The organism is Roseivirga seohaensis (genome assembly GCF_001592945.1).
Lineage (GTDB): Bacteria > Bacteroidota > Bacteroidia > Cytophagales > Cyclobacteriaceae > Roseivirga > Roseivirga seohaensis.
The window spans coordinates 57,672-173,014 of the sequence record NZ_LRPB01000006.1 but is presented as its reverse complement, the minus strand read 5'-3'; the positions used below and the strand labels follow the sequence as shown (position 1 = coordinate 173,014).

Genomic DNA, 115,343 nt, shown 5'->3' with positions numbered 1-115,343 from the left:
TGAAGGTAGAAACTTTGAGGTAGCCAAAAGAGAAAACTCTGTAATCTTGTTAGAAGAAGATTATAAAGAGAAGTATCAAGGCTTTGACCCTACTTCGCCTGAAGTAAATATTGCTTTTTCTATTATGCAGGAAGCATTTCAAGAAAATAGCATTTTGCTTGCGCAAAACGTTGAAGATCAGTTTTCTAAAAGGGCAGGAAGGAAGAGTAGAGGAGTGAAGCAGTCGAGTTTATGGGTATTATGGAATACCTCTATGCCTAGTGTTTTGATAGAACTTGGCTATCTTACCAACCCAAAAGAGGAAAGAGAGCTAGGATCTGCTGAAGTACAGGATTATTTAGCTTCGGCAATTTTTAGAGCAATTCGAGATTATATTAATTATTTGGAATCAACAAGGTAGATAGTGGCAAAGGGAAGAGAATTTAAAGTCGGTTTATTTGCGGTGCTAATGTTGGGCTCACTTTATATAGGTTTCAACTATTTAAGGGGACTCGATGTTTTTTCCCCATTAAACACCTATTACGTCAAGTATAGTAATATCAGTGGCTTAAATAAGGGCGACAGGGTAATTCTTAACGGATTAAATGTAGGTACGGTGCTCGAGCGTAAATTCAGCTCAGATGCCTATAACGAAATATTGGTAACACTCGCTATCGACAACACCATTAAAATGAAAGAGGGTACTGTGGCTCGATTAGCCAAACCAGATATTCTTGGGGCTTTGGAAGTACAGCTGATTTTAAACCCAGAGGGTGAACGGATACTAGAAAGTGGTGACTTTTTGAGCGGTGAAATGGACAGAGGTATTACCGAAATGATTACCGAAGAAGGCCTTTCTGCGGCTAACAGTTTAAACTCTGTAGTGAAAAAAATAAATGATGTACTGGAACCATTCGCGTCTAGAGCCGATACCATTGCCTTAGCCATAGATAACTTTAAACACTTTTCCGATTCCTTAACTTATATGGCTGGTACGCTCAATTCTGGTATGGAGCAAATCAATCTTAGAATTGAATACGTTACCGATTCTATTGTAGCGGCTATGGGTGGTGTTCGACCACTATTGGATGAATACACAGCTTTGGGTGAAAAACTTAATGCTATAGATGTAGAATCACGTTTAATGCGAATGGATTCGGTGCTAATGGGTACTCAAGAATTTATAGGTAGATTGAATTCTAATGAAGGAACTCTAGGTAAACTGATGACCAATGATTCGCTGTATAATGCGTTGAATAGCTCTATGACCGATTTAGATAGTCTGTTCATAGACCTGAGAGAGAACCCAAAACGCTATGTTCATTTTTCAATTTTTGGAAGAAAGAACAGGCCTCCAGCAGACAAAAAGAAAAAATAAATTCCTGAGCGAATAGATCTTTTTGATAACATTAAATCTTGGGTTTACTTTAGATCAAAGGTAATTATCATACTCCCGTTCTTATCGGGCTAACACTTGCATATGGATATTGAATTCAATAAAAACGATGACACTATGCGCCAATTGGTGTATAGACTCGATGAAAAACTCAAGAAAGTAAAATTGGGTGGAGGCGAAAAGAAAATTGAATCACAACATAAGAAAGGTAAACTCACCGCTCGCGAAAGAATCGAGTATCTTATTGATGATGGTAGCGACTTTTTAGAAGTAGCGGCTTTGGCTGGTGATGGCATGTATGCCGATGTAGGCGGTTGCCCTTCTGGCGGTGTGGTCACAGGTATAGGCCAAGTGAGCGGTCGTGATTGTATGATTGTAGCCAACGATGCCACCGTGAAAGCTGGGGCTTGGTTTCCTATTACGGCAAAAAAGAACCTTCGTGCTCAAGAAATTGCGATGGAAAACCGTCTGCCAATTATTTATTTGGTAGATAGTGCAGGTGTATTTCTTCCAATGCAAGATGAAATTTTCCCCGATAAAGAACACTTCGGAAGACAGTTCAGGAACAATGCGAAAATGTCTTCCATGGGTATTATTCAAGTAGCCGCAATTATGGGTAGCTGTGTGGCTGGTGGTGCTTATTTGCCAATTATGAGCGATGAGGCGGCTATTGTTGATAAAACTGGTTCTATTTTCTTAGCAGGTTCTTACCTAGTAAAGGCTGCTATTGGTGAAGATATTGACAATGAAACTTTAGGTGGTGCTACAACTCAATCTGAAATATCTGGCGTAACCGACAACAAGTTCCCGAATGATCAGGCTTGTTTAGATTATATCAGAAGCGTTTTTGATAAAATTGGAGAGTTTGAAAAAGCAGGTTTCGATAGAAAGGAACCTAAGGCTCCAAAGGAAAACCCAGAAGAAATTTACGGTATTATGCCGGATAGTAGGGTAAAACCTTACGAGATCAAAGAAATCATTAAACGTATAGTAGATGACTCTGAGTTTGATGAATATAAAGAGGCTTATGGCAAATCCATCGTTTGTGGCTATGCCCGAATCGAAGGTTGGGCTGTAGGAATTGTAGCCAACCAACGTTTGGTGGTAAAATCGAAAAAGGGCGAAATGCAGATGGGAGGAGTAATTTACTCCGACTCAGCCGATAAGTCAGCGCGATTTATCATGAACTGCAACCAGCGTAAAATTCCATTGGTGTTTTTGCAAGATGTTAGCGGTTTTATGGTAGGTAGCCGAGCTGAGCACGGAGGAATTATTAAAGACGGTGCTAAAATGGTAAATGCCATGGCCAATTCTGTAGTGCCAAAATTCACCATAGTAATAGGTAACTCATATGGCGCGGGCAATTATGCTATGTGCGGAAAGGCTTATGACCCACGATTGATTTACGCTTGGCCAACCGCTCAAATGGCGGTAATGAGTGGTGCAGCAGCAGCCAAAACCTTACTTCAAATCAAAGTAGCTTCGCTAAAAGCACAGGGCAAAGTAATTGAACCAGAAGAAGAGAAGAAGTTGTTAGAAGAAATCACAGACAGCTACAATGAGCAATTGAGTCCTTATTATGCGGCTTCTCGCATTTGGGTAGATGGAATTATTGATCCTTTAGACACCAGAAAGGTGATTGCCAAGGGAATTCAAGCGGCCAATCATGCACCAATTCGTGAACAATTCAATGTAGGGATTATTCAAACCTGATAATGAACGAAACAGAAAACCTGACCAATAAAGAATTAAAGGCGTTGATTTCGCTGCTGGAAGATGATGACGCTGAAGTGGTTGATCATGTGGAAAGCAAAATCAAGTCGCTGGGCACTCATATTATCCCTTATTTAGAATTTGAATGGGAGGGAAGTTTTAATCCAAGAGTGCAGAAAAGAATTGAGGAGCTGGTGCATTCTCTTCAATTTCAACTGCTCAGAGAAAAACTGGAAGCTTGGAAGGAAAAAGACGGTGACGATCTTTTGGAAGGAATGTGGTTGGTGAATACCTATCAATATCCTGATTTAGAATATGATGACCTGAAAAAGGATCTGGAGCAAATTTATTACGAGGCCTGGCTGGAGTTTAGAACCGATGTGCATCCAGTGGATCAGGTGAAAATCTTGAATTCAGTTATTTTCAATAAACTCAAATTTGGAGCGAATACTAAGAATTTCCATTCTACAGGAAACTCTATGATGAATGTGGTGCTTCAAACCAAAAAAGGAAATCCAGTTTCTCTTTGCATAATATATGCCTTGGTTGCTCAAAAGTTGAAGCTCCCCATCTATGGTGTGAATTTGCCCAACCTATTTGTGCTTACGTATAAGAAAGGGGAAACTCAGTTTTATATCAATGCTTTCAATCGCGGCTTGATTTTCTCTAAAAAGGAAGTTGACGATTATGTATCGAACTTAAAACTAACGCCTAAAGATCAATATTACGAACCATGCACTAATGTAGATATTGTGGTTCGTGTATTGCGAAATCTTTCCATTGCCCATGAAAAACTAGGCAACACCGAAAAGGTAGAGGAAATTAAATCTCTGATCGAAATTTTAGCAGACAAGGCCATTGATATGGAGTAGAGTGTTGAGATACGCTGTATTCTCTAGGAATGAATAGTTTCTGCTTTAGCCCGCGTTAAGTCACCCCGTAGGCCCCGAGACTTCGGGGTTTTTCAGTTGAGCAGATAATGGTGTGGTTCTTAATAAAGCAGACAGAGTCCTAGTGTCCATAGTTGGTCACAGGTTCTGCCTAAGGGCAGATAAATCGGAGAACCTGCAAAAGCCTTTAGGGTTTTACTTTTTGAGGGTCTTGGCGGCTATCCTAAAAGGACAGAATATGCAGTGATTCGTCTTTGACCTCATAGAAAATTAAGTAGTCACGAACAATCTTAATTCGAACATTAGGGATGTCGGTTTTACGTCCAATATCTGGGTTGGAGATAATTAAGTTTATAGCTTCTTTGATCAGCGTATTGAGCTTTAAACTGTAGGTTTTGCTTTTATTACGGTTGACCCAATATTCCAGCACTGATTTACGTTCTGCTTGCGCTTTTGGGGACCAAACTACTTTTTTAACCATTGGTCAATTTCATCATCGGCTTTTTCAGACGATATGCCATTTCCTCCCTCAATCATTTGTTGTGATTCAGCAACCACTTGTTTTTGAGCATCAGACGTTAGATAAATGGAATCATCAAAATCAACAGCCAAAAGTCTGTAAACTTCCTCAAGTACATTAGGGTCTTTAATAGATTTGATCTTTTCTATCAGTCTATTGACATGCTGTTCTTCGGATTGAATCATAAAATCAAGTTATAAATAATTTCAGAAGATTCCTGATTAAAAAGTAGCCATGCTTATTTCAATGTCGCACCTAAGCCAGCGTTAAGTCATCCCGTAGGGATTTTTTTCGGTAACACAGATATGAGGGCTTTTCAAAGGGACAGAATCCTTGTGTCCATAAATCGTCATAGGTCCGGAGAATCTGCGACAGTAGGCTGGCTCTGTCAAAGATAGTTAAATGAGCCTATAACAGAAGATTAGTTTATTCTTTTATATAATGCTGCCACCTCGTTAATGACAATTTCGGGATTGTCTACCCATACCTTATGGCCTGCACCATTCGCTAAAACATACTTGTGATTAGGTAGAGAGCCGAAAGACTTGAGGCATTCTTTCCACTTGTCTACCTCATCCTGTTTTACCATGGCGGGTATTTTTTCCGAAGCAATTAAGGTGACAGGTATTTTTGTGTATAAAGTTTCATTTCCCACATAGATGGAAATCTCTGCAAGATTTTTAAGCACATAATAGAGTCCTGTTTTATGAGTTTTTATTAACTCCCAATCCTCTTTTGAGATATTCTTCGTAAAATCTTGTGACCATTGCTTTGTGAAAAAGCAAGGTAGTGCTACATCAATATAGACGGATCCTTTTATTTTGTCCTTATTTTGATTAGCAAATAATGTAGAGTAGAAGCCACCAAATGAGTGGCTCACGATGAATAGATCCTTGTCGAAACCTAATTCCTTTAGCGCATATTCTAAGTCCTTTATTTCTTGCTTAAAAGAAATTGAAGTGGTGTCGATTTCACTTTCCCCAAGTCCAGCCCTATCATAAGTGATTAGAGTTGCTCCAGTTAATTGATGGATTGGTTTTAGAATATCATCCCAAACACTTCCATCATCACCATTTCCTGACTCGAAAAGAATAGGTGTACCTTTTCCTTTTATTATTTTAAAATGCAAATCATGATTGCCGACATTAATTAATGTGTCAGTAGTTTGGGATTGTGCATTACTCCAAGTCAACAGAACTAAGAGCAGAGATAAATTGAATACTTTGACCATCGCGTTCTTTTATCAAGGGGACGGTGGGTTTATTCTTTTGTTACCATCAGTATATTCATGAATGCTAAAATAGAATTCACTTAACGGTTAGAAGAACATTATTCATATTTACTCTCAGCTCTTTGGCTGTAATTTCAGAATATCAAAACTTATCTAAAATCGGAGGAAGGTTTTTAAGAATGTCTTCTGTCATGGCATCTAGGCTGAAACCGTGTTTCCAACCCCAATCTGCTCTCGCTTGAGAATCATCAATGGTATTGGGCCAGCTATCGGCTATGGCCTGACGGAAATCTGGCGCATAATCAATTTCGAATTCAGGTATTTGCTTTTGAATAGAAGCTGCCATTTCTTTTGGTGTAAAACTAATGGCCGAAAGGTTATAGCTAGAACGTACTTTTACTTGTTCGGCTGGTGCCTGCATTAGGTCAATAGTTGCTTTAATGGCATCTGGCATATACATCATAGGCAAGGCCGTGTCTTCTCTTAAGAAACAGGTAAATTTCTCACCTTTCAATGCTTTGTGGTAAATGTCTACCGCGTAATCTGTAGTGCCGCCACCCGGTAATGATTTGTAACCAATAAGGCCGGGATACCTGATGCTTCGAACGTCCACCCCGTATTTATCGAAGTAGTATTCGCACCATCTTTCGCCAGCAAGTTTGCTGATGCCATATACGGTGTTGGGGTCTTTTTCGCAGAACTGAGGTGTATTGTCCAAAGGCGTGTTCGGTCCGAAAACGGCAATAGAACTTGGCCAGTAAATTTTGTCTAGCTTTTTCTCCTTGGCCAATTCCAACACATTCAATAAGCTGGTCATGTTCAAGTTCCAAGCCCACTGAGGATTAGATTCGCCTTTGGCAGAAAGGATGGCCGCCAAATGATAAATCTGTGTGATTGAATGTTTTTCAACAACCTCCTTCAGCTGAGCCGCATTCATTACATCTAGTTTCTCGAAAGTGAAACCAGCAATGTTGGCGTGTGGAGAAGAAATATCAGAAGCAATGATGTTTTCGTTTCCAAAAACCTCACCGAGCGCAATTGTCAGTTCCGATCCTAATTGTCCACTCGCTCCGATGATAAGTACTCTAGTCATTTGCTTCTTAATTTTAGTTGTAATCGTTGAATCAGAAATCTATTCTTCTTTTTCTGCTTTAAGAATAGAAAGTTTCTGAACGGTAGGAAGACCCAGTGGAGGATAAACCCTCAAAAGGCGCTACCATTTTGCGCTGCAATATTAGCGAATGGAATAGAATAAGTAAAACCTTTGCCGATACGAATAGCCGTTCGGAACCCATATTTTTTATATTTGCATTGCGATGGAAATCAAGGACTTTGAATCTTATTTAAAAGACAAGAAAATTGACTCGGATGCTTTTAAAAAAGCGCAGCCCGAACAGTGGTCTAAATTCAAAGTTTTATATGACCAAATGCACCCTAATAGCTTTACAGCTCAAAAATTATTTCTCATTAACCCAATTAGGAGAGCATTTCCACTAAAAGAAGAGCTGCCAGAGAAGGCAGTGCCAACAGCGGCAGCCCGCCCTAAAGTGATGATGAGACCCAAACCGAAAACAAATTAATTATGTTCGATACACTCCAACCCAAACTTCAGGCTGAACTAGCAGAAATCAAAGAAGCCGGACTTTATAAAAAAGAAAGAATCATTACCACTCCCCAAGCAGCCGATATCAAAACGGCTGATGGAAGAGAAGTAATCAACTTTTGTGCAAATAACTATTTAGGTCTGTCTTCTCACCCAAGGGTGCTTGAGGCGGCCAAAAAAGCCATCGATACCCACGGTTTTGGTATGTCTTCGGTACGTTTTATTTGTGGAACACAAGATATTCACAAAGAGCTAGAGCAAAAGATTTCAGATTTTTTGGGCATGGAAGATACCATTCTTTATGCAGCAGCTTTCGATGCCAACGGTGGTGTTTTTGAACCATTGTTGGGTGCCGAAGACGCGATTATTTCAGATGCACTAAACCACGCTTCAATTATTGACGGTGTGCGTTTGTGTAAAGCCATGCGTTTCCGTTACGATCATAATGATATGGACAGCTTAGAGCAGCAATTGAAAGATGCAGATGCTAAGGGAGCACAGAATAAAATCATTGTTACCGATGGCGTGTTCTCAATGGACGGCACCATTGCACAATTAGACAAAATCTGTGATTTGGCTGATAAGTATAAAGCTTTGGTAATGACAGACGAATGTCATTCAACAGGTTTTATGGGCAAAACAGGTAGAGGCGTTCATGAATTCAGAAACTGCATGGACCGTGTAGATATTATCACTGGTACATTGGGTAAAGCCCTAGGTGGTGCGTCTGGAGGTTTTACTTCTGGTAAGAAAGAAGTGATCGAAATTCTTCGTCAGCGCTCAAGACCTTATTTATTCTCCAACACTTTGGCGCCTTCTATTGTAGGAGCTTCTATTGCGGTATTCGATATGCTTTCTGAAGCCACCACTCTTCGCGATAAATTGGAGGAAAACACCAAGTACTTTAGAAGTAAAATGACCGAAGCTGGTTTTGATATTAAGCCGGGCGAGCACGCTATTGTACCTGTAATGCTTTACGATGCCAAATTGGCTCAAAAAATGGCCGATGCACTTTTAGAAAAGGGCATTTACGTGATTGGCTTCTTCTACCCTGTAGTGGCGAAAGGCCAAGCCAGAATTAGAGTTCAGGTTTCTGCTGGGCACGAAATGCACCATTTAGACAAAGCCATTCAAGCCTTTACTGAAGTAGGTAAAGATTTAGGAGTGATTTAACGTTTCATAATAACTGATTAGTAAAGAGGCCATTGGATTCAATCTGATGGCCTCTTTTTATGCTATTTTTTTGCGGGACAAGTATTGAACCCTACGAGCGTATAGAGTGGGCAAAAGCTCACCAAGCTGGTCAGAAGGAATACTGCCGCCAACACCAATAAAACAATGCCCAAAGTACCCGTTACTATGTTGCCAAAATAAAGAATTGCAATCGCCACTGCGATTAAAATTCTTACTGCTTTGTCTGCATTTCCCATATTCTTTTTCATAATCTCAATAGTTAGGTGGTTTGGAATAAAAGCACAATACCGTGATGATTACCAGACACAATCCTCAAACGATCAGCGGTTTAAATGCTTTAGTTTTCATGTTATGAAGTTAGCGAATGCCCCATTGCCGAATACTGATATAAGTCATGCCGAAAGGAGATTTAATCACTGGTTTAGGCCTTGCGATAAAATGGTAGTGAACTTGATTTGGCTGTGAGGCTATTAGAGCAAGCTGTTGTGTTTTTTCTCTTATTCCATCTGAAAACTTTAGAATACACAAAATCAAATTTGATCTGTTATTCTTTTGAAACGACTACTCTTTTAGTTATTCTTGTTGGTGAATGTTTGACTTATTAATCAAGTTCAAACTTCCTTCAACCTCAAAAAAACGATGAAGCAGTTTATCCTATTTTTTATCACTCTATTGGTCGCATTTTCATGCTCAAAAAATGTTTCTGAAAAGGAAAGTGAAGCCGTTGTGGTCACCGATGACTTTAAGTCCTATCAACTCGATAGAGACCTTCCTACCGAACGTTTCGCTGATTTAATTGAATCTGTTGAGCTGGTACGGATGGAAGAAACCGATAATTCTTTATTGTCTTACATCTATGACGTCCATCAGTCGAAAGATCAGTTGGTGTTCACCAGTGGAAGAGAGTCTGATGTATTTGTTTTTGACTTGGAAGGAAATTTTGTTCGCAAGATCAATAGGAAAGGTGAAGGACCAGAAGAGTATTTGAACATTACTGATTTGTGGTTGGAAGGAGATACGCTGGCCATCTATTCAAGAAACCAATCTTCCGTAAAGCGCTATTCATTGGAAGGCGATTTTATTAGATCGGAAAAGTTGCCAGCATCTCCAGGTCATCTCTATACTTATAACCATGGTTACGCGATGGAGATGAATTACCGTCCTATTAACGATACTTCCTATTATAGATATGCCACATTGGACAAGGATTTGAAGCTGGTAGATATGTACCAGCCTGTCGACAAGCATATTCCTGCGGGACTTACTTTGGGGACCAATTCAATAACTCCTTACAAAGATGGAGTTACACTACATAGAATAATGAGTGATACGGTGTATTATTTGAATGATAAAGGGTTTGCTCCGCTAGTTCATTTGGAGTTTGGGAAGGATTGGTATTGGAATGAAGGAAAGGATGTAACACCTGATTTTGTTCAAGTGATACAAGAAACAGAAAAAGTATGGACAGCCACTGCTCATATTGGTGATCGTCTAATTTGGGTATTTACTTATAGTGGTTTTTCAGAAGGTATTGTGGTTCCAAGCTTTCTAATTGACCGTGCCACGGGAGCTGTTCACAACGTGGATATGAGAAAAGCAGATAAATCTAATAATGTGGCTATTCCTATCGGTTGGGATAGTGAGCAAATGATATTTACTATTCAATCTCCAAACGTGGCCTCTTTTCTCTCAGAACTTAAGGAAGACCAAATCAAATTCCGCCAAGGCACCACTTTAGAAAAAATCGAATCCTCTGAAAATCAGGTGCTAATGTGGGTGAAGTTTAAGGAGTAGTTAGTACATAGTACTTTGTAATTAGATTTTAGAAAAAGATAAAATATAGAACTGCCTTTTGGAGGGTTGTCTTCATCCTGAAAGTCCCTTCAAAAGGTTGTTTAATTAATATAGAGATGAAATGGATTATAAATATTTGTTTTTTACTGTTGCTATTGGCTGCTGTGAGTTGTGTTGAAAGAGAGAGTAACGATAATATTATTAACCAAGACGAGTTCAAAGTTCTGCCTATTGATATTGAAGCCGAGAAATTCAAGCTTCCCGAAGTTATTGATGAAATAGAATTAATGCGCTTTGAGGAAGGTCAGGAGGGCTTAATTACTGAAGTTCGTTTACTTAATAAGGAAGCAGATAAACTCATCTTTACGAGTCCGGGCGAGTGGGATATATTTATTTATAACCAATTGGGTGAGCTCATCAATAAATTCAATCATAAAGGTGAAGGACCAGAAGAATATCACGATATCCAAAACTTATGGGTAGAGAACGAGCAAGTATTTGTTTTTTCAAAAAAGAGCTATAGGGTTCTCGCGTATAACCTTCAGGGAGAGTTTATTTCTTCTACTAAATTAGAAGAACCATATCGCGACATCTTCCCACTAAACAAGGGGTATGTGGCCGAACATCGGGATGAAGATCAAAATATTATACTGGTCTTTTTAGATGCTAATTTCCAAAAGCAATCAACAACTTTTTCTCGGAAGGATGAGCAAGACTTTTTGAGCCTGACCTTGAATACCTTTAATGAATACAAAGGAAACGTAGCCTATAAATCCGTATTAAGCGACACCATTTATTTGATCTCTCAGGATAAGGAATTAAAGCCAATCATCAAACTGGATTTTGGAAATGACTGGCTATGGTCTGACCCTGAAGTGCAGGCTAAGCCAGATCAGGCTATGAGCTTTGTGAGTGAAAAGAAGAAGGTGTGGGCGGTTGAATCTCATTTGGGAGAGAGGTATATATACCTTTCCTATGGGCTGGGTTTTGGTGAGGGAGTGGTTACGATGTTCAACAGAGAGACGGGCGGGCAATTTAGAATTGAGCTAAAGAAAAAGGATGGAGAATATATTGGTTTTTACCCGATTCAGTGGAAAGGTGATCGACTCTTGGTTTCAATGCCTTCTTACGATGCAGTAGATTTAATTACTGGGTTAAAGTCTGAACAAATCAAATTCCGCCAAGGCACCACTTTAGAAAAAATCGAATCCTCTGAAAACCCGGTGCTGATGTGGGTGAAGTTTAAGGAGGAGTATTGAGAAGAGGGTACTTAGTACATACTATTGAGTAGCTAGATTTTTGATAAATGCAAAACATGAACTGCCTTTTGGAGGGTTGTCTTCACCCTTAAAGCCCCTCCAAAAGTTTGTTTACTAAACATACAATTGACAATGAGAATAAATTTTTCTGTTTTACTACTTCTGATAGTTCTATGGAGCTGTTCTGAAGAGAAGTTAGAGGGTTTAGATAAATCTGGTTTGAACATAGATGAGTTTCGGTCTTATAAAATAGACATGGATATGTCTCAAACTAAACTGGCCGACTTAATAGATACTATTGAAGTAATAAGGCTTGAGGAAACTTCAGAATCACTGCTTGGTTATGCAAGTCGTTTACAAGAGTACAGCAGAGGGTTCGTCATGGCCAGTGAAAAGGTTGGAGTACTTTTTTTCAATAAGGAAGGTGACTTTATGCATGGTTTCAATCATAAAGGATCAGGACCAGGTGAGTATGCTGATATTTATGATTTTTGGATTGAGGGAGATACAATTGCGATTTTTTCTAAAGCAAGTCAACATATTAAACAATTTGATTTAGAAGGGAATTTCATCAGCTCAATTAGAATTCCCTATTACACTCATCATGTTTACCCAATAAAAAATGGTTTCGTGTATGACTTGAATTATGGGGTGATTGAAGATTCACTCAAGTATAGGTCAGTAGTAGTCAATTCAGAACATAAGTTGGAAAAAGCACTTTTGCCCTTTAATGCTTTTCCCAAAATGCATTACTTCTCTAATTCTCCTTCATTAAAGCCCTATGGTAATGGAGCTACTTATTTAGGAGTAATGAGCGATTCGTTGTATTTGGTAAATAATAATCAAGTAAAGCCACTGGCTCATTTTGATTTTGGGGAGAAATGGTATTGGACTGAAGAGGCTAAAATGAACCCTAAAATGTATATGTCGAGCAAGGGCGAAAAGGTGGATAACATTAACTCGTACATTGGAGAGGGGCAGATTTGGCTAGCTGCCACCTATATAATGACAGATACTCAGCCCTTTCTCATTAATAGACTTACTGGAGCAGTAGTGTCAATTGACCTTCGGAACCAAGACGATGGGCGGTATACAATTTCTCCCATAAAATGGGAAGGCAATTCTTTTTTTGGCTCAATTCAATCTAACGACTTAATTACTTTGATAAGTGAGTTGGATCAGTCTCGAATAAAGTTCAGAAGGGGCACCACTTTAGAAAAAATCGAATCCTCTGAAAACCCGGTGCTGATGTGGGTGAAGTTTAAGGAGGAGTAGTTAGTACATAGTATTTAGTAGTTAGATTTTAGAAAAAGATAAAATATAGAACTGCCTTTTGGAGGGTTGTCTTCACCCTTAAAGCCCCTCCAAAAGTTTGTTTACTAAACATACAACTGATAATGAGAATAAATATTTGCCTTTTACTACTTCTATTAACAGCGTGGAGCTGCGCTGAAAAGGGTAAGGTTAATGACAAGGAGGCTATCAGTTTGGACGACTTTAAATCATATCATCTTGATTTGAACCTGCCCAAAGAGAGTTTTATCGATATGATTGAGTCTGTAGAACTAATGCAATTTGAAGAAACCGATGAGTCACTTTTATCTACGATCCGAAAAATCAATAGGCTCGATGATGGTTTTGTCTTTCATACAGATAAAAAGTTGGGCACGAATGAGCATACGACAATCTACTTTTTTGATGAAAACGGAAAATTCAAGAATAAAATAAACCGACAAGGGCAGGGGCCAGAAGAGTACATTTCAATCGGAAGTTTATGGGTGGAGAATGGTTTGGTTACGGTGTATTCAATGCCCAAATCTATAATTTACCGCTATACTCCTGAAGGCGAGTTTGTCGACTCACGTAAATTGCCTGATAAACTTCGAGTTGGAGATATTCGGCCTTATAAAGATGGCTACGTTGCTGAAATGAATTATAACCCCATCAATGACACCTCTTATTACAAGTTCGCAAAGCTGAATAAAGATTTAAAACTGGAAAAAGCATTTTTGAAATACGACAAAGCACCTGATGAAATGCCTTGGTTTATTGCTTACTCAACAGTTATTCCCTACCAAGGTGGAATGCAGCTTTTTAGGGTTTTTAGCGATACCATTTACGCCTACACAAATGATAAACTCGCCCCTTTGGTGCATTTAGATTTTAAGGGAAATTGGTTTTGGGGAGATAAACCTGCTCCTACAAACGAGCTTTTAGAGAAAGTAGAAGCCGAGAATAAAGCTTGGGTACTAGGCATGTCGATTGGTCAAAAACACATTTATGCAGATGCCTTGATTGGCTATTCGCATTGGGAGTATTTTTTAATTGACAGAATAAATGGGAAGGTCAAGCGAATGGAAATGCCGAAGGGCAAATCAGTGAATGAAGAGTTTTTATACTTGGGTTGGGAAAAAGATCGGCTGATGTTTTCTGTTACTACAAGCGATGTTCCTAACATTCTATCTGCGCTGGATGAAAATCAAATCAATTACCGTGAGGGCACTACTTTAGAAAAGGTTGAATCCTCTGAAAACCCATTGGTGATGTGGGTGAAGTTTAAGGAGTAGTTAGTACATAGTATTTAGTAGTTAGATTTTAGAAAAAGATCAAATATAGAACTGCCTTTTGGAGGGTTTCCATCACCCTGAAAGTCCCCCCAAAAGTTGGTTTACTAAACATACAACTTACAATGAGAATAAATATTTGCCTTTTACTACTTCTATTAACAGCGTGGAGCTGCGCTGAAAAGGGAGCCTCTAATGATAAGAAGTCCACTAATTTGGATGGGTTCAAAACTTTCAAAATCGATACAGAGGCCAAACCTGTTTCAATTTTCGAATTAATTGAAGAAGTTGAAATCATGCGTTTAGAAGAGACCGAAGAGTCGTTATTGAGCAGTGTATTTAAAGTGTCTAGCACAGAGGATAGAATTGTTTTTCCGAGTGGAAATGACGGCAGTATTTATTCTTATTCCAAAGAAGGAGAGTTCATTAGTAAGTTTAGCCATGTAGGGAATGGCCCGGGAGAGTATGAGTTTATCTGGAGTTTCTGGGTAGATGGAGATCATATTTTCGTATCTGATATTAACAGGCGTAGCTTAATCTCTTATGACTTAGAGGGCAATCATTTGAGAAGTTGGAAACTCCCATTCTATGCTAAGAGCTTTTTTACATATGATAAGGGGTTTGTTGCCGATTTGGATTATACAGCCTATCAAGATTCATTACAATTCAATGTCCTTTTTCTCGATGAAAATATGGAAGTGAAGCAAATGGCTAATCCATACTCTTCACCACTGATTCTATATGTAGGTAGCAGTGTCAATAGTTTTCAACCTTATGGAAAAGACCTTATTTATCATGGATTTAAAAGCGATTCAGTTTTTCTTATTAAAAATAATCAAACTCGGCCCTTGCTTAAGTTTGACTTTGGTGAGGAATGGCTTTGGACAGAAGAAACCATAAAAAACAATCCAAGAACAACTGGTCTTATTCGTGAAACAGACTTAGTTTGGTGGGTGGACTCCTACATAAATGAAAAGTGGATTTACTTGAGCTATAAAACATCGTTCAAAGATGTATTCAGGGTATTGATAGATCGTAATTCTGGAATTCAAAGAGCATTCAAAGTGAACAAAAATGCTGCAACCAAGTATGCAATGACGCCTATTAAATGGGAAGAAGATAGGTTTATGGTTAGTGTGCAATCTCCAGATGTCCGAGCGTATATAAATGACCTGGGTGAAGCAAAAGTCAAATTCCGAGAGGGTACCACTTTAGAAGAAATCGAATCCTCAGAAAACCCAGTACTGATGTGGGTGAAGTTTAAATAATGTTTTACTATCTGACTTTGAAGACAGGGAAACAAGGATTCAGTACATGAATTATGCTGTTGAAGGAATATAACTATAACATTGAACTTTGATTACTTATTTTAAAGTATGAAAATATTTTATATAAGACTTACCGCCTGTTATGCTTTGTTTTTTTTCGGTTTAATGTCCTGCTCTTATAAAAGCGAAAAGGAGAGTAATTCCGCAAATAACATCGATGATTTTAAATCTTACTCCATAGATCCAGAAAAAGCACCCACTTCTTTTTTTGATTTAGTTGAGGAAGTGGAGGTAATGAGGTTGGAAGAAACCCCCGAATCTTTATTAACTAATGTGACCTTTATTGGCCATTCTCAAGGGCAATATGTCTTGGCTGGAATGTCTAAACCGGATATTCATGTTTTTACAAAAACAGGAGAGTTGGTCAGAAGGATCAACCATAAAGGAGAGGGGCCTGAGGAATATCCAGGGTTTAGTAATTTTTGGGTGAAGAATGGACGTATTGGGTTATATTCTGTAGGTCGTTTTATTATACAGTATGATTTAGAAGGGGTGTTTTTAGCCAAAGAGAATCTTCCAATTTCCCCCTTTCATGCTTACGCTTATGAGGGAGGTTATGCATTGGACTTAAGTCAAACTTTTACTGAAGGGCCTGTCCATCATAGTATTATGTTGCTTGACTCAGCCATGAGGCTTAGGTCAATGATGAATCCATCAAAACGGCATGAAGTAGGCCTTATTGGAGCCAATAGTTTTGCAGACTATAAAAATACAATAGTCTACCATGACCCATTCAGTGATACTGTTTTTGTTTTGGAGGATAAGGATGCCAGACCTCTGTTCAGCCTTGATTTTGGAAGTAAGTGGGGCTGGAAGGATGATGCTGATCGTTTAGATCGGGTTAAAAATAGGGAAGTAATGAGGAACAAAGAATTGGTATGGACAATTAAGCCTTACGTGGGTTCAGAAACTATATTAGCCTCTTATAGAAACCACACAGGTTATGTATGGATTGATAGGAAAACTGGTCTGTATGAAACCATTGACTTTTCCATGGAGAATCAAGAAACGCTTGGGCTCTTGCCTATTCAATGGGATGGAGATAGAATTCTTAGCAGCTTACCATCTACAAGTGTAGCTTTTCTTATTGAAGAATTAGGGGAGGATAAGGTGAAATTTCGCCAAGGCACTACTTTAGAAAAGATTGAGTCCTCTGAGAATCCAGTGCTGGTATGGGTGAAGTTTAAATCGCTAGTTAAATGAACAAAAAAATTGGGTGTGTGACCCTGTTGTTGTTGCTTTCTGGATTGATGTCCTGTTCTTCAGACATAAAACAGAAGGAAGCTAACCAAGCTGAGGATGCTGATAATTTCAAGACTTTTAAAATTGATATTGAAGCACCAGCCGTTGATTTAGTCGATTTCATAGATGAAGTGGAGGTTATGCGGCTGGAGGAAACGGACAACGCCTTGCTTGCTATGGTGGCGGGAATAGAAATCACGAATGACCGAATACTAATACCTCACGGAAATGGAGATTTGATTTTCTTTTCAAAAACAGGCGAGTACCAAAGCACTTTCAACCGACAAGGGCAAGGGCCAGAAGAATATGAACGACTTGGTAGCGTATGGGCAGCCGCAAATGGGATTGGGATTTTTGACGGTACTTCTATTTTTCAGTACGACTTTGACGGCAAATTTTTAGGTAGTTCCAAGCTGTCAAAAAATGTGAACGCTGTATACCCAACTCCTGATGGTTATGCACTCGATGTTAGTGGAAAAGTGACAAATGATTCACTACAATACAATGTGATTCTAGTGGATAAAGCTTTAAAGCCTCAAGTAATGTTGAACCCATTTGAACACTTCCCACCTTTTGGTTTTCGTATGGCTGCAAATGCGTTTAGTCCCTATAAGAATGGACTACTTTATCATGCGGCTCTAAGTGATACAGTATTCCTTTTGGAAGGTCAAAAGATGGCTCCGCTTTTTAATATTGATTTTGGGGAGAATTGGGTTTGGAACGATAAGTCATTAATCGGAAATAGACCGAAAGCCATGAGGGCGATAGGAGAAAGACAAACTGATGTTTTTGCCTTTGCCCCTTTTGTAGATGAGAACTTTGTACTATTCAACTCACGTAACATCAATGATTACATCATGATTCATCGAACTACAAGTGATTACCAGAGATTGAAAGTTAGCAAGAAAGATGGGCGCAATTTTCAATTCATGCCTATTAGATGGGATGATGGCCGATTCCTAGTGAGTCTTTCTTCCGCAGAACTAAACGAGTTTATGGAAGGCTTGCAGGGAAGGCAAATCAAATTTCGTGAAGGAACTACATTAGAAGAAATAGAATCTTCAGAAAACCCAGTATTATTGTGGATAAAGTTTAAAGAACTGAAATAAGAATTTAGAATATATGAAACGAGTTTTCCCAGTACTATTAGTCGCAGCATTGTTTACGGCCTGTGGCGGTCAAAAAGAGAATACTACGGAAGAGAAAAATCAAACCAATGACGAGTTTAAGGTCATTCCTTTGTCTATAGAATCAGAGAAACGGAAACTCTCTGAAATGATTGAGTCCATTGAAATAATGGGCTTAGAAGAAACCGATGAAGGACTTTTAAGCGGTGTCTATAATTTTTCTCAAGCAAACAACAGAATCGTTTTCCCTAGCGGGTCAGAAGGCGATGTTTTTATTTATTCTAATGAAGGAAAGTTCATTTCTACTTTTAATCGAGAGGGTGATGGACCAGAAGAGTATGGACGTATACAGCATCTTTGGATAAAAAAGGACACGCTGTTTATCCATGATGGCCAGCGAGGAAACATAAATAAGTATGATTTTGACGGGAAATATGTAGGGCAGATAAAACCAAATGTTAAGCCCACTCACTACTACCCTTATCAGAATGGTTATGTCGGTGATATGAACAGAAGGCCAATTAACGACTCACTCAAGTTTAATGTTGTTTTTTATGATGATCAACTGAAGATGACCGGAATGAAAAACCCTTATAAAAACGTGATCCCTTTTCCGATTGTCACTACCGTAAACAGTCTGGCAGCTTATAATGATGATTTGATATATAAAGAGATGTTCAGCGACACGGTTTTTCTTATTCAGGACACTATGGTGAAACCATTGCTAAAACTTGACTTTGGCTCAGAATATTTATGGAATGATGAAACAATGAGGGCTGATGGGCAAAAGGCGATGGGCAGCATCCAAGAAAGTGGGAAAGTATGGATTTTCAACCCCAAGGTGGGCAATTCTAAAATTTATTTGAATTTCAATACGAGCTTTTCAGAGGCCATTTGGTTGTTGATCGATAGAAATTCAGGAAATTATTATCAAATAGATACTAAAAAGAATGTGGAGGAGAATTATGCTTTTGTTCCTATTAAATGGGATGAAGACGTATTGCTTGCTAGTTTCAATTCTTACGATTTGGCCGAATTAATCAAGGAAATTGGCACTGAAAACGCCACTTTCAAGAAAGGGAGTACGCTAGAAAGTATAGAATCTTCAGAAAACCCAGTATTATTGTGGGTGAAGTTCAAAGACTTTAACTAGTGATTACAAAGAATTTAAGAATGAAATTGAGAGTAAAAGCAGTATTAACATTCGTTTTAGTTGGCCTGTTGGTCTTTTCATGTTCAGATAATAAATCCCAAAGTACCACAACGGTTGATGTAGATGCAGACCAGTTCCGTGCTTACTCTATCAATGTTGAAAGCAAACGAACTGCGTTTACAGATTTAATTGATAATGTGGAAATATTGGCTTTAGAAGAAACCGAGGAAGCCAAGTTGAGTGATGTAATGTCATTTGAAAGGGGGGAGGATGGTGAACTCTATTTTGCTACCGCCCGAAAAGGAGAAATTTTCTCGTATACCAAAGACGGTAAGTTTTTGGGCACGTTTAGCCATAAAGGCAGCAGTTTAAATGAGTATATGTTTATTCAAAGCTCTTGGGTAAATTCAGATTCTATCTCTATTTATTTTAACAGGCGCTTGGTAAGCTATAATATACAAGGCGAAGAACTTGATCGTATCAACCTACCTTTCAACCCAACGCATATTTTCCCATACCATGACGGCTATGTAGCTAATATGAACTACTACCCTTATCAAGACAGCCTTTTTTACAATGTGCTTTTTATGGATAAGGAGTTTAATGTAGAAGCGATGGCAAACCCTAATACTGGACTTTTAAGGGTGCCATTACTCTTGTCGATAAATAGCTTTAAACCGTATAAAGAGGATTTAACATATCATTCTGTATTGAACGATACTATTTTCTATTTGAAAGACAAGAAGAGCAAGCCAATTGCTCAAATTGATTTTGGTAAAAATTGGTTTTGGAACGGAGAAGGGATTGCAATGCAAGACCCAAGCGTGATGAGCCGAATTAGGGAAGATGGCCAAGTTTGGGCAATGAATCCTTTTGTAAATGATAAACTCATCTACCTTACTTATTATACTTCTTTGGCCGATTATTCTCAGTTGGTACTGAATAGAAGCACAAGAAATTATGAGATTTTCGATTTGAAAGGGGAGGGTAATCAACAACTCTCATTGTCTCCGTTAGCTTGGGAAGACGATAGAATGTTATTTAGTATTCTGCCCGAAGATTTACCACAATTGCTGAGTAGTTTCAATAGCGAGAACTATAAGCTTCTTGAGGGATCAACCCTTGAAGGAATACAATCTTCTCAGAATCCGGTGTTGCTTTGGGTGAAGTTTAAAGAGTTCTAGAAAGCGTTTTTTAATCAAGAGGCCACTTCAAGACTTTCTTTCTTGTCGGTTTCTGTGGCTTCTTCCTCTTCTTCGCTTAAATAACGGTTTAATCTTTTCCTGATTTCTGGGGCCGAAAGGTTACTGTCTATTTTGCCATTTCTTGCAATTGACATTTGCCCGGTTTCTTCTGAAATGATTAGGATAAGTGTGTCGGTGGCCTCAGACATTCCTAATGCAGCCCTATGTCGTAAGCCATATTGAGCGGGTAGGTTTTCCCTCTCGCTTACAGGCAAAAGGCAACGCGCAGCTTTTATTTTCCCTTCGTACAGAATTACCGCGCCATCGTGCAATGGACTGTATTTATTGAAAATGGAAATCAGTAGTCTTTTGGAAATAAAGGCATCCAAAAGGTCACCGGAATCTGCATAAAACTTGAGCTCAGTATTTCTGGAAAACACCATCAGAGCCCCAGTGTTTGAACCTGATAAACTCTTTGAGGCTTCAATTACAGCGGTAAGGTTCATGTTCACTTTAGGTTTCTTTTTCCGCCAAATCAGTAGTGATTCAAGCACTCCGTTTTTTCGGAAGGAAGTTTTGCCTAGAATAAGTAAGAATTTTCTGATTTCTTGAGAGAAGATGATGATAGCGGCTAAAACTCCAACCCCCATAAACTGACCAAGAATACCTGCCAGTAACTCCATTTGAGCAGCCCTTACCACCAAATAAATAAGGTACAGTGAAAGAAAGCCAACCAAAACCCTTACTGCTACGCTTCCTTTTAAGAGCTTATAAACCTGATATAGCAATACACTTACGAGTAGGATATCGATAATATCGACCCATCGTACTTCTAGAAATCCTATTTTAAAAGCGTAAATCAAGGATGTATTGATTTATATAGTTTAACTGTTTCTACTGCGGCTTTCACATCGTGTACCCTAAGAATAGAAGCCCCATTTATAAGCGCAGCCATGTTTAAGGCAGTAGTGCCATTGAGTGCTTCTTCAGCCGAAATACCTAGAGTTTTATAAATCATAGATTTTCTGGATAAGCCAGCGAGCAAAGGTAACCGCAATCCTTTAAAATAATCCAAATTTTGGAGAATCTCATAACTCTGTTTTGCGGTTTTTGCAAAACCAAAGCCAGGGTCAAGAATAATATCCTTTACGCCCAAAATTCGCAGTTTTTCTACTCTTTCGCTGAAGAATAAAATAACCTCTTTTAATAAATTTTTATAGTCGGTTTGCTGAGCCATGTTTTGGGGTGTTCCTCTCATGTGCATCATAATGTAAGGCACATTCAATTTAGTAACAGTCTCAAACATGTTGGTGTCTAATGTTCCGCCAGAAATATCGTTGATAATGCAGGCGCCTTGGTCGATTGCAACCTTGGCTACTGAACTTCTAAATGTATCGATAGAAATATAGGCTTCAGGAAATTCTTTAACGATAAGTGCTAGAGCTTTGCTGATTCGGTCAGTTTCAATTTCGGTACTTATATCTTCGGCATTTGGGCGAGAAGAATAACCACCAATATCTAAAATGAGGGCGCCTTCTGCCAGCATATTTTCAGCTGTTGATAGAATTTCTTTCTCAGTGTTTTGTCTGCCAAGCGAATAAAAGCTATCAGGGGTAATGTTTAAAATACCCATTACTGCAGGCGTATCGAGCGAAACTAGATTTCCACGTAAGTTCAATGTCTTTTTAACCTGAAATATTTTATCTTTCGCTTTCAAAAATTCCCTTTAGCAATTAAAATCACTCAACTTGAAGGAGCAAACGGTAGGCGAATATAAGCAAGTTATAGAGGCCTGTAAAGACATATTTCTGAAGAAGACCAAAGATTACGGAACGGCATGGAGAATACTCAGGCTGCCTTCTATCACGGATCAGATTTTTATCAAGGCCAAGCGCATTCAATCTATTCAGAATAAAGGAAATCAGAAGGTGGGCGATGATATTGCTGGAGAGTTTATAGGCATTATCAATTACTGTATTATTGCGTTGATCCAGATGGAGTTGAGCGAAGATGACCCCTTCGAAATGGAAGTGGAAACCCTTGAACCTTTGTACGACCAAAAAGTGGAAAGCACTTTTAATCTGTTAATGAATAAAAATCACGATTATGGTGAAGCTTGGCGCGACATGCGGGTGAGTTCTATGACGGATATTATTCTGATGAAATTGCTCCGCGTGAAGCAGATTGAAGACAACCAAGGGCAAACCATCATTTCTGAAGGAATTGATGCCAATTATCAAGACATGATCAATTACGCAGTGTTTTGCTTGATCTTAATGAAATTTTCAAAATCATGAAGCTATTAACCTCGATTTCAAGGTATTTGGTAGGAGGACTTTTTATTTTCTCTGGCCTAATTAAGATTAACGACCCTGTAGGGACGCAGATAAAACTAGAGGAATATTTTACCGTTTTCTCAGTAGATATTGCTCCATTTTTTGATGCACTAAAACCAGCTGCATTATTCCTTTCAGTGCTGCTTTCTACTTTAGAAATAGTACTCGGGCTAGCAGTATTGTTGAGGTATAAGCCGCAAATCGTAACCAAGTTGCTTTTGGCCATGATTGTGTTTTTCACCTTCCTTACTTTCTATTCAGCCTATTTCAATAAAGTAACCGACTGCGGTTGTTTTGGCGATGCCATTAAACTTACGCCTTGGGAATCGTTTACTAAAGACATCATTCTCTTGGTTTTAATACTGGTGCTATTCATTAATCGGAAGAAAGAAGAACTTACAGCTGGCATTAAAACTAAGTCAATTGCTTTGGCAGGAACGCTTGTGTTTTGCTTGGTGATTTCATTCTTGGCCATTGCTCATTTACCTTTTATCGATTTCAGAGCTTATAAGGAAAGAACCCATATTCCTACCGAAATGCTGCCACCCGGAAATGACCCAAATGAGGTGCCTAAAATCACTAATTTTGCCATGTGGAGCGATACGGCAGACGAAACGCAAAATATTCTGACAGGAAGAAAGCTGTTGGTGGTAATTCACGAAGCGAACAAAACCGATGCGGATTCATACCTTGATTTAAACGCATTGATTAGTGCCTTAGGGAATCAAGTGGAGGCAATTGCAGTAACTGCTTCCTCTGGCCAGCAATTTGAAGAGCTAAGGCATAGTGTTCAATTGGCCATTCCTTATGTGTATTCCGATGCTACTTTGCTCAAAACTATGGTGCGCTCAAACCCTGGTTTAGTACTGATAGAAAACGGAACAATCTTAAAGAAATGGCATTACAACGATATTCCATCGGCCAGTGATTTAATGTCCAATTTCAGGTAATGAATCAAATCGGCAGGATTTATTTAGTGGGCTTACCAGCCTCGGGTAAAACTACAATTGGAAAACAATTGGCCGAACATTTAGGTGTCCAGTTCATCGATTTGGACGCTGAAGTTGTTAAGGTGGTGGGGCAGTCCATTCCCGAATACTTCGATTTTCAAGGAGAGGGGAACTTCAGAATTAAAGAAAAGGAGACACTGAGAAATCTAGGTTCTGCCAATGAGCAGTTTGTGATGGCTACTGGTGGTGGGGCACCTTGTTTCCATTTCAATATGGATCATATGAATGAAATGGGAACCACGATATTTTTAGATGTTAGTCCCGGAGATTTAGCCTTGCGAATACTAGATCAGGGCGTTGAAAAAAGACCACTTTTTAAAAGTTACGATCAGCAAGATTTGATTCAGGAAGTGCGTGATTTGGCCGAAAGAAGACTCTCTTTTTATAATGAGGCCAAAATAAAAATACGAGACAACCGAATCACACTGGATAAAGTTATCTCGTATTTAAACCCTTAGCTAAAACTAGGTTTTAGAAATTCAATCCAAAAGTCAGTTTTGCATTTGTAAAATTGTGCTTAATGATTGTCAATGGAGAATCTTCGAGCACTGCCATTCTATAACTTCTAAATGATTGATCATATTTGGTGTTTACTAAGGCTAAATCGAAGAAGTATTTCCCCATATTAATTCCTAAACCACCTGAAACAATCTTTCTCGATCTATCTAATTCTACTCCGTCAAAATTACTTTTGTATGGGTCGCCATAGTTTGCATAACCTAGCCTAAACCTAAACATCTCGTAGCGGTATTCTCCACCTAGTTTAATGTTGGTTACAGAATTGTAAATATTTTCAATGGTGGCATTGTCAGGCCCAGTAAAGAAATCATTCGATGAAATATTGGCATTGGCATAATTTAAATGCTCGATATCCGCTGTGATAAATCCGTTTTTATTAAAGAAAAAGGCCAAGCCAGCATTCAATTTTGAAGGTGTCCTTAAATTGAAAGTAGAAACAAATATGTCTGTTGCGGTTTCTAATCTGTTCAGAACAGTGTCTTCCAAAATGATGCGATTGCCTTGGTTATTTCTAAAATTTGAAACATCGTAATTATTCCAGTCCGAAACGTAAATATTGTCTCCCTCTTCATTAAAGTTGTTGTAGGTAGGAGATGTGTAAGATAAGCCCACTCTCAAAGCATCCATAGGACGAATAATTGCGCCAATATTGAAGTTTACACCCGTTCCATTCAACTCTAGTCTTTCATCTATGGTAAAAGATTTAAGTGGTTCGTTGGTAAAGCTTTCCGTATAAATTCTACTATTCGTGTAGCTAGAAGAGGTAATTCCCATTCCAGCCCCTAAATATATTTTGTCGTCAAAATTGGTTCCGTATGCAATATTCACCTGATCGGTATAACCTTTAGTTCTAAGAGTTTCCGTTTGTGTGGGAAAACCTAAAACCGGAGAATGGTAGAGTGTTTCATCATTGGGGTCAGGGTTGATAATATAATGGTCGTATCCAGTTTGAGCTATTCCATTAAGCTCTTCTGGAAAAAAGCCATCCGCCTGCTGGAGCATATTGTCAATAATGGAGTTGTTGCCATTGAATCCGCTGGACAGAACATTTCTATTAAAGTCATTAATCCTATTGTATGTAACGGCCAATGATCCCCCTCTAAATGTTCCAGGAACAAGATCTCCCTTATTGAAATTGATCACTACGCCTAAATTAGCGATGGTGAATTTGGTGGCTTCATCTTTATTAATAGTACCAAAGGAATTTCCTTCAGTTTGTAAAGTTGAAAAACCAGGGGTAAAGGTGAATTGAGATCTATTGAAAACACCAAGCCCAGCGGGGTTGTAAATAGCAGAGCTAATGTCTCCACCAAGTGCCGAACCAGAACCTGCTAATGCTGAAAATCTCGCAGTTCCAAAGTTTTGTAATTGACTATACCTTAAGGCATCATTATAATAACCAAAGGATCCTTGTTGAATTTGTGCCTGAGAGGTTTGAAATAGGCAAACCACGCCCAGGCTTATCATAATAAGCTTTATTCCAAGTTTCATGTTTTGTGAGTTTTTGTGAGTTTTATTAATTACCTCTTCCGCTTCTTGATGAACTGTTACTACTACTTCTTGATGAGCTAGAACTGCTGGTATTACCAGAGCGGCTGCTAGAGCTAGAACTTCTTGAAGAAGAACTACTCACTGTTCCCGATGATCTGCTCGAAGAAGAACTGCTACTTCTACTAGAAGAAACTCCACTACTTCTTGATGAGCTCGAGGAAGATCTACTGGCGGACACGCCAGAACTTCTGCTACTGCTTGAAGATCGACTGTAAGTTGGTGTTGCCGATCTTGTAGAACTTGATCTGCTAAATAAGTTGCTACTAGAAGAACTACTTCTTCCTGAAGTTACTCGAGAGGTAGTGCTTCTGCTACTTCTGGCTGTGCTGCTTCTTACTACGTTTGAACGTGTTAATCGGCTGTCGTTAGAAAACTGATAAGCATTGGTATTTACCCTTGAACTTCTAGTATTGCCAGCTGTAGTAGCTGTAGAGCTATTTCTTCCCCCTATTACTTGATAGCTATCTGTAGAGCCTCCAGATCTAGATCCTCTGGTACCTAAATCACTAGCATATCTAGCAGAACGCGTATTCGGAGTTGAACCATTTACAGCATCAGTTCTTACACTACTTACAGAAGTTGAAGTTATTCTACCGCCTCTAGTCACATCTCTACCATTTCGGTTTACTAGATTTCCCTCATTGTTGTAGTAATAATTACTAGTGTAATAATAGTTATATGGCCTTCTGTTCCATCTACTCCATCCCCAAGGGCGACCGTAATAGTTGTATGAGGTGTAGAATGGTGAATAAAATCCGCCATAGTCCCAGAATGGATCATAATAAGGGCTCCAGAATGGATCAAAAGAACCGAATCTATTCAAACTTACATAAGTCATGCTGGAAAAAAAGTAAGGAGAATAACCTGCAGAAACAAATGCGATATCTAAACCTACTCTTGGAGTACCAAATCCATTTCTTCTATTACCATATCTTCCAGATAGGTAGTTGTTCATTCTGAAATCACGGTTTAAATAGTATTGTTCATACCAAGCCAATTGGAATTGAAAATCATTTGCCATAAGACTATTAAAACTGTTTCTATCCCAATCTGTATTCCAGTCTAATGGTAATTCATAATAGGCCAAGTTTTCATTTTCGTAATCGTATATGAAATCATCATAGTTTAGCTCGCTGGCTTTGGTTACCAAAGGGCCTTCTTCAAAATAGACTACTTCTCTATCCTGGCTATTGTTGTATTTTGTTACCAGCATAGGGTCTACCGATTCGCTTGAATAGTCACCCAGCGAAAATGCTTTTTCGTTAGAAGACTCAATTTCTTTTGTCGATTCAATAATCGTTGGTTTGCTTGTTCTGTCTGCTGATGTAAAGTATACATCATCATACTCTTGGGAAGATTGAAATTGGTTTGGTGAGCATGCAAACACCGTAAGCATACTGAGTGGTGCCATTAATATCCGGATGTAGTCTCGTCTTTTCATGATGTTTCCTCCTTGGCTTTTTTATGTTAACGTGTATTTATCAAAATTGGTCGATAAAATAATCGAATGATATATCTTTGTATCAACTATTTTAACAACCATTAACAAACAAGATTCATACCAAACAACTGATATGAGCAAAGGATTACCAAAAAGAAGTGAAGATTACTCGTTGTGGTACAATGAGCTGGTGAAAAAAGCAGATTTAGCTGAAAATTCACCTGTTCGTGGTTGCATGGTAATCAAACCCTATGGCTTTTCCATCTGGGAGAAAATGCAGGCAGAGATTGATCGAATGTTTAAAGAAACTGGGCATGTGAATGCATATTTCCCTCTTTTCATTCCAAAATCATACCTAAGTAAAGAAGCTGACCATGTAGAGGGGTTTGCTAAGGAATGTGCCGTAGTCACTCATTATCGTTTAATGAACGACCCTGACGGAAAGGGAGTTGTAGTGGATCCTGATGCTAAATTGGAGGAAGAACTTATTGTTAGGCCAACTTCGGAAACAGTAATTTGGAACACTTATAAGAACTGGGTGCAATCTTACAGAGATTTACCTCTACTCATAAACCAATGGGCTAATGTGGTTCGATGGGAAATGCGAACTCGCCTTTTCTTAAGAACAGCCGAATTTCTTTGGCAAGAAGGGCATACCGCTCATGCTACTAAGCAAGAAGCAATTGACGAATCTGTGCAAATGATGAATGTCTATGCTGAGTTCGCTGAAAATTTCATGGCCATGCCAGTGGTTAAAGGAATAAAATCAGAAAGCGAAAGGTTTGCAGGTGCTGTAGAAACCTATTGTATCGAAGCTTTGATGCAAGACGGAAAAGCGCTTCAAGCGGGAACTTCTCACTTCTTAGGGCAGAATTTCGCAAAGGCTTTCGATGTGAAATTTACGAATAAAGAAGGAGTGCAAGATTTTGTTTGGGGAACTTCATGGGGTGTAAGTACAAGGTTGATCGGAGCGTTGATTATGGCGCATTCAGATGATCAAGGCTTAGTGCTTCCTCCAAAATTGGCGCCAATACAGGTGGTAATTGTACCTATATATAAAGGAGAAGAACAACTTCAAACCATTTCTGATAAAGTAGCTGAGCTTACCAAAGGTTTGAAAGCTAAAGGTATTTCTGTGAAATTTGATAACCGTGACACTTACAAGCCAGGTTTCAAATTTGCCGAATGGGAATTAAAAGGTGTGCCAGTTAGGCTGGCCATTGGACCAAAGGATTTAGAAAATAACTCTGTTGAAATTGCCCGAAGAGACACTGGTGAAAAAGAACTTTTCAGCTTAGAAAATAACTTGGCCGATAAAGTTGAAGCTTTATTAGAAGAAATTCAGAATTCTATTTATCAAAAAGCATTCAATTTCAGAGCCGAAAACACTACTGAGGTGGATACTTATGATGATTTCAAAAAAGTTATTGATGGGAAGGGAGGCTTTGTTTCTGCTCATTGGGATGGTACAGCCGAAACCGAAGACAAGATTAAAACAGAGACTAAAGCAACCATACGTTGTATTCCTTTAGATAGAAAAGAAGAAGCTAGTGTTTGTATCTACTCTGGAAAACCATCTGCTGGCCGAGTACTTTTTGCAAAAGCGTACTGATATTACTAATAAATAGTATATTCGGACAAGTTTAAAAAGCTGAGCAAATGGGAGAGTGGATTGCTATTATTCTATTGGTGATCATCGGGTTGATTCTAATTTATATAGAATTGCTCTTTGTGCCAGGTACTACCGTAGTAGGTGTGGTTGGCTTTGCCCTTACTTGCGCGGGGATTTACCTTACCTATGAGAAACACGGTGCTTTGGCAGGTAATTATATGCTTGTGGGCTCTTTTCTTATTTCGGTGGTGGCCATTTACTTTAGCTTTAAATCGAAATCCTGGGATCGGTTTTCACTCAAAGACACTAACAAGGGTAAATTCAATGAGGGTTACTCTTTGGGCTTGGAAGTTGGGATGGAAGGAATTGCAATTTCTGATTTAAAGCCTGTTGGCAAAGGGGAGTTTGGAGATAAAAGTTACGAAGTAGTTTCCATGGGTTCTCACATTGAATCAGGTAGTAGAATTGAAATCATTAAAGTTCTAGGGAATAGAATTACAGTTGAACGAATAAATAATTAGATATGAATGAATACATAACGCTGGTGGCCATAGGAGCCGGTATAATTCTGTTTTTTGCTTTTTTCTATTTCGTGCCAGTCAATCTATGGATTACGGCTAGGTTTTCGAATGTTAAGGTAGGCTTGCTTGAACTTGTGTTCATGCGTATTAGAAAAGTACCGCCAAGAATTGTAGTAGACGCTATGATTACGGCTACAAAAGCGGGTTTGGAGCTTACTACTACTGAACTTGAAACTCATTATTTAGCAGGTGGCCATGTTCCTTCTGTAATTAAAGCACTTATTTCTGCCGACAAAGCAAACATCACTTTAGGCTTTAAACAAGCTACAGCAATTGATCTTGCGGGTAGAGATGTATTTGAAGCAGTACAGATTTCGGTAAACCCAAAAGTAATCACTACGCCTAAAGTAGCGGCTGTGGCTGCTGATGGTATTCAGTTGGTGGCTGTGGCAAGAGTAACCGTTCGTGCTAACATTCAGCAATTAGTTGGGGGAGCAGGTGAAGATACTATCCTTGCCAGAGTAGGTGAAGGTATTGTAACTTCAATTGGTTCTGCTGCTTCTCATAAAGAAGTGTTAGCCAACCCAGATAAAATTTCGAAACTGGTACTAAGCCGTGGTTTGGATGCTGGAACTGCATTCGAAATTCTTTCTATTGACATTGCGGATGTAGATGTAGGGGTGAACATTGGCGCGATACTTCAAACTGACCAAGCACAGGCCGACTTGAAAGTAGCAGAAGCTAAGGCAGAAGAAAGACGTGCGATGGCCGTTGCTCAAGAACAAGAAATGAAAGCCAAGTCGCAAGAGGCAAGGGCTAAGGTAATTGAAGCGGAAGCAGAAGTGCCTAAAGCATTGGCCGAAGCTTTCAGAAGCGGTCGTTTAGGAGTGATGGATTATTATAAAATGGAGAACATTCAAGCCGATACGGACATGAGAGAATCTATTGCTAATCCAGAGCAAAAATCGACTTCAAGAAGAAAGTCTGACGACAAGGATAAAAAATAATAATCTTCCTCGGGAGAACTTCAAAAGGCTGTCTGCAAAGGCGGCCTTTTTTTGTTTTACATGCTGATGAGAATAAGTGCTGCAATGGCAAGTACTATTCCTATAATATTCAGCTTGCTTGGGTATTCTCTAAAAATAAAGGCTGCGAAAATTGTAGAAGTAATGATGATTCCGATGTTCAGTACCGGATAAAGAACTGCGCCATTATTGTCGAAAGCAGAAAGTGCTTTGATTTGAAAGTAAATTGAAAAGTAATTCGGTATGCCTAAGTAGAGACCTCCCAGAATGTCTTTCTTACGCACTTTAATTTTACGTACCAAAATTACAGTGCTCCCAATAATAAAAGCCGTACCGAAAGTAATGATAGGGTAAATACCTTCTATATGTGCTTCAATCAAGTTTTCGCTAGCGTAATTTAGCCAAGTGTCTAGGGCTCCGCCCAGTAAAAAAACAGCAAAAGGTAAGGCCACATAACCAAGAGTTATCGGCTCTTTTATCTCTAATGAAACCTTTTTCTTCGATACCAAAAAGATAGCCACAAAGGCAGTAATGATACCTGTGTAGTTCCAAAGGCCAAGTTCAGAAGTCCCTATCTTCAGAATAAATAGACTAAACAAAACTGGAATAGCCAATGACATTTTGGTAGCTACTGTAGCCACGGCAACGCCTCTTAATTGAGTAGTTAAGGCCATCAGGTAAAATGTGCCAATAAATAATAAACCCAATGCTGAAGCACTATAGAACCAAGGTTGGTCGAAAGCGATATTGGATTTTATATGCCCAAAACCCACATAAATACTCCCTGTAATTACACAAACCAAGTAATTGGTAACAATGGCAGGGAAAGTGCTGATTTTAAATCGTGTAAACGACCTAAAGGAAAGAAAAACGGCAACATTGCCAAGTATTGCGAGTAAAAGGTAAAGCATAGCGCGCGAAGATACAGAATAGATTAATTGTTACTTTAGTGATTAAATAACTGCCGTGAAAAAACCTGAAGTCTATACATTCGATTCGAAACCCGATTTGAGGGGGAACCTGACTTATTTAGAGGAATTGAAAAGCATTCCTTTTGAAATAAAACGTGTGTATTGGCTCTACGATTTGCCAGAACAGCAAGTAAGGGGTGACCATGCTCATAAAACTGGTGAGCAGGTTATTGTTGCTATCAAGGGTAAAGTTGAGGTTTTGTTAGAATCCAAAAAAGGTGATTTATTCAATTGTACTTTAGATAAGGCAGATAAAGCGCTTTATATTCCGCCCATGTGGTGGGGGCGAATGATTTTTAGAAAAGATACCATTATGATTGGTCTCGCCTCCGATGAGTTTGATGAGAATGATTACATAAGAAAACGCTCTGAGTTCAAATGAGAAACCTGAAAGTGACTGAAGCTTTACCAGAAAACACCAAAAGGGCTTTTTCTGAACTGCTTTATACACAACCTAATTTTCTTATTGGCAATAACCAATTGCCGCAAATCCATTTCTATTTATTTGATCATACGACCAAGGTTGGAGTAGGTCATATTGGTTTTTCTTTGGAAGAAGGAACCGCATTTAGTCCTTATCGAGCTCCTTTTGGAGGTTTTACTTTAGCTCATGATTTGACCAGCACAGAAATCACCTTCTTTATTTTTGAAGTTCTGAGAAAACTCAAAGAACAAGGTGTGAATTCCATCCAAATGAAATTGGCACCCTATTGTTATTTCAATAATCCCCAGTTTTTGAAGGAAAACTTAGTTCATGCGGGTTTTGACTTAGTCGAACAATTGGAATATCAGGCGATACATATTACTAATCAAGCCTTTGAAGCGGGCTTAGCTTCTATGGAAGTTCGCAAATTGAAGAAATGCAAAGAGGCAGGTTTTGTGTTCAGTAGGCTTCCAAAGCATAAATTGGCCGATGTATTTGATTTCGTGAAAAACCAGCGTCAGAAAAAGGGTTACGAATTCTCCATGGATTGGCCTCAGATGAAATTAGCACAAAAATTAAATGCCGAAGCTTATATTCCCTTTGTAGTGAAAGATGGTGAGCGAATTATAGCAGCTACCATTGGCATTTTAGCTTCTGATAAAGTCCTCTATAATTTCTCTCCAGCACATCATCCTGAATATGACCAGTTAAGTCCAGTGGTTTTGCTTACGGAAGGACTTTACGATTTTTGCAGAGCAAAGGAATTAAACTACCTTGATTTAGGTACGTCTTACCTTAGCGGTAAGGTAAACGAAGGGCTCAAACAGTTTAAGTCGCATTTAGGTGGCCAAAGCTTTTTGAGCTACAGTTTTCGGAAAGCCGTATCTTAGCATTAAATCTTTTGCTGTTGGCGTCTCAATTCTTTAAAAGTTCTCGATGGTCTTTTCTCGCAGTGGTGTTTCGCGCCATTGGAGGACTCACTATCAATAAACTCTTTGCGGTTTTCTTCGGTACTAACGGCATCACGCTACTCTCTCACTTTCAAAACCTTACTTCATTATTTACCCTGCTTCCTTCTGAAGGAATCAATAGGGCAGTAATGAAGCATTGGTCGGACCCTAAAGCCAGTGAACAGAGTAAACATAAACTTTGGCAAACAGGCTTTTGGGTAACTAACCTGATTTTTATAGTCATTTTCTGTTTGCTCTTTTTTTGGCGAAGAGATTACTTTTTTAGTCGATTTGTAGAGTTTTATAGCATTGTTCAGTTTCTGGTAATTTTCCTTCCGGCCATCTTTCTAATGTTGATGACTGGCTTACTTAATTCGGTCATTCTTTCATTTCGAGATGTAAAGGGCTATGCCTTAGTTAGTATTTCGGGAATTATTCTTCTGGTGGTCGTGGTACTCTGGGCGGTAAGCTTAGGTAATTTAGACCAGGCACTTCTTAGTTTTGTAGTGGGCTATGGGCTTATGTTTTTCTGTTCGTTGGTTTACTTTGCTCTAAATAGAAATAAGGTTAAGCTACGGATTGCCCCCCCCGATGGAGCTTCATTAAAGAAAATAAGTCAGTTCGTTATAATGGCCATTAGCTCTATTGTGCTTGGCAAACTGTTAGACTTTATGGTTCGTGATTATGTAATTGAACTGTATGGCTTGGATCGAACCGGACTTTGGCAGTCCGTAGCAAAAATGTCGAGTAGTTATTTGTTGGTGTTTAGCGGCACGGTAGGAGTGGTGTATTATCCTAAAATGGCATCGCTTATTCATGATGAAGTTGCCTTAAGGAGCTATGTACTGAAAGTAATGGGTTTCGTAGGCTTCATAACCGTAATTTGTTTGGGGATTTATTACTTCAATCGTGAATTTATATTAAACCTCTTCTTTGCAAAAGGCTTTGAAAGAGCAGCCTACTTGGTGCGTTTTCAGGCTATTGGCGACTTCTTTTGTATTCTTTCTTACCTGTTGGCTTATTTACTTTCTGCCAGAGTGCTAACCGTAAAATATATTGTAGCGCAGTTATTTTCAGCTCTCATTTATGTCACATTGGTATATTTATTAATGGATCGGTTTAATTTAGAAGCCCTTACATTGGCTTACTTATGGCGCTACATTGGCTTCTTCCTTATCCTCATTCTGTTTAATAGGAAATTCTTATTCAAATGAATCCACTCGTTTCGGTAATATGTATTTCCTATAATCATGCTCCTTATATAAGTGAGGCTTTAAATTCGGTTTTCGGCCAAATTTATACTGAAATAGAAATCATTATTTTGGACGATGGAAGCTCAGATACTAGCGTTGGAGAAATTGAAAAGATGATTCAAGGTAAACCAGAAGTGGTTTTTATCCCTAATATTGAAAATGAGGGCTACACTCCAATTTTTAATAAGGGCTTAGCTTTAGCAAAAGGGAAGTACATCGTTGATTTTGCTTTAGACGATGTAATGCGTCCTGATTTTTTAAGCAAAAGTGTCGAACGACTTGAAGCATTAGCTGAAGAATACGGGGTCTGTTTTAGCAATGCGGACTACATAAATTCTAAGTCAGAGATAATTGGTAATCATAATGATACGCTTCGAGCTAAGAAGTTGATTTCTGAAATTCCTCAAGGCGATATTTTCGAAATGGTGCTTAAGCGCTACTTCATTTGCACTCCTACTATGGTCATTCGCAAAAGTGTTTTCGATAGAATGGGGGGCTATGATGAAAGCTTGGCTTATGAAGATTTTGATTTTTGGGTGCGTTCTTCTCGTTACTATAAATACACTTTTATAGATGAGGTTCTGATGCAGAAACGCAAATTGACAAGCAGTATGTCGGCATTGAGGTATAAGCATCAGCACAATGATCAGATGCAGTCGGTATTTACCGTTTGTAGAAAGGTTTTTAGCTTATGTAAAAGCAAATCAGAGTTAGATTCGCTCTACCTTAGACTGTCCTATGAACATCGTCAATGCATTCGTTATCAGGTTTATGCTTTAGCTGATCAATACATTAGTTTGGTAAAGAAAATAGGTCGAAACACCTTTAAATTACAGCTAATTGGTTTTTCAATTCGGTTGGGTTTTAACCGAAATCGCTTCTAAAGAGCCATCCAATATCGGCTGTGTTTTCAAAAAAAACTTGTGATTTTAAAAATCATAAGGGACGAATCGTAGCCGTTTATCCCATATTCTGTTATCTTACCTTTTCAAGAACACCCCCTGTCTTTATGGAGCCTAAAATCAAGAAAATCAAAAAACTGTTGGTCGCCAATCGTGGCGAAATTGCCATCCGTGTTTTACGAGCTGCTTCTGAATTGAAAATCAGAACGGTTGCTATGTATACTTATGAAGATCGCTACTCATTACATAGATACAAAGCAGACGAAGCGTATCAGATAGGTGAAAATGAAGAGGCCTTAAAGCCTTATCTCGATATTCAAGAGATTATTACTTTGGCTAAAAACGAAGGTGTAGACGCTATTCATCCGGGATACGGCTTTCTTTCTGAAAACGTCCATTTTGTACGGGCATGTAAAGAGGCAGGAATTATCTTTATTGGGCCTGAACCAGAGGTGATGGAAAAACTTGGCGATAAGGTGCAAGCGAAAATTGTAGCCAGTAAAGCCCAAGTGCCTTTAATTGAAGACAGTCAGGAATCGCTAAATTCGTTTGATGTTGCTTTAAAAGAAGCTAAAAGAATTGGTTTTCCTATAATGGTGAAAGCCGCAGCAGGCGGTGGAGGCCGGGGAATGCGTGTAGTTCGTCAAGAAGCTGATCTTGAAAAAGCATTCAATGAAGCCAAAAGTGAAGCCTCAAAAGCTTTTGGAGACGACACCATGTTTCTTGAAAAATTCATTGATAATCCTAAGCACATCGAAGTGCAGATTATGGGTGATAATTATGGTCATTTGGTGCATTTGTATGAGCGAGATTGCTCGGTACAAAGAAGGTATCAAAAGGTAGTGGAGGTAGCACCATCAATAAATTTAAGCCAAACCACTCGCGATAAATTGTATGAGTACGCCCTTCGAATTACAAAAGAGGTAAACTATAACAATGTTGGTACGGTTGAGTTTTTGGTCGATGCTGAAGAGAATGTTTACTTTATTGAAGTCAACCCGCGAGTTCAAGTAGAGCATACCATAACAGAAGAAATTACTGGAATCGATATTGTTCGTTCACAAATCGAAATTGCCCAAGGTTACCCGCTTTCCGACCCTAGAATTTTCATTAAGGATCAGGCAGATATACAATGCAATGGTTTTGCAATACAGTGTAGAATAACTACTGAAGATCCTGAAAATGGCTTCAAACCAGATTATGGAACCATTATAGCTTATAGAAGTGCTGGTGGATTTGGTATCAGGCTCGATGCAGGAAACTGCTATGCAGGCGTAACCATATCACCATTCTTCGACTCTATGTTGGTGAAAATTTCAGCAAAGGGAAGAACATTGAAAGGGGCTTCTCAAAGATTGCAGAGAGCTCTTTCAGAATTTAGAATAAGGGGAGTGAAAACCAATAAGGGTTTTCTCGAAAACGTACTGAAACATCCTACTTTTTATAATGGAGAAGCCACAGTAAAATTCATTGAATCTCACCCTGAGCTTTTTGAAATGCCACGGTTTATGAACCGCGCAACGCGTCTACTAAATTACTTGGGTGAAGTAGCAGTAAATGGAAATCCAAATGTAAAGCGAATCGATCCGTACGTTCATTTTAGAGAGCCGAAAATACCTGCCAGCGATAGACTTGCTTCTCATCCTAGAGGCACAAAACAGATATTGACGGAAGGCGGACCAGATGGCTTGGTGAAATGGGTAAAAGATCAGAAACAGATTTTGTTTACTGACACCACTTTTCGTGATGCTCATCAATCGCTTTTGGCCACCCGAATGCGGACTTTGGATATCCTTAAAGTAACCGATGGTTTCACGAAAAATCACCCAGAAATTTTCTCTCTAGAAATGTGGGGCGGTGCCACTTTCGATGTGTCCATGCGCTTCTTAAATGAAAATCCATGGGACAGACTAAAACTTATTCGCGAAGCTGCGCCCAATACCTTAACTCAAATGTTGTTGAGAGGCTCTAACGGAGTTGGTTACACGGCTTATCCAGATAACTTGATCGAGCGATTTGTGGAAAAAACAGCAGAGCATGGTATGGACGTTTTCAGAATTTTTGATTCGCTGAACTGGATTGAAAACATGAAAGTGAGCATCAAAACGGTTCGGGAAAGAACCAATTCCGTAGCAGAGGCTTGTATTTGTTATACAGGCGATGTGCTCGATGCAAACTCAAAATACAATCTTCAGTATTACATCGACATGGCCAAGGCTTTGGAAGATGAAGGTGCTCACATACTTTGTATAAAGGATATGGCAGGTTTATTAAAACCTAGAGCCGCTACCAAATTGATCACAGCCTTAAAGGAGTCGGTGGAAATGCCAATTCATTTGCATACCCACGATACTTCCTCAATGCAAGCCACAACTTATTTCCACGCCATTGAGGCCGGGGTCGATATTGTTGATGTGGCCATTGCATCAATGTCGGGTCTTACTTCACAACCTAATTTCAACTCAATAGTAGCTTGTTTAGAAGGTCATGAAAGAGATCCAAAAATCAACTTATCAAAACTGAATGAGTATTCTAATTATTGGGAAGACGTTCGTGAATACTATTATCCGTTTGAAAGTGGCTTAAAAGCAGGCACGGCAGAAGTATATGACCATGAAATTCCAGGTGGGCAATATTCTAATTTACGCCCGCAAGCAACAGCCTTAGGTTTAGAGCATAAGTTTGAAGAAGTAAAAAGGAATTACGCAATCGTCAATAAGTTATTTGGAGATATAGTTAAAGTAACTCCATCATCGAAAGTGGTGGGCGATATGGCCATTTATATGACTTCGAATAACCTAACAGTCGAAGATATAATGACTCGTGGAGAGTCTCTTTCATTTCCAGAATCGGTGGTGAGTTTGTTTAGAGGAGATTTAGGGCAAACCCCTGGAGGTTTTCCTCAAGAGCTTTCAAAAATTATTCTCAAAGGAAAAACGGCATATACCGATCGGCCAAATGCTCATTTAGAGCCAGTGGATTTCGATAAAGAGTTTAAGCAGTTTCAAATCGACTTTGATGAATATTGTGATGAATTAGACTTTCTGTCTTATAAACTTTATCCAAAAGTGTTCAGAGATTTCTATGAGCACTGGCAGACTTACGGAGAAGTACGACACCTTCCAACAAAAGCCTTTTTCTATGGTTTAAAAGAGAACGAAGAAGTGTTTGTTCAAATTGGTAAAGGCAAGCACATCATTGTCAAAATGCTGCATAAATCAGAACCAGACGAAGATGCCATAAGAAAAGTATATTTCGATCTGAATGGTCAAACCAGAGTCATTGAAGTAAAAGATCAGAATGTAAAAGTAACCAAAGCAGTTCATCGTAAGGCAGAGGCCGAAAATGAGATTGGATCACCTTTGCAAGGCCGATTGGCAGAAATCAAAGTAAAAGAAGGTCAGGAAGTTAAAGCCAATACAGGCTTATTCGTGATTGAAGCAATGAAAATGGAAACAACGGTTTCTGCTCCAAAAGCAGGTAAAGTAAAGAGGGTTCATTTACAAGCTGGAGAAATGATTGACCAAGAAGATTTGGTGATAGAAATGGAGTAATTATATTAGAGTAGAATAGGCCTTATTTAAGCATAGGGCCTCTCCATGCCCAAAACAGAACTGTGTTTTAGTACCTGATTTACAGAAGAGGAAAGTGCGCTTTACCTCCAGAAAAGTGTGATTGGTCTGTAATTGCTGTTAAATCACCGATTCATTCAAGAATTTTGACGAAAACTTACTTGATTGCGTAAGTTTAAAACCTGCACAACGTTGGATAAAAAAAAGAAGATAAAAGTTTTATTGATTTCTGAGGGTACATATCCATTCTATGGTGGAGGTATTTCTACTTGGAGTCATATGCTTTGTGATAGAGTAACGAATGTAGATTTTACTTTATATTCAATTAATGCGGGTTTTGAAAAGGAGCCAATTTTTGAATTAAGTGAGAATGTAAAAAAAGTGATACAAGTTCCTCTATGGGCTCCAGACGAACCTCAAGACTATGTTAGCTTTAGTAGGGAATATTATAAAGTGGTGAGTAAAAAAGAAAATACTTCACCAGAAGTTATTCAAAAGCACTTTGTTCCCATTTTTAAAAAATTCCTAGACCTTCTTTATAGTGATTCTGAAAACATGGAAGCGCTTGATTTTGTGTTCCGAAGTATGTGGGAATACTTTAAGGATTACGATTATAAGGAGACAATGAAAAGCGAAGAAGTATGGCGCGTTTTTCAGGAAGAAGCCATTCAAGAAACAGAGGCTGGGGGAGTAGAAGCTACACTTTTTGATTTAACTGTTGGTTTACGTTGGTTGTATAGGTTTTTGATTCCTTTTTCCATAGCCATTGAAAAAGTGGATGTATCACACATTACGCTTTCTGGTTTCCCTTTAATACCAGCTCTGGTTTTAAAATATAGATACGGTACTCCACTCATGATTACAGAACATGGGGTGTACGTAAGAGAGCGCTTACTTTACATTAATCGTTCAGACTATTCATATTTCATAAAGGTATTTCTGATAAAACTAACAGAATGTATTACCCGACTTTCTTATTACAAGGCCGATAAAATTCTCTCCGTAAATAAATTCAATATTACTTGGGAGCTAATGTATGGAGCAGATAGAGATAAAGTTGAAATCACTTACAATGGGGTAGATCATGAAAGGTTTGTGCCTAGAGAAAAGCCTGAACATTTAAAGGGCATTCCTACCGTGGTTGCGGTAGCTAGAATCTTTGAATTAAAAGATGTACTTACCATGATCCGGTCATGCGCGGTAGTAATGAAGAAGATACCAAATGTTCAGTATTTGGTTTATGGAGATAAAAATGCGGTGCCTGAATATACAGCAGAGTGTGAGGCTTTGATCGAGGAACTGAATTTGGGAAATAACTTCTTTTTAAAGGGTTTTCATAGCCAACCTCATCTGATTTTTAGTGAAGGCGATATCTCAATTCTTACTTCTATTTCAGAAGGCTTTCCGTTTACAGTTTTAGAATCGATGAGTTGTGGCATACCGGTTGTAGCTACCGATGTTGGAGGAGTAAGTGAGGCGATTGAGGAAGGTACTGGATTTGTATGCAAACCCAGAGACCCAGAGGCAATAGGAAGTAAGGTAGTTGAATTGCTTACCAATAATGAACTGAGAATGGAAATGGGTAAAAAGGCCCGTCAGCGTGTGATCGATAATTTCACTCTCGATATTTTTATTAAATCTTATGAAAATATTTATGAGTCTGTGTATGCGCAAAGTTTAAATAAATAATCGAAGGTGATTTGATGATGGATTTTGAGAGTAAAATAGAGCGGCTAGGTTTAGATGTTTACGATAAGGTAGGTAAGCCTGTCAATGTAAACGTTGTGCGTGCTATGCTCGAATCCATGAGTATTAGAGCCGTGGATGCTAAAACAGATTATGGCGTAGACGACTTGCAAGAGTTGGCTAGAATGGTCTTTAGCCAAATTACGAGTGCCGATTTTATAGCTACTCACCCAAGTAAATTAAAAGTGAATGATCAGTTTAAAAGTGAAGTAACTTCTGCCTCCGATTATCTCCGAATCAAAACAAAGTATTTCTTTTATTACTATCCGTTAGGGCTTTTTCATGGGCTTCCAGTTTTTATTCAAATTCTAACCATTATTCTTTTTGGGTATTCACTTTGGACGTATGTTGGCTTTAATCAGCTTCAATCAACAGCCGTAGTGCTTGGGGTTATTTTTGGCCTTGTAGGAACAGGTGGTTTTGTCCAGGTCATTGGTCGGCAAATATCACATTACTGGTATAACAATGATTTTGTGATGGCCAGAAAAAGCACCATTAAAGTAATTAAAGATGGATTATTGTTCATGTCGGTGCTGAGTGTGCTGCTATTGGTGGTTAATTTCTTTGCAAATATTTATCCATATCGTTTTCTCTACATCGTTTATATCTATTCCTTTTCAATCGGGATTTTGTTACTTATTTCTGCTGTTTTTCACCCTTTGAAACAACGCTGGATGATTACAGTTGCCTTTGTTGTGGCTACCGGATTGGCGCTGAGCTTGAAGCTATTTACTAATATAGATACTTACTTTACCCATTGGATAGGCATTTGGGTAGCCATTATTTTAATGGTAATTTACTTAAACTATTTCTTCAATAAGAAGATGAAAGCCACCCGAAATGTGAGTAGAGCTACTTCAAAAGCAGCTGTAATGATTTACCGCAATTACCGCTACTTTTTTTATGGTTTACTTTTTTTCGTGTTCATTTTCATTGATCGAATTCTAGCGTGGTCTACCTCAGCAGACGGCTTGTTGCCATATGCTGTATATTATGAAAAGAATTATGAGGTTGGCATGGATATCGCAATTCTAATATTCTTCCTGTTGGTTGGGGTTCTAGAATTTAGTATCGCCTCCTTTAGTACGTTAAGCGATTTGTTGCAAAAACAGATTCCTTACAATCAGCCGCAGGTGTTTAATCGTAAATCATTGAAAACATATTGGGAACATGTTCAAATACTTCTGATTACCGGTGTGGTAATGATTGCCTTGTTATACACCGTTATTTGGGTCTGGTTTGGTTATGAAAGAGCCTTTAATGAAACCCTCAGCCCAATAAGTATAAAAGTGAGTATTTTGGGAGGTTTAGGTTATATTCTACTGGCTTGGGGTATGCTTAACTCTTTGTATTTGTTTACGCTAAATAAGCCTACTAAGCCATTAAAAGCCATTATGGTTGCCTCCGTAGTCAACTTGGTTGTAGGGCTTTTCCTGAGCAGGTTGGTTTCATATGAATATAGTGTTGTAGGAATGTTGGTAGGTTCAACCACCTTCATGCTCTTGACCTTGAAGTCGGTAACGGAGTTTTTCAAAAACCTTGACTACTACTATTATGCGGCTTATTAAAACTCTATCGCTTCTTATGGCCTTGTTTTCGTTTTCGGGGCTTTTCGCCCAAAAAGTACAGCCCAGTTCTGTGCTTATTTGTTATGGTAAAATCAATCCTGATCAAATTCAAGGGTATAAATATGTAATTCTAGAATCAGAACACTATACCGCATTTGATATTAAGTTAATCAAGGAAAATAACGAAAATGTATTGGGCTATATAAGTGTAGGTGAAGTAAGCAAAAGCCGTTTTTACTATAACCAACTGAAAGAAAGCACTCTTGGTAAGAACAAGATTTGGGAGAGTTATTATCTGAACTTACGGGATGAAAATACCCAGAAAGTACTGCTAAGCTTTGTTGATAAAATGGCTAAAAAGGGCTTTGACGGACTATTTCTAGATACGGTAGATACTTTTGCAGAATGGGGGCCATATCCCAATATGGGAGATGGTCTGGTAAATCTCTTAAAAATGATGAAGGATAAATACCCTGATTTTCATTTAATGCAGAACGCTGGACTTTCCTTAATTCCAAAGTCGGCCAAGTATATTAGTACAGTCGCTATAGAATCGGTAGCAACGAACTATTCCTTCGACAAATCGGAGTATGGTATGCACAAGTGGCATGAATTCTACAGAAGAGTTGAGGAGTTACAGGAAATAAGAAAGAAATATCAATTGCCGGTAATACTTATCGAGTATGCCGATAGTAGAAAACTATATCAGAAGGTTAAACAACAAATAGCTCCATTAAAGTGGGATTATTTTATTGGTCAGATTGGCTTACAAACCATTCCAAATTTTAAATAGGAATTAAGGAAATGAATATTCCATATACCGACTCCATATTTATTGGCCTCATTAGGCTCTTTCTCTGGATTCTGTTCCTATATGTAATGAAACGCCTTTTTTTCAAAGGAAAAGGTTCTAAGAATCAAATCAACTCTATGGCAGGAATGTGGTCTTTTTTTGCCAGTGTTATTGTTGTTGGGATTTTTCTATTGGTTCAAATCAATAGTTATGACCTAATGACCTGCCTCTTCATCATGGTTATCTTTTTTGGAGTTCGATTAGTAGGTATTCAAAATGTGCTTTCCGATTCGGCTCGATTTAGGCGTCAAAGGAAAATGATTTTGTTGGATGTAATTGAAAAAGTAGAAGATAAAGAACCATTAATTGATATTGTTGAAGAGAAACCTACAAAAAGACTATCAGTCAATTTTGGGTTTGTGATAATGGCACTAACAGGTTTTGTGGCTATGGCGGTAAGGTTTTACTTATTCAAGTATGATAATTACCAACTCTCGGAATCATGGTTTAGTGAACTGGCAATACTTAAGGGAATTTCGCAACAAAAATGGTTAAGTAATGATGCAGGGGTTGTCGGCCAACACGCTCTGATGACTTTTTACGAAAAAATGACAGGGATAAGTCCAGAAATCACCCTTGAATCATTCGGTATTCTTCAAGCTTTTATTCTGAGCTTTATCATATTCTGGTTTATGAATATAATGACGGGCTCTAAGGTTACCGTTCCACTGATGGCTACCCTGAGTTTTGCCTTTTTCTTTAATCTTGTGCCCATTAATCTTTCGCAAATTACCCACGGTAAAGAAACCTTAATGGCGCTTACGTTGGTGCTTCCGGCTATGGTATATATTTATAAGCCATGGTTACTTTATGCAAGGTCTTCACGAACCTACACTTCCAAAATATTTGTCATTTTCACGGCCATCGCCTTAATAGATGTTTACTCGCTAATAGTTTTAATTCCACCGTTTATTTTGGTTGCTTCTTTCTTTACCAGTAAAAATTATAGACGCTTTTATTTTCGTGCATTAAAAGCATATTCGTTAGCAACGGGGCTGGTGTTAGGTGTTTATGCCCTGCATTTTTATTATGAAGGCGTAGATTTCTTTCAATTCATTGTTTCAAACTTGCTGTCGGTTACATCCTCAACTTATACCAGTAATATGATCCTTCCATATACTGAGTTAATTACTATTGTTCAGATTGTTTCACTGGTATCTGTTATAGTAATGTTTTTTATGATGAAGAGTAAAAAAGATAAATGGGCAAGTTTGATTGCTTTTGTAATCTATGTGAATGTATTAATTGGTATTAGTTTTTTAGACTTCCGATATTTTGATATCGACCTTTTTAATGAAGTTTTGCCCGTATTTATCTCCATTATTTTAGGTGTAGCCATTTATTTGGGCATGTACCTATTCGTAACCAAAGTGAAAAAAGTATATATGCCTGAAGCAATTGCTGTGGTGCTCATTTTTATACTATTTGCTACGGGAGCATTTTATGGTCAGAAAAACCTTTTTGGTAAAGAAGAACCTACCTCGCGCTTATCAAAAAATGTAATTGCGGCTTATCAAGAAATCTCAGCTAGCTTTCTGCCTTATTCCTATGCAGTGGTAAATAGCGGAACATTCCAACCGCTCAGCACTAACTCTCATAATTTTATTAACTACAGGGATTTTCTTGGTGAATACGCTGTTCGAGACTCCGTTTACTTTGCTAATAAAGAAGATAAAGAGTTTTTAAGAGCAAACACTCAGTATATTATTCCAAATAGCCTGTTGGTATTTGTTTTTAATACAACCAGCGAAGAAGGGTTTAATCGACTTGCATTGTATCTAAACTTGACTGATAATGTGATTGGTCGAATTGAGAAACTTAAAAGTGAAGGCAGAACAGTAAAAGAGTTTTTTAAAAGTGATGGCCTTACCGTTTTCGAAATTGTAAATAATCCAGGAGAAGCGAGAATTAAAGAATTGTTATAGTTTGAATTGCTACAGAATCACATATCAACCAATTATTCTCTGGGCTCTATTTTTAATAGTAGCCTTGGCGAGTTGTGGTAATTCAGATGAAGCCAAAAGTGGAACAAATCAAAAATCAGTTGCTTTTGAAGCGCTAGAGGAGCCTTTGGTGGTGTATATTCATTTTGCTGGAAGTGAACTGAGTGATTCATACTCAGGCCATATTGGTAAAATCATGGATTATACTAAAATTCCATATAAAGAGCTACCGCTAAAAAAGTTTAATGATTCTCCTATTTTTAAATCTACACCTAGAGTAATTATAATAGATGGTACAGCTGCGGTAGAGTTAAAAGAACAAGCAATAGACTACTTAGTAGGCTTTGTAGGGGAAGGTGGTACGCTTATTTTCTCAAGTGTTAACGAAGATCAGCGTATGGGTTATCTGTCAGGAATTAAAGAGGATGCCACCTTTGCGTATGATTTAGGAGCTAAAGGTTTTAGGTTTATAAAAAATGTATTACCTGGTTTAGATAGTGCTAGCCTATATGTTAACAAGGAGCATACTGCTTTAGCTAAAGAAAATTTTAAGCCGAATATTAATGTGTTGGCTACAGCTGTCAATGACGAGGAATTCCCTGTTATTTTTGAAAATTTTATTGGCAACGGTAGGGTAATAAACTTTAATACAACTATCAAATTAGAAAGGTCTGATAGAGGGCTTTTGTTTGCGGCTATTTTGAGTGGGTTAGAAGGAACACCTTATCCAGTGGTAAACGTGAGTACTATTTTTATTGATGATTTCCCCACACCTACCTATAACATTAAGTCTGAGCCCATCAAGTCGGAATTTGATATTACCCAAGCAGAATTTGTGACTGATGTTTGGTGGCCTGATATGCTTAAGCTGTCAAAGAGGTTTGGAATCAAATATTCAGCTTACCCAATTTTCAACTATAATGTAATAAAGAACTCACCTTTTCTTTTCGATCAGTGGGATATTCAAAAAACGGAAAGAAAGGGGAAGCGGTTGAGTACTTCGGTGTGGATGAGCAGAGAGGTTCTTCGAAATGGCTTTGAATTAGCAATTCACGGGTATAACCATGAGTCTTTATTGAAAGAGGTTTGGGAAAATCCAGAAAGCATAGAATCGGCATTTAAGGCGGCTAGAAAAAAATGGACTGTAGATCGGCTTGGAGAATATCCTACAAGCTATGTAGCACCATCAAATTATATTGATAGCATTGGCTTGGTGCATTTAAAAAGAGCCATGCCTGAGATTGAGTTTATGAGTACTACTTATGAAGGCGACATTGTGGAAGGTGGAGGAAGAGATTTTGACCCAGATCCGTATGAGCCAAATCTTTTTGATTTTCCTAGAATCACAAGCGGTTATACTTTCAATAATAGAAAGGAGTATTTTCATCAGTCACTTTATTTATACACCGGAATTTGGACACATTTTATACACCCTGATGATATTTTTCAGTTGCCTACCGAAACCAATAACTCAGCCGGTGAATTTGAATACAGAAATGGAGAAGGATTGAACTGGTACAGAACTTCTGATAATAAGGAAGGGATGTATACTAGATGGGTGTCATACCTTGATAAAGTGAGAACAATACATCCCACCACCAGATTCTTAACAGTAACAGAAGGTGGAAGAATAACGAGAAACTGGAGAAATTCTACCTATGAATACAGTGAAAGCGGAGACTTTTATTCGGTGAGAAAAAGCAGTTCGAATAAATGGAATGATAAAGAGTTTTATTGGTTTGTTTTTGCAACAGAAGAAAACGCAGAGGCTATGGAAAAGGGTTTTTCTAAAGTAGTGGAAACATATACAAAAACAGCTTTTTTCGGTGGTACGCTATTTACTCTTAAAACATCAAAACCTCAACTTTTATTTAACAATGTAAAATGGAAAGAGGCACCTTTATTTGATTTGTCTGAAGCTAGGGCTATGGCTAATGAAGACTACAGTAGCTACTTATCAGAAAGGGCTACAATAGTTAATGGTTATATGGCTGAAAGTGGTGAAACTGAAAAAACTACAGAGGAGGTTCTGGCTCAATTAACAACCACAGAAGATTCGGTAGCATGGTTTGTCGAAAATAGTCAGTTAGAGCAAGCAACAGTAATCCTTGAAGATAAACTTCTTAAGCAAGCCTCGGTTGATTCGCTAACTTTTACTGATTTTGTGCTCTATTCGGGCTATCAAGAAAAGCCAATGGATGTTTGGAGTTTTATGGAAGAGGTATATCAAGAGCAGTCGAAATCCCTAGCCTTAGATTATTTGAACCTCTATTTGAAGAAAGAGTCATTCCCGAATGAAGAGTTAACAGAAAGATGGCTTTATCGGAAAATTTTCTTCAACGCGAAAGATGAATCTGCCATCAAAGATTACTTCACTTTCTTTTACACTACCGAATATGTGTCGCAAATCAAGCAGTTGCTCACTCACTTAAACGAAAACAACCCTACACCTGAAAATTATGCGCGATATATTCAGTTCCTTATAGATTTTGAACTCGAAAATCTTAGTGAAGAATTAATAGGCAAAAGCCCAGAAGAGTTTCCGTTGCTTTGGCCTAAGGCAACTACCATTACTTACACATTTTCAGATGAGGGAAGAATTCAGGAAGCATTATTATGGTCTGATTTCACAGATGAAATTCCAATAAACACGGTGCTTCAATGGTGGATTGAACTCGAAGCTTACAATAAAATGGAAAGCGTTTATAATGAATATATTGTTGATCATCCAGAAGATCAAGAGGCTAAAGCATTTGTGAGTTCTGCTTGGTATGATATAGGGGAATACGAAAGATCAGCTCTTATAGCCAGCCAATTACCTGAAGGAAGCGAGAAAAAAAATGAAATTGAAAAGCGCTTTAATCCAGACGTGATTTACTTCGATGCCGATGTTCAGAAATTTTTGATCGATAGGACTCCTGAGCTTTTTAGCCCAGAAACCCTCCATACCCTAACGAAAGAGCTTCGTTATAATGAGAATAATTCTGTTGAAGTAAATACAGCTTATGTAGAAGATAACTTCGATCAGTCAGTTTGGGAAAGCAGCGCTACTTTCAACCTAAGAACAGAAAGGGGGAGGCAGCATAGCTTTTCTGTAACTCATGCAAGCGTGTCTGATTTGGTGTTAACAGATGTTGATCCACAAAATTTAGCACACGAGCTTTACGGATTAAGTTACCGCTACCTAACAGCCAATAACCCATCAAAACCATTGTTTAGTGCCGGGGCTGGCTTGCAGAGAGATAATTTCAATAAAATGTTTGTTGAGTTGGAGGCTAGTATTTCGCAGTCAAAAGAAAATGTATTTAAGTCGTTGAGTTTAGACTTTGCACCTGTACAAACAGGTGTGGGTATCTCAAAAGAAATTTATAAGTCTGAAATCATTGGTTACTATGAACGTGGTTCTACCAAGTTTTGGCAATCGAGCTTTGCTTTGGTGGGCAGCTATTATACCAACGGAGGCATGGAAGGCGCGTTAACCTCTCGTCTGTTTGCCAATTTAAAAAGAGCGAATAAATCCCGATTCTCACCTTTTGCAGAACTATTCGTATCAGCTGCCAATACGAGCCAAGAAAACGGAAACCCTTATTGGATTATCAAGAGTAGGCTTTACGGTGGTGGGGGTATTGCTTGGACATTCGGAGAAAACGAGCGAAAGTTAAAGAGTAGGATAGAAGCAGGTTATTTCTTTGATAGCTATACCGATGGATTTTTGAGAGTAACGGGTAATGTATCATTTCCAATAAAGGAATTCACCTACGTAACCACCCAATTTGAGCTATTTAATCAGTCGCTCTATTATTCTAATGGAGTTCAGCTTGGAATCAAGCATTTCTTAGATCGAAAAAGAAAATACACTTACAAACCTAGGTCTTATTAACCAAACTAGGGCACAGTGACCCTTTAAGGGCTAGTGTTCACTTTTATTTGTTTTACAAATATAGATATTATAGATTTGATCTATATTTGTAGATTAAATAAAATCAAAATGAAGGGCGACAACATTGGTGAACTAGAAGAGCTTGTGCTTTTACTCGTTGGCGTATTGTACGAAAATGCTTACGGAGTCTCTGTTTTGAAAGAAATGAAAGAGCAGACCGGACGTGAAGTTAACATCAGCGCTATTCATGCGGTTTTGAACCGGCTCGAAGAAAAAGGTTTACTCACTTCTGGCATGGGTGGGGCCTCACAAGTTCGGGGCGGAAGAAGAAAGCGTTATTATTCCCTTACATCAACAGGTAGAGCCGTTTTGGATGAGGTCAAATCCATGCGCGACAAACTCTATAATCAACTACCAGCACTCAATTTTTCAGCATGAAAGATTTTGAGCAACCGAAACCACCACGCTGGGCCGACCGCTTTTTAGAGTGGTATTGCAACCCTAAGCTATTGGAGCAAATTCAAGGCGATGTGCATGAACTCTTTTTCTGGCGATTAGAAGAAAGAGGGGTGAAGAGTGCCAAGCGTGCTTTTATTTGGGACATTATTCGCCTATTCCGATGGAAGAATATTAAAAGGAAGTCAAGTGAAACAACTCAATTTAACAACATTGCTATGTTCAAAAACTATTTTAAAATCGGTTGGCGAAATATCCTTCGTCAAAAAATGCCCTCGTTTATCAACATCACAGGGCTCTCTTGCGCCATAGGCTGCTGTTTGGTGGCTTTTATGTTTATCGAACCACGGGTGATTCGAGATCAATTTCATGAAAACGGTAAGAACATCTACTTGGTCGCGCATGAGGCTTTTATTGAAGGTAACTTGGGTAAATACGGGGTTTTTGATTCGAGCCTAGCCAAGGAATTGCCTGATAAATTCCCTCAAATAAAACGCAGGACGAGGATGAAAGGCACACAAAATATTTTCCGAATTAAGGATAATATTTTCAGGAGCTATGTGAATTATGTTGATCCCGATTTTCTGAATTCATTCTCTTTTCCTATGGTTTATGGAAGTAAAGATGTACTGAAAGACCCTTCTAAGATTGTGATTGATAGATCTGCCGCTATAAGGTTTTTTGGAGATGAATATCCGATCGATAAGTTGTTGAAAGTCATTTATGACGAAGAAGAAATTAATTTTTCGGTGGGGGGAGTGATCGAAGATGCGCCCAATAACTCTAGCATCAGGCCAGGCTTTCTTATAAGTTACGAGGTGCTGGAAAATAGGGGGCAGACAGCCCAGGCCAATGCCGTAACATTTATAGAATTAGAGAAAGAAACTAATGCATTGGAGCTCGAAAGGTCATTTCAATCAATGGTTTCAGTCCAGAACGGGCTTAAACCTGATGCTCAATACGAGTCGATTTTCCTCGTGCCTTTAGAGTCTATGGCCAAGAGTAACTTAAACGGAGTGCCAGGAGGACCACCACCAATGGCTCCAATTATATTACTCATCTCCATTGCGGGTTTTATGTTGTTATTGGCCATTTCTAACTATGTGAATATTGCTATTCTAATGGCAACAAGGCGCGTAAAGGAAATAGGAATCCGTAAAACGATAGGCAGTAAACGATCTCAAATTATCGTACAGTTTTTGACCGAAAACCTTATTCTTTGTGCGCTTTCAATCTTTCTAGGGTTTGTTTTGGCCAGAGGGTTTTTTATGCCTTGGTTTAATGAAATGTCTGGAGGAACTATCTCTCTCAATTTATTTTCTAACCGAAATTTATGGCTCTTTTTAGGATTACTCTTATTGGTGGTTACTTTCCTTTCTGGATTTTACCCTGCAGTATATATCTCAAAATACAAGCCTTCTGTCATTTTTAGTGGAAAGGAAAAACTAGGGAAAAGATGGGGTTTTTCGGGTGCACTAATTACGTTTCAATTAGTACTGTCAATCATCACAATTGTAGGTGGAATCATGTTCGTTCGAACCAATAATATGCAAAAAAGGATAGAGTGGGGCTTTGATAAGGAAGACAAAATTTTAGTGAATATTCCAAGTTCAGAAGTCTATCCAGAATTATTGAATAAAATGATGTCTTTACCTGGGGTTGAAGAAGCCGTTGCAACAAATGCAGCGTTAGGTGAGGCTTATGGCAATACTGAATTTTACTTGGGTGATAAAAAGAACCGAGCTTCGTTTCTATCTTGTAGTGCTAAGTATCCGCAGTTTATGGGCTTAGAGCTACATGAAGGAAGGTTTTTCGACCCTGAACTGATTAGTGATTCACAGTCTTCGGTAATGGTTAATTATAAATTTGCCGAACATTACGGTATTCGAATTGATGATCTAATTCAAATTGATAGTGTTTTTCATAAGGTGGTGGGTGTATTGAATGATTTCACCTATCAAGGCTTGAGTGACAAAATAGAGCCCATAATTATAAAGGCCAAACCCGATTCTGAATTGAATTATCTTACATTAAAAGTTTCGGCAGGTACTGAAATGGAAATGGAAGATAAAATTAAAAAAGCATGGGTGGATGTAGTACAGAATAAGCCATATATAGGCTTTTTACAATCTAGGATTTTTGATTCTGGTTCTGAAGATAGCAGAGGGTTGAAAAACACTATGTTATTTACATCTACCCTCGCTACAATTCTTGCGGCCATGGGGATTTTTGGTTTAGCATCTTTAAGCATCGCATCAAAAATGAAAGACATAGGTATTAAAAAAGCTTTAGGGGCTAATTTGATCCAACTCACTAAATCTGTCTATCTAAAATTCGGTATCATGTTATCCATAGCAGTGGTAATTGGAAGTACGTTAGCAGTATTTATCATTGGGATATTTCTAGATGAGGTTTATGCCTATCACGATCCTGTAAACTTTATTCCATTGTTTTTTGCAGCTGCTATTTTGACAATTGTAGTTTTCCTAACGGTCACTACTCAAATAGGTAAGGTAAAGAAAATGAACCCTGCTGAAACTTTAAGAATGGACTGATAAAACAAAAACGGGCTTTGATCTAATATTAATCAAAGCCTGTTTTAATTTTCTGTAATAAGAGATTAGTTGCCTTCACTACCAACCTCAATTAAGGTTTTCATGTCTTTGGTGCCCATTCTTTTCATGGTTATTTCACCATCTTTAAACTCCATCACCACAATAACAGAAACCTTCTGTTGCATTCTTGGCCATTTAAGGTTGTCGTTAATACTGCTGATAAGGTTCATTTTTTTGGTTTTAATATTGGTTTCATTTCTAATGCTCATCAAGCAGCTAGTACCTCTATTGTCCACCAAAACCTGAAACCCAAGAATTCCTTCAGCATTCTTTTTTGTCTTTTCATCCCAAGAGGCTGTAACCACTTCAATGATTTTTTCATTATCAAGTTTCGCAAGTATCTCATCGGTTTCATAAACAAATTGATCCAAATAGCAATTATCAACTACATCTGGAAAAACATGCTGCGCAAAGGCTTGATGAGAAAAGCAGAAGCACAGCAGAAGAAAAAATAGTCTGATCGTTTTCATGCCTACTAAGTTAGCAAAATGAGGTAAATCTTTCTGGCTGAATTTTTTTAAAGAATTATTTCCTCAACGATACTCAAATTTGGTAATGCGAAAATTGATCGTTGTTCTGACATCAATTTCAACTCATTCGAACAAGCACCAGCTTTTTTTAAAATTAAAAATACGATAATGAATTTTATAGAATACAATATGCATATTAAATATTACATTTGTGGTATTTAATATGATGTATGAAGAAGATTAAGATTCATATCTGTAATAATAAAAGAGCATGGTTTACTCCTAAAGGTAGGTTGTGGCATGTAGAGGACAAAGGCGTTCAACTCTCTTATAGAACTATTGAAGAGATGCTTAGAACTCATCCAGAGTTTGCATCAATTCCAGAGATACAAGCATCTGTTGATAGGCATATTGAAAAAGCGAAGAGAAAAAAAGATTATCTAGTAAGAAAGGAATCAAAAAGGATTGAATTTGAGGCAACTCCAAAAATTAAAACAGAAAAAATGGTAACCTGTTATTATTGTTTTGGTACCGGAGAGACTGGCTTGGGAATGCCCTGTACTAACTGTAAAGGGAAAGGAGGGTATTTAGTAACCGATAAAGGTTTTTGAGAGATTATTCAAGACTAATAAATCGGTTTTATTTTTCTAATCTTTTCATTTACACGCAATAAATTCATGATTCTTAGTTATCTATTTGGAGCGGTAATTTTTATATTGAACCATCAGCGTTCCAATCTCTTACTGTCTTAATTAAATTGAAATGTCATTATCCAAAACCTCTCTTTTGGCTGCCTTGTTGTGCCTGTTTTTTGTCGCCTCTTGTAGTGATAAGAAAACCCCAATAGATCAGCTTAATAAGCAAGCCGATCAAGCCTTTTCGGCTTATGTTTCATCTTATACTTCTGGAAAAGTATCTACACGATCAACCATTATGGTGCGTTTGGTAGAACCCGTAACGGATGCCCAGTTAAGTACAGATCCTACTTCGCTTTTTCAGTTTACACCAAGTATTTCTGGTAAGGGCCGTTGGGTAGGAAATAATGTTGTAGAATTTCAACCTTCATCTCCTCTTAAATCAGGCACTTTGTACAACGGAACGCTAAAGTTGAGCAGCCTGAAGGAAGTAGAGAAAGAACTCAATAATTTCAATTTTGGATTTGAAACGGTCAGTCAAAATTTCGATTTAGAAATAGAACAAATTGCCTCAGATACCGAAGATGCAATGCGTAAGCAAGTTATTGAAGGGCAGTTCAATACTGCTGATTTTGCCGACTCTGCTGCTGTGGTGAAAGCAGTGTCGTTCAAACAGCCAGGCGGTAACCTTTCAGTACAATGGGAAATTGATAAAGCAAACGGCACTACACACAGGTTTAAAGTACAAGGAGTTGAAAGAAAGGAACAAGCTTCAGAGGTTGAAGTGACAGTAGATGGAGGCAGTTTGGGGGTGGATCGCGATTCGCGAACGGTGGTGCCCGTGGCTGTTCTTGGCGATTTTGAGGTGTTAGATGTTAAAGTGGTAAAAACAGGCGACCCTTATGTTTTGGTCAGTTTTTCCGATCCATTAAAAGAAGATCAAGATCTAACGGGGTTAATTACAGTAGAAGGTCAGAATGATCTTCGCTATACAATCGAAGGCAATAATGTAAAGGTATTTGTGGCAACTGATATTTCTGGTGTCAAGGCGGTTAAGGCGTATCCTGGAGTTCGTAATCTCCTAGACTTTAAAATGAAGGAGCTTTATCAGAATGTTGTCAATTTTGAGCAATTGAAGCCCTTGCTAAAACTTAATGCAAAAGGCACAATTTTACCCAGTACCGATGGCCTCATTCTTCCTTTCGAAGCCGTGAACTTGAATGCAGTAGACGTAACCGTAATCAAAATATATGAGCGCAATGTGTTGCAATTTCTACAGGTAAACGAATTCGATGGGAATGAGCAATTGCGCAGGGTTGGGAAACCAGTTTTGCAAAAACGTATTCCGCTTAACGAATCGGGAGTGTTTGATTTAGGGAAGTGGAATCGTTTTACGCTTGACTTGAATGAGCTTATTCAAACCGAACCAGGAGCCATTTACCAATTACGAATCAACTTCAGAAGGCCCTATTCTACTTTTGGATGTGCCGCACCAGCAGATGAAACACCAGTACTAACAGGGCAAATTCCAGAAGACAATTGGGACGCTTATTCTGGCGACAATGACGGTGCGTACGATAGTTATTACGATTACAACTATGGTAGAAACTACAACTGGCAGGACCGTGATAATCCATGTACGTATTCCTATTATGTGGGCACTAACCGAATGGTAAGTAAGAATATTTTGGCGTCAGACTTAGGGATGATTGCTAAAATTGGGAACAATAGAAAACTGACGGCCTTTGTTACTGATTTGAAAACCACTAAGCCAATTTCGGGTGTTTCTGTAGATGTTTATGACTTTCAGGAAGAGAAGATTGCTACTGTAACTACCGATGGTCAAGGTAAAATTGAAACGGACTTATTGAGGAAACCATTTTTATTGGTAGCCAACCGAGGGGTGGAGCGTGGTTATTTAAAACTTTCAGATGGACTTTCGCTCTCCATGAGTAATTTCAATACAGGTGGCGCTCGAGTAGAAAGAGGGTTAAAAGGCTTTATGTATGGCGAAAGAGGTGTTTGGCGTCCGGGCGATGATATTTATTTAAACTTTATTTTAGAAGATAAAGAAAACAATCTGCCAGATGACCACCCAGTAGTTTTTGAATTGATCGACCCATCTGGAAATACAAAACAGCGTATTGTGAGAACGCAGTCTGTAGATGGCTTTTACGATTTCAAAACCCAAACTGCCGACACAGACCCAACGGGCAATTGGACAGCAAAGGTAAGTTTAGGTGGTGCGGAGTTCACCAAACGTGTAAAGGTGGAAACAGTTAAGCCTAACCGACTTAAGATTGATTTGGATTTTGGAGTAGACAGGCTCACTGCCGCAACTACTTTCGTTTCGGGCGACTTGAATGTGAAATGGCTCACAGGTGCTGCTGCAAGAAACCTAAAAGCCGAATTCGACCTTTATTTGAACCCTGTCACAACTACTTTCAAAAACTTCCCTAATTATTCATTTGATGATGAAGCAAAGAATTTCAACCAACAACCTACTCAGGTATTTTCTGGAGAGGTTGACGCTTCTGGTCACTCAAAAGTGAACTTGAAAATTGGTTCAGAATTAAATTCTCCGGGGGCTGTAATGGCCACTTTTAAAGGAAAGGTATACGAGCCGGGAGGTGATTTCAGTATCGATCAATTCAGTATTCCTTTCTATCCCTACACTTCATTTGTTGGAGTGAAAAAGCCAGAGGGTGACAGAAGAGGACAATTGGTTACGGGCAAATCACATCAAATGAGCGTAGTAACGGTGGATTCCGAAGGAAATACGATTGACAGAAAAGGATTGACTTTTGAAGTTTACAAATTAGGCTGGCGCTGGTGGTGGGACGGTGGCCAAAACGATATCGCCAATTACGTAGGCGCCAATTACAACAAACCAGTATTGACCAAAACGGTGAATACTACAGGAGGCAAAGCAACGGTAGATGTTAATATTGGCGACCGTGAGTGGGGACGCTATTACATTCGTGTAACAGATCCAGTTTCTAAACATTCCACTGGAACAATCGCCTACTTCGATTGGCCGGGCTGGGCAGACGATAATAACCGTCCGGGAGGCGCTTCACTTTTAGCCTTTTCTACCGACAAAGAAGATTACAATATTGGCGAAAAAGTGAAAATCAATATTCCGTCAAACTCAGAAGGAAGGGCATTGGTGAGTGTGGAGAATGGCAGCAAGGTAGTGGCTTCCTATTGGGTGGAAACCGGTAAAGGAGAAACAGCATTTGAATTTGAGACAACGGAAGAAATGGTACCAAACGCTTACGTAAACACCACGCTTTTACAACCACATGCACAAACCAGAAATGATTTACCGATCAGGCTTTATGGCGTAGTGCCAATAAATGTAAGCAACCCAAAAACCAAACTGAATCCTGAAATTTCATTACCGAATGTACTGGAGCCAGAATCGGATGTAACGGTGAAGGTGAGCGAAAAAGAAGGTCGTGCAATGACTTATACTATTGCGGTGGTAGACGAAGGATTACTTGATATCACCCGTTTTGGTACGCCAGACCCATGGTCGAATTTTTATGCGCGTCAGGCTTTGGGCGTAAAAACTTGGGATTTATTCGATGATGTAACGAATGCCTATAATGGAGAGCTGACCCGATTATTAGCCCTCGGTGGTGATGGTACGAACGCTAAACCAGAGAGTGCAAAAGCCAATCGTTTCAAGCCAGTGGTAAAACATTTAGGGCCATTTAGGTTAGAAGCAGGGAAGACCGCTTCGCATACTTTTAAAATGCCGAATTATGTAGGCTCTGTGCGCACCATGGTGGTAGCAGGAAAAGACGGTGCGTATGGAAAAGCAGAAAAAGCAACGCCAGTACGCAGACCATTGATGGTTTTGGGTACGCTGCCAAGAGTAATTGGCCCAGGCGAAAAAGTGAAGTTACCAGTGAGCGTTTTTGCCATGGAGCCATCGGTGAAAGAGGTGAAAGTTTCTGTAAAGGGAAATGCTTTGCTCAAAACTGTTGGTGTTGCACAACAATCGTTGACTTTTAATCAAATTGGAGATCAGATTATTGATTTTGAACTAGAGGTAAGTGAAACATTAGGCATTGGTACTGTTGAAATTGTGGCAACATCAGGAAATGAAACTGCAACTTATAAAGTGGAAATTGATGTACGAAGCCCTAATCCACCTGCGACAGATGTAATTGCCAAGGCGCTTCAAGCTGGGGAAAGCTGGAATCAGTCTTTCGAGCAAATGGGAATGGCAGGCACGAATAAGGTACAACTCGAACTTTCCGTCATTCCTCCGATTAATCTTGGAAAGCGCTTGAATTACTTAATTGGCTATCCGCATGGTTGTATCGAACAAACTACTTCCGCAGTTTTTCCTCAGCTCTTTTTAGGAGACATTATGGAATTGACGGCTGATAGAAAAGCTGAAATAGAAAGAAACATCAAAGCGGCCATTGATGGTATGTCAAAGTTTCAAACGAGTGAAGGAGGCTTTTCTTATTGGCCGGGTCAAAGCGATGACAACGACTGGGGAACGAACTATGCTGGTCATTTCTTGATGGAAGCCAAGGATAAGGGTTATAACATTCCTTCCAACTTACTGAGAAACTGGACAAAATTCCAAAGTAGAAAGGCTAAGAATTGGATGCGTCATGGTCGATACAACGATGATTTAATGCAGGCTTATCGATTGTATACTTTGGCTTTAGCACAAAGCCCTGAGTTGGGCGCTATGAACCGTTTAAGGGAAGATAATAGTCTTTCGCTGGAAGCGAAATGGAGATTAGCGGCAGCTTATGCGGTGGCAGGAAAGGTAAATGTGGCCAAAGAGTTAATTGCTTCAGAGCCGAAGGTGTCCACACCTAAATCGAACTACTATTATTACGGTTCTCAAACCCGCGACAATGCCATGATTTTAGAGACTTTGGGCTTGCTTAAAATGCAAAACGAGGGCATGACACTGTTAAGGACTGTAGCCGATGATTTAAGTGACGATCGTTGGATGAGCACACAAACAACCGCTTACTCGCTGCTTTCGGTCATCAAGTTTTCGGGAGTAGATAAAACTTCGAAAGGCTTAGAAGCTGCTTATGTTTTGAACTCAGGTGCGAGCCAAAGAATAGAGACAGCCAAGCCAGTGAAGTTGATTGATGTGCCTGTGGATGGGGCAAAAGCTGGTGCGGTTAAAATAGAGAATAAGGGCGAAGGAGTGCTCTTTGCTAGGGTGATTAAAACGGGGCAGCCCTTAGCTGGAAATGAAACTGCTGCTTCAAATGGTCTGACGGTAAAAGTGACTTATGTAGACCGGAACGGGCAAAGTATGGAGCCAAGCAGCTTAAGTCAAGGCACTGATTTCTTTGCTGAAGTTTCAATATTCAATACCGGAACAAGAGGGATTTATGAGAACCTTGCTTTGAGTCAGGTTTTTCCTTCAGGATGGGAAATTTTGAATGAACGACTGAATGAAATTCCGGGTGCGGCCACTTCGCAGAACTATACTTATCAAGATATTCGGGACGATAGAGTTTACACTTATTTTGACTTAAGACCTAACGAGAGAAAGCTGTTTAAGGTAGCTCTGAACGCCACTTATGCAGGGCGTTTTTACTTGCCGGCTGTTGGAGTCCAAGCCATGTACGACAACACCATCAATGCGCGCGTGCCTGGTCAATGGGTAGAAGTAAAGCGAGTGAATTAAGAGTATATCACATTAGACCCGACAGGTTTTTAAAATCTGTCGGGTCTTACCTCACCGAATGAAAAAACAGATCAAGAAATATCGTTATCCAATTGTGGTACTTTTGGTGCTATTGTCGGCTGCGTATTATGTCTGCTTGCCTAAAACACTTTTTAACGATCCATACGCAACTGTACTCAATGCCGAAAATGGAGAAATGCTTTCTGCCCGAATTGCCAGAGACGGCCAATGGCGGTTTCCAGAAGTAGATTCCATTTCTGATAAATATGAGGCAGCTTTACTAACTTTCGAAGATCAATATTTCTATCGCCATCCCGGGGTAAATCCTTTGGCCATGGGCCGGGCCATAGTTCAGAATTTAAAAGCTGGATCGGTAGTGAGTGGAGGGAGCACCCTATCCATGCAGGTGATACGGATGTACCGAAAAGGTAAGTCGCGCAACGTATATGAAAAGTTGGTGGAAATGATTCTGGCCACCCGACTTGAACTTCGATATTCCAAAAAAAACATTCTGAAACTGTATGCTTCGCACGCCCCTTTTGGAGGAAATACTGTGGGGATTGAAGCGGCCTCATGGCGCTACTTTGGCAGAAGAGCCAACGATTTAAGCTGGGCCGAAGCCGCATTGTTGGCAGTGCTTCCCAATCAGCCTTCATTGCTATACCCCGGAAGAAATACGGCTCCTTTAAAAGCCAAACGCGATCGCCTTTTAGATAAAATGTATGATGAAGGTTTTTTTGATGAAACTAGCCTTGAATTAGCCAAAGAAGAACCAATTCCTTCTAAACCTAATGATATTCCAATTGAAGCTTTGCACTTGCTGGACAAAGGCATCAAGGATGGAAAGGAAGGTCAAAGGTTGCAAACTACGCTAGATGCGCATTTGCAGAGGCGTGTAGACCGAGTGGTGAAAAACCATAATGCATTATTGAGGCTCGATGGAATTGAAAATGCTTCGACCATTGTGTTGGATGTTCGCAGTAATACAGTGAAGGCCTATATAGGAAATGTGTATGAGGAAGGTACATCGTCAACTGGCCAACAAGTAGATGTGATTCAAGCACCAAGGAGCACAGGCAGTTTGCTCAAACCCATACTCTATGCTTCTCTATTGGATGAAGGATTGATGCTGCCAAAATCGCTTTTGCCCGATGTGCCTGTGTATTTCAAAAACTTTGTGCCAAAGAATTTTACCCGCGAATACGATGGAGCCGTTCATGCCGATATGGCTTTATCGAGGTCGCTCAATATTCCTGCAGTTCATATGCTTCAAGATTATGGCTATCCGCGTTTCCATGAAAAACTGAAAGATTTAGGAATGACAACGCTTACCCAGCCCGCTAGTCATTATGGCCTGTCAATGATTCTGGGCGGTTCGGAAGGTACACTTTGGGACTTGACGAATATTTATGCAGGAATGGCGCGAACACTCACACAGTTTAATGGGCGGACTCCCGAAAAGCGCTATGAAAAAAGTGATTTTGACTTTGCGAATTATGATGGTGCAAATTCAAAAGTTCAACCTTCATTGTTGAGTGAAAAAGATGTTTCTAAAAAACAGCCAACTGAAAACATTGAACTGAAGAACAATAAACAGTTAAGCGCTTCTTCTATTTGGTTCACCTTCAAGGCCATGTTGGAAGTGTATCGTCCGGGCGATGATGCGCAATGGAAACTGTATTCTAGTGCCAAGAAAATAGCCTGGAAAACTGGGACGAGCTTTGGCTACCGAGATGGTTGGGCAATAGGTGTGACCCCCGAATATGTAGTAGGCGTTTGGGTAGGGAATGCCGATGGCGAAGGACGACCTGGACTCACGGGTATTCAAGCCGCTGCGCCAATTCTCTTCGATATTTTTGATGTGCTGCCTGAAACTACTTGGTTTAACCCGCCTATGGCTGAAATGGCATATGCACCAGTAGATCGTCAAAGTGGTTATTTGGCTTCATCCTATTCCATTCAAGTGGATACCGTTTTAATTCCAAAGGCTGGGCTGAATACCATGGCAAGCCCTTTTCATCAAAGGGTACACCTTGATAAAACTAAGAATTACCGTGTGAATTCAGATTGTGAACCAGTGGTAGATATAATCAGCACCAATTGGTTTGTCCTTCCTCCTAAACAAGCACTGTATTATAAAAAGCGTAATCCAACCTATCAAGAACTTCCTCCTTTACGAAGCGATTGCTTTGGTGAAAGCTTGGATATGGAAGTGATGGACATGGTATATCCAGAACCCGATGCGCAGGTGTATATTCCCATAAATCTAGAAGGCGAAAGGGAACAAGTGGTGTTTGAGGTGGCTCATCGTAAACCCAATAGCCAGTTGCATTGGCATTTAAATGATGTCTATTTAGGTACCACTCAAGGGAATCATGTTCTCGCCTTAACACCACCAGCGGGTGAACACATCATCACTGTGGTTGATGAAGAAGGGCATCGGTTGTCACGAAATTTTACAGTGTTGGAAAAGGTAGGGAAGTAAAAAAGGCTCCACTTATTAAAGTGAAGCCCCGGTGTTTATACTTCTTCTTTCAGCCTGTCTTTAAACATGCTCCGTAGTTTCTGAACTTTTGGATCAATTACAGCCCTGCAATATGGTTGACTTCCATTCTCGTTGTAATAATTTTGATGGTAATTTTCGGCTGGGTAATAGGCTCCAAGCGGACTGATTTCTGTTACAATAGGATCGTCAAAGTAACCCTTCATTTCCTCCTTTACAGCTTCTGCGGTTTGTCTTTCATCTTCGTCTTGATAAAAAATTACAGACCTGTATTGTGTTCCTTGGTCATATCCCTGTCTGTTTAAAGTAGTAGGGTCGTGGGTAGAAAAGAAAATACGAAGTAAATCGGCATAAGGTAGAATCTCTGGGTTGTAGGTAATTTTAATCACTTCCGCATGTCCCGTTCTTCCTGTTCCAATTTCTCTGTACGTTGGGTTTTTAACAGTTCCGCCTGAATAGCCCGACTCTACTTGTTTAACTCCTTTTACGCGTTGAAAAACAGCTTCGGTACACCAAAAACAACCACCGCCTAAAATGGCTGTGGCCTCCGTTTTGTCTTCTTCAATCAATTTCATCGAAGCCGAATTAATGCAATAGCGTAATCCACTTGGCGCAGGCCCATCAGGAAAAACATGACCTTGATGAGCATCGCAAGTATTGCACATTACTTCCACACGCACCATTCCATAAGACGTGTCTTTTTCGTATTTAATGGCATTTTCTTTTACGGGTTGTGTAAAACTTGGCCAGCCAGAACCAGATTCAAATTTTAATCTGGAGTCGAATAGGGGAGTGTCGCAGCAAACGCAACCATATAGTCCTGGTTCGTGGCGTTCGCAGAATTCACCAGTTCCTGCCCTTTCGGTGCCTTTTAATCTGGCAATTTGAAATTGTGATGGAGTTAAAATGGCTTTCCATTCTTCCTCAGTTTTTTCCACCCTTCTGTCGGGTGTTGGGCTGCCGTTGTTGGCAAATTTGATTACGTCAATCCAAGTAAGCATATATTCCTTTCTGATTTCGAGGGTAGAACACAAATGTCTACTTCGAGGTTTCAATATACTTCATAAGTTCTGCTTTTAGCACTTTGCTTTGGCTCGGTCGCGGGGCATTATTGTTCACCAGCTTACCTTTGGTGTCATAAATCATGTACCGAGGAATTGAAGGAATATTAAGCTCTTCCATTTTAGTAGTGTAGCCCGCATTGTCTATTCTGAAATGTAAACCCTCATTTAACTCAAGCCTTTCCATGGTCTTTTGCCAAGGCCTGTCTGTTCTATCACTTGAAAGGTAGATGTAAACAATATTGTCATTTGCTAAACCCTTCTGCAATTGCTTAGAACTCGGCATTTCGTTAATGCAAGGCCCACACCAACTAGCCCAGTAATCTATATAGAGTACTTTGCCCTTGTGTGATGTAATCAATGCTTCAAGGGAAGTTACTTTTCCTGCCTTGTCTACAAGTTCAAGATCGTCATCTATTTTGAATTTGATATTGAACTTCTTCACTAAAAAATCAACCATTGCCGAGTCCTGATAATCATTTTTGAACTTGTTCAGGTATTCCCAACGCTTTTCAATGGGGAAGTAACCTGCATCTTGGAATAGCTTTTCTATATAAGCGAATTGTAGTTTTTTCTTTTCAATAGCTGTGAGTTGAGAGGATACTTGAACAGAATCATAGGCCTGAGGGTAATTTGTAATTCGACCGCCTGCTGTTTCTGTTTTGTATTCGTATTGACTCACTTTTGAGCTGAATTCTATTGAAGTTGAATAATGAAAAAAGGAAGCATAGGCTGAGTTGTATAATAATGAATCACCTCTTTTAGTGCGGATGTCAGGAAATCGGTTTTCAAGATCTTGAGAGAAAGCTTTTAGAGACATGAATTTTGGGTTTTCCACTCCTTTCTTATTCAATGGTGATGCTTGAAGCTCCAAGAGTTGGAAGTAGATGTTTTGAAGTCTATATAGAAATTGATCATTACTGATCTTTTGCTCTGCCTTCAGCGCTTCTAATATTGTATATTCTCTTTCTATCTCTAGAGGGATGTTTTTTAATGTCATTTGATCTATCTTTTTCATGAAAGAGCTGTAGTCATCTCTATTCATATCCTTTGCTCTATAATGAAGTAGGATAGGCATCTTAGCAATATCCAATGCTGTGTATTCATCAAGAGCAATGCTATCTCTTTCAACCAAACTGAAATTAGTCACGGTATAATCTTCTTGGCGATTTATGACCTTAGCAATTGGCTTGATGTCCGAATAATTAAAGACAATGGAATCGCCATTCTGAAACAAGTATTTGAGCTCGTCAACTCCTTTGTACATCAACCTGATTTCAACTAAGTCACGTTTGCTTTCGACAATCACTGTGTCCGACTCTGCTCCAATGTTCAGGTGCAGTCGCTGTTCAATCATATGGTCATCTAAGAATTGAATTTCGTCACCATTTTGAGAGCCGATTTGATTTCGATAAGAGCCATTTTGAACAGGTTTATTGAAGATAAGGACTATTTGATTCGTTGGTTCTTTCCCGGCTTCCTTGGAGGTGTTAGTAGGTGAGCAGCCAAAAAATATGAATAGCGCAGAGAGGAATATGAGTTGTTTCATAATACAATATATGTAATATATTGTATTATGAAGAGTAGATTCTTGAATGAAAATTGATTATATCATTCTGTTTAATTGTCGGTAGAGATAGTGAATAGTCTGGGAATAGCAGGTGTGAAATTAAGTATAAGGCTCCGACTTGGGGTCACTGGTGCTTCGAGTGCTTCAAGAATGATTGTTTTATTCAGCCCCATCCAATGTTTAAAATCAGTTGACTCTGTTGTGTGTGTAGAGAGGTGCTTTAAGAATGGATCTAGCACAAACTGGTGGTTGGCGATTCCAGCACCAGCTTTTACTGCATCCAATGCATTACAGGCTTGCTCATATTGGTTTTCAACGGGCACCATCATTACTGGCTTACCTAAATACATGGCCTCGCAAATAGACTCAAAGCCTGCCGTAGAAACGTAGCCCAAACAATCTTTCATAAAGCTCAAAAACTTTTGGTCATTAATATGATGGAAGGTGATGTTTTTCCATGGTGACCATTCATCTTTTTGCTCTAAGTTATCCCAAAAGCAATGCAGTCGAATTTTCTTGTTCTGTTTGTGCCATTCCATTAAGTCATAAGCATAGCCGGGGTTTACTACATAGGCCAAAATGAAATCTCCTTTGCTCGGAGTTAGGTTGAATATTTCTTCCCTCAGTAGAGGAGGAGCAATGGTTAATGTTTTAGAATCAGGTTTAATGTCGCGAAATGATAAGGCGATTTTCTTATGGGTATTTAGTGATGTCAGTTTGTTTGTAAGCAGAAAACACCGTTTTTGAAGTGGAGAGCCTTCGGCAAATGGAAAAGAACGGTCTTCGGCCAAATACTGATGGGCAATACAGATTCTTTTTACTTTCGGCTTATAAATTCCAAAATACATACCCGCGAGTATATCATAGAAGTTAATAATAACATCGGGCTTTTCCCTTTTTACAATCTGGTTGATTTTTCTGAGTTGGCTTAAAAACTGCGGAATATTTAAGCCATTAACTAGCCCTGTTTTCCATAAGTTGATGGACTTCTTTCCCTTATCGTAAAAAAAGTTTGGGCTAACGACCGTATGGACTTTTGTATCGGATTTTTGCTGGAAATAAGCAGGTACCTCACGTCTTTTGTTGGTGCCAATAATCATGGAAGTTACTTCATGGCCGGCTTCTGTCAGTATTTGCGATAAAGCTAGCGCTTGAGTCATATGACCGCGTCCTTCACCTTGTATTATAAAGAGTGCTCTCATTTATCCGATTTCAGTTTTTGGACTAATTTCTACTGGTCCGAATAGGCCAGTTATTTCTATAGGTTTGCTTTTTAAAGCCTTTGATTCTTTCTGCTTCTTTTCTGCTTTTTGGGTTTCAGAATAATAGACAAGACTCCATTCTCCATTAAAATCTTCGACTAAGGCAGTGAGTGATTCTACCCAATCTCCAGAGTTGAGATAAGTAATGCCGTCAATTTCTTTTATGGCTGGTTGGTGAATATGTCCGCATATAATGCCATCGCATTCACGGTATTTGGCCATGGCAGAAAGTTGCTCTTCATAATCGTCAATATATTTTATGGCTTGTTTTACTTTGCCTTTTACTGCCTGAGAAAGAGAAAAGTAAGGAAGCCCTTTTTTAACTCTTCGATAGTTGTATTGTCGGTTTAGCCATAAAAGAAAAGTGTAGCCTACATCGCCAAGTTTGGCTATCCATTTAAACTGGCGTGTAATAGAATCAAAAATATCTCCGTGAACAATCAAGAACTTCTTTCCACAGGATTCATATACCATTTCTCTTTTAATGGTCAAATTACCCATTGTGAAGGGGAGAATTTGATCTAGGAAATCGTCATGATTGCCACGAAGGTAGGTAACCTTAGTGTCCTCTTGTTCAATCATCTTGAGAATGCAGGTAAAAAAGCGAGTGTGCTTTCTTTTCCATTGGCCGGATTTTTTGAGTTGCCAGCCGTCAATAATGTCTCCGTTGAGTATCAAGTTTTCACATTGATACTGTTTTAGAAATCTGACAAGTTCTTTAGACTTTGAGCCTTTGGTGCCTAGGTGAACATCAGAAATAACAATGGTTTTGCAGTTATTCTTCACGGGTTAAAGGGGTATGACTCAATTAACAAATTGAGTTTGACTCCATTGTCACCGTGGTTTTACGGAATTAATATTTAAAGGAGGGATGAGATGTTTTTTGGTAATACAGGCTTAACCTGACCGTAGGCTAATTTTGGTTTACCTTTTTTTGGATATACTCTACTGTTTGTCCAACCGTTTGCAACTTCTCAGCATCGCTGTCCGGAATTCTGATCTCAAAAGTCTGTTCAAATTCCATTACGAGTTCAGCATAGTCCAACGAGTCTATACCTAAATCTTTAATAAAGTTTGCGTCAATTGTAGCTTCAGTAGGCGCTATACCTATTTTATCGACTAGAATTTTTGTGATTTTTTCTTGAATCTCACTCATTGGTTGGTCTCTAAAGGAATATTTTCGGAAGATAGTCGATTTAGCCAAAAATTTAAAATCTAAGGGTAAATTCAGTGCCCTCATTCATAACAGATTTTACTGTAATACCCCCTCCGTGTTTTCTCATGATTTGTTTCGATAAACTTAGGCCAATTCCCGATCCTTGTTTTTTAGTAGTAAAGAAAGGAATAAAGATTTTACTCAATGCCTCTTCGTCAATACCGCAACCATTATCTCTAATTACAATGGTAGGTCGGTTATATTCATTAACAAAAGCACGAACCATAATATGCTTTTCATTGGTGGTTTCTTCTAAGGCATGTACCGCATTCTGAAGAATATTGATCAACACCTGATCTATTAATTCTTTATCTATACTAAAGGCTAAGTTAACAGGCTCAATGCTAAAACTGATTTTGATGTTTTTTGCAGCCAATTCATGATTAAACAATACTTGAATATGCTCTAAAACTTTGGCTACGCTTTCAGTAGCCACTTTTGGCTGAGGTATTTTGGTTAGGTTTCTGAAGTCAGAAACAAACCGTATCAAGCCTTGGCTTCTTCTTTCTATGGTTTGAACCGCCAAATAGATGTCTTCTAATTCGTCTTTTTCTATAGGAACATCATCTTCGATATTGTCCACCAAATTGTCTTTTACCGTTGCGGCTAAAGAAGAAAGTGGAGTTACAGAGTTCATAATTTCGTGTGTCAAAACCCTTATTAGGTTTTGCCAAGCGTCCATTTCTTTTTCCTCCAATTCAGACTGAATGTTTTGAACCGAAACAAGTTTGAATTCTTCGCCTCTAAGTACGAGTTCAATCACATAAATTGAGAGCTGAATGTGAGTTCCGTCTTGTGTAAATTCTATGAGGTCGCTTCCACCCGTTTTTAACTTAACCAAAGATTCAACCAACTTGGGGCTTACCTTACTCAGTTCAAAAATATTTTGGATGGCTTCAACTCCAATCAGTTTTTTAGCAGAGCTATTAATAATTTGAATGTCTCCTTTTTTATTGAAAGTGATAAGACCAATCCCTACATGTTGAACTATGGTTCTGAAGTAGTGGTAGTTAGCCTCTTTGTCTGCCCTAATTTCTCTAAACTTCTTAATTACATTGTTAAATTCTTGATACAACTGATCAACCGAAGCCGAGTGGCCTTCAGTGGGGTATGTAGCAGTAAAATCATCGTATTTTATCGAGTTAAGAAAGCCAGAAATTTCGCGATTTGTTTTTTCAATAGCGCGAATAAGTAAATAGACCTGAACAACAATTGCTAGGCTAACAAAGAATATATTGACCTGATTTTGCGACCCATAGATTAAATTGGCCAGTAACAAAGCACTGGCCGTAAGTAGTATTACTCGGGCAATGATGTTAAATCTTAGATTCTTAAAGCCCATGTTTTTCTAATCTGCGATAAAGCGAAGCTCTTGTAAGCCCTAGCTCTTTGGCGGCTTTCGAAATATTGCCTGAATGTTTGTTTACTGCTTTTAGAATAACATTCTTCTCCACTTCATCAAGATTGAAGTTTTCCGCAGTTTCATTTCCTGAGTCTTGTTTTTGAACCAAGAAAAAGAAGTCATCTGGCATTAGTGTATTGCCCTCGCTCATAATAATGGCCCTTTCAATGGCGTGCTGCAGCTCGCGAATGTTACCTGGCCATGAATATTTTTGAAGCTTTTTCATGGTAGAGGAAGCTACTTTCTTTCTGTCCTTGCGGTATTTATCGCAATACACTTTAACAAAATGTTCCGTAAGAAGAATAATGTCATCCTGTCTTTCACGAAGCGGTGGTAGATGCACCTCTACGGTGTTGATTCTATAAAGTAAATCCTGACGGAAAGTATTTTCATGAACCATATCATAAAGTGGCATATTGGTAGCGCAAATCAAACGGATGTCGATCGGCATTGACTTATTCGAACCAATCTTTGTTACCTCTCTGCGCTGAATTGCGGTAAGAAGTTTTGATTGAAGTGGTAGGCTTAAGTTTCCGATTTCATCTAAAAATAAAGACCCACCATTGGCTACCTCAAAACGGCCTACTCTGTCTTCTTTGGCGTCTGTAAATGCTCCTTTTTTATGCCCAAAGAGTTCACTTTCAAAAAGGGTTTCGGTAATGGCGCCCATGTCGACTCCCACAAATACATTGTCTTTCCGTAGTGATCGTTGATGTAGGGCTCGCGCTACAAGTTCTTTACCTGTTCCGTTTTCTCCCAAAATCAAAACATTGGCATCTGTACCAGCTACTTTGTCTATAATGGAAAAGACATTTTTCATGGCCGGGCTATTTCCAATAATGTCTTTGAAAGGCTTACTTATTTCGTCTTCAAGTTGTTTTTTAGCACTCTTTAGCTTGTCTACTTCAGCATAAGAGCGTTTTAATTTAACCGCTGTAGATAATGTGGCAATGAGTTTTTCATTCTGCCAAGGCTTTAGTACAAAGTCGGTAGCTCCTTCTTTAAGTGCCTTTACGGCCATTTCTACATCACCAAATGCGGTAATTAATACAACGACTGCTGAGGGATCTGCATCTAATATTTGTTCTAACCAATAATAGCCCTCTTTTCCACTAGTGATGTCTTTACTGAAATTCATGTCTAGCAGAATGACATCATAAGTGCCGTTGTTCATCAAGAAAGGAATCTTCTTAGGATTCTTTTCAATAATAACTTCTTTGGCGTGTTTTTTAAGGAGGAGTTTGGCGGCAATGAGTACATCCTCATCGTCATCTATGATTAATATTTTACCGAGTTCGTTATTCACTAGTGTCTAATTTAATGTATTTGATTTCCTTACTGCCTATAATAGTGCCAACTAATAATGCGGTGGCTGAGGCGACTTTTTAGGCTGTTCTATGTCCGTTATCGTGCTAAAAGTGTACTGAATTCGGACAGTATAAAGCTAGTAAGATTTTGCTGTTAAACTAAAGTAATTGATAAAACCCTTTTTAAGGAAGTTTGTAGCTTGATTTTCTGGTGATTAGCAGGCTGCCTAATCTAAATTTATGTAGTGACATAAATTATTGGGGTGTTAGCTTTGTGAAATTGATTTATGTGTCATATATTGCACTCGTTGTTTTGAATTAATTTAAACGTTAATTCAGATATTTTGAGTTTTTGACCTTTGGGCTCGATTCTGACCAAATCGAGCCTTTTTTTATGCCCAATCCTCTGGGTTCGATAATTTCAAAACTGTTCGATTCCGACCAAGCCTTGTTCTAATATTGTACACCTTCCAGAATACTTGAATCTGTTAAATGTTGTTAATCTATTGTGAGTCAGTAGGTTGAGTTTGTGGCATCTTTGTTGGTAAAAACTGGCCGGATAAGAAAACATCACTCAAAATGGCAATGGACAGAAAGATTAAAAAGAAGGTATGGACCGCAAAAAGAATTTTTACAATACTGGGTATTACTGGGGTTGTCGCCCTAATTGCCTATGTATTCATTTTTGCGGATAAATCCTCCAAACTCAATGTTGAGTTAGACAAAATTAATGTAGCTGAAGTAACAGAAGGTGCATTTCAAGAATTTATTCCTGTTGAGGGCACGGTCAACCCGAAAACAACCATATACCTTGATGCAATAGTAGGAGGTAATGTAGCAGAAAAATTTTTAGATGGAGGTGTTGAAGTAGAGGAAGGCGACACTATTCTGCGGTTGGAAAATAATAGTCTCCAAATGCAATATGTTCAAGAGCAAACACAAACTAACCGCCTAAGAAACGATATAGAAAACACGAACCTTAGTCTTCAACAAAGACTGTTTCAGTCGAAATCGGCTATCATCAATTTAGACTTTGATATTGACCAAGCAAAAGATGCTTACACAAGGAATAAGCAACTTTGGGAGGATAAGGTTATTTCAGAACAAGAGTATTTGAATTCCAAAAGGATGTACGATAGGCTTATGGCCCGAAGAGTAAATGAGATTGAATCAGCGAAATTTGACTCTATTACAGCTGTAAATACTATTGCTCAGAATCGAGAGAGACTGGCTAATTCAAATGTAAGTTTGAAGATGGTTGAGAACAATCTTAATAATTTATGGGTGACGGCAAGAATCACGGGTTTGCTTTCAACAGTAAACCCAGAGATTGGTCAGACTGTCAGCCCTGGGCAGAATATAGCTCAAATCGATGATTTGGATGGCTTTAAGATTGTAGCTCGCGTAGATCAGCATTATTTAGATAGAGTATACTTGGGGCTTAAAGGTAATTTCGATTTTGGTGGCTCAAATTACGGTTTAGTAATTCGTAAAATTTTCCCCGAAATTAACAGTGGCCAGTTTAACGTAGAAATGATGTTCGAAGGCGAAGTACCTGAAAATATTAGAAGAGGGCAGACAGTGCCTATTAAGCTTCAATTGAGCGAGGAACGCAAAGCAGTTATGATACCTCGTGGAGCATTCTTCCAAACTACCGGTGGCAATTGGATTTTTGTAGTAGATCCGTCAGGAGAGTTTGCTGTCAGAAGAAAAATCAAAATTGGTAATCAGAATTTAAGACAGTACGAGGTGCTTGAGGGATTAGATGTTGGAGAGCGCGTAATTACCTCGTCTTACGATGGTTATGAAGATAAAGACAAGCTGATAATCAAAAAATAGTATAAATTAATTCACAACAACCTTTAACTTTTATTAAAATGGAAAACAGTAAAAATCTTATTACCACTAAAGGTCTAAAAAAATTCTATTACACCGATGAAGTAGAAACTACGGCATTGGGTAATGTAAACCTTGAAATCAAAGAAGGCGAATTCGTAGCCGTAATGGGCCCTTCTGGATGTGGTAAGTCTACACTTTTGAACATCATTGGTTTATTAGATAACCCTTCTGAAGGAGAGTTTTACTTCTATGATGAAGAAGTTTCTAAATACTCAGAGAGACAGAGAGCAGAATTGAGAAAAAGAAACATTGGTTTCGTTTTCCAAAGCTTTAACCTTATCGATGAGCTAACTGTATTTGAAAACGTAGAGCTTCCTTTGATCTACTTAAAATACCCTGCCGCAGATCGTAAAAAGCGCGTTGAAGAAGTGCTTGAACAAATGCAAATCATGCACAGAAAAGATCACTTTCCTCAGCAATTATCAGGTGGTCAGCAACAAAGGGTAGCGGTAGCTAGGGCGGTTGTAGCTAAACCAAACCTAATTCTTGCGGATGAGCCTACTGGTAACTTGGATTCTACTAACGGTCAGGAAGTAATGACGCTTTTAACAAACCTTAATGAAAACGGAACTACCGTGATAATGGTAACTCACTCTGCAACTGACGCAGAATATGCCCATAGAGTAATTAATCTCTTTGATGGTCAGATTGTTTCTGAGAACATCAATTCGAAAGAAAACTCTCTAGTTTAAAATATAACTCAAAGTGTCTGAAAGGGCTCCGGATTTTTCCGGAGCCTAATTAAAAACACGCTTTAAGGCAGCGTGCATGGTCAATAATGCCTTGTGGATAGAAAACTCGAACAATGAAAAAATTACTTTACACCCTATTTCTGACAGTGTTTCTGATCACTTCGATAAAGGCACAACGTGTACTTACTTTAGATGAATGTATTCAGATTGCGCTAGATAATAACTTAGAGATTAAAAGAGCTCGAAATGAAGCAATAAGTGCTAAGGCAGGTTATACTCAGAGTAAATTTAATTTTTTGCCCGACTTAAGTGCAGGAGCAAGTCATAGGTGGAGCGAGGGTTTATCTTTTGACCAAACTTCCGGAACAAGGGTAAACACCACAACGCTAGGTGGAGGTGCATCCATTGGTGGAGGTGTCACCATTTTTGGGGGATTTAGTAATACGTTGGGTTTGAGCAGAAGTAAACTGTTGTTAGAAGCTAGTGAACAGACTATAGAAAGTAATATTCAAACTATAGAAGGTAATGTTGTAAATGCTTTTCTTCAGGTTGTTTCTACTCAAGAAAACCTAAAAATTGCTAAACAGACTTATGATTTACTGAATGAGCAGCTTGATAGAGAGGAGAAAAGACAGAAGGCAGGAGTAGGAGATATGGAACGAGTTTATAATTTCCGTTCTCAAGTAGCACAACAGAATTTGAGGGTGGTAGAGTTGAATAATCAACTTCAATCTGGGGAACTAGTTTTAATTCAATTGCTTCTATTGGACCCATCTGAGGAATTCACCTTTCAAGGAATTTCTGCGGAAGATGCTGAGCTGGAAGCCGAGATTGCTAATTTTTCTGAGGTGTCTGAAAAGTCGTTAGAAAATTCACCTGCCATTAAGGCTTCGGAGCTTAACCTTGAGGCGACTAAGAAATCTTATAAGATTGCCCAATATGCATGGATGCCAAGACTTACAGCATCGGCAAGTTATGGTTCTAACTGGTCTTCTAACTTGAGAAATCAAGATGGAAGCGTTGTGGATATATCTACTCAGTTAGAGAACAATGTGAATAAAGGAGCAAGCTTAAACTTAAATATTCCTCTATTCACAAATTTCCAAAATAGAACCAGAGTTCAACAAACTAAAATTCAGGTATTGAACTCTGAAATTGGTGTTCAACAAGCAAAAAATAATTTGATTAACCAGGTGCAAAGAGCATATCTAGATTTGATAAATGCTAAAACTTCATATGCCGCAGCTAAAGAGAGCTTAGTGAATTTACAGTTGGCCTTTGAGTTTGCTAAAAGCCGTTACGAGAATGGAACTATAGATTTTGTAACCTATTTAACTAGCTTGAATGGAAAGAATAACGGAGAATTACAGCTTGTACAAGCCAAGTACACAATTCTATTCCGCCAGTTAATTCTAGATATTTATACTGGTGAGATGAATAATCAGAACTAGTTTAACTCAAAAATATCGAGGGTTTCCTTTTTGAAAAGAAATACTCGCTTGTTTTCCATTAAAACAAAAGTGTAAGAGGGGTCAGGTAAACTGACCTCTTTTTTTTGTTTGGTATAAATATCAAAATAAATCACCTTTCCGTTTTGAATACTTATTAAAGAGGAGTCTTTAAAGCTGAAAAAGCTGATATTGAAGAGGGGAAGCGTTTCTAAATAATTTCCAATATTATCGAAAACTAGAATTCCATTTTTGCTGTCGCTGATAAAGACTAGATTTTGATATTCTCTTATATAAGTGAAATCATGTGTGTTGTTTTTTAGTATGAGGTTTAAGTTAGTTTCAGAGATTGCCTCATTGCTATTAATGTCTATTTTTTTTAAACTCAGTTGTTGAGCATCTAATGCCCAAATATTATTATCAGTAGCAATTGTAGAAAGACTTAGGTTGCTGGTTACTTGCTGATTACCAAAAGTGTATCGTTCAGATTCACCGAGGAATCTGTTGAAAAAAGAGTATTCTTGAAAATCCTTATAGAAGGCAAAAACCCTTAGCCCTTGCCAAGCATCTATGATGCGAGGAGTTGACTTCTTTGTAGGAGAATAGTGTGCTTGAAGCTCTCCGTTTGAGTCATACTTGTCTATTGCTCCGTTGAGAGATGACACATAAATATTTCCCTGTCGATCGATAGAGATTTGGTGCGCAGGGTTATTTAGCTTTATAGATTCTAATCTTTTCCAGCCTTGAGTAAATGCCAGTGGCTGCCAAATGATCAATATGAATAGCGTGAGTCTAAGCTTCAAAAGTATTGAGATAGAAGTTTTGGCCATCAAACTCTCCATATGTATAGTTGTTGATCCATTCCCCCAAGTTAACATATCTACTGTTTTCTCCCACTTTTAAATCGAGTGGTAAATGTCTATGTCCGAATAGATACAAATCTCTGTGCTTTTGGCTTTCTTTCTTTTTGGCGTATGTCCAAAGCCATTCATCTTCTCCTAAGAACTCTTGCTCTTTTTCATGCCCTTGTGCTCTACTTTTTCGAGACCAATAATTGGCCAGCCCAATCCCGAAATTGGGGTGAAGCCTGTGAAAGCACCATTGAAAGAAGGGGTTAGTAAATATCTTCTTCAGTGATTTATAACCTTTGTCATGAGGGCCGAGTCCATCACCATGCCCAATAAGCATTGAATAGTTGTTGATGATGACATCAATTGGAGCCTTAATGACTTTGGCGTTGAGTTCTTGTTCTAAATAACCAAACATCCATAAATCATGGTTGCCAGTAAAGATAATAAGTTCAATTCCTCTATCACTCAGTTCAGCCAATTTGCCCATAAACCGTGTAAAACCCTTTGGCACCACTGTATTGTATTCGAACCAAAAGTCGAAAAGGTCGCCAACTAAAAATATGGTCTGAGCGTCTTTCGAAACCATATCCAGCCATCTGACAATTTTCCGCTCTCTTTCTAAGCTCTTTTCAAATGAAGGAACCCCTAAGTGGAAATCTGATGCGAAGTAAGCTTTTTTACCTGAGGCTAATTTGATGTTCATGGCTACGTTAGTGCAATGTCAAAATTGCAAAGTATTCACAAATAAAAAAATCAGGCACTATTGGCCTGATTTCAATTTTACTTTTTACGAAGGGTTACTTGTTTTCTTCTGTACTAGAAGTGTCATCTATATTGTCTGAATCAGCATCTACTACATCGCTAGCTTTTTCTGTATCTGGAGCTAGCTTTTCTTTATCCTGACCATTAGGCGAGGTATAGGCAGCGTAAGTTGTTTGCTTTTCAAATGGCCTCTTACCAATTAGTCCTTCCAAATCAGATTGGAATATGATTTCCTTTTCGAGCAATTTCTGAGCTATAATTTCAAGTTTGTCTTTCTTCTCTGTCAATAATTTAATTGCACGCTGATAAGCCTCGTCAATGATCTTCTTAACCTCTTCATCGATTGTCTTCGCGGTAGCGTCAGAATAAGGTTTGTTAAAATTGTATTCTGATTGTTTAGAATCGTAGTAAGAAATATGTCCGATTTTCTCGTTCATTCCATAAACAGTAACAATACTGTATGCTACTTTAGTTACTCGCTCTAAATCGCTTAACGCTCCAGTAGATATTTTTCCGAAAATGATTTCTTCTGCTGCTCTACCGCCTAAAGTCATACACATTTCGTCCATAAGCTGTTCTGTCTGATACAAGAACTGTTCTTTCGGTAGGTATTGGGCATAACCTAATGCGGCAACACCTCTTGGTACAATACTTACTTTAACCAACGGATCGGCATGTTCTAAGAACCAACCAGCCACTGCATGACCCGCTTCGTGGTAAGCCACAATTTTCTTTTCTTCTGGAGAGATGAGCTTATTTTTCTTTTCTAAACCTCCAATCACACGGTCAATAGCGTGTTGGAAATCGTCCATATCAACCGCTTTTTTGTCTCTTCGCGCGGCAATTAAAGCGGCTTCGTTACAAACATTAGCTATTTCGGCTCCCGCAAAACCTGGAGTTTGCGCTGCTAATTTTTTAGCATCAATGTCTTTATCCATTTTTATTGGAGCCAAGTGCACTTTAAAGATGGCTTCTCTACCTACCAAATCTGGCTTATCAATACTGATTTGTCTGTCGAAACGTCCTGGTCTTAAAAGTGCTTGATCGAGCACATCAGGTCGGTTTGTAGCGGCTAGAATAATTACTCCTGAATCGGTAGCAAAACCATCCATTTCAACCAATAGCGAGTTTAATGTATTTTCTCTCTCATCATTAGACCCAGGCATTTGCCCTTTGCCTCTTGAGCGACCAATAGCGTCTATCTCATCAATAAACACAATACAAGGTGCTTTTTCTTTCGCTTGTTTGAAAAGGTCTCTTACTCTAGCAGCTCCAACTCCTACGAACATTTCAACAAAGTCAGAACCTGAAAGTGAGAAGAAAGGTACACCAGCTTCACCAGCTACGGCCTTCGCTAACAAAGTTTTGCCAGTTCCTGGAGGGCCTACAAGTAATGCTCCTTTAGGGATTTTACCACCCAGTTTGGTGAATTTTGAAGGGTTTCGAAGGAATTCTACAATTTCTTGCACCTCTTCTTTGGCTTCATCTAAACCGGCAACATTGCCAAAAGTGATTTTCACTTTATTTTCAGCATCAAATAATGCAGCCCTTGATTTGCCGATATTAAATATTTGACCTCCAGGGCCAGAGTTACCTGTCATTCTTCTCATCATTAACCAGAAGAATAATATAATGATGATTAAGAAGCCATAGGAGCCAAGAATCTCAATAAAAGTAGTTTTTTCTTCAAACTGGATTCTAACAATTTCCTCTTCTGGAATTTTCTCTTTTTCAACAAAAGACAAATAATCATCTTTAAAATCTTCTGCAGATAAGATGTTTTGAATGATATAATGAGGGCCTTGATTGCCAAAACTGAAGAAATCTTGGTTCTCTAATTCAGTTTTATACTTAGCATTTTGAAGAGCTTCGTTTTTTAAAGTAACCTCAACCTTTTTTTGATTAGTAATCACTACAACGCTTTGAATGTCATTGCTTTTAACCATATCCTCAAAGCGCTTCATCGTAATGATAACGCCTGTGCTCTGGTTGCTGAAAATAGAGATTGAGAATACAAGAATAATCAAGGAAATGAATATCCATACTTGATTATTGGGCTTTTTGCCTCCTGCTTTTGGAAGGATGTTCTTCTTTCTTGGACTATCTGGCATTTTTATTTTTTATAAAATTTAAATCTTTCTTTAAACGCGGAGTAACACATAAAGTTAAAGAACTTTTGAGTTATCCGATGGAGGTTACTTTGGCATCTCCCCAAAGGTCTTCAAGGGCATAAAAGTCTCTTTTGTCACGCTTGAATATGTGCACTACATTGCTAACATAATCGAGCAGAATCCACTCTCTGTTGGTAAATCCCTCTTTTCTCCATGGGCGTTCGCCTTGAGCCTCTTTAACCTCTTTTTCAACAGATTCGGCTATGGCTTGTAACTGGGTATCAGAGTTGCCTGAGCAAATAATGAAAAAATCGCTAATCGAACCTTTTACATCACGTAAGTCAAGAACCTTAATGTCCTCTGCCTTACGCTCTTCCATTCCCTTTATAATAATCTGGCTCAGTTCTTCTGAAGTCATTCAGTTTTTTGTGTCTAAATTGTTATTTATTTGTAGTCAAAACTACGAAAATCTGTTGTACAAAATCCTTGCTAAAGCTTTATTTCTAGGGAAAGAAGTAATTTACATGCCAAGTTGTCATTCAACGAATGATATTGCCTTGCAAATGCTAAAGAAACCTGACACTCGAGAGGGGCTAGTTATTATTGCTGGTCATCAAACTTCGGGGCGGGGGCAGAGAGGTAATAGTTGGAAATCTGACCCAGATTCTAATCTTACATTAAGTGTTATTTTAAAGCCTAATTTCCTTCAAGCCGCAGATCAATTCTATTTGAATATGGTTGCCTCATTAGCTGCGCAGAGGACGATACAAGGCTGTGTAGATGGGCAAGATGTAAAAGTGAAGTGGCCCAATGATGTGCTTCTAAGGGAGAAGAAAGTAGCTGGAATCTTAATAGAAAACACATTGCAAAAGAACTCAATTCAATGGGCAGTTTTGGGCATTGGAGTAAATGTTAATCAAAAGAGTTTTGGCTTAGAAAAAGCAACTTCTATGTCTCAAGCTGTAAATAAGCTGTTTGATTTATCTATTCTTTTTGAAAAACTGATTGAGTCAATAGAATACTATTATTTAAGATTAAAATCGGGAAAACGAGAAGAATTAAGAGAAGAGTATCTGCAACACCTTTTTGGTTTTCAGCAATTCAGAAATTATAGAACGGAGTACGTTTTTAGTGGTAAAATAATAGATGTGGCAGAAACAGGTAAGTTGATTATGGAAACTACAAAGGGTGTGCAGTCCTTTGATTTTAAGGAGGTTGAATTTTTGTATTGAGTACTAGCTTATTTTGAACTTTCTAAATACAAGCAGTATCTTTGCAGCGCAAATAAAAAACGATATGTTAGAAACAGGACTAGATTACAAAGTAAAAGATATTTCCCTGAGTGACTGGGGTAGAAAAGAAATTGGATTAGCCGAGGCCGAAATGCCTGGTTTAATGTCTTTAAGAGAAGAGTTTGGTGCATCACAGCCATTGAAAGGAGCTAGAATCGCAGGTTGCCTTCATATGACAATTCAAACTGCGGTTTTGATTGAAACCTTAACGGCTCTTGGTGCCGAAGTAAGCTGGTCTTCTTGTAATATTTTCTCAACTCAAGATCATGCAGCAGCAGCAATTGCTAAAGCTGGAATTCCTGTTTTTGCTTGGAAAGGTATGAACGATGAAGAGTTCGATTGGTGTATCGAACAAACTTTGTTTGCGTTTGAAGGTGGTAAGCCTTTAAATATGATTCTTGACGATGGTGGTGATTTGACCAACATGGTTTTAGATAGATACCCAGAATTGGTAAAAGACATCAAAGGTCTTTCTGAAGAAACAACTACGGGTGTTCACAGGCTTTACGAAAGAATGAAAAAAGGCACATTGCCAATGCCTGCCATTAATGTGAATGACTCTGTTACAAAATCTAAATTCGATAACAAATACGGATGTAAGGAATCATTAGTAGACGCAATCAGACGTGCTACTGATGTAATGCTTGCAGGTAAGGTTGCTGTTGTGGCTGGTTACGGTGACGTAGGAAAAGGTTCTGCTGCTTCTTTGAGTGGCGCTGGTGTTAGAGTAATTGTTACTGAAATTGATCCGATATGTGCTCTTCAAGCAGCAATGGACGGTTATGAAGTTCAAAAAATGGAGAATGCTATTCCTAGAGCTAATATTGTGGTAACAGCAACGGGTAATTATAATATTATTCAAGGCAAGCATTTCGAAGCCATGAAGGATAAAACCATTGTTTGTAACATTGGCCACTTCGATAATGAAATTGATATGGCTTGGTTAAATAAAAATCATGGTAATAGCAAAATAGAGATCAAACCACAGGTTGATTTATATAATATCAATGGTAATGATGTAATCGTTTTGGCCGAAGGTCGTTTGGTAAACCTAGGTTGCGCTACTGGTCACCCTTCGTTTGTAATGTCTAATTCATTCACGAACCAAACTTTAGCCCAGTTGGAGCTATGGACTAATTCAGACGCATATGAAAATGCAGTGTATACATTGCCTAAGCATTTAGATGAGAAAGTGGCCAAACTTCACCTTGCTAAAATTGGAGTAGAATTAGAAGAGCTTACTCCAGAACAAGCCGAGTATATTGGTGTAACTGTTGAAGGCCCTTATAAGCCAGAGCATTATAGGTATTAATTAGTATATATTAATAAGTTAGGGCTCTAAGTGTGAAAATACTTAGAGCTTTTTTTTAATATTACACTTTGGTAATGCATAATCATTTATTCGATATGGAGTCTTTAGGAACTATATATAAAAAAGGGACAGTACGAAAGTTGAAAAAATGGCTTGGTTATGAGCCATCGGATCCTTATATGAAATTTAAGGAGATCGACTTCTTCACGGAGCTTCTAATCAATTTTAAACCTAAAAAGTGCCTTGAATATGGTGGTGGTTTAAGTACTCCTTTCTTTTTAAAGTATCTTCCAGAAGACACTCATTGGTTTTCTATAGAGAACAATGCAAAATGGTTTGATATTATAAAAGATAAAATCAAATCTGACAGGATTCATTTAAGCTTAGTTGATGTAGCAGAGAACATAGGCCAAGATGCTGAAACAGATAATTATGTGTGCCATGCGGAGACGCTTGGAGGTCAATTCGATTTTATATTGGTTGATGGTATCAACAGGGAGAATTGCATTGATATGGCTGCCAAATATTTAAAGAAAGGAGGCCTCTTGGTGGTACATGATGCTAATCGCGTTCAATACCATGAGCACATAAAACAATTTAAAAATTGGAAAATCATTCAAGACTTTAGAAAGACAGCAGGTGGCTTTGCGCTTGCTTCCAATGATTTAGACTTAGATGATTTAGTCGATTGGAAGAGGCATAGTAGGCTCTGGAAAGCTGACTCGGCAGTTTCTAATTTTTTCAAGTTTAAATTTATTATAGGGCGAAAAAAATCTTTTAAACTGGAGCAATCTTAAGGTCTATAAATCAGTTTGAAAATAGCAAAGTCAGAGTAGTCACCTTTTTCAGCTTTTAAGCTAGCCTTTATGAATTTGGCAAACTGAGATTCACTTGCAAAATCATATATATAGCCTTCCCATAGAACTTCTGTACCTGTGAATTCACTCATGTGCTCTTCCCTTATTAGGGCTAGTATTGGTTCAGTATATTGAATGATATTAATAAGAGTATCTTGCCTTATTACCTTCCGCTCAGCATAAAAAGGCATGTTGTGAATGAGTGTGCCGTCAATTTGAAGGGGAGTTTCTCCAGCAATATTCTCATTGGATTTTATTATTTCCCCTATGTTTTTGTAAGGCCTAAATAATTCTAGAGGTTTTAAATAAGCGCCTAACAGAAGATAAACCCCAATTATGGCATAGAATGGTATGGCAATCATTTGAGACTGTGTCTTGTCTTCGCTATTATTCCTTAAAAGATAAAATATTAGAATCGAAACCAATAAAGGTACGATATACCAGATTATTGAAAGTGAGAACAAATAAATTAGAGCAAAGGAAGCCCCCAAAATCAATAGTGCTGGTAGAAGGAAGGAATAAAGTCTTATTAATTCAAATGGCTTGTTGAGTTTGGGTTTGTTAATTAGAAAGGCAGTTAAAATCAATGCCATTGGCGGATGAGCCTGTATGAAATAAGTGGGTATTTTGCCCTTAGCAGCCGTGAAAATAATAAACATGACAATGAACCAAGAAAAGGCAAATCCGATTTCTTTTCTAATATTCTTATAACTAAAGAGGTAATAACCGAGTGCAACAAAGAAAGCCAATGAGTAAGGTAGAATTGTCCATGAAATTACTTCGACATAGAAAAAGGGGCGCATGCTTTTCTCATCTCGTGTAAATGCTCTCTCAAATGTTTCATGCTGAAAAATTCTCCAAAAATCTTGACCATAAGTGAAGTACATATAAATCACCCAGCTTAGACCTATTACCAAAACAATAGGAATTCCAATATGAAGTTTGATCTGAAGTAATTTTTTAAACCAGATTTTTAAATTGAACTGGCTATCCAAGAGCAGATAAAAACCTATAATTCCCCCGATTACAATAATATAGGGGTAGCCTTTAGTGAGTACAGTAAGGCCTAAAGCTACATATGCTAGGTAATAGTATTTGTTCTTGTTTTCAGTATAGGCTCTAATGAACCAATACATTGTTAGTGTGAAGAAAAACGTCAAAGGCACTTCAGGTGAAGCATACTGTTTGACAGCGATGAGCTGTACACTAACTGCCATGATACACATTGCATAAAGCCCTGCTTTAGGGCCATAAAGCTTTTTCCCCAATAGATAAGTGAGCCATATTGAGCCTAGGGCCATAAGTATCATAGGAAGTCTAATACCAAATTCATTTAAACCAAAAATGGCTGAACTTAAAGCAATAGCCCAATAGGTGAGTGGAGGTTTATTGTACCTTGGTCTATAATTGTATTGAATATCAATGAAATTTCCGCTTTCAAACATTTCCCTGACAGATTCTGCATAAAAGCTTTCATTTGGGGTCCAAATGTCATTTACATGAAAATTGAACAGATACAGCACGGCAATTAGTAGCATTAAATAACGCACTTGGGTTTTGTGAGGCGCAGTAAACTGAATGCTGTGTAATAAGTTCTTCATTTAATGCTTGGCTTTTTTATTCAATTCATGAAGGTACACATACTTTAGAAACGAAGTATGGGCACTGGTTACACAAATAATAATACCATAGAAACCATCAAGAAACCCTAGTTTAAAGAAGAAGCTTTTTATAAATAGTATGAGTGCGCTGCCAATGGCCTTTCCTATTGACGATTTTTTCCCTCGTTGATGCATGGCTTTTGCAGCTATTTCCGCATACTTGGCTGCCCTCAAGGCATGATCTTCTAATCGATGAAATGAGTAGTGAAAAAGATCACCTTTTAATTTCACTCTTGGTTTATTGGAAGTAATAATAACTGTATCATGCGGATTTTCTCCTCCCCAAGAGCCATATCGTTTATCCCATAGTCTAGTTTTTGCATCGGGATACCATCCACTATGTTTAATCCAGGCACCACAAAAATTGGTTAACCTATTGAAATAATAGGCATCGGTAGCCCAATTCTGTTTTACTTCTAAAATACTTTGCTTAAGTGTTTCCGAAAGTTCTTCGTCAGCATCTAATGAGAGCACTACGTTATTTTTAGCTTGAGAAACAGCAAAGTTTTTTTGCTCAATATGCCCTGCAAAAGCATGTTCAATAAATGTCACATCGTATTTAATGCAAATCTCTTTTGTCTTATCTGTAGAAAAAGAGTCAACCACAATTATCTCATCACATACATCCATCAAGGAATTGAGACATCTTGCAATATTACTTTCCTCATTATAAGTAATAATAACGCCACTTATTTTAATGCTATCCATAACCAAAAATTACGTTGTGACTTTTGTTGTAGGTTGTTTTATGCACTTTTCAAAGTCACTAATAATTTGATCAAGTTGAAATCTTTTTTCTACAATTTTTCTGCCTGAATCGCCCATTTTAATTCGAAGGTCTTTCTCATTTGCCAGTAAGTAGAGTTTGTCAGCAAAAGCCTTAGTGTCTCCAAAATCTAGTAAAAAACCATTTTTACCTTCTTCAATGAGCTCTGGGTTGCTAGTAATGTTAAAGGCTATGAGTGGTTTATGCGCAATCATGGCTTCTGCAAGTACATAGCCAAAACCTTCCCACTCTGAAGTTAATGCGAATACATCTATGCTGTGCATAAAGCTATTGACATCATCGGTGAATCCTATGAGCTCTACTTCGTTGGTTAGCTGCTCATTGTTTATCTTTTCTCTTAATGATGTTTCAAGTTCTCCCGTTCCAGCAATGACAATTTTAAAATTAAGATTTTTTGATTTGAGCTGTTTTGCAATATCAATGAGGTAATGTTGACCTTTCTGCGCGGTTAGTCGCCCAGCATTTCCTATAATGAACTGATCTTTTTCGAAGTTCATTTGATTGATTTCTTGATCATCAATTGATCGGATATCTAAGCCTTGGTAAACAATAGCGACATCATCTTTGGTTATGGAGGTTAATTCTAATAACATGGTTCGCCTTGTCTCTAATGAGTTGGCAATAACATGGGTGAAAACTCTCTTATACAAGTACCTATTCAAAAAACGATTTTTTACTGGAGCGGCTAGAGCACGATAAAGAACAATTTTTTTTACGCCAGCCACCTTCGCAGCTATGGCACCTACTTTGGTGTCGTGAGAGGCTGAAATAATGACTGCGTCAATATTTTGTTTCCTGTAGAATCGAATTAATCTTAAATATTTTATTGGGTTTAAAAATGAGAGGTTCTTTAATGTAATGTGAAAAACAGAAAATTTGTTTTGAGACGCTTTTTCAGCTAAGAGATTGCCTTGGCTTGCTGCGAAATAAACATTATAGCCTCTATCTCTAAACTTTATAGCATAATCAAAATGTATTTTTTCCCCACCACCCCAAAACCTGGTAGAATTTAAGAAGCAAATATTGTTCATTAGAAAGCTTTAAGTGTGGCCTATGGAAGATTTGTTTGAGTTATTGCTTACGCATAAAACGCTGAAACGGAAAATAATTTTTAGCTTCAGGTTTAATCAATGAATTATTTTTTCAAGACATTGACTTGGCAAAAATAGTAAATCAAGGTGTAAATACCATTTGGAATCGGAATGAGAAAGGTTGATTCAACAAAGGCCGTTAGTTTATTTTTATCTAAATTTATTGCGAGTGAAATGAACTAACTGTTATGCTGAACTTTATAAAAAGGAGAAGGGAAAAAAAAGCTATTAAATCTACATTTAGAGAATATGGCCATAAAATAAAACAATTCGATATCGATGGTTACGGTAAAGTTAAGTATGCCCAATGGCTTCATCCTTTCGAAGGACCAAAATTTGTAACAAAGGCTCAAATTGATTTTTACAAAGAGCTTTCGGGAGAAGGAAAAATGATCATAGATATAGGTGCCCACACGGGAGATACCACTGTTCCTATGGCCTTAGCTGTTGGCAAGAGTGGAATAGTTTTAGGTCTTGAGCCTAACCCTTATGTTTATAAAATACTTGAGAAAAATTCAGCACTAAACCCTGATAATACTAATATTGTTCCTCTTCCATTTGCGGCAACAGAAGAAGATGGTGAATTTATTTTTAACTATTCAGACGCTTCTTTTTGCAATGGAGGCTTTCTTTCTCAAATAAAAAATCGAAAACATAAGCATAACTATTAACTGAAGGTGCCTGGTAAAAACCTTAAAAAGTATCTTGATGAAAATTATGCTGATAAGCTGTCTCAATTATCATTGTTGAAAGTAGATGCAGAAGGTTATGACAAGGAAATATTGAATGACTTGGCCGATTTGATCAGTACATATAGGCCAAATATTATGGCCGAATGCTATAAAAGATTGACACAAGACGAGCGGGAAGAGCTTTACGATTCTATGGCCAAGCATGACTATGATATTTATTGCATAGATGGTTTTGAGTCAAGTGTCAATCGAATTTTACTCTCAAAAGATAAAATGAATATCAAAAAACATTTTGAAATTTTGGCTATACCTAAAGAAAAATAGATAATGATTCTGGTTGAAAACGCAGTAATTAGTGACGATATAAAAGAACAGCTCTTTGTATGCGACCTTGAAGCTTGCAAAGGGGCCTGCTGTGTGGAAGGTGATTTAGGAGCTCCGCTTGAAGACCATGAGCTTAAAGAGTTGGAAGATGCTCTTGAAACGGTTAAGCCATACCTGAGTGAAGAGGGTTTGAAGGCGATAGAGAATGAAGGGCCTTATATTATAGATTTTGAAGGAGATTATTCAACAACCACCATTGGCAATAGAGAATGTGCTTTTTCTATTTACGATGAAAAGGGCATTCTGAAATGTGGAATAGAACAGGCTTATCGCGATGGTAAAACCACTTTCAAAAAACCTATATCCTGCGAACTCTACCCCATCAGAATAACCAAATATGATCATTACGAAGCTCTAAATTATGATCGTTGGTCTATTTGCTCTGCGGCCTGTACTTTAGGTGAAAAGCTTGGTGTGCCGGTTTACAAGTTTCTGAAAGACGCACTTATCCGTAAATACGGAGAAGCTTGGTATAATGAACTATGTAATGAGATTGAAGGGAGTTGAGTTATAAGTTCGGATTAACTTTCAAGCTTCTTGGCGATACAGAAAGTACTTACTCCAAATGGAAAGTTTGTTCTTTTCAATAGCTTGTTCTCAAAGTTGATCAATTTGTAAATTGATTCATTGAACATCGAAGGTTGTGATAAGTCACCGTTAGCGTCTTCTGATTTTGATTTTCTCAGCCTGTTTAAAGTTCTGAAAACAAACACAGGTGTAAAAAGTAAGAAATTCCAATAACTGGCTTTTTGAATCTTAAAGCCCGTTTTCTTTAATTTACTTGTTAACTCAGGCTTTGTATAGCGCCTAAAGTGCATGTTAAATACATCGTGTGCGCTCCATAAAGACATAAACGCTGGCACAAAAACTAGTAGTGTGCCGTTGGGTTTTAGTAAGCTATGCCAGTTGATCAAAGCCTTTTTGTCGTCTTTAAGATGCTCCAAACAATCGGAAGCAATAATAACATCAAACTTTTTGTCTAGAATTATTTCCTGAGCATCCATTACGAAAGAGTTTTGGATGTTATTTCGCTTACAATTTGCAATTGCTTTCTCGCTAATGTCGATCCCGTATAGATTTTGCCTCTCGAAGCCTTTGTCTATTAACTCGTTTAATAGAATGCCAGAAGAACAGCCAATATCCAGAATGCTAACATCTCTCGGAGTTTTTTCTAACAGTTGTAAAATGTAGCTTCTTCTAGCTTTAAACCAAAAGTGTTCACTTTCTACATCATGATATGTAATTTCGTAGTCAGATTTCATTTATTTGTTTTGGTTAGCCAGGGCTTCACTCCAGTTTAGTTTTGTTTTTGATTGTTTCCTTTACGATAAAAAGGGGCCTTAGCTTGGTCTGAAAAAATGTTCTAACAATATATTCACCAAGAATTCCAAGCGAAAAAAGCTGAACTCCACTTAGTAATATCATACTGAAGAGTAAACCTGAAAATCCACTTGCGACTCCACCGAAAAATAATTTTTTTAGTAAGGAATAAATTAAATAAGCAAATGAAAATATGATGGTTGCAAGGCCCAATCTAGTCATCAATTTAATAGGGATATCGCTGAAACCGTAAATAGCATCGAAAGCTAGCTTCAACATTTTTCCTATTGAATATTTAGTAGAACCAGCATGTCGCTCATCTCTGTTGTAAGAGACTGATGTTTGATTAAAGCCAACCCACGCTCTCATACCTCTTATAAAACGCCTCTCTTCAGGCATTGATGAAAGTACTTTTACTACCCTAGAACTCATGAAACAAAAGTCTCCGCTATCCATAGGGATATCAATATTTGTCAATTTGCGTAAAACACGATAGAAATAAAAGGAAGTTTTCTTTTTGAAAAGCCCTTCATCTCTTCTTATTGATCTTACTCCGTAAATAACGTCATATCCATTTTTAAATTCGGAGTAAAACTGAGATAGTAACTCTGGTGGGTCTTGTAAATCCCCATCAATCACCATTACACCCTCAGATGCATTTACTTCCTCGAGACCAGCACTTAATGCAATTTGATGCCCAAAATTCCTAGATAAAATAATTGCTTGAAAGCGTTGGTCACGCAAAGCCAATTCAGTTATAAGCTTTGGGGTTTTATCTAAACTCCCATCATCAACTAAAATTACCTCAATACTTTTCGGGAAACTATCGATGAGTGCTGTTAACCGTGCAATGAGTTGCTCAAAAACTTCTTCTTCATTATACAGTGGGATAACAATGTTGATGGCTGGAGCAAGCATAGGTTACTGATTTTTTTCTGATTGAATGGTGTTGAGCATTGAAGGCTTTACCTGTGCGTAAGCAACAATTAGAGCTATGATTCCAAAGGTAATTACTTTGTAAAATTGTGTCTGATCGTACCAATACTTACCAATAATGTTAGACGATGTTAAAGTAGTAAGGATGAAATACATGCCCATTGGAATCAAGATTTTCAAAGGTATTCCTTTTAAACCTCCTTCTGCTTTGTACTTCTGAACCATATAATACGCCATGAAGAACAGAGCCGGTAGTATATAATAAAAGGAGTACTTATTCTGCGCAGGAAATACCAATGGAAACGCTAAGCAGATGTAACCAAATTCCCAAAAGGCATGCACACTTGATTTAGCTCCTTTAAAAGGAAGGCTCCTTACAAAGGATAGCGTAAAAAGTATCAAAGCTCCTCTAGCAATATTGGTAAGTATTCCTGCAACCTCGTATGATAGAGAAAGAATATTTCTGTTGCCAGTAATTTTATCATCAGGCATCTCGGTGAAATAGGCAAAAATGAATGCAGACAGGTTGTAAATGCCTGTTTTAGTTTCTAATGTATACTCTTTGTTGGCAGGGTTAATAATGTTGTACCATTCATGAATCAAGAAGTTGTTATAATCAAAACCAACAATTAAAGCGGGTAGGTAGACAAGGAACACTGTGAAGATTATAGTAAAAACAGGTGTTTTGAAATCCTTTCTATAAATAAAATAACCTATCAGTAGCAAGGGCATTATTTTAGTAACAATAGCAAGTGCTAACATTAGACCAGCCAAAACGGGCTTATTTTTTCTAGACAAGTGTAATGCATACACCGATAGAAAAACGAGTAAAATAGTAGTTTGACCCAACTGGAGGTTTTGTCCCCAAAAACGTATTCCGAGAATTAATGTGAGTATTGCCGTTATTCCGAAAAGCTTAGTGTCTGCCTTTAACTCAGAGAAAAACTCTCTAAATAATAGAATTGATTTATATAGTAAGAATACATTGAAAAAGAGCCAAAGGAAGATGTAAACTTGCTTTGGTAGTAAAGAAACTGGGTACAATGCTATACCAAAAATAGGAGCATATCTATATTGAGCATGAGGCGTTACTATTCCATCAGGCTCTGTTTCAACCATATCCTCATCCAAAAATGGATTGGCTTTTTCATCAATCATAACCCTTCCTGCAGCAACATAAATGCGGTAGTCTGCGGCTTGCTGTGTAGTAAAGATCAATGAAATCAAGACCATGATTCCATATATCCATATTTTGGTTTTTAAACTTGATTGTAGGGTCATTACTTGCTTAGCCTTGTGGTTAATTGAATAGATTTCTGTTGAAATGTTAAAAACTCTAATTGAGTATTGTGAATAATACAGCGAAATAGTTTAAAATATTCTTTATGAGCAACCTTTATTATTTTTCTAATCGTTCATTAGCCTACGAATATCTGACTAGTAAAAAAACAAAAAAAGTCACTTCTGAAAACAAAAGTGACCTTTGATACTTATATAGTGAATTTGTTATTGCATTCCCGTGAAATCGAAGCCTTCTAAGAAGCTTGTAGTAAACTGACCCGACTTAAATTTAGGATCATCCATTAGCTTGATATGGAAAGGAATAGTGGTTTTAATACCTTCAATTACATATTCTTCTAAAGCTCTCTTCATTCTTACCAATACTTCTTCTCGTGATTGAGCTGTTACAATTAACTTGGCAATCATTGAGTCGTAGTTTGGCGGAATAGTGTAGCCAGCATAAATATGGCTGTCAATTCTTACTCCATGTCCACCTGGGGTGTGTAGGTTTGTGATTTTACCAGGGCTTGGTCTAAAACCGTGTGCAGGATCTTCAGCGTTGATTCTACATTCCATAGCATAGAGCTTAGGGAAGTAGTTTTTGCCAGAAATTTTTTCGCCTGCTGCAACCTTAATCTGTTCTTTGATTAAGTCAAAATCGGTTACTTCTTCTGTAATAGGGTGCTCTACCTGAATACGCGTATTCATTTCCATAAAGTAGAAATCACCATGTTTATCTAACAAGAATTCTACGGTTCCAGCGCCTTCATAACCAATAGATTCAGCTGCTTTAACTGCGGCTGCTCCCATTCTTTCTCTTAGGTCCTGACTAACTGCAGGAGAAGGAGTTTCTTCTACTAGCTTCTGGTGTCTTCTCTGAATAGAGCAGTCTCTTTCAGAAAGATGACAAGCACGTCCAGTACTGTCACCTACAATCTGAATTTCAACGTGACGAGGCTCTTCAACAAATTTTTCAAGGTAAAGACCGTCATTACCAAATGCTGCCGCAGATTCCATTCTGGCATCGTCCCAAGCTTTTTGGAATTGAGAATCGTTTTTTACAATTCTCATTCCTCTTCCACCACCGCCAGCGGTAGCTTTTAGAATCACTGGGTATTTAACTTCGTTGGCAATTTTAAGCCCTTCTTCTACAGACTTTAATAAGCCATCAGACCCTGGGATAGTTGGAACACCTGCTTTTTTCATGGTGTCTTTGGCTGTGGCCTTGTCTCCCATTTTATCAATCATTTCAGGGCTCGCTCCAATGAATTTGATACCGTATTCCTGACAAACTCTTGAAAATTCAGCGTTTTCTGAAAGAAAGCCATATCCAGGGTGTATCGCATCTGCATTGGTAATTTCTGCAGCAGAGATGATATGAGGTATTTTAAGATAAGACTGATTGGAAGGTGCTGGGCCAATATTCACGGCCTCATCTGCAAACCTAACATGTAGACTGTCTTTATCGGCCGCAGAGTAAACCGCTACGGTTTTAATGCCCATTTCCTTACATGTTCTGATAATACGAAGGGCAATTTCGCCTCTGTTGGCAATTAATATCTTTTTAAACACTACAATAGATATTTTAGGTTGAGAAATAATTGAGGGCTTAAAAATTAAGCCCCTTAACCAAATTTTTACGCAGGATCTACCAAGAATAATGGTTGATCATACTCTACTGGTGATGCATTTTCAACCAATACTTTTACGATGGTGCCAGAAATTTCAGATTCAATTTCGTTGAATAACTTCATGGCTTCTACGATACAAACTTTATCGCCAGCTGATATTGTATCTCCAACATTTACAAATGAAGGGTCTTCAGGCTTTGGTGAGCGATAAAAAGTACCAATCATTGGTGATTTAATTTGAACATATTTGCTCGACTCGTCATTTGCTGGAGCGGGTTTAGCTGCTTCTTGAGGAGCTGGCGCTGCGGCTATTGGGGCAGCTGCAACGGGTTGAGGCATAGAAGGTGCAGTAGCAATTACCTTTCCTTCGTTATCTCTTTTTACTTTGATTTTGAACTCTTCAGTTTCAATGTTGACTTCTGCTAAACCTGATTTAGCAATGAAGTCGATCATATTCTTGATTTCTTTAGCATTCATAACAATTCGATTATTTCGTTGAGATGGTGGCTATTTTACACGCTCACCGTATGAATTAGTTCTAGTATCTACTTTAATTTTGTCGTCTTGATTGATGAACAATGGCACTTGAATTTCAGCGCCAGTTTCGAGCGTGGCAGGTTTTGTGGCATTCGTGGCCGTGTCTCCTTTAATGCCAGGCTCGGTGTAAGTTACAACAAGTTCTACATATGCCGGTAACTCTACACTCAAAACAGATTCAGTTTCGGCATGAAAAAGAACGTCTACTTCTTGTCCGTCTTTCATGAGCTGAGGTGCGTTAATCAACTCTTCTGGCACTGCAACTTGTTCAAAAGTTTCTGAGTTCATCAGGTTATAACCGTAGTCATCTTTAAAAAGAAACTGATGAGGCCTTTTTTCAATTCTGGCCGTAACCACTTTTACACCAGCAGTGAAAGTATTGTCCAATACTTTTCCTGTTCTAATGCTTTTTAGTTTTGTTCTTACGAATGCAGGTCCTTTTCCAGGCTTAACATGCTGAAATTCGGTGATTGCGTAAAGGTCGTGATTGTATTCAATTACAAGACCGTTTTTAAAATCTGCTGTACTTGCCATGCGTTTATTTCAAACTAAGTTACAAATATTCAATTTTGATCATTAGGAATTTTTATGATGGGTCGTATGCCCATTTTAAATATATAGCTCCCCAAGTGAACCCACCACCGAATGCGGCTAAAATTAGGTTATCACCTTTTTTTAGTTGGCTTTCATAATCCCAAAGGCAAAGAGGAATGGTTCCGCTGGTTGTGTTGCCATATTTGTGGATATTCAACATTACCTTTTCTTCACCAATTTCCATGCGCCTTGCTGTAGCGTCTATAATTCTTTTGTTTGCCTGATGAGGAACTAACCAAGTAACATCTTCTCCTTGTAAGTTGTTTTTGGCCATAATCTCGGCAGAAACATCTGCCATATTAGTAACGGCAAACTTAAAAACTGCGGAACCTTCTTGGTAAACGTAATGCTCACGATTGTCTACGGTTTCATGAGAAGCTGGCTTTCGGCTTCCTCCGGCTTTCATGTGCAAATGCTGGGCTCCCGATCCGTCAGATCGAAGAATGGAGTCCATGATTCCGACATTTTCTTCCGTAGGCTCCAATAGAACCGCACCGCCACCGTCTCCGAAAATAATACAGGTGGTTCTTTCGCTGTAGTCTATGATAGAAGACATTTTGTCTGCTCCAACTACCACAACTTTCTTGTATTTGCCCGTTTCAATAAACTGGCTACCCGTAGTTACAGCATAAATAAACCCTGAGCAGGCCGCTTGTAAGTCGTAACTAAATGCATTTTTTGCTCCAATGGCATCTGCAATAATATTGGCAGTGGCAGGAAACATCATGTCGGGGGTAGTGGTGGCGCAGATCAGAAGATCAATTTCAGAAGGATCGGTATTCGTTTTTTCGAGCAAGCCTTTTACAGCTTCAATACCCAAAACAGAGGTTCCTTGACCTTCTCCTTTTAATATTCTTCTTTCTTTAATGCCAGTGCGGGAAGTTATCCATTCGTCAGTAGTGTCTACTATGGTTTCTAACTCTTTGTTGGTTAAAACATAGTCTGGCACCCAACCGTTGACGCCTGAGATTTTAGCTCTGATTTTAGTCATTCAATATTTTATAGAACGGAAAGCTCCATTCTTATTTCTAAATAATTCGCCAATATAAGGGTTCATGCTTCAGATTCAAATAATAGATTGAACGAAACCATATTTTGGTCAAATGAAGTGTCTATAAATAAATATTGCTCCTGAATGTTGATTCAGGAGCAAATATTCAAGAAGCCAAAAGTTAAACTTAGGCTAAAACTTCTTTTTCCATTACTACTTTACCTTTGAAGTAAAGTTTTCCTTCATGCCAGAAAGCTCTGTGAGGCAAATGCATTTCTCCGGTAGTTGGGCAAATAGCTAAAGCCTTGCCATGCAATTTTTTGTGAGTTCTACCTTTGTCTCTTCTGGTTTTCGAGGTTTTTCTCTTAGGATGCGCCATTTTTCTACAATTTTATAGCTTTCGCTATTCTTTATTTTTCAATTTCTTCAAAGAAGCCCATCGTGGGTCTATTGATTCTTCATTTTCCTGATCTTTATTTTTCTCATCATTATCTTCTTCCGAAGAGTATATCATGAGTACTTCATCTTCATTTTCATCTTCTTCATCTTGTTGAAAACGTGGGTGAAGTTTTTTCATGGGGATTTCAAGTCCTATAAATTCAAACATTATGGATGCTACGTTCAGTTGTTGGGTGTCGCGTGGTATTACCACTACTTCATCCGACAGTTCTTCATACTCGTTTCCGAGTTTGTATATAAACGGCCTTTCCAAGTCTATCGGAAAATCAAACAAATCTAGACTTCTATCACACTCTAGTTCTACAGAACCTTTAATGTGAAAAACAGTCTGAATCATTGTTTCGGACTTGATCAATGAAATGTTAGCAGTAAGTTTTCCTTTTCTAACTAGATCATTGTCAAATAATTCAAAGAACTTATCATCTAACAGAAATTCAAAATCATGCAGCCCAGTATTGAGCTTAAAGATCTGTATTTCATATTTTCTGATTGGTTTCAATTATCCCCTCTCAAAATCAGGACTGCAAAGGTATGAAAATTCAATTGAATCCTAAAATAGTGTTTACTTATTTCATTAATAAATATCGAACAATTATTAGTCAACTACTTGCGGGCGGTTAATGGTTTATTGATAGTTGTCTTAAATCGCTCTTAATTAGCTTATTCTCTTCGGTTTCGTATAATGTCAATTGCCATGTAAAGTGCAGCCCTCATACTACTGGGGTCGGCTTCGTTTTTGCCAGCAATCCCAAATGCGGTTCCATGATCGGGAGATGTTCTTACAATCGGAAGACCAGCGGTAAAATTAACGCCATCTTCAAAAGCTATGGTCTTGAAAGGAATTAAGCCTTGGTCGTGGTACATTGCCAATATACCATCAAATTTAGAATTGGTGTTATTGCCAAAGAAACCATCGGCAGGGTAGGGGCCAAAAACCAAATGCCCTTTTTCTTTGAATTCGTTGATTACTGGCTGTATTAGTTCTTTTTCTTCTGAACCCAATAGGCCATCTTCTCCAGCGTGAGGGTTCAGTCCTAAAATAGCGACTTTAGGCTTACTGATACCAAAATCCTTTTTCAATGATTTTAACATCAAATCTATTTTGCTGGTCAGTCTTTCGGTGGTTAATTCTTCTTTAATCTTCATTAAAGGAATATGACCAGTGGCCACGCCAATTCTAAGCCGATCGTTGCAGAGGAACATTAGGCTGTCTTTCGCACCAAAAGTAGTGGTGAAAAACTCAGTGTGACCAGGGAAGTTAAAGTCTCCACTTTGAATATTGTTTTTACTAATAGGGGCTGTGACAACTCCATCAATTATTCCGTTTTGTAAATCTGCCACAGCTTTTTGTAAAGAAGCTAAGGCGTATTTACCTCCCTCGCTGTTTTCTTCTCCTGGTTTAATTTCAAAATCTTCTTCCCAGCAATTAATCACATTGGCCTTTTTTTCATGTAGCCTATCGCCACTATTAAATTGATAGAAGGAGAAATTAGTAAGCTCTAGCATTTTTTTATAGTGCGAAAAGGCTTTACCGTGGCCATATAGTATTATGGTTGCATAATCGTAAAGCTTCTGTTCCGAAACGGTTTTTATAATTACTTCGGGGCCAATGCCATTAATATCGCCAATGGTGATGCCAATTACGGGTTTGTATGTAGTTTCGTCTTCTGAATGTAGATTCATAATCAAAGAATTTCCTGCTTTTGTAATCTTTAAAGAAAAGTTGAAGTAGGTTTGAATTTGAGAAGAACAATGAAGCCCTGCTCTGAGTAATCTTCAACAGAATTCTCATTTTGCGCAAATTAATGTTTTTTCTATAAGTTACTTCCATGTCATCAGTAAGACCTAAGAAACACCTCGGCCAACATTTTTTAAAAGATTTGAACATTGCCAAAAGTATTGCCGATGGACTTACTGGTCATGGAGGCTATGATAAAGTAGTAGAGATTGGTCCAGGAACAGGTGTGCTCACTCAGTTTCTTTTACAAAACAAACAAGAAACCTCAGTAATTGAGATTGACAGAGAGTCTGTGGCTTACCTCAAGCAGCATTACCCTCAGCTTGAAGGAAGAATTATTGAAGGTGATTTTCTGAAGTTGAATATGGAAGAGCTATTTCCAGGTAAATTTGGGGTAGTGGGTAACTTTCCATATAATATTTCATCACAAATATTTTTCAAAATTCTGGACTTGAAGCAGCAGGTGCCCGAAGTAGTTTGTATGATTCAAAAAGAAGTGGCCGATCGCCTTATTTCTGCCCCAGGAAATAAAGCCTATGGAATTTTAAGTGTGTTCTTACAGGCTTATTATGAGTTAGAATATTTATTCACAGTTCCTCCTAATGTTTTTAACCCTCCTCCCAAGGTAAATAGCGCGGTAATTAGGTTAAAAAGAAACAAAAGAGAAGCCTTGGATTGCGATGAAGTGCTTTTTAGAAGGGTAGTAAAAGCAGGTTTTCAAATGAGAAGGAAAACATTGCGCAACGCACTAAAACCAATAAATTTGCCAGAGGAACTCAGCGGAGAAAAAGTGCTCGATCAAAGGGCCGAAACACTTTCTGTTGACCAGTATGTGGAACTGACGAATCTTATATCATCGTGTCAGAAGTAAAAACCATTTTTGAACTTTCTAAAGAATACCTTAGTGCGCTAGAAATAGCCATAGAGGAAAAAAATAGTGCCTTTATCCGCGACACGATGGAGGGGGTGAATTCTGCCGATATTTCTGCATTACTGGATGAGTTGAATGCCGATATGGCCAAATATGTCATAGATATATTGGACAATGAGGTTGGGGCGGAAATTATAGAAGACCTTGAAGAAGACACTAGAACTAAATTCTTAGAAAACTTCACACCAAAAGAAGTAGCCGATTACATTACTGAAATGGATTCTGATGATGCGGTAGATATCATCAATGAACTTCCGGCCAAAACACGTGAAGAAGTAATTTCTGAAATTATTGATCCAGATACCGCTGCCCATATTCATGAGCTAATGCGCTATGATGAGGATTGTGCAGGAGGTTTAATGGCGAAGGAGATGATCATCGCCAATTTGAATTGGAACATTGTTCAGACCATTGAAGAAATTAGAAGACAGCGTGAAAATGTAGATCGTATTTACTCGGTTTATGTAGTTGACGATAAATATAAGCTATTGGGTAAAGTTTCTGTGAAGGATATTTTGCTAGCCAATGATAATACGCACATCAGTGAAATTTATGATGATGATGTCATTTCTGTTGAAACCTATATGGATGAAGAAGAAGTGGCCGACATCATGCGAAAATACGACCTCGATGTGGTGCCCGTAGTAAACCTTCAAGGCAAGCTAGTGGGTAGAATTACCATAGATGATATTGTAGATGTAATTACCGATCAGGCCGAAGAAGACAGACAACTGATGTCGGGTATATCTTCAGATGTAGAGGAAGACGATACCATTTGGGTGATTTTGAAAGCCCGATTGCCGTGGTTGATTATTGGTTTGGTAGGCGGAATTGTTGGTGCATATGTAATTCGAGGTTTCGAAGATCAAATTCAAACCATTACAGGCTTGGCGCTTTTTATACCATTGATTATGGCTACGGGCGGAAATGTAGGGGTGCAGTCTTCAACCCTCGTAGTTCAAAGTTTAGCCACTAAATCAGTATTTACCGATAGTTTAGGAAAACGACTCTTGAAAATGGTAGCAATTGCCATGTTTACCGGATTAGTGTTGGGCTCAATCAGCTTCTTAGTTGTCTATTTATATGGAGAAGTTAAACTCGGTTTAGTGGTAGCTATTGCACTTCAGGCCGTAGTTTTGCTGGCCTCATTTACAGGAACAGCAACACCACTGATATTAGATAAACTCGGAATTAATCCAGCTTTGGCTTCTGGGCCGTTTATTACCACGGCCAACGATATGTTGGGAATTACCGTGTATTTATTGATTGCCAACTTATTACTCTAAGCTTATGCAGAAGAAGTTTTTGATTGTTGATGATATGCATCAGAGCATCTGTGGATTGCTTTCAGAAATTGGAATAGATGCCGATTATCAACCCCAGATTTCCAGAAGTGAATTGCTCAGTATTATTGGTAATTACGAAGGCTTGCTCATTCGTTCTAAAACGGATGTAGATCAGGAGCTGATTAACGCTGCTGTTAAATTAGAAGTGATTGGCCGAGCGGGTGCTGGTTTAGATAAAATTGACGTTCAGTACGTGGAGTCGAGAGGAATTGAGATTCTGAATGCCCCAGAAGGAAATAGAGATGCATTGGCCGAGCACGCCATGGGGCTTTTGCTTTCCATGTTGAACAATATTATAAAATCTGATGCCGAAGTAAGAAATTGGATTTGGGACAGGGAAGGCAACCGAGGTGACGAACTAAGCGATAAAACCATTGGCATTATTGGCTATGGCTACATGGGGCAGGCTTTTGTACAAAGACTTAGGGCTTTTGATTGCCGTGTATTGGTGTACGACAAGTATAAAAAGGGCTTTGGAACCAAAAACGTAGAGGAAGTGAGCTTGGCAAAATTGTTTGACAAATCTGATATCCTTAGTCTTCATATTCCTTTAAATGAAGAAACTCGAGCTTGGGTGAATAAAGACTTTATTCAGAATTTCAGAAAGGATATTTACCTGTTAAATACCGCCCGAGGAGAGATTTTACCAACAAAAGACCTTTTGGAATTATTGGACTCAGGCAAAATAAAAGGTGCTGCCCTTGATGTTTTAGATAAGGAAAAGTTCGACAATCTGACCGAAGATGAGCGAAATCAGTTTACAGATCTATTTTCAAGGAAAAATATAGTTTTCTCTCCGCATGTAGGCGGCTGGACATTCTCTTCTTACAAAAGAATCAATGAAGTGTTGGTAGGGAAAATTGCCTCGCATTATCACATAATGTCAGAATCAAATAAGCCGTGATTTAGGAGGTGGTTAATTACCATTTTGAGTTAATTGAAAGCTGATAAATATACCTCAAATCTAATTTTAAGCCCTTTTCAATTACCCGAGTAAACTTACTGTTAGTAGGAGAGTATATATATTTTGCTTAAATTTGAAGCATACATCGCCTTAGCGGGCGATTTTTGTATTTAAAGCAACGGTTTCTGTTAGGAGCCGTTCTTTGTTTTTTATAGCATAACAAATTAAACAATTAAAACTATGGCTGGAATTTCATATTACACGGAAGAAGGCTTGCAGAAATTGAAGGATGAGCTTCATCACCTTAAAACCAAAGGGAGAGCGGACATGTCGAAACAAATTGCTGAGGCACGCGACAAAGGTGATTTGAGTGAAAATGCTGAATATGATGCTGCAAAAGATGCTCAAGGCCTCATGGAAATGAGAATTGCTGAGCTAGAAACGGTTGTTGGTGATGCGAGAATCATGAAAGATGAAAACGTAGACCTCTCTAAAGTTTCAATCCTTTCAACAGCTAAAATCAAAAACGTTAAAAACGGCATGGTAGTAAAATACACTTTGGTATCCGAAAAAGAAGCGGACCTGAAGGCCGGAAAAATATCTTATGAATCACCAATTGGCAAGGGACTCTTGAATAAAAAAATTGGTGAGATTGCAGAAGTAAAAGCGCCTGCTGGCACTATGCAATTCGAAATATTAGACATTACATTAGAATAATTATGCCAAGTATCTTCACTCGAATCATTAACAGAGAAATTCCCGGCCATATAGTGGCAGAAGACGATAATAACATTGCATTTCTGGATGTTAATCCATTGAAAAGAGGTCATGTATTATGCGTTCCTAAAGAGGAGGTGAATTATATTTTTGATATGGGTGAAGATACTTACATAAACCTACACAGCTTTACTAAAAAGGTAGCCAAGGCAGTGGAAGCTGCTGTGCCTTGCAAAAGAATTGGCGTAGCCGTGATTGGCCTTGAAGTGCCCCATGTTCACATTCACTTAATTCCGCTTCAGAATATTTCCGATATTGACTTTAGCAAACCCAAACTAAGTTTAAGTCAAGAGGAATTGGCCGAAACGGCTGAAAAGATAAAGGCGAAGTATCATGCCTAACCTTTAAAGGAAAGCGTAAACTCTGTTCCTTCATTAATTTTACTTTCTACTGAAATATGACCGCCTAGGTTGGTCATGTGGGTATGAACAAGGTAAAGACCTATGCCTTTGCTTTCTGGACGGGTGTTGAAGGTTTGACTCAAGCCAAAAATTCTATCTTTTACGGCATCTTTATCAAAGCCAATACCATTGTCGGTAAATATCAGGCGTTTAACTTCTCTCACCATTTTAGCCTTTATGGTTATAATGGGAGTGGTACTTGGTTTGGCATATTTGATTGAATTGGTAATGAGGTTCAGGAAAATACTTTCTAAATAATCCCGGTTAAAACTTATGGTCTGAAAGGAGGTGAAATCAATCTGAAAAACCACTTTTGAATTACTTATTAATGCGCCAATAGAGTCTTGCACGGTTTTTAATACCTCTGCCAATGATACATCTTCAATCTTCACTGAAACTTTGGCGTTTTCACTCAGCTCATTTAGGTGCTTGTTCATTTTGAACTCTAACTTTTCGGCCGTTTTTTTCAGAAGTTCAATCAAATTTAAGGTTTCTGGATTTTTAATTTCAGAGGTGTCTAAAAGGTGGAGAATACCGAATAGATTGTTCACAGGTTCTCTCAAATCGTGTGAAGTGGTAAATGATAAGTCTTTCAACTTCTTATTCATCATTGAAAGGTTAGCCAATAAAGCATTTCGCTCTTCTTCTAGCCTTTTTTTATGAGTTATATCTTTAGCAATAGCATAAACCAAGTTGTCTTCATTTAAGGGCATTGATGTCCATGATAACCACACTATTTCTCCATTCTTTTTCAAATAGCGGTTTTCATAATTCATAAGAGGCTTGCCTTTTTTAATGCTCTCTCGATATTCAGCGGTAAGATTTCTATCAAGTGGGTGGATAAAGCTGTTTATAGGCCGTGACAATAGCTCTTCTTCGGAGTAACCTAAAAGGTTTGGAACAGCAGGGTTTATCCTTTTGAAGAATCCATCGAACCCGGCAATGCAAAGTAAGTCTGGCGAAAACTTGAAGAAATAGTCTGAGTTCAATCTGAGTTTATTCATATAAGATTTATCCTTTCAGTAAATGCCCAAAAATCACGAGCGAATTATACATAAAGGACTGTTTTAGGATGTATGCTGATTAGGTAATTATATGTATTATAATTGAATGATGATATAAAATAATAAAGAAATTGGTTATCCTTATTTAACTCGGCCGGGATTATCAGAAATAAACGACTTCCAGCTTTTGTTGCCGCTTTGTTGGCTGCCACCCTGAAAATGATGGCAAAGCGCTACTGCTAAAGCATCGGTAGCATCGAATAATTTTGGGAGGGTTTCGATTTTTAATAACGTTTTCAACATGGCCGCCACCTGTTCTTTAGAGGCATTTCCATTTCCTGTAACAGATTGCTTCACTTTTTTAGGGGCATATTCTGTAATAGGAATTTCTCTGGCCAAAGCTGCGGACATGGCAACACCCTGCGCCCTTCCTAATTTGAGCATGGACTGAACGTTTTTTCCAAAGAAGGGGGCTTCCAGTGCCATTTCATCGGGTTGAAATTCTTCAATAACAGAAGTAACCCTTTCAAAAATCTTCTTCAGTTTTAATTCGTGCCCAGTGTATTTACTAAGGTGAATAACGCCAAATTGAAGGAGCGTGATTTTTTTGCCAGAAACCAAGATGAGTCCATAGCCCATTATACTGGTACCAGGGTCGATACCGAGAATGATTTTCTCTTTAATAGGAGCTTTGGCTAATGGCATAGGTGCAAGATAAATAAACCTTCCATTTCTGTAATTCAAAACAAGGTTTTAAATGCAAATGCTTTCCGCGTAATTCGCATATGGTTCTATTTGTCGCAGGTGTTGTTTTTAGTTACTTGCTACTTTTATTTTTCCCCATTCTTGCTTGGCAACAGATGCCGTTTGCTAGTGCTGAAAAGTATGAAGGGAAAGTATCGGTGATTATTCCTTTCAGAAATGAAGAAGCAAATCTGAAGCGATTAGTGGAGGCACTGAAGGTTCAAACATACCCATGGTTTGAAGTGCTTTTCGTAAACGACCACTCTACCGATGATTCATTAAACGTGTTAAGGCAGCTGGTTGAGAAAGATATCCCATTCTCTTTTAGTATTATTTCTTTAGAAGAAACCCAAGGAAAGAAAGCCGCTATTACGGCAGGTATTGCACAGGCTTCGGGTGAAATTATTGTTATTACAGATGCAGATTGTTGGTGTAATGAAAACTGGCTGAAAGCTATGACTTCTGGTTTTAACAACTCCCAAACACAAATGATTACAGGGCCGGTGGTGTTGGAAGGAGGAAGTTTCTTTCAAAAATTGCAACGGATTGAATTTGGTGCAGTGCTGGCTTCTTCCGCAGCATTGATTGGTTTAGGTAAACCCACCATGGCCAATGGAGCCAATTTAGCCTATAGAAAATTGGTATTTACTGAGGTAGAAGGGTTTACGGGCATAGAACAAACACCTTCGGGTGACGATGAGTTGCTGATGATGAAAATAGCCAAAAAGTACCCGAATGGTGTTGTCTTTGCTAAGAATCCCGATTCAGTTGTACATACTCTTGCCCACACAAATTGGGTCGATTTTATTCAGCAACGCAAGCGTTGGGCCAGTAAATGGAAAGTAGGCATGCGGTGGTCTACAATAATATCGGCCTTGTTTGTTTATTCAGTGCAAATAGCCCTTGTGGGCTTAGTGCTATTGTTCCTTTTTGGAAAAGTATCATTAGTTTCTTTGGTTGGGCTTTGGCTAATAAAGGTGGTTTTAGAGCTTCAGCTCATTAGAAATTACTTCCGTGATTTAAAACAAGCCTATTCGTTTTTCCACTTCCTTTTGTTACAAACCTTTTATCCTTTTTACGTGCTTTATGTTGGTTTGGCATCTAACTTTGGGCGTTTTCAATGGAAGGAAAGAAGTTTCAAAATCTAGTACAATAATATGACCGACAATGAGTTTGATGTTTTGGATGAGCTTTACTTCGTTCAACCTTTTAATGCCATTTTGGAAGAAACGCAGTTGGCAGAGAGCGAACTTAAAGAAGTACTCTCAGGGCTGTTGAACAAGGGTTGGGTAAAATGCTTTGGCGACCGCCAAGCAGAAATGCCAATTGCATTGAGTGAGTTGGGGAATGATCTCACTTCGTATTTTTATTTGGCCACCAAAGAAGGCTTATTAGTTCACAACGGTCGTTAAGCACTATGCAAGATACACTTCAACGTAAGTTTTATAGAAAGGAAATGGAGGTAAACGCACTCTTGGAAATTACCCAAGCGGTGAACGACAACCTTCCTGAAGATGACCTCTATAAAATTTATGAATTTACCCTTAGGGCCAATCTGCAATTATCTAAAATGGTATTGTATGTGAAAGACCTAGACTGGGAATGTAAGGTGCAATTTGGTGCAAAAAAGGATTTCACTAAAATACCACTCGATACAGGGTGTTTTGATCTGAAGAAGATAGTTGCGGTGACTGATGCAAAACTCTCTATTTCATGCTTTAATGAATTTGATATCATAATACCTGTTACTCATAAAGAAAAACTGCTCGCATTTGTATTTATTAAAACTTCAGAAGAAGAAAAAGGAGCCGATACCACCTTTATACAAGCCTTGAGTAATGTGATTCTCGTAGCGATTGAAAATAAGCGATTGGCCAGAAAACAACTTGAGCAACAGGCCATTCAGCGCGAAATGGAAATTGCTAGAAACGTTCAGAACTATCTTTTTCCAGATGTTTTACCTAATTCTCAAAAATTAGAGATAAAGGCATTCTACCAGCCGTGTAAAACTGTAGGTGGAGATTATTACGATTATATTCCTATTCCCAACGAAAATCAATTTCTAGTTTGTATTGCCGATGTATCGGGAAAGGGAATGCCTGCCGCTATATTAATGTCTAATTTTCAGGCAGTATTAAGAACTTTGAGTAGGAATGCTGAAAATCCAGAACAGGTAATACATGAACTGAATCATCAGACATGGCACAACGCAAAGGGTGAAAACTTTATAACCTTCTTTTTAGCCGTCTACGACTTTGATAAAAAGAACCTTCGCTATTTTAACTGTGGTCACAATCATCCGGTTTTGATTACAAAGGATGAGGTAATGATTTTGAACGAAGGAAGTACCGTGTTAGGCGCATTTGATCCGCTTCCGTTTTTGGATAAAGGTGAAATTGAAAATATAGAAGAATTCTCGCTTTTCATGTTTACCGATGGCCTTACCGAAACTTTTAATAGTGCTGGAGAAGAGTTTGGCGAAGAAAGGCTAAGGAAGTTCTTGGTGGATCATAAAAATAAAGACCTTCAAACTACCCACAATGATTTAATGACAGAGTTAGAAGGATTCAAAAAGGAGAATGCCTTTGCCGATGACCTTACTTTCTTATCTTGTAGGGTAAATAATGCTACTCCATAAAACACCCATATTTGCCCGATGGCTTTACCCTAGCTTAGTTTGGAAACAAACAAGTAATGAAAAAGCCATTTATTTAACCTTCGATGACGGCCCAATTCCAGAAGTTACACCTTGGGTATTGAAAACGCTGGGTGAGTTTGATGCAAAGGCTACTTTTTTTTGTGTTGGAGAAAACATACACAAGCATCCCGACATTTTTAAAGAAGTACTCAGTAAAGGTCATTCGGTAGGTAACCACACTTATCATCACGTAAAAGGGTGGGAAACAGACGCTACTGAATATCTTAAAGACTTTTTGAAGTGTGAGGAAGAACTTCATAAGTATGGAGAAGAAGGAAGGCTCTTTAGGCCTCCTTATGGTAAAATCACCTTTAAGCAAATCAAGCAATTGTCTTCTCGAAAAATCATTATGTGGGATGTGCTCTCAGGTGATTTCTCGCAAAAACTATCAGCTGAAACCGTTTTAAAAAAGAGCATTCAGTATTCTAAATCAGGAAGTATTATTGTATTCCATGACAGCTTGAAGGCTTTTGATAGCCTTCAATATGCATTACCTCGCTATTTAGAGCATTTTCAATCGAAAGGTTTTACTTTTAAACCGTTATGATTGGTGAAGTTTTGCTTGTTACGTTTGCGCTCATCCTACTTTCAGAACTGGCCTTAATCTGGAGATTTAAGCGTTTTTTTATTAAAGCCGTTGAAATTGATTCTATTCAAACTTGGCCTAAAGTAACTATTTTAATTGCTGCTAGAAATGAAGAAGAGAATTTAAAGGCTTGCTTTAACGCGGTTGCCAATCTTGATTATCCGCACGAAAAGCTTCAGGTTTTAGTAGGGAACGACCAGTCAACAGACGGAACTCAAGGTATAATTGACAGTTGGATCAATAAATATCCTCATGTCAAATCCATTTCTATCCTACCTCATTTAAATGGACTTATTGCTAAGTCGAACGTTTTGGCACAATTGGCGACCAAGGCCGAAGGTGATTATTTAATCATTTTAGATGCAGACGTTACTGTTACTCAACATTGGCTGAAAACGATGGTTGCTCAAGCAATTCAAGGCGTTGATGTGGTGAGCGGTTATACCGAAGTAAAAACCGAAGGTTATTTTTCATCCATTCAGAAAATGGATTGGCAAAATAGCATTCATAGCCTAAAGGTTTTTTCAGACTACGGAAATACACTTACAGCCTTGGGTAATAATATGCTGATTTCGAAAAAGGCATATCAAACAATAGGTGGTTTTGAAGCCCTTGGTAAAACTAAAGTAGAGGATCTGAAATTGTTATTGGCCGCTAGAAAAGCAGGCTTGAAAACAGCACAACTTATTGATAAAGGAGCAGGCATTACTTTTCCTATAAAAGGGATTTTAGACTATGTTGATCAGAGAAAACGCTGGCTCAAGGGAATTCTGAGCTATAGAACACTTTCTGGTATCGGGTTTATAGTTTATCGTCTGCTGCTGATTGAAATGTTGGCGGTATTGTTATTTCTAACAAACTCAAAAGTGCTCATCGTATTGATTTCCTTGATAGTATTAAAACTACTGATCGAAAACATTAAACAGTATCAAGTTAAGCGTACTCTAGGTCAAGTTGATGTTAAGTTTAGTCTCTTCAAGCCATTTATTATTGCTCTTTTAGATACATTTGCTCTTGTTGTTTTAGTGCTGAACCCTAGAGTCAGCTGGAAGAAAAGAAAGTTTAAATGATGATTGAAACCCATGCCCATATTTATGCCGACCAGTTTGAGAAGGACATAGATGAGGTATTAGAAAGAGGAAGAGAAGAAGGCATTTCTAAAATCTACATGCCCAATATTGATCATACATCAATTGATGGAATGCTGGAGTTGGAAGAAAAATATCCAGATTTGTGTGTGGCTACCATGGGGCTTCACCCGTGTTCTGTAAAAGGCGATTTTCAGAAAGAACTTTATATTGTTGAAGAGTGGCTTGGAAAGCGCGAGTTTGCAGCTATTGGTGAAATGGGTACTGATTTGTACTGGGATAAAACCTTTATCAATCAACAAGTAGAGGCCTTCAAGATTCAAGTAGCTTGGGCAAAACAATATCAAAAACCGATTATAATCCATTGTCGAGAATCATTAGATATGACCATCGACTTGGTAGAAGGTCTTAAAGAAGACAACCTTACAGGTGTTTTCCATTGCTTTAATGGTTCTGTAGCGCAAGCAGAACGTATTCATAAACTTGGCTTTCATATTGGTTTAGGTGGGGTGGTTACCTTCAAAAACAGTGGTATGGATGAGGTAATTCCTCAATTAAATATGGATCATGTGGTTTTAGAAACCGATAGCCCTTATTTGGCGCCTGTTCCTTATAGAGGGAAAAGAAATGAGCCTTCCTATTTAAAGTTGGTAGCTCAAAAAATTGCTGATTTAAGGCAAGTTGGGGTAGCAGAAATTGAAGCCATTACCACTAAAAATGCCAATTCATTATTTAAAGTGCAGTCATGATTTCAACCCTAGAATTTTCGCCTAACCCAAAAGCATCTATACTTATAGTATATACTGGTGGTACTTTGGGGATGGACTATGAAGAAAACGGTTCGCTAGTACCTTGCGACTTTGAACGCGTAGTAGCCAGAATACCTGTTTTGAAGGAATTAAATATTAACCTGTCGGTAATTTCCTTCGACCCTCCAATTGATTCCTCGAATGTAAAACTCGAGCATTGGGTACAAATTGGTCAAACCATTAAAGATAATTACACCGCTTTCGATGGCTTTATTGTGCTGCATGGAACAGATACTATGGCATATTCTGCTAGTGCTTTAAGCTTTATGCTGCAAGGTTTGAACAAGCCAGTTATATTTACGGGGGCTCAATTGCCTATTGCTTCCCCCAGATCAGATGGGCGAGAAAACTTTGTTACAGCATTAGAGATTGCCGCAGACAGCAAAGATGGAGTGCCGGTTGTTTCAGAAGTATGCATCTTTTTTAACCACTTATTGTTGCGAGGAAACCGTTCAAAGAAAGTTGAAAGTCGTCATTTCGATGCTTTTGAATCTGAAAACTACCCTGCATTGGCGGAGGCTGGCATTGTGATAGATTATAATTATGCCGCTTTAAAGGCCTATGACCACAATTCTAAACTTAAATTTTACCCAGAATTAAAGGACGATATTGTTATTTTAAAGCTGTTCCCAGGTATTAATGAACACGTGGTAAAGCACTTATTGAATGCCCCATCTATTAAAGGAATAGTTATGGAGAGCTATGGTTCAGGTAATGTTCCTCATCAGCCTTGGTTCTTAAACTTATTGGAAAGTGCTGTAAACAAGGGAGTTGTTGTGCTGAATGTTTCGCAATGTAATGGGGGAAATGTAATTCAAGGTAAATATGAGGCCAGCAGTGCTTTAAATAGAATAGGCGTTATTAGTGGCGGAGATTTGACAACTGAAGCCGCTACTACGAAAATGATGCACTTATTTGGTAGAAACACTGAATTAGATGAACTTAGAGAAAAATTGACGAGTGCTATTTCGGGCGAAATGAACTGATTTTTATTGATTGACAAAAACATAAATCAATTTGCATAAAGGATATTTTATTGATTTATTTGTCACCTTGCGATAAGCGCATTTGTTGATAAAAGTTGAGGAGAGGTGTCCGAGTGGCTGAAGGAGCACGCTTGGAAAGCGTGTATACTCGAAAGGGTATCGAGGGTTCGAATCCCTCTCTCTCCGCATGATCAACTAAAAACTTAAGTATAATTTCTTTTAACAATAATTATTAATAATTTAGAAACCGTTTTAACCTTTATTAATCAAAACTAGACTATGAAAAAGTTATTCTCACTATTGATGATCTTAGGCGTTCTGTCGATTGGATTCAATGCTTATGCTCAAGACGATGCTCAAGAAGGAGCTACAACCGAGCAAGTAGAAAACACCATACCAGAAAACCCTGACTATTCAGACGAATTGGCGGATATGCCAGAAGAGTCTTTAGATCAAGTCATCAAACAAAAATTTATTGAAGGAGATCCTAAGTTTATGTCTCCAGTATTAATCTGTTTAATTCTTGGACTTGCTATCTCAATCGAAAGAATTATCAGTCTTAATATGGCAACGACTAACACAAACAAGCTTTTGAGCAAAGTAGAAGATGCTCTAGAGTCTGGAGGGGTTGAAGCAGCTAAAGAAGTGACCAAAAACACAAGAGGTCCAGTAGCATCTATCTTTACTCAAGGTCTTATGAGAATGTCAGAAGGAATTGAAATGGTTGAAAAATCAGTGATTGCTTACGGTTCTGTAGAAATGGGTCGTTTAGAAAGAGGTCTAGTTTGGATTTCTCTATTCATCTCATTGGCTCCAATGTTGGGTTTCATGGGTACTGTAATTGGTATGATCGGTGCCTTCGATGCGATTGAAGCAGCTGGTGATATTTCTCCAGGATTGGTTGCTGGTGGTATTAAAGTAGCCCTTTTAACAACAGTTGGTGGTTTGATCGTTGCGATTATCCTTCAATTGTTCTATAACTACTGTGTTTCTAAAATCGATTCAATTGTTAACTCAATGGAAGATGCGTCAATCTCTTTGGTTGACTTGCTAGTGAAGCACAATTTGTCTAAGTAATTAACCTGTAAATAGATTATTATGGATCAGGACCAATTAATTGATTTAGGATTATACGCATCCTACATTCTGCTTGCTGTAGCAACGGTTGCCGCTATTGTGATGAACCTAGTTAACTCTTTGGGTAATCCTAAGAGTTTGGTTAAGAGCGGAATCGGCTTGGTAGTTTTAGGTTTAATATTCTTTATTGGATATTCAATGGCCCCTGCTGAAATCGACCTTGTTAGCCAAAGAGCTTTTGAAGCTACTAACATAGACCCTTCTGCAGCGTCAACGGTAACTGCCTATAAATTGATAGGTGGAGCAATGACCACAACTTTAGTACTACTATTAGTAGCTGTTGTAGGTTTAATATATTCGTCAATCGCAAGAGTAGTTAGATAATTTAATTATGGCAAGAAGTAAGAACAGAGGAAGTCAGGAGGTAAATGCCGGCTCAATGGCCGACATCGCTTTCCTATTATTGATATTCTTTCTGGTAACTACTCAAATTGCCACCAACAAAGGTTTGACCTTGTTACTTCCTCCTAAACAGGATGAAGAAGAACCAGACCAAGTAAAGCAACAAGAGAGAAATATCTTTAAAATTCAGGTAAACTCCCTGAATCAGCTGTTGGTGGAAGATGAGAGACTAGACGATCCATCTTTGATAGGAGATATGGTTTATGACTTTATTTTAAATTTCGGTAAGATGTCTGACGTTGAGAAAGGCCCTACTGGAGAGAAAGTGAGTGATAGACAAACCTATGAGTCTTTACCTGCTACAATGAAAGCATACATCAATAATAAGTTGAGGTCAGGCGAATCGTCTGATGGACCAAACGCTGCTATTGTATCGCTTAAAGCAGATAGAGGAAGTAGTTATGAAATTTTCATTGAAATTCTAGATCAGCTAAACGCTGCTTATAACCGAGTGTATGGTGAAAGGGTAGGTTTAACTGCTGAGGAGTTTAGGAAATTGAATAGAAACGATCCAAGAGATTTGGATTTATATGATAGAGCTCGTTCAGGAATACCTAAGTCGATCTCGATTGCAGAACCAAGTAAAGTAGGAGGTTAATATGTCAAAGTTTAAGAAGAAAAGTGAGTCCAGTCAGGACATCCCAACTGCGGCATTGCCTGATATTATCTTTATGCTTTTGTTTTTCTTCATGGTAACAACTGTGATGAGAGAAACAGAGGTTTTGGTAAAGCAAGATATTCCAAGAGCTGAGCAATTAGTAAAGCTTGAAAAGAAAAAGCTTGTAACCTATCTATACGTAGGTGAACCTAAAGAACCTGAGATTTTTGGTACAGAATCATTAATCCAAGCCAACGATGCATTTATTGCTATTGACGGTATTGTTCAGTGGGTGAACACAGAGAAAGATCAACTTAGCGAAGTTGAGCGTGATCAAATCACAATTTCTCTTAAAGTAGATAAGGAAACCAAAATGGGGATTATTGTTGATATTCAAACTGAATTGAGAGAAGCAAATGCTCGTAAGATCATTTATGCTACACCTCAAAAAACAGATGATAACTAGTTTTGATAAAACTACATAATATAGAAGGCTGCCATTTGGCAGCCTTTTTTTATTCCCGGTTGTCTACTTTGGTATTTAATAATCAGATTACAGCTTAGAGGCCAGTAAGCTGTTTGAGATAAAATAGAATGCCGCCTTATGAGTATATATGTTTCGAGTATTACTGTAGCATCCGTAAGTCGGAGGTTTTCAAGTAGAACGCTCTAAAACAATAAAGGGGTTCTTATGCGAGAGCCCCTTTATTGTTAATAATTAGTAAAAGATGTTTTCTTAATACACCTTCTTGCCATTCAAATATGTGGCAGTTATCTTTAAGTTCCTAAGCTCTGATTCGGGAGCTTTCATCATATCTTTTTGGGTGAAGATGAAATCGGCAAATTTGCCCACTTCAATACTCCCTTTCTCGTTTTCTTCAAAGTTAGAATAAGCTGCCCAGATGGTCATGCCTCTAAGCGCTTCTTCTCTGCTAAGTTTGTTTTCAGCTTGCCATCCGCCTTCTGGCCAGTTTTCTGCATCCTGACGAGCCACTGCAGCATGAAAACCATACATAGGATTAATGTCTTCCACTGGGAAGTCGCTACCCAGCGCGATATAACCGTTTTGGTCGAGTAAATCTTTAAAGGCATAAGCCGTTTTTACTCTTTCTTCCCCTAATCTTTCTGCTGCCCAATACATATCTGAAGTAGCATGCGTAGGCTGAACTGACGGGATGATATTATACTTTCCGAATTTTGGAACATCTTCTTTCGAAACTACCTGTGCGTGTTCAATCTTCCATCTTAAGTCATTATCCTCAGGAAGGTATTTGCCATAGATATCAAGAATAACACGATCAGTTCTATCACCTATACAGTGAGTATTCATTTGAAAGCCCATGTCATAAATTACTTTCGCCAGTTCATCGTAAGTCGATTCTTTCTCTAAAAGGAAGCCAGCATTTCCTGGGTCATCAGAATAATCACTTAATAAGTTAGCACCGCGAGAACCTAAGGCGCCATCACCATACACTTTAAACGAGCGAACATTGAGGTAATCTGTTTTGATCTTACCCTTCTTTTTAAAGTAATCAATACTTTCTTCTGAAGGGGCTACCATGGCGTAAAGCCTCATTTTAAGCTCACCTGATTTATTCAATGAATCGATTAACTCAATTGTGCTTACCTCTAAGCCAGCGTCTACAACGCCTGTAAGACCAACTTCAAAGCAATTTTGTTGCGCCATAATAAGTGCTTCAATTTGATCGGCTCTAGTTTGCTCAGGAATGTATTTGCCAATCAAATCCATGGCGTTGTCTACCAATAGCCCCGTTGGTTCTCCATTCTGATCGAAGTAGATTTTACCTCCCGTTACTTCCTTTGTTTTACCGAAAATCTCACTTTGACTCATGGCAGCAGAATTTGCCAAAGCTGCATGGCCATCAACCCTTGAAAGGAAGACGGGCACATCAGGGAATAATTTATCGAGTTTTTCTTTGCTCGGAAACTCTTTATTTTCCCAATCATTCTGATCCCAACCGCGGCCAACTATCCATTCATCGTCTGGGTATTTTTCGCGGTGTGCCTGAAGAATTTCAAGAATTTCATCAAAGGATTTTGTGCCAACTAAATCTGCATTTTTCAAACCTAAACCATAACGGTAAAAGTGTGCATGTGCATCAATCAGCCCTGGATAAACAGGAGCACCTTCTAAATTAATGGTTTCATCAGATTCAAAGTCTTTGAGAATTTCTTCGTCTGACCCAACGCCAACAAATTTCCCGTCTTTCACAGCGAAAGCCGTTGCAACAGTAAAATCATCGTTTACGGTATATACCGTAGCGTTGTGAATAATCAGGTCAGCTTTCTGCTTTCCCCCACATGACCACAGAAAGAACATTACTGCGGCTATTGATAATAGTTTTTTCATTATTCGAACCTTAAGTGTTTTACAGAATCACCAGAGTCTCTGAGTTCTCTTAGTGCGTCAATCCCTATTTCTAAATGGTCGTTAACGAAGTTTGAAGTGACTTTTTTATCACTTTCTTCGGTTTTCACACCTTCTGCAATCATCGGATTGTCAGAAACCAAAAGGAGAGCACCATGAGGGATTTGATTTACAAAACCCACTGTGAAAAGCGTAGCGGTTTCCATATCAACGGCCATCGCTCTAATTTTACGAAGGTATTTCTTGAAGGCCTTGTCATGTTCCCACACCCTACGGTTAGTAGTGTAGCAGGTGCCAGTCCAGTAATCGCGCTCATGCTTCTTGATCATAGAAGAGACAGACCTCTGCAAACGGAAAGAGGGTAATGCTGGAATTTCAGGCGGCATGTAGTCATCGCTGGTTCCCTCGCCACGAATGGCGGCAATAGGTAGGATCAAATCACCAATGGCAGTTTTCTTTTTCAAACCACCGCATTTGCCTAGGAATAGAACTGCTTTAGGCGAAATGGAAGAAAGTAAATCCATTACCGTAGCAGCCATGGCACTTCCCATTCCAAAATTGATAATGGTAATGTTTTCTGCTGTTGCTGATTGCATGGGGCGGCCTACGCCTTTAATTTCAACCCCAAACTTGTTGGCAAACATTTCTACATAGGTAATAAAATTAGTTAGTAGAATGTACTCTCCGAAGTCTTCATTGGGAACCCCAGTATAGCGGGGGAGCCAGTTTTCAACAATTTCTTGCTTAGTTTTCATGTATAAGTTTTGGGTTCAGTTACATTTGTTCGATGGATTCACTCAACCTGCCGGCCTATGAATATCGCCTCGATAAAAGGGACGGCAAATTAGTTATTTTTGACCCTATACGGAAGAAATTTGTTGTACTTACCCCAGAAGAATGGGTACGTCAGCACTTTATTCATTTTCTCGCTAGTAATTTGGGGTATTCTATGAGCCGAATGAGTGTGGAGACGGGGAATAGATACAATCAATTGCAAAAGCGCTCTGATATTCTGCTTTATGATGAATTCATGAAACCGCTTGTGATTGTAGAGTGTAAGGCGCCTTCGGTAAAAATTACCCAAAATGCTTTTGATCAAATTGCGGTGTATAATAAAACACTCAAAGCAAAACTGTTGATTGTTACTAATGGCATGGCGCATTATGCTTGTTGGTTTGATGAAGAAGAACAGAAAGTAAGTTTCTTAGAGAAAATACCCAGCCTTCAGGAGTTGAAAGCCATGATTTGATTTCGTATTTTTCAATATGAGTTGGATCAAACGAATCGGCTTTCTTACTGCTTTTATAATTCCATTGCTTGCCATTTTTGGTTTTTACCTTGGCGGTTGGTGGAATTACCTTACCATTGGCTTTGTGTTCATCATAATACCTCTAGCTGATGCGCTTATTGGGGAAGACCCTGAGAATATGGAGGACGCTGATGCGCTAATCATTTCAGAACAATTCTATTATCGCTTTATCACTTACATCTGGGCAGTTTTTCAACTGGCTTTTTTGGTTTGGGCATCGGCTCAAGTGGCTTCCACTAGCTTAGAAGTTCATGAGTGGATTGGTTTTGTGTTGAGTTTCGCTTTGGTTACAGGTGGAATTGGTATTACTGTGGGGCATGAGCTCGGTCATAAAAAGTCGGCTTTGGAGCGTTTTTATTCTAAGCTTATTTTGATGACGGTTTGCTATATGCATTTCTATATAGAACATAACCGCGGACATCATGTGCATGTGGCTACTCCTAAAGATCCTGCCACAAGTAGAAAGAATGAAGGTTTTTATCGTTTCTGGTTTCGCTCGGTTTTAGGGAGTTATCGTAGTGCTTGGAATATTGAAAAGGCAAGCTTGAAAAGGAAGGGAAAGAAGGTTTGGTCATTGGGAAATGAAATGATTTGGTTTACCATACTTCCTGTTTTATTGGCAGCTACTTTAACATTGTTGGCAAGTATTTGGCAAAATAGGTTCGTTTGGGAAGTGCCAGTTTTCTTCTTCAGCCAAGCTGTTTTGGCCTTTAGCCTTTTGGAAATCGTAAATTACATTGAACACTACGGTATTGTAAGAAAGGAGGTTTCTCCCGGACGTTATGAAAGAGTCAACCCAATGCATTCTTGGAATTCAAATCATAGACTGAGCAACTTCTTTTTGTTTCAGTTACAACGCCATTCCGACCATCACGCGAATGCCATTAAGCGTTATCAAGTATTAAAGCATTATGATGAGTCGCCACAGTTGCCTTCGGGTTATCCGGCTATGATATTAATGGCAGCATTTCCTCCTTTGTGGTTCAAGCGAATGAACCCAAAACTGAAAGACTGGGAAGAAAAAGTCTATTTGAAAGAGGTTGATTAAGACTTTGTGCTTAAATAATACAGCGCCATATCGTAACCCATCAAGCCAAATCCAGTAATCATTCCTGCGCATTCTTTGGTAATTAGGCTTAGGTGCCTGAATTCTTCCCTAGCATGTATGTTAGAAATATGGACTTCGGCTACAGGAGTATTGATTGCGGCTATTGCATCTGAAATAGCCACAGAGGTATGTGTGTAACCACCTCCATTGAAAACAATACCATCATATGAAAAACCAACTTCATGCAGCTTATTAATCAATTCACCTTCTACATTGCTTTGGTAGTATTCTAGTTCAAGATTGGTGAATTTTACTTTCAGCTTTTCAAAGTAAGCCTCGAAGCTTTCGTTACCATAAACGGTTTTTTCTCGGATGCCCAATAAATTTAAATTTGGGCCATTGATGATGATGATCTTCATTTTGTCGAGGGGTTACTTATCTTTAGCCGTGGCTTGGGAAATATATATTCAGGAATACGAAAACTACTTAAAACTGGAACGATCACTGTCCGAAAATTCGGTTGAAGCTTACGTTCATGATGTGGTGAAGCTAAAACAGTTTCTCGAAATATCCAATCTGGATATTACAGCACAGCAAGTACGGGTCAATCATCTGCAGGATTTTATAGCGTATATTAACGAATTGGGCATGAGTGCTCATTCGCAAGCACGTATTATTTCTGGGCTCAAGTCTTTTTATAAATTCATGATGTATGAAGGGGAAATAGAGATTGATCCTACCGCTTTATTGGAAGCGCCCAAGTTAGGACGCAAGCTACCCGATACGCTCGATATTCATGAAATAGACAAAATTCTGGCTGCTATTGATCATTCTAAAGCAGAAGGAATGCGTAACCGGGCTATGCTCGAAACTCTTTATAGTTCGGGTTTGCGTGTTACAGAACTTATCAGTCTTAAAATTTCTAATATCCATTTTGAGATTGGGTTTTTAAGAATTTTGGGGAAGGGAAATAAAGAACGTTTGGTGCCTATTGGGCGCGAAGCACTAAAATACATCAATATGTACCGAGAGGAAGTTCGGGTTCATTTAGATATCAAACCAGGGCACGAATCATTTCTGTTCTTAAATCGTAACGGAAAGCAGCTTACTCGCCAAATGGTTTTTATAGTAATTAAAGACTTAGTGGCCAAAGCTGGGCTTCAGAAAATAGTAAGTCCACATACTTTTCGGCATTCATTTGCTACCCATTTGATTGAAGGCGGGGCTGATTTAAGAGCCGTTCAAGAGATGCTCGGTCACGAATCGATTACGACAACCGAAATTTACACACATTTAGATCGAGATTATTTGAAGCAGATTATCAAAGATTACCATCCAAGAAGTTGAGTTTATAACCAGCCTTTTCTTTTAAAGTAATAAATCATTCCGCCCGCAACCGTTAGTAGTGCACCCCAAAAAATCGGATAGGCATATTTATAAGATAGTTCAGGAAAATACTCGAAGTTCATTCCGTAAATGCCTGCCATAAAAGTGAGCGGAATAAAAACAACAGAGAAAATGGTAAGAACTTTTAAAATGTCATTCAGCTTGTTGTTCATTTGGTTGTTATAATGGTCCATCAAGTCTTTCAACTCGTCCATGTACAACTCCACGTTTTCAGTCAGGTGAGTGGTGTGGTCCAATAAATCTTTTAAGAATGGGGTAGTCTTTTTCTCGATTAAAGGAGTTTGAGATTTGTTGAAACTAATCACACTTTCCTTAATCGGGCGTACAGTTCTGCGTAGCCAATTCACCTCTTTTTTTAGGGTGCTTAGTCTATTAATGAAACTCGGGTCTGGGTCTGCCCTTAATTCATCTTCCAGATCATCAATTCTGTCGGCATACATTTCAATAATAATCAGGTAATGATCTACCACCACATCCATTAATGCAAAGGATAGGTAATCGGGTTTACGTGTTCGGATTTTGCCTTTAGCATTTCTCAGCCGATCACGAACTCCCTCAAAAACATCTTTCATGTCTTCTTGAAACGTGACAATAAAATCCTTACCAACAACCATTGCAAACTGCTCATGTTTGATCATGTCGCTTTGGGTCATCACCATTTTACAAATCTGAAAAAAGTAATGATCATATTCTTCCCATTTAGGGCGTTGCCCAAGATTAAGAACATCTTCTAAGGTTAGGTTAAGAATATCGAAATGTTCGCCAATCTCGCGAATGAGTTCTACATTATGTAGCCCCGTAACATTGAGCCAAAGGTGCTTATCTTTTAGGTCAAGCTGCTTCAGCTCAGCAATAGATTTTATCGTCTTTTCTTCAAAGAAGTCTGCGTTATAAATAATGGCTTGAAGAAGAATTTCTTCATCGCGCTTTTTGCCGGTGTACAGCAAAGACCCAGGCATAAGGTTTGTTTTTTCTTTAGATACCCTTGGTCTTCTAATAATATCCAAAGGAATTAGCCT

At 38.5% G+C, this 115,343-nt stretch carries 103 protein-coding genes, 1 tRNA gene and 1 pseudogene (2 of these 105 cut by a window edge); 64 read left to right on the top strand and 41 right to left on the bottom strand.

Translation table 11 applies throughout. The annotated features are described in order from the left end of the window. From AWW67_RS04515 to AWW67_RS04500, 4 genes are all read left to right on the top strand, one after another. Positions 1–400 carry the end of an N-acetylmuramoyl-L-alanine amidase family protein gene (locus tag AWW67_RS04515; RefSeq protein ID WP_062300536.1) on the top strand. It extends 407 nt beyond the left edge of the window, so the window shows 400 of its 807 coding nt (coding positions 408–807); its start codon lies off the left edge, out of view; it ends in the stop codon at positions 398–400. 3 nt (positions 401–403) lie between these two features. Then, positions 404–1,357 carry an MlaD family protein gene (locus AWW67_RS04510; RefSeq protein ID WP_062300488.1) on the top strand — a complete coding sequence of 318 codons (954 nt, stop codon included), beginning with the start codon at positions 404–406 and terminating at the stop codon, positions 1,355–1,357. A 102-nt stretch (positions 1,358–1,459) separates the two neighbouring features. Next, positions 1,460–3,088 (top strand): acyl-CoA carboxylase subunit beta, encoded by a 1,629-nt coding sequence (locus AWW67_RS04505; RefSeq protein ID WP_062300487.1) that lies wholly within the window; start codon positions 1,460–1,462, stop codon positions 3,086–3,088. Positions 3,089–3,090: 2 nt separating this feature from the next. Next, positions 3,091–3,960, top strand: coding sequence for a transglutaminase-like domain-containing protein (locus tag AWW67_RS04500; protein ID WP_062300486.1), 870 nt, complete (start codon positions 3,091–3,093; stop codon positions 3,958–3,960). Between the two features lie 241 nt (positions 3,961–4,201). Here AWW67_RS04500 and AWW67_RS04495 read toward each other — a convergent pair whose 3' ends face one another. The 4 genes from AWW67_RS04495 to AWW67_RS04480 all read right to left on the bottom strand — a co-directional run bounded on the left by AWW67_RS04495 (position 4,202) and on the right by AWW67_RS04480 (position 6,822). Continuing rightward, positions 4,202–4,459 (bottom strand): type II toxin-antitoxin system RelE/ParE family toxin, encoded by a 258-nt coding sequence (locus AWW67_RS04495; protein WP_062300485.1) that lies wholly within the window; start codon positions 4,457–4,459, stop codon positions 4,202–4,204. After that, positions 4,444–4,683 (bottom strand): hypothetical protein, encoded by a 240-nt coding sequence (locus tag AWW67_RS04490; protein ID WP_062300484.1) that lies wholly within the window; start codon positions 4,681–4,683, stop codon positions 4,444–4,446. The genes AWW67_RS04495 and AWW67_RS04490 overlap by 16 nt, the downstream gene beginning before the upstream one ends. A 236-nt stretch (positions 4,684–4,919) precedes the next feature. Beyond that, on the bottom strand, positions 4,920–5,729 hold the full coding sequence (locus AWW67_RS04485) for an alpha/beta fold hydrolase (protein ID WP_062300483.1): 810 nt from the start codon (positions 5,727–5,729) through the stop codon (positions 4,920–4,922). Between the two features lie 142 nt (positions 5,730–5,871). After that, positions 5,872–6,822 carry an NAD-dependent epimerase/dehydratase family protein gene (locus tag AWW67_RS04480; RefSeq protein WP_062300482.1) on the bottom strand — a complete coding sequence of 317 codons (951 nt, stop codon included), beginning with the start codon at positions 6,820–6,822 and terminating at the stop codon, positions 5,872–5,874. A 223-nt stretch (positions 6,823–7,045) separates the two neighbouring features. Here AWW67_RS04480 and AWW67_RS04475 point away from each other — a divergent pair, with 223 nt between their 5' ends. Next, a complete protein-coding gene (locus tag AWW67_RS04475; protein ID WP_311316219.1) occupies positions 7,046–7,309 on the top strand; it encodes a hypothetical protein in 264 nt (87 codons plus the stop codon). A gap of 2 nt (positions 7,310–7,311) precedes the next feature. Continuing rightward, a complete protein-coding gene (gene kbl / locus AWW67_RS04470) occupies positions 7,312–8,505 on the top strand; it encodes a glycine C-acetyltransferase (RefSeq protein WP_062300481.1) in 1,194 nt (397 codons plus the stop codon). Positions 8,506–8,567: 62 nt separating this feature from the next. Here kbl and AWW67_RS04465 read toward each other — a convergent pair whose 3' ends face one another. Continuing rightward, a complete protein-coding gene (locus AWW67_RS04465; protein WP_062300480.1) occupies positions 8,568–8,774 on the bottom strand; it encodes a YgaP family membrane protein in 207 nt (68 codons plus the stop codon). A gap of 391 nt (positions 8,775–9,165) precedes the next feature. Here AWW67_RS04465 and AWW67_RS04460 point away from each other — a divergent pair, with 391 nt between their 5' ends. From AWW67_RS04460 to AWW67_RS04420, 9 genes are all read left to right on the top strand, one after another. Beyond that, on the top strand, positions 9,166–10,320 hold the full coding sequence (locus AWW67_RS04460) for a DUF4934 domain-containing protein (RefSeq protein WP_062300479.1): 1,155 nt from the start codon (positions 9,166–9,168) through the stop codon (positions 10,318–10,320). A 116-nt stretch (positions 10,321–10,436) separates the two neighbouring features. Next, positions 10,437–11,579, top strand: coding sequence for a DUF4934 domain-containing protein (locus AWW67_RS04455; RefSeq protein ID WP_062300478.1), 1,143 nt, complete (start codon positions 10,437–10,439; stop codon positions 11,577–11,579). Between the two features lie 132 nt (positions 11,580–11,711). Beyond that, on the top strand, positions 11,712–12,854 hold the full coding sequence (locus AWW67_RS04450; RefSeq protein WP_062300477.1) for a DUF4934 domain-containing protein: 1,143 nt from the start codon (positions 11,712–11,714) through the stop codon (positions 12,852–12,854). Between the two features lie 122 nt (positions 12,855–12,976). After that, positions 12,977–14,146, top strand: coding sequence for a DUF4934 domain-containing protein (locus tag AWW67_RS04445; RefSeq protein WP_062300476.1), 1,170 nt, complete (start codon positions 12,977–12,979; stop codon positions 14,144–14,146). 122 nt (positions 14,147–14,268) lie between these two features. Continuing rightward, positions 14,269–15,411, top strand: coding sequence for a DUF4934 domain-containing protein (locus AWW67_RS04440; RefSeq protein ID WP_062300475.1), 1,143 nt, complete (start codon positions 14,269–14,271; stop codon positions 15,409–15,411). A gap of 108 nt (positions 15,412–15,519) precedes the next feature. Then, the gene (locus tag AWW67_RS04435; RefSeq protein WP_062300474.1) at positions 15,520–16,674 is read left to right on the top strand and encodes a DUF4934 domain-containing protein; all 1,155 of its coding nucleotides are present in this window, start codon (positions 15,520–15,522) and stop codon (positions 16,672–16,674) included. Continuing rightward, positions 16,671–17,822, top strand: a complete 1,152-nt coding sequence (locus AWW67_RS04430; protein ID WP_062300473.1) for a DUF4934 domain-containing protein — start codon at positions 16,671–16,673, stop codon at positions 17,820–17,822. Before AWW67_RS04435 ends, AWW67_RS04430 begins: the two co-directional genes overlap by 4 nt. Positions 17,823–17,835: 13 nt before the next feature. Further along, positions 17,836–18,993, top strand: a complete 1,158-nt coding sequence (locus AWW67_RS04425; protein ID WP_062300472.1) for a DUF4934 domain-containing protein — start codon at positions 17,836–17,838, stop codon at positions 18,991–18,993. A gap of 20 nt (positions 18,994–19,013) precedes the next feature. Further along, entirely contained in the window at positions 19,014–20,177 is a 1,164-nt protein-coding gene (locus AWW67_RS04420; RefSeq protein ID WP_062300471.1) for a DUF4934 domain-containing protein, read from the top strand. Positions 20,178–20,191: 14 nt separating this feature from the next. Here AWW67_RS04420 and cdaA read toward each other — a convergent pair whose 3' ends face one another. Then, entirely contained in the window at positions 20,192–21,040 is an 849-nt protein-coding gene (gene cdaA, locus AWW67_RS04415) for a diadenylate cyclase CdaA (RefSeq protein ID WP_062300470.1), read from the bottom strand. Then, entirely contained in the window at positions 21,037–21,894 is an 858-nt protein-coding gene (gene folP / locus AWW67_RS04410) for a dihydropteroate synthase (protein WP_062300469.1), read from the bottom strand. The genes cdaA and folP overlap by 4 nt, the downstream gene beginning before the upstream one ends. A gap of 31 nt (positions 21,895–21,925) precedes the next feature. Here folP and AWW67_RS04405 point away from each other — a divergent pair, with 31 nt between their 5' ends. Genes AWW67_RS04405 through AWW67_RS04395 form a run of 3 tightly spaced genes read left to right on the top strand, consistent with a single transcriptional unit; the run spans position 21,926 to position 23,981 of the window. Next, complete coding sequence (locus AWW67_RS04405; protein ID WP_053222862.1) at positions 21,926–22,474, top strand: DUF1599 domain-containing protein; 549 nt, start codon at positions 21,926–21,928, stop codon at positions 22,472–22,474. After that, positions 22,471–23,463: a MauE/DoxX family redox-associated membrane protein gene (locus tag AWW67_RS04400; RefSeq protein ID WP_062300468.1), complete on the top strand. Its 993-nt coding sequence runs from the start codon at positions 22,471–22,473 to the stop codon at positions 23,461–23,463. Before AWW67_RS04405 ends, AWW67_RS04400 begins: the two co-directional genes overlap by 4 nt. Further along, positions 23,463–23,981, top strand: coding sequence for a shikimate kinase (locus AWW67_RS04395; RefSeq protein ID WP_062300467.1), 519 nt, complete (start codon positions 23,463–23,465; stop codon positions 23,979–23,981). Before AWW67_RS04400 ends, AWW67_RS04395 begins: the two co-directional genes overlap by 1 nt. Positions 23,982–23,994: 13 nt before the next feature. Here AWW67_RS04395 and AWW67_RS04390 read toward each other — a convergent pair whose 3' ends face one another. After that, on the bottom strand, positions 23,995–25,533 hold the full coding sequence (locus AWW67_RS04390) for an OmpP1/FadL family transporter (RefSeq protein ID WP_062300466.1): 1,539 nt from the start codon (positions 25,531–25,533) through the stop codon (positions 23,995–23,997). Positions 25,534–25,558: 25 nt separating this feature from the next. Next, the gene (locus AWW67_RS04385) at positions 25,559–27,034 is read right to left on the bottom strand and encodes a hypothetical protein (protein ID WP_141655377.1); all 1,476 of its coding nucleotides are present in this window, start codon (positions 27,032–27,034) and stop codon (positions 25,559–25,561) included. 133 nt (positions 27,035–27,167) lie between these two features. Here AWW67_RS04385 and proS point away from each other — a divergent pair, with 133 nt between their 5' ends. The 3 genes from proS to floA are packed head-to-tail and all read left to right on the top strand — an operon-like array spanning position 27,168 to position 30,174. Next, on the top strand, positions 27,168–28,646 hold the full coding sequence (proS, locus tag AWW67_RS04380) for a proline--tRNA ligase (RefSeq protein ID WP_062300464.1): 1,479 nt from the start codon (positions 27,168–27,170) through the stop codon (positions 28,644–28,646). A gap of 47 nt (positions 28,647–28,693) precedes the next feature. After that, the gene (locus AWW67_RS04375) at positions 28,694–29,167 is read left to right on the top strand and encodes an NfeD family protein (RefSeq protein WP_053222857.1); all 474 of its coding nucleotides are present in this window, start codon (positions 28,694–28,696) and stop codon (positions 29,165–29,167) included. 2 nt (positions 29,168–29,169) lie between these two features. Further along, positions 29,170–30,174 (top strand): flotillin-like protein FloA, encoded by a 1,005-nt coding sequence (gene floA / locus AWW67_RS04370; RefSeq protein WP_062300463.1) that lies wholly within the window; start codon positions 29,170–29,172, stop codon positions 30,172–30,174. A 56-nt stretch (positions 30,175–30,230) separates the two neighbouring features. Here floA and AWW67_RS04365 read toward each other — a convergent pair whose 3' ends face one another. Then, positions 30,231–31,103, bottom strand: a complete 873-nt coding sequence (locus AWW67_RS04365; protein ID WP_062300462.1) for a hypothetical protein — start codon at positions 31,101–31,103, stop codon at positions 30,231–30,233. Positions 31,104–31,158: 55 nt separating this feature from the next. Between AWW67_RS04365 and AWW67_RS04360 the strand changes: the two genes are divergently transcribed. The 12 genes from AWW67_RS04360 (at position 31,159) to AWW67_RS04305 (ending at position 51,265) form a co-directional block, all read left to right on the top strand. Then, positions 31,159–31,545, top strand: a complete 387-nt coding sequence (locus AWW67_RS04360) for a sugar 3,4-ketoisomerase (RefSeq protein WP_053222854.1) — start codon at positions 31,159–31,161, stop codon at positions 31,543–31,545. After that, positions 31,542–32,477: a GNAT family N-acetyltransferase gene (locus AWW67_RS04355; RefSeq protein ID WP_062300461.1), complete on the top strand. Its 936-nt coding sequence runs from the start codon at positions 31,542–31,544 to the stop codon at positions 32,475–32,477. The genes AWW67_RS04360 and AWW67_RS04355 overlap by 4 nt, the downstream gene beginning before the upstream one ends. Before the next feature lie 17 nt (positions 32,478–32,494). Continuing rightward, on the top strand, positions 32,495–33,751 hold the full coding sequence (locus AWW67_RS04350) for an MATE family efflux transporter (protein ID WP_141655376.1): 1,257 nt from the start codon (positions 32,495–32,497) through the stop codon (positions 33,749–33,751). Next, on the top strand, positions 33,748–34,674 hold the full coding sequence (locus tag AWW67_RS04345) for a glycosyltransferase family 2 protein (protein WP_062300459.1): 927 nt from the start codon (positions 33,748–33,750) through the stop codon (positions 34,672–34,674). Before AWW67_RS04350 ends, AWW67_RS04345 begins: the two co-directional genes overlap by 4 nt. Before the next feature lie 125 nt (positions 34,675–34,799). Beyond that, a complete protein-coding gene (locus tag AWW67_RS04340; RefSeq protein ID WP_062300458.1) occupies positions 34,800–38,246 on the top strand; it encodes a pyruvate carboxylase in 3,447 nt (1,148 codons plus the stop codon). Between the two features lie 210 nt (positions 38,247–38,456). Continuing rightward, positions 38,457–39,953, top strand: a complete 1,497-nt coding sequence (gene pelF, locus AWW67_RS04335; protein WP_053222849.1) for a GT4 family glycosyltransferase PelF — start codon at positions 38,457–38,459, stop codon at positions 39,951–39,953. Positions 39,954–39,967: 14 nt separating this feature from the next. After that, positions 39,968–41,578, top strand: a complete 1,611-nt coding sequence (locus tag AWW67_RS04330; RefSeq protein ID WP_071387049.1) for a hypothetical protein — start codon at positions 39,968–39,970, stop codon at positions 41,576–41,578. Continuing rightward, positions 41,565–42,371, top strand: coding sequence for a glycoside hydrolase family 191 protein (locus tag AWW67_RS04325; protein ID WP_062300456.1), 807 nt, complete (start codon positions 41,565–41,567; stop codon positions 42,369–42,371). Before AWW67_RS04330 ends, AWW67_RS04325 begins: the two co-directional genes overlap by 14 nt. 11 nt (positions 42,372–42,382) lie before the next feature. Then, positions 42,383–44,356 (top strand): hypothetical protein, encoded by a 1,974-nt coding sequence (locus AWW67_RS04320; protein ID WP_062300455.1) that lies wholly within the window; start codon positions 42,383–42,385, stop codon positions 44,354–44,356. A 1-nt stretch (position 44,357) separates the two neighbouring features. Beyond that, a complete protein-coding gene (locus AWW67_RS04315; RefSeq protein WP_141655375.1) occupies positions 44,358–48,254 on the top strand; it encodes a DUF2194 domain-containing protein in 3,897 nt (1,298 codons plus the stop codon). 108 nt (positions 48,255–48,362) lie between these two features. Further along, on the top strand, positions 48,363–48,692 hold the full coding sequence (locus AWW67_RS04310; RefSeq protein ID WP_062300453.1) for a PadR family transcriptional regulator: 330 nt from the start codon (positions 48,363–48,365) through the stop codon (positions 48,690–48,692). Next, positions 48,689–51,265, top strand: coding sequence for an ABC transporter permease (locus tag AWW67_RS04305; protein ID WP_062300452.1), 2,577 nt, complete (start codon positions 48,689–48,691; stop codon positions 51,263–51,265). The genes AWW67_RS04310 and AWW67_RS04305 overlap by 4 nt, the downstream gene beginning before the upstream one ends. A gap of 65 nt (positions 51,266–51,330) precedes the next feature. Here the strand turns inward: AWW67_RS04305 and AWW67_RS04300 are convergent, their stop codons facing one another. Then, positions 51,331–51,795, bottom strand: a complete 465-nt coding sequence (locus tag AWW67_RS04300) for a hypothetical protein (RefSeq protein WP_053222842.1) — start codon at positions 51,793–51,795, stop codon at positions 51,331–51,333. 230 nt (positions 51,796–52,025) lie between these two features. On the opposite strand from AWW67_RS04300, the gene AWW67_RS04295 reads away from it, so the two are divergent. The 3 genes from AWW67_RS04295 to pbpC all read left to right on the top strand — a co-directional run bounded on the left by AWW67_RS04295 (position 52,026) and on the right by pbpC (position 60,598). Beyond that, a complete protein-coding gene (locus AWW67_RS04295; protein WP_062300451.1) occupies positions 52,026–52,406 on the top strand; it encodes a hypothetical protein in 381 nt (126 codons plus the stop codon). Between the two features lie 151 nt (positions 52,407–52,557). After that, positions 52,558–58,113, top strand: a complete 5,556-nt coding sequence (locus tag AWW67_RS04290) for an alpha-2-macroglobulin family protein (RefSeq protein ID WP_062300450.1) — start codon at positions 52,558–52,560, stop codon at positions 58,111–58,113. Between the two features lie 58 nt (positions 58,114–58,171). Beyond that, positions 58,172–60,598, top strand: coding sequence for a penicillin-binding protein 1C (pbpC, locus tag AWW67_RS04285; protein WP_062300449.1), 2,427 nt, complete (start codon positions 58,172–58,174; stop codon positions 60,596–60,598). Between the two features lie 35 nt (positions 60,599–60,633). Here the strand turns inward: pbpC and AWW67_RS04280 are convergent, their stop codons facing one another. The 7 genes from AWW67_RS04280 to AWW67_RS04250 all read right to left on the bottom strand — a co-directional run bounded on the left by AWW67_RS04280 (position 60,634) and on the right by AWW67_RS04250 (position 68,433). Continuing rightward, positions 60,634–61,617 carry a bifunctional methionine sulfoxide reductase B/A protein gene (locus tag AWW67_RS04280; protein WP_062300448.1) on the bottom strand — a complete coding sequence of 328 codons (984 nt, stop codon included), beginning with the start codon at positions 61,615–61,617 and terminating at the stop codon, positions 60,634–60,636. Positions 61,618–61,654: 37 nt separating this feature from the next. Continuing rightward, the gene (locus tag AWW67_RS19185; RefSeq protein WP_062300447.1) at positions 61,655–63,226 is read right to left on the bottom strand and encodes a TlpA family protein disulfide reductase; all 1,572 of its coding nucleotides are present in this window, start codon (positions 63,224–63,226) and stop codon (positions 61,655–61,657) included. Positions 63,227–63,297: 71 nt separating this feature from the next. Beyond that, positions 63,298–64,449, bottom strand: a complete 1,152-nt coding sequence (locus tag AWW67_RS04270; RefSeq protein ID WP_082793974.1) for a glycosyltransferase family protein — start codon at positions 64,447–64,449, stop codon at positions 63,298–63,300. Beyond that, positions 64,450–65,295: a UDP-2,3-diacylglucosamine diphosphatase gene (locus AWW67_RS04265; RefSeq protein WP_062300445.1), complete on the bottom strand. Its 846-nt coding sequence runs from the start codon at positions 65,293–65,295 to the stop codon at positions 64,450–64,452. Positions 65,296–65,422: 127 nt separating this feature from the next. Then, positions 65,423–65,665 carry an acyl carrier protein gene (locus tag AWW67_RS04260; RefSeq protein WP_053222977.1) on the bottom strand — a complete coding sequence of 81 codons (243 nt, stop codon included), beginning with the start codon at positions 65,663–65,665 and terminating at the stop codon, positions 65,423–65,425. A gap of 52 nt (positions 65,666–65,717) precedes the next feature. Further along, entirely contained in the window at positions 65,718–67,067 is a 1,350-nt protein-coding gene (locus tag AWW67_RS04255) for a sensor histidine kinase (protein ID WP_062300444.1), read from the bottom strand. Next, complete coding sequence (locus tag AWW67_RS04250; protein ID WP_062300443.1) at positions 67,057–68,433, bottom strand: sigma-54-dependent transcriptional regulator; 1,377 nt, start codon at positions 68,431–68,433, stop codon at positions 67,057–67,059. Before AWW67_RS04250 ends, AWW67_RS04255 begins: the two co-directional genes overlap by 11 nt. A gap of 586 nt (positions 68,434–69,019) precedes the next feature. Here AWW67_RS04250 and AWW67_RS04245 point away from each other — a divergent pair. From AWW67_RS04245 to AWW67_RS04235, 3 genes are all read left to right on the top strand, one after another. After that, positions 69,020–70,273 carry an efflux RND transporter periplasmic adaptor subunit gene (locus AWW67_RS04245; protein ID WP_071387054.1) on the top strand — a complete coding sequence of 418 codons (1,254 nt, stop codon included), beginning with the start codon at positions 69,020–69,022 and terminating at the stop codon, positions 70,271–70,273. Positions 70,274–70,311: 38 nt separating this feature from the next. Then, positions 70,312–71,025 carry an ABC transporter ATP-binding protein gene (locus AWW67_RS04240; RefSeq protein WP_053222831.1) on the top strand — a complete coding sequence of 238 codons (714 nt, stop codon included), beginning with the start codon at positions 70,312–70,314 and terminating at the stop codon, positions 71,023–71,025. Positions 71,026–71,138: 113 nt separating this feature from the next. Beyond that, complete coding sequence (locus AWW67_RS04235; RefSeq protein ID WP_062300442.1) at positions 71,139–72,476, top strand: TolC family protein; 1,338 nt, start codon at positions 71,139–71,141, stop codon at positions 72,474–72,476. Here the strand turns inward: AWW67_RS04235 and AWW67_RS04230 are convergent. From AWW67_RS04230 to rsfS, 4 genes are all read right to left on the bottom strand, one after another. Next, positions 72,473–73,276 carry a hypothetical protein gene (locus AWW67_RS04230; RefSeq protein WP_141655374.1) on the bottom strand — a complete coding sequence of 268 codons (804 nt, stop codon included), beginning with the start codon at positions 73,274–73,276 and terminating at the stop codon, positions 72,473–72,475. The genes AWW67_RS04235 and AWW67_RS04230 overlap by 4 nt on opposite strands. After that, positions 73,266–74,027 carry a UDP-2,3-diacylglucosamine diphosphatase gene (locus tag AWW67_RS04225; RefSeq protein WP_062300440.1) on the bottom strand — a complete coding sequence of 254 codons (762 nt, stop codon included), beginning with the start codon at positions 74,025–74,027 and terminating at the stop codon, positions 73,266–73,268. Before AWW67_RS04225 ends, AWW67_RS04230 begins: the two co-directional genes overlap by 11 nt. Positions 74,028–74,121: 94 nt before the next feature. Further along, positions 74,122–76,197, bottom strand: a complete 2,076-nt coding sequence (gene ftsH / locus AWW67_RS04220) for an ATP-dependent zinc metalloprotease FtsH (protein WP_053222827.1) — start codon at positions 76,195–76,197, stop codon at positions 74,122–74,124. A 70-nt stretch (positions 76,198–76,267) separates the two neighbouring features. Beyond that, positions 76,268–76,615, bottom strand: a complete 348-nt coding sequence (rsfS, locus tag AWW67_RS04215) for a ribosome silencing factor (protein ID WP_053222826.1) — start codon at positions 76,613–76,615, stop codon at positions 76,268–76,270. On the opposite strand from rsfS, the gene AWW67_RS04210 reads away from it, so the two are divergent. The 3 genes from AWW67_RS04210 (at position 76,500) to AWW67_RS04200 (ending at position 79,598) form a co-directional block, all read left to right on the top strand. Beyond that, on the top strand, positions 76,500–77,429 hold the full coding sequence (locus tag AWW67_RS04210; protein ID WP_311316218.1) for a biotin--[acetyl-CoA-carboxylase] ligase: 930 nt from the start codon (positions 76,500–76,502) through the stop codon (positions 77,427–77,429). The two genes, rsfS and AWW67_RS04210, sit on opposite strands and share 116 nt — an antisense overlap. 64 nt (positions 77,430–77,493) lie before the next feature. Further along, entirely contained in the window at positions 77,494–78,801 is a 1,308-nt protein-coding gene (ahcY, locus tag AWW67_RS04205) for an adenosylhomocysteinase (protein WP_053222976.1), read from the top strand. Positions 78,802–78,896: 95 nt separating this feature from the next. Next, complete coding sequence (locus AWW67_RS04200; protein WP_062300438.1) at positions 78,897–79,598, top strand: O-methyltransferase; 702 nt, start codon at positions 78,897–78,899, stop codon at positions 79,596–79,598. Here the strand turns inward: AWW67_RS04200 and AWW67_RS04195 are convergent. From AWW67_RS04195 to AWW67_RS04185, 3 genes are read right to left on the bottom strand one after another with little or no spacing between them, the layout of a single operon-like run. Then, positions 79,595–81,259, bottom strand: coding sequence for an ArnT family glycosyltransferase (locus AWW67_RS04195; protein WP_062300437.1), 1,665 nt, complete (start codon positions 81,257–81,259; stop codon positions 79,595–79,597). The two genes, AWW67_RS04200 and AWW67_RS04195, sit on opposite strands and share 4 nt — an antisense overlap. Next, positions 81,260–82,027, bottom strand: coding sequence for a glycosyltransferase family 2 protein (locus AWW67_RS04190; RefSeq protein ID WP_062300436.1), 768 nt, complete (start codon positions 82,025–82,027; stop codon positions 81,260–81,262). A 9-nt stretch (positions 82,028–82,036) separates the two neighbouring features. Beyond that, complete coding sequence (locus tag AWW67_RS04185; protein WP_062300435.1) at positions 82,037–83,137, bottom strand: glycosyltransferase; 1,101 nt, start codon at positions 83,135–83,137, stop codon at positions 82,037–82,039. Between the two features lie 248 nt (positions 83,138–83,385). Between AWW67_RS04185 and AWW67_RS19180 the strand changes: the two are divergent. Both AWW67_RS19180 and AWW67_RS04170 read left to right on the top strand, forming a co-directional pair. Further along, positions 83,386–84,213: pseudogene (locus tag AWW67_RS19180) on the top strand (FkbM family methyltransferase). Positions 84,214–84,216: 3 nt separating this feature from the next. Then, on the top strand, positions 84,217–84,780 hold the full coding sequence (locus AWW67_RS04170) for a DUF3109 family protein (RefSeq protein ID WP_062300432.1): 564 nt from the start codon (positions 84,217–84,219) through the stop codon (positions 84,778–84,780). 14 nt (positions 84,781–84,794) lie between these two features. Here the strand turns inward: AWW67_RS04170 and AWW67_RS04165 are convergent, their stop codons facing one another. The 10 genes from AWW67_RS04165 to pdxA form a co-directional block, all read right to left on the bottom strand. Next, positions 84,795–85,535: a class I SAM-dependent methyltransferase gene (locus tag AWW67_RS04165; protein ID WP_062300431.1), complete on the bottom strand. Its 741-nt coding sequence runs from the start codon at positions 85,533–85,535 to the stop codon at positions 84,795–84,797. Between the two features lie 25 nt (positions 85,536–85,560). Next, positions 85,561–86,511, bottom strand: a complete 951-nt coding sequence (locus AWW67_RS04160; protein ID WP_062300430.1) for a glycosyltransferase family 2 protein — start codon at positions 86,509–86,511, stop codon at positions 85,561–85,563. A gap of 3 nt (positions 86,512–86,514) precedes the next feature. Next, the gene (locus tag AWW67_RS04155) at positions 86,515–87,810 is read right to left on the bottom strand and encodes a glycosyltransferase family 87 protein (protein ID WP_082793971.1); all 1,296 of its coding nucleotides are present in this window, start codon (positions 87,808–87,810) and stop codon (positions 86,515–86,517) included. Positions 87,811–88,035: 225 nt separating this feature from the next. After that, the gene (accC, locus tag AWW67_RS04150) at positions 88,036–89,382 is read right to left on the bottom strand and encodes an acetyl-CoA carboxylase biotin carboxylase subunit (protein WP_053222817.1); all 1,347 of its coding nucleotides are present in this window, start codon (positions 89,380–89,382) and stop codon (positions 88,036–88,038) included. Between the two features lie 65 nt (positions 89,383–89,447). Further along, positions 89,448–89,918, bottom strand: a complete 471-nt coding sequence (accB, locus tag AWW67_RS04145) for an acetyl-CoA carboxylase biotin carboxyl carrier protein (protein ID WP_062300428.1) — start codon at positions 89,916–89,918, stop codon at positions 89,448–89,450. 30 nt (positions 89,919–89,948) lie between these two features. Beyond that, a complete protein-coding gene (efp, locus tag AWW67_RS04140) occupies positions 89,949–90,512 on the bottom strand; it encodes an elongation factor P (RefSeq protein WP_053222815.1) in 564 nt (187 codons plus the stop codon). A 52-nt stretch (positions 90,513–90,564) separates the two neighbouring features. Next, complete coding sequence (locus AWW67_RS04135; RefSeq protein ID WP_062300427.1) at positions 90,565–91,563, bottom strand: beta-ketoacyl-ACP synthase III; 999 nt, start codon at positions 91,561–91,563, stop codon at positions 90,565–90,567. Between the two features lie 187 nt (positions 91,564–91,750). After that, complete coding sequence (gene rpmF / locus AWW67_RS04130; protein WP_053222813.1) at positions 91,751–91,942, bottom strand: 50S ribosomal protein L32; 192 nt, start codon at positions 91,940–91,942, stop codon at positions 91,751–91,753. A gap of 24 nt (positions 91,943–91,966) precedes the next feature. Further along, positions 91,967–92,521, bottom strand: coding sequence for a YceD family protein (locus tag AWW67_RS04125; RefSeq protein WP_062300426.1), 555 nt, complete (start codon positions 92,519–92,521; stop codon positions 91,967–91,969). 161 nt (positions 92,522–92,682) lie between these two features. Then, entirely contained in the window at positions 92,683–93,705 is a 1,023-nt protein-coding gene (pdxA, locus tag AWW67_RS04120) for a 4-hydroxythreonine-4-phosphate dehydrogenase PdxA (protein ID WP_062300425.1), read from the bottom strand. 146 nt (positions 93,706–93,851) lie between these two features. Here pdxA and rsmA point away from each other — a divergent pair, with 146 nt between their 5' ends. From rsmA to AWW67_RS04095, 5 genes are all read left to right on the top strand, one after another. Beyond that, positions 93,852–94,631, top strand: a complete 780-nt coding sequence (rsmA, locus tag AWW67_RS04115; RefSeq protein ID WP_062300424.1) for a 16S rRNA (adenine(1518)-N(6)/adenine(1519)-N(6))-dimethyltransferase RsmA — start codon at positions 93,852–93,854, stop codon at positions 94,629–94,631. Next, positions 94,619–95,977, top strand: coding sequence for a magnesium transporter (gene mgtE, locus AWW67_RS04110; protein WP_053222809.1), 1,359 nt, complete (start codon positions 94,619–94,621; stop codon positions 95,975–95,977). The genes rsmA and mgtE overlap by 13 nt, the downstream gene beginning before the upstream one ends. A 4-nt stretch (positions 95,978–95,981) precedes the next feature. Continuing rightward, entirely contained in the window at positions 95,982–96,941 is a 960-nt protein-coding gene (locus tag AWW67_RS04105) for an NAD(P)-dependent oxidoreductase (protein ID WP_062300423.1), read from the top strand. Between the two features lie 240 nt (positions 96,942–97,181). Beyond that, positions 97,182–97,658 (top strand): transcription elongation factor GreA, encoded by a 477-nt coding sequence (gene greA / locus AWW67_RS04100; RefSeq protein WP_053222807.1) that lies wholly within the window; start codon positions 97,182–97,184, stop codon positions 97,656–97,658. Between the two features lie 2 nt (positions 97,659–97,660). Continuing rightward, positions 97,661–98,059 (top strand): HIT family protein, encoded by a 399-nt coding sequence (locus AWW67_RS04095; protein ID WP_062300422.1) that lies wholly within the window; start codon positions 97,661–97,663, stop codon positions 98,057–98,059. Here AWW67_RS04095 and AWW67_RS04090 read toward each other — a convergent pair. Together AWW67_RS04090 and ruvC are read right to left on the bottom strand one after the other, a co-directional pair. Continuing rightward, complete coding sequence (locus AWW67_RS04090) at positions 98,056–99,123, bottom strand: PAS domain-containing sensor histidine kinase (RefSeq protein ID WP_062300421.1); 1,068 nt, start codon at positions 99,121–99,123, stop codon at positions 98,056–98,058. The genes AWW67_RS04095 and AWW67_RS04090 overlap by 4 nt on opposite strands. A 141-nt stretch (positions 99,124–99,264) precedes the next feature. Then, complete coding sequence (gene ruvC, locus AWW67_RS04085) at positions 99,265–99,828, bottom strand: crossover junction endodeoxyribonuclease RuvC (protein WP_062300535.1); 564 nt, start codon at positions 99,826–99,828, stop codon at positions 99,265–99,267. Positions 99,829–99,983: 155 nt separating this feature from the next. Between ruvC and AWW67_RS04080 the strand changes: the two genes are divergently transcribed. The 12 genes from AWW67_RS04080 to AWW67_RS04025 all read left to right on the top strand — a co-directional run bounded on the left by AWW67_RS04080 (position 99,984) and on the right by AWW67_RS04025 (position 108,637). After that, positions 99,984–101,015 (top strand): glycosyltransferase, encoded by a 1,032-nt coding sequence (locus AWW67_RS04080; protein ID WP_176699991.1) that lies wholly within the window; start codon positions 99,984–99,986, stop codon positions 101,013–101,015. 9 nt (positions 101,016–101,024) lie between these two features. Continuing rightward, positions 101,025–101,279, top strand: coding sequence for a hypothetical protein (locus AWW67_RS04075; RefSeq protein ID WP_053222802.1), 255 nt, complete (start codon positions 101,025–101,027; stop codon positions 101,277–101,279). A gap of 5 nt (positions 101,280–101,284) precedes the next feature. Next, positions 101,285–102,505, top strand: a complete 1,221-nt coding sequence (locus tag AWW67_RS04070) for a GAF domain-containing SpoIIE family protein phosphatase (RefSeq protein ID WP_062300419.1) — start codon at positions 101,285–101,287, stop codon at positions 102,503–102,505. Further along, positions 102,492–103,112: a polysaccharide deacetylase family protein gene (locus tag AWW67_RS04065; RefSeq protein WP_062300418.1), complete on the top strand. Its 621-nt coding sequence runs from the start codon at positions 102,492–102,494 to the stop codon at positions 103,110–103,112. Before AWW67_RS04070 ends, AWW67_RS04065 begins: the two co-directional genes overlap by 14 nt. Beyond that, positions 103,109–104,221 (top strand): glycosyltransferase, encoded by a 1,113-nt coding sequence (locus tag AWW67_RS04060; protein ID WP_062300417.1) that lies wholly within the window; start codon positions 103,109–103,111, stop codon positions 104,219–104,221. The genes AWW67_RS04065 and AWW67_RS04060 overlap by 4 nt, the downstream gene beginning before the upstream one ends. Continuing rightward, a complete protein-coding gene (locus AWW67_RS04055) occupies positions 104,218–104,988 on the top strand; it encodes a TatD family hydrolase (protein ID WP_062300416.1) in 771 nt (256 codons plus the stop codon). The genes AWW67_RS04060 and AWW67_RS04055 overlap by 4 nt, the downstream gene beginning before the upstream one ends. Further along, positions 104,985–106,034 (top strand): asparaginase, encoded by a 1,050-nt coding sequence (locus AWW67_RS04050; protein WP_062300415.1) that lies wholly within the window; start codon positions 104,985–104,987, stop codon positions 106,032–106,034. The genes AWW67_RS04055 and AWW67_RS04050 overlap by 4 nt, the downstream gene beginning before the upstream one ends. Positions 106,035–106,133: 99 nt before the next feature. Next, positions 106,134–106,220 (top strand) — tRNA-Ser (locus AWW67_RS04045). Positions 106,221–106,313: 93 nt separating this feature from the next. Beyond that, entirely contained in the window at positions 106,314–107,111 is a 798-nt protein-coding gene (locus tag AWW67_RS04040; protein WP_053222796.1) for a MotA/TolQ/ExbB proton channel family protein, read from the top strand. Positions 107,112–107,132: 21 nt separating this feature from the next. After that, on the top strand, positions 107,133–107,495 hold the full coding sequence (locus AWW67_RS04035) for a hypothetical protein (RefSeq protein WP_062300414.1): 363 nt from the start codon (positions 107,133–107,135) through the stop codon (positions 107,493–107,495). Positions 107,496–107,502: 7 nt separating this feature from the next. After that, entirely contained in the window at positions 107,503–108,171 is a 669-nt protein-coding gene (locus AWW67_RS04030; protein WP_053222794.1) for an ExbD/TolR family protein, read from the top strand. A gap of 1 nt (position 108,172) precedes the next feature. Further along, entirely contained in the window at positions 108,173–108,637 is a 465-nt protein-coding gene (locus tag AWW67_RS04025) for an ExbD/TolR family protein (RefSeq protein WP_053222793.1), read from the top strand. 270 nt (positions 108,638–108,907) lie between these two features. Here the strand turns inward: AWW67_RS04025 and AWW67_RS04020 are convergent, their stop codons facing one another. Both AWW67_RS04020 and AWW67_RS04015 read right to left on the bottom strand, forming a co-directional pair. Continuing rightward, positions 108,908–110,542, bottom strand: a complete 1,635-nt coding sequence (locus tag AWW67_RS04020; RefSeq protein ID WP_062300413.1) for an amidohydrolase — start codon at positions 110,540–110,542, stop codon at positions 108,908–108,910. Next, the gene (locus tag AWW67_RS04015; protein ID WP_053222791.1) at positions 110,542–111,315 is read right to left on the bottom strand and encodes an AMP nucleosidase; all 774 of its coding nucleotides are present in this window, start codon (positions 111,313–111,315) and stop codon (positions 110,542–110,544) included. The genes AWW67_RS04020 and AWW67_RS04015 overlap by 1 nt, the downstream gene beginning before the upstream one ends. A gap of 32 nt (positions 111,316–111,347) precedes the next feature. Here AWW67_RS04015 and AWW67_RS04010 point away from each other — a divergent pair, with 32 nt between their 5' ends. Both AWW67_RS04010 and AWW67_RS04005 read left to right on the top strand, forming a co-directional pair. Beyond that, positions 111,348–111,809: a type I restriction enzyme HsdR N-terminal domain-containing protein gene (locus tag AWW67_RS04010; RefSeq protein WP_062300412.1), complete on the top strand. Its 462-nt coding sequence runs from the start codon at positions 111,348–111,350 to the stop codon at positions 111,807–111,809. A 16-nt stretch (positions 111,810–111,825) separates the two neighbouring features. Further along, positions 111,826–112,917: an alkane 1-monooxygenase gene (locus tag AWW67_RS04005; RefSeq protein WP_062300411.1), complete on the top strand. Its 1,092-nt coding sequence runs from the start codon at positions 111,826–111,828 to the stop codon at positions 112,915–112,917. On the opposite strand, the gene aroQ is transcribed toward AWW67_RS04005, so the two are convergent. After that, positions 112,914–113,336: a type II 3-dehydroquinate dehydratase gene (gene aroQ, locus AWW67_RS04000; RefSeq protein ID WP_062300410.1), complete on the bottom strand. Its 423-nt coding sequence runs from the start codon at positions 113,334–113,336 to the stop codon at positions 112,914–112,916. The genes AWW67_RS04005 and aroQ overlap by 4 nt on opposite strands. On the opposite strand from aroQ, the gene xerD reads away from it, so the two are divergent. Further along, positions 113,320–114,264, top strand: coding sequence for a site-specific tyrosine recombinase XerD (gene xerD, locus AWW67_RS03995; protein WP_260311309.1), 945 nt, complete (start codon positions 113,320–113,322; stop codon positions 114,262–114,264). The genes aroQ and xerD overlap by 17 nt on opposite strands. A gap of 2 nt (positions 114,265–114,266) precedes the next feature. Here the strand turns inward: xerD and corA are convergent, their stop codons facing one another. Next, positions 114,267–115,343, bottom strand: the 3' portion of a protein-coding gene (gene corA / locus AWW67_RS03990; protein ID WP_062300409.1) for a magnesium/cobalt transporter CorA. It continues 39 nt past the right edge of the window; only the last 1,077 of its 1,116 coding nucleotides appear in the window; its start codon lies off the right edge, out of view; its stop codon occupies positions 114,267–114,269.

Coding starts and splice junctions, on each gene's coding strand:
- AWW67_RS04505 (WP_062300487.1), top strand. CDS start 1,460: ATGGATATTGAATTCAATAAAAACGATGACACTATGCGCCAATTGGTG.
- AWW67_RS04500 (WP_062300486.1), top strand. CDS start 3,091: ATGAACGAAACAGAAAACCTGACCAATAAAGAATTAAAGGCGTTGATT.
- AWW67_RS04495 (WP_062300485.1), bottom strand. CDS start 4,459: ATGGTTAAAAAAGTAGTTTGGTCCCCAAAAGCGCAAGCAGAACGTAAA.
- AWW67_RS04490 (WP_062300484.1), bottom strand. CDS start 4,683: ATGATTCAATCCGAAGAACAGCATGTCAATAGACTGATAGAAAAGATC.
- AWW67_RS04485 (WP_062300483.1), bottom strand. CDS start 5,729: ATGGTCAAAGTATTCAATTTATCTCTGCTCTTAGTTCTGTTGACTTGG.
- AWW67_RS04480 (WP_062300482.1), bottom strand. CDS start 6,822: ATGACTAGAGTACTTATCATCGGAGCGAGTGGACAATTAGGATCGGAA.
- AWW67_RS04475 (WP_311316219.1), top strand. CDS start 7,046: ATGGAAATCAAGGACTTTGAATCTTATTTAAAAGACAAGAAAATTGAC.
- kbl (WP_062300481.1), top strand. CDS start 7,312: ATGTTCGATACACTCCAACCCAAACTTCAGGCTGAACTAGCAGAAATC.
- AWW67_RS04465 (WP_062300480.1), bottom strand. CDS start 8,774: ATGAAAAAGAATATGGGAAATGCAGACAAAGCAGTAAGAATTTTAATC.
- AWW67_RS04460 (WP_062300479.1), top strand. CDS start 9,166: ATGAAGCAGTTTATCCTATTTTTTATCACTCTATTGGTCGCATTTTCA.
- AWW67_RS04455 (WP_062300478.1), top strand. CDS start 10,437: ATGAAATGGATTATAAATATTTGTTTTTTACTGTTGCTATTGGCTGCT.
- AWW67_RS04450 (WP_062300477.1), top strand. CDS start 11,712: ATGAGAATAAATTTTTCTGTTTTACTACTTCTGATAGTTCTATGGAGC.
- AWW67_RS04445 (WP_062300476.1), top strand. CDS start 12,977: ATGAGAATAAATATTTGCCTTTTACTACTTCTATTAACAGCGTGGAGC.
- AWW67_RS04440 (WP_062300475.1), top strand. CDS start 14,269: ATGAGAATAAATATTTGCCTTTTACTACTTCTATTAACAGCGTGGAGC.
- AWW67_RS04435 (WP_062300474.1), top strand. CDS start 15,520: ATGAAAATATTTTATATAAGACTTACCGCCTGTTATGCTTTGTTTTTT.
- AWW67_RS04430 (WP_062300473.1), top strand. CDS start 16,671: ATGAACAAAAAAATTGGGTGTGTGACCCTGTTGTTGTTGCTTTCTGGA.
- AWW67_RS04425 (WP_062300472.1), top strand. CDS start 17,836: ATGAAACGAGTTTTCCCAGTACTATTAGTCGCAGCATTGTTTACGGCC.
- AWW67_RS04420 (WP_062300471.1), top strand. CDS start 19,014: ATGAAATTGAGAGTAAAAGCAGTATTAACATTCGTTTTAGTTGGCCTG.
- AWW67_RS04400 (WP_062300468.1), top strand. CDS start 22,471: ATGAAGCTATTAACCTCGATTTCAAGGTATTTGGTAGGAGGACTTTTT.
- AWW67_RS04395 (WP_062300467.1), top strand. CDS start 23,463: ATGAATCAAATCGGCAGGATTTATTTAGTGGGCTTACCAGCCTCGGGT.
- AWW67_RS04390 (WP_062300466.1), bottom strand. CDS start 25,533: ATGAAACTTGGAATAAAGCTTATTATGATAAGCCTGGGCGTGGTTTGC.
- AWW67_RS04385 (WP_141655377.1), bottom strand. CDS start 27,034: ATGAAAAGACGAGACTACATCCGGATATTAATGGCACCACTCAGTATG.
- proS (WP_062300464.1), top strand. CDS start 27,168: ATGAGCAAAGGATTACCAAAAAGAAGTGAAGATTACTCGTTGTGGTAC.
- AWW67_RS04375 (WP_053222857.1), top strand. CDS start 28,694: ATGGGAGAGTGGATTGCTATTATTCTATTGGTGATCATCGGGTTGATT.
- floA (WP_062300463.1), top strand. CDS start 29,170: ATGAATGAATACATAACGCTGGTGGCCATAGGAGCCGGTATAATTCTG.
- AWW67_RS04365 (WP_062300462.1), bottom strand. CDS start 31,103: ATGCTTTACCTTTTACTCGCAATACTTGGCAATGTTGCCGTTTTTCTT.
- AWW67_RS04355 (WP_062300461.1), top strand. CDS start 31,542: ATGAGAAACCTGAAAGTGACTGAAGCTTTACCAGAAAACACCAAAAGG.
- AWW67_RS04345 (WP_062300459.1), top strand. CDS start 33,748: ATGAATCCACTCGTTTCGGTAATATGTATTTCCTATAATCATGCTCCT.
- AWW67_RS04340 (WP_062300458.1), top strand. CDS start 34,800: ATGGAGCCTAAAATCAAGAAAATCAAAAAACTGTTGGTCGCCAATCGT.
- AWW67_RS04330 (WP_071387049.1), top strand. CDS start 39,968: ATGATGGATTTTGAGAGTAAAATAGAGCGGCTAGGTTTAGATGTTTAC.
- AWW67_RS04325 (WP_062300456.1), top strand. CDS start 41,565: ATGCGGCTTATTAAAACTCTATCGCTTCTTATGGCCTTGTTTTCGTTT.
- AWW67_RS04320 (WP_062300455.1), top strand. CDS start 42,383: ATGAATATTCCATATACCGACTCCATATTTATTGGCCTCATTAGGCTC.
- AWW67_RS04310 (WP_062300453.1), top strand. CDS start 48,363: ATGAAGGGCGACAACATTGGTGAACTAGAAGAGCTTGTGCTTTTACTC.
- AWW67_RS04305 (WP_062300452.1), top strand. CDS start 48,689: ATGAAAGATTTTGAGCAACCGAAACCACCACGCTGGGCCGACCGCTTT.
- AWW67_RS04300 (WP_053222842.1), bottom strand. CDS start 51,795: ATGAAAACGATCAGACTATTTTTTCTTCTGCTGTGCTTCTGCTTTTCT.
- AWW67_RS04295 (WP_062300451.1), top strand. CDS start 52,026: ATGAAGAAGATTAAGATTCATATCTGTAATAATAAAAGAGCATGGTTT.
- AWW67_RS04290 (WP_062300450.1), top strand. CDS start 52,558: ATGTCATTATCCAAAACCTCTCTTTTGGCTGCCTTGTTGTGCCTGTTT.
- pbpC (WP_062300449.1), top strand. CDS start 58,172: ATGAAAAAACAGATCAAGAAATATCGTTATCCAATTGTGGTACTTTTG.
- AWW67_RS04280 (WP_062300448.1), bottom strand. CDS start 61,617: ATGCTTACTTGGATTGACGTAATCAAATTTGCCAACAACGGCAGCCCA.
- AWW67_RS19185 (WP_062300447.1), bottom strand. CDS start 63,226: ATGAAACAACTCATATTCCTCTCTGCGCTATTCATATTTTTTGGCTGC.
- AWW67_RS04270 (WP_082793974.1), bottom strand. CDS start 64,449: ATGAGAGCACTCTTTATAATACAAGGTGAAGGACGCGGTCATATGACT.
- AWW67_RS04260 (WP_053222977.1), bottom strand. CDS start 65,665: ATGAGTGAGATTCAAGAAAAAATCACAAAAATTCTAGTCGATAAAATA.
- AWW67_RS04255 (WP_062300444.1), bottom strand. CDS start 67,067: ATGGGCTTTAAGAATCTAAGATTTAACATCATTGCCCGAGTAATACTA.
- AWW67_RS04245 (WP_071387054.1), top strand. CDS start 69,020: ATGGACAGAAAGATTAAAAAGAAGGTATGGACCGCAAAAAGAATTTTT.
- AWW67_RS04240 (WP_053222831.1), top strand. CDS start 70,312: ATGGAAAACAGTAAAAATCTTATTACCACTAAAGGTCTAAAAAAATTC.
- AWW67_RS04235 (WP_062300442.1), top strand. CDS start 71,139: ATGAAAAAATTACTTTACACCCTATTTCTGACAGTGTTTCTGATCACT.
- AWW67_RS04225 (WP_062300440.1), bottom strand. CDS start 74,027: ATGAACATCAAATTAGCCTCAGGTAAAAAAGCTTACTTCGCATCAGAT.
- ftsH (WP_053222827.1), bottom strand. CDS start 76,197: ATGCCAGATAGTCCAAGAAAGAAGAACATCCTTCCAAAAGCAGGAGGC.
- AWW67_RS04210 (WP_311316218.1), top strand. CDS start 76,500: ATGAAAAAATCGCTAATCGAACCTTTTACATCACGTAAGTCAAGAACC.
- rsfS (WP_053222826.1), bottom strand. CDS start 76,615: ATGACTTCAGAAGAACTGAGCCAGATTATTATAAAGGGAATGGAAGAG.
- ahcY (WP_053222976.1), top strand. CDS start 77,494: ATGTTAGAAACAGGACTAGATTACAAAGTAAAAGATATTTCCCTGAGT.
- AWW67_RS04200 (WP_062300438.1), top strand. CDS start 78,897: ATGGAGTCTTTAGGAACTATATATAAAAAAGGGACAGTACGAAAGTTG.
- AWW67_RS04195 (WP_062300437.1), bottom strand. CDS start 81,259: ATGAAGAACTTATTACACAGCATTCAGTTTACTGCGCCTCACAAAACC.
- AWW67_RS04190 (WP_062300436.1), bottom strand. CDS start 82,027: ATGGATAGCATTAAAATAAGTGGCGTTATTATTACTTATAATGAGGAA.
- AWW67_RS04185 (WP_062300435.1), bottom strand. CDS start 83,137: ATGAACAATATTTGCTTCTTAAATTCTACCAGGTTTTGGGGTGGTGGG.
- AWW67_RS04170 (WP_062300432.1), top strand. CDS start 84,217: ATGATTCTGGTTGAAAACGCAGTAATTAGTGACGATATAAAAGAACAG.
- AWW67_RS04165 (WP_062300431.1), bottom strand. CDS start 85,535: ATGAAATCTGACTACGAAATTACATATCATGATGTAGAAAGTGAACAC.
- AWW67_RS04160 (WP_062300430.1), bottom strand. CDS start 86,511: ATGCTTGCTCCAGCCATCAACATTGTTATCCCACTGTATAATGAAGAA.
- AWW67_RS04155 (WP_082793971.1), bottom strand. CDS start 87,810: ATGACCCTACAATCAAGTTTAAAAACCAAAATATGGATATATGGAATC.
- accB (WP_062300428.1), bottom strand. CDS start 89,918: ATGAATGCTAAAGAAATCAAGAATATGATCGACTTCATTGCTAAATCA.
- efp (WP_053222815.1), bottom strand. CDS start 90,512: ATGGCAAGTACAGCAGATTTTAAAAACGGTCTTGTAATTGAATACAAT.
- AWW67_RS04135 (WP_062300427.1), bottom strand. CDS start 91,563: ATGACTAAAATCAGAGCTAAAATCTCAGGCGTCAACGGTTGGGTGCCA.
- rpmF (WP_053222813.1), bottom strand. CDS start 91,942: ATGGCGCATCCTAAGAGAAAAACCTCGAAAACCAGAAGAGACAAAGGT.
- pdxA (WP_062300425.1), bottom strand. CDS start 93,705: ATGAATCTACATTCAGAAGACGAAACTACATACAAACCCGTAATTGGC.
- rsmA (WP_062300424.1), top strand. CDS start 93,852: ATGTCATCAGTAAGACCTAAGAAACACCTCGGCCAACATTTTTTAAAA.
- AWW67_RS04105 (WP_062300423.1), top strand. CDS start 95,982: ATGCAGAAGAAGTTTTTGATTGTTGATGATATGCATCAGAGCATCTGT.
- greA (WP_053222807.1), top strand. CDS start 97,182: ATGGCTGGAATTTCATATTACACGGAAGAAGGCTTGCAGAAATTGAAG.
- AWW67_RS04095 (WP_062300422.1), top strand. CDS start 97,661: ATGCCAAGTATCTTCACTCGAATCATTAACAGAGAAATTCCCGGCCAT.
- AWW67_RS04090 (WP_062300421.1), bottom strand. CDS start 99,123: ATGAATAAACTCAGATTGAACTCAGACTATTTCTTCAAGTTTTCGCCA.
- ruvC (WP_062300535.1), bottom strand. CDS start 99,828: ATGCCATTAGCCAAAGCTCCTATTAAAGAGAAAATCATTCTCGGTATC.
- AWW67_RS04080 (WP_176699991.1), top strand. CDS start 99,984: ATGCCGTTTGCTAGTGCTGAAAAGTATGAAGGGAAAGTATCGGTGATT.
- AWW67_RS04075 (WP_053222802.1), top strand. CDS start 101,025: ATGACCGACAATGAGTTTGATGTTTTGGATGAGCTTTACTTCGTTCAA.
- AWW67_RS04070 (WP_062300419.1), top strand. CDS start 101,285: ATGCAAGATACACTTCAACGTAAGTTTTATAGAAAGGAAATGGAGGTA.
- AWW67_RS04065 (WP_062300418.1), top strand. CDS start 102,492: ATGCTACTCCATAAAACACCCATATTTGCCCGATGGCTTTACCCTAGC.
- AWW67_RS04060 (WP_062300417.1), top strand. CDS start 103,109: ATGATTGGTGAAGTTTTGCTTGTTACGTTTGCGCTCATCCTACTTTCA.
- AWW67_RS04055 (WP_062300416.1), top strand. CDS start 104,218: ATGATGATTGAAACCCATGCCCATATTTATGCCGACCAGTTTGAGAAG.
- AWW67_RS04050 (WP_062300415.1), top strand. CDS start 104,985: ATGATTTCAACCCTAGAATTTTCGCCTAACCCAAAAGCATCTATACTT.
- AWW67_RS04040 (WP_053222796.1), top strand. CDS start 106,314: ATGAAAAAGTTATTCTCACTATTGATGATCTTAGGCGTTCTGTCGATT.
- AWW67_RS04035 (WP_062300414.1), top strand. CDS start 107,133: ATGGATCAGGACCAATTAATTGATTTAGGATTATACGCATCCTACATT.
- AWW67_RS04030 (WP_053222794.1), top strand. CDS start 107,503: ATGGCAAGAAGTAAGAACAGAGGAAGTCAGGAGGTAAATGCCGGCTCA.
- AWW67_RS04025 (WP_053222793.1), top strand. CDS start 108,173: ATGTCAAAGTTTAAGAAGAAAAGTGAGTCCAGTCAGGACATCCCAACT.
- AWW67_RS04020 (WP_062300413.1), bottom strand. CDS start 110,542: ATGAAAAAACTATTATCAATAGCCGCAGTAATGTTCTTTCTGTGGTCA.
- AWW67_RS04015 (WP_053222791.1), bottom strand. CDS start 111,315: ATGAAAACTAAGCAAGAAATTGTTGAAAACTGGCTCCCCCGCTATACT.
- AWW67_RS04010 (WP_062300412.1), top strand. CDS start 111,348: ATGGATTCACTCAACCTGCCGGCCTATGAATATCGCCTCGATAAAAGG.
- AWW67_RS04005 (WP_062300411.1), top strand. CDS start 111,826: ATGAGTTGGATCAAACGAATCGGCTTTCTTACTGCTTTTATAATTCCA.
- xerD (WP_260311309.1), top strand. CDS start 113,320: ATGATGATGATCTTCATTTTGTCGAGGGGTTACTTATCTTTAGCCGTG.
- aroQ (WP_062300410.1), bottom strand. CDS start 113,336: ATGAAGATCATCATCATCAATGGCCCAAATTTAAATTTATTGGGCATC.